The sequence below is a fragment of the Blastococcus aggregatus genome (genome assembly GCF_900221005.1).
Classification (GTDB): Bacteria; Actinomycetota; Actinomycetes; order Mycobacteriales; family Geodermatophilaceae; genus Blastococcus; species Blastococcus aggregatus.
In genome coordinates this window covers 456565-571907 of sequence record NZ_OBQI01000003.1, presented here as the reverse complement: position 1 = coordinate 571907, position 115343 = coordinate 456565, and the positions used below count along the sequence as shown (strand labels likewise).

At 73.2% G+C, this 115343-nt stretch carries 98 protein-coding genes and 1 riboswitch (2 of these 99 only partly in view); of the genes, 61 read left to right on the top strand and 37 right to left on the bottom strand.

Features of this window, described 5'->3' with window-relative positions; all coding sequences use genetic code 11:
* Nucleotides 1-2080: the 3' portion of a fused isobutyryl-CoA mutase/GTPase IcmF gene (icmF, locus tag CRP29_RS12510; protein WP_097195347.1), read on the top strand. The gene continues 1157 nt to the left of window position 1, outside the view; the window shows 2080 of its 3237 coding nt (coding positions 1158-3237); its start codon lies beyond the left edge, outside the window; it ends in the stop codon at nt 2078-2080.
* Nucleotides 2077-2829, top strand: coding sequence for a helical backbone metal receptor (locus CRP29_RS12505; protein WP_097195346.1), 753 nt, complete (start codon nt 2077-2079; stop codon nt 2827-2829). The genes icmF and CRP29_RS12505 overlap by 4 nt, the downstream gene beginning before the upstream one ends.
* A gap of 9 nt (nt 2830-2838) precedes the next feature.
* On the opposite strand, the gene CRP29_RS12500 is transcribed toward CRP29_RS12505, so the two are convergent.
* Nucleotides 2839-3630 carry a crotonase/enoyl-CoA hydratase family protein gene (locus tag CRP29_RS12500; protein ID WP_097195345.1) on the bottom strand — a complete coding sequence of 264 codons (792 nt, stop codon included), beginning with the start codon at nt 3628-3630 and terminating at the stop codon, nt 2839-2841.
* Between the two features lie 61 nt (nt 3631-3691).
* Between CRP29_RS12500 and CRP29_RS12495 the strand changes: the two genes are divergently transcribed.
* Nucleotides 3692-4111: a DoxX family protein gene (locus CRP29_RS12495; protein WP_097195344.1), complete on the top strand. Its 420-nt coding sequence runs from the start codon at nt 3692-3694 to the stop codon at nt 4109-4111.
* A 10-nt stretch (nt 4112-4121) separates the two neighbouring features.
* Here CRP29_RS12495 and CRP29_RS12490 read toward each other — a convergent pair whose 3' ends face one another.
* Nucleotides 4122-5447 carry a PP2C family protein-serine/threonine phosphatase gene (locus CRP29_RS12490; protein WP_097195343.1) on the bottom strand — a complete coding sequence of 442 codons (1326 nt, stop codon included), beginning with the start codon at nt 5445-5447 and terminating at the stop codon, nt 4122-4124.
* A 194-nt stretch (nt 5448-5641) separates the two neighbouring features.
* On the opposite strand from CRP29_RS12490, the gene fabG (CRP29_RS12485) reads away from it, so the two are divergent.
* The 3 genes from fabG (CRP29_RS12485) to CRP29_RS12475 are packed head-to-tail and all read left to right on the top strand — an operon-like array spanning nt 5642 to nt 8313.
* A complete protein-coding gene (fabG, locus tag CRP29_RS12485) occupies nt 5642-6346 on the top strand; it encodes a beta-ketoacyl-ACP reductase (protein WP_097195342.1) in 705 nt (234 codons plus the stop codon).
* Nucleotides 6346-7122: an enoyl-ACP reductase FabI gene (gene fabI / locus CRP29_RS12480; RefSeq protein WP_097195341.1), complete on the top strand. Its 777-nt coding sequence runs from the start codon at nt 6346-6348 to the stop codon at nt 7120-7122. The genes fabG (CRP29_RS12485) and fabI overlap by 1 nt, the downstream gene beginning before the upstream one ends.
* Before the next feature lie 48 nt (nt 7123-7170).
* Nucleotides 7171-8313 (top strand): ferrochelatase, encoded by a 1143-nt coding sequence (locus CRP29_RS12475; RefSeq protein ID WP_097195340.1) that lies wholly within the window; start codon nt 7171-7173, stop codon nt 8311-8313.
* Nucleotides 8314-8335: 22 nt separating this feature from the next.
* On the opposite strand, the gene CRP29_RS12470 is transcribed toward CRP29_RS12475, so the two are convergent.
* The 3 genes from CRP29_RS12470 to CRP29_RS12460 are packed head-to-tail and all read right to left on the bottom strand — an operon-like array spanning nt 8336 to nt 11254.
* On the bottom strand, nt 8336-8968 hold the full coding sequence (locus CRP29_RS12470; protein WP_097195339.1) for a hemerythrin domain-containing protein: 633 nt from the start codon (nt 8966-8968) through the stop codon (nt 8336-8338).
* A gap of 49 nt (nt 8969-9017) precedes the next feature.
* Nucleotides 9018-10466, bottom strand: a complete 1449-nt coding sequence (argG, locus tag CRP29_RS12465) for an argininosuccinate synthase (protein ID WP_097195562.1) — start codon at nt 10464-10466, stop codon at nt 9018-9020.
* A gap of 50 nt (nt 10467-10516) precedes the next feature.
* Nucleotides 10517-11254 (bottom strand): hypothetical protein, encoded by a 738-nt coding sequence (locus tag CRP29_RS12460; protein ID WP_097195338.1) that lies wholly within the window; start codon nt 11252-11254, stop codon nt 10517-10519.
* A gap of 56 nt (nt 11255-11310) precedes the next feature.
* Here CRP29_RS12460 and CRP29_RS12455 point away from each other — a divergent pair, with 56 nt between their 5' ends.
* Both CRP29_RS12455 and CRP29_RS12450 read left to right on the top strand, forming a co-directional pair.
* A complete protein-coding gene (locus CRP29_RS12455) occupies nt 11311-11748 on the top strand; it encodes an NfeD family protein (protein ID WP_097195337.1) in 438 nt (145 codons plus the stop codon).
* Nucleotides 11749-11826: 78 nt separating this feature from the next.
* A complete protein-coding gene (locus tag CRP29_RS12450; RefSeq protein WP_097195336.1) occupies nt 11827-12996 on the top strand; it encodes an SPFH domain-containing protein in 1170 nt (389 codons plus the stop codon).
* A 121-nt stretch (nt 12997-13117) separates the two neighbouring features.
* On the opposite strand, the gene CRP29_RS23030 is transcribed toward CRP29_RS12450, so the two are convergent.
* On the bottom strand, nt 13118-14101 hold the full coding sequence (locus tag CRP29_RS23030; RefSeq protein WP_245852760.1) for an RNA polymerase sigma factor SigF: 984 nt from the start codon (nt 14099-14101) through the stop codon (nt 13118-13120).
* A complete protein-coding gene (locus tag CRP29_RS23025) occupies nt 14098-14595 on the bottom strand; it encodes an ATP-binding protein (protein ID WP_097195335.1) in 498 nt (165 codons plus the stop codon). Before CRP29_RS23025 ends, CRP29_RS23030 begins: the two co-directional genes overlap by 4 nt.
* A gap of 198 nt (nt 14596-14793) precedes the next feature.
* On the opposite strand from CRP29_RS23025, the gene CRP29_RS12435 reads away from it, so the two are divergent.
* Together CRP29_RS12435 and CRP29_RS12430 are read left to right on the top strand one after the other, a co-directional pair.
* Complete coding sequence (locus CRP29_RS12435; RefSeq protein ID WP_245852759.1) at nt 14794-16638, top strand: SpoIIE family protein phosphatase; 1845 nt, start codon at nt 14794-14796, stop codon at nt 16636-16638.
* Between the two features lie 79 nt (nt 16639-16717).
* On the top strand, nt 16718-17704 hold the full coding sequence (locus CRP29_RS12430; protein ID WP_097195334.1) for a DNA topoisomerase IB: 987 nt from the start codon (nt 16718-16720) through the stop codon (nt 17702-17704).
* A 73-nt stretch (nt 17705-17777) separates the two neighbouring features.
* Here CRP29_RS12430 and CRP29_RS12425 read toward each other — a convergent pair whose 3' ends face one another.
* Together CRP29_RS12425 and CRP29_RS12420 are read right to left on the bottom strand one after the other, a co-directional pair.
* Nucleotides 17778-18176, bottom strand: coding sequence for an STAS domain-containing protein (locus tag CRP29_RS12425; RefSeq protein WP_245852758.1), 399 nt, complete (start codon nt 18174-18176; stop codon nt 17778-17780).
* A 258-nt stretch (nt 18177-18434) separates the two neighbouring features.
* A complete protein-coding gene (locus CRP29_RS12420) occupies nt 18435-18866 on the bottom strand; it encodes a hypothetical protein (RefSeq protein WP_097195333.1) in 432 nt (143 codons plus the stop codon).
* 184 nt (nt 18867-19050) lie between these two features.
* Between CRP29_RS12420 and CRP29_RS12415 the strand changes: the two genes are divergently transcribed.
* The 7 genes from CRP29_RS12415 to CRP29_RS12385 all read left to right on the top strand — a co-directional run bounded on the left by CRP29_RS12415 (nt 19051) and on the right by CRP29_RS12385 (nt 26315).
* Nucleotides 19051-19644: a DUF1360 domain-containing protein gene (locus CRP29_RS12415; RefSeq protein ID WP_097195332.1), complete on the top strand. Its 594-nt coding sequence runs from the start codon at nt 19051-19053 to the stop codon at nt 19642-19644.
* A gap of 160 nt (nt 19645-19804) precedes the next feature.
* The gene (gene ku / locus CRP29_RS12410; RefSeq protein ID WP_097195331.1) at nt 19805-20806 is read left to right on the top strand and encodes a non-homologous end joining protein Ku; all 1002 of its coding nucleotides are present in this window, start codon (nt 19805-19807) and stop codon (nt 20804-20806) included.
* Nucleotide 20807: 1 nt separating this feature from the next.
* Nucleotides 20808-22295 (top strand): non-homologous end-joining DNA ligase, encoded by a 1488-nt coding sequence (gene ligD, locus CRP29_RS12405; RefSeq protein WP_097195330.1) that lies wholly within the window; start codon nt 20808-20810, stop codon nt 22293-22295.
* Entirely contained in the window at nt 22292-23218 is a 927-nt protein-coding gene (gene ligD, locus CRP29_RS12400) for a non-homologous end-joining DNA ligase (protein ID WP_097195329.1), read from the top strand. Before ligD (CRP29_RS12405) ends, ligD (CRP29_RS12400) begins: the two co-directional genes overlap by 4 nt.
* 48 nt (nt 23219-23266) lie before the next feature.
* Entirely contained in the window at nt 23267-24142 is an 876-nt protein-coding gene (gene purU / locus CRP29_RS12395; protein ID WP_097195328.1) for a formyltetrahydrofolate deformylase, read from the top strand.
* A 53-nt stretch (nt 24143-24195) separates the two neighbouring features.
* A complete protein-coding gene (locus tag CRP29_RS12390; RefSeq protein ID WP_097195327.1) occupies nt 24196-24651 on the top strand; it encodes a Fur family transcriptional regulator in 456 nt (151 codons plus the stop codon).
* Entirely contained in the window at nt 24648-26315 is a 1668-nt protein-coding gene (locus CRP29_RS12385) for a catalase (RefSeq protein ID WP_097195326.1), read from the top strand. Before CRP29_RS12390 ends, CRP29_RS12385 begins: the two co-directional genes overlap by 4 nt.
* 56 nt (nt 26316-26371) lie before the next feature.
* Here CRP29_RS12385 and pabB read toward each other — a convergent pair whose 3' ends face one another.
* The 3 genes from pabB to CRP29_RS12370 form a co-directional block, all read right to left on the bottom strand.
* Entirely contained in the window at nt 26372-28168 is a 1797-nt protein-coding gene (pabB, locus tag CRP29_RS12380) for an aminodeoxychorismate synthase component I (protein WP_245852756.1), read from the bottom strand.
* Nucleotides 28155-29117: a proteasome assembly chaperone family protein gene (locus CRP29_RS12375; protein ID WP_097195325.1), complete on the bottom strand. Its 963-nt coding sequence runs from the start codon at nt 29115-29117 to the stop codon at nt 28155-28157. Before CRP29_RS12375 ends, pabB begins: the two co-directional genes overlap by 14 nt.
* Before the next feature lie 86 nt (nt 29118-29203).
* A complete protein-coding gene (locus tag CRP29_RS12370; RefSeq protein ID WP_097195324.1) occupies nt 29204-30550 on the bottom strand; it encodes an AI-2E family transporter in 1347 nt (448 codons plus the stop codon).
* Between the two features lie 77 nt (nt 30551-30627).
* On the opposite strand from CRP29_RS12370, the gene CRP29_RS12365 reads away from it, so the two are divergent.
* The 4 genes from CRP29_RS12365 (at nt 30628) to CRP29_RS12350 (ending at nt 33004) form a co-directional block, all read left to right on the top strand.
* Nucleotides 30628-31095 (top strand): PPOX class F420-dependent oxidoreductase, encoded by a 468-nt coding sequence (locus tag CRP29_RS12365; protein WP_097195323.1) that lies wholly within the window; start codon nt 30628-30630, stop codon nt 31093-31095.
* A gap of 23 nt (nt 31096-31118) precedes the next feature.
* Nucleotides 31119-31670 (top strand): hypothetical protein, encoded by a 552-nt coding sequence (locus CRP29_RS12360; RefSeq protein ID WP_097195322.1) that lies wholly within the window; start codon nt 31119-31121, stop codon nt 31668-31670.
* Between the two features lie 49 nt (nt 31671-31719).
* Nucleotides 31720-32304 carry an RNA polymerase sigma factor gene (locus CRP29_RS12355; protein ID WP_097195321.1) on the top strand — a complete coding sequence of 195 codons (585 nt, stop codon included), beginning with the start codon at nt 31720-31722 and terminating at the stop codon, nt 32302-32304.
* Between the two features lie 154 nt (nt 32305-32458).
* Entirely contained in the window at nt 32459-33004 is a 546-nt protein-coding gene (locus tag CRP29_RS12350) for a hypothetical protein (RefSeq protein WP_097195320.1), read from the top strand.
* A 132-nt stretch (nt 33005-33136) separates the two neighbouring features.
* Here the strand turns inward: CRP29_RS12350 and CRP29_RS12345 are convergent, their stop codons facing one another.
* Complete coding sequence (locus tag CRP29_RS12345) at nt 33137-34450, bottom strand: acyl-CoA dehydrogenase family protein (RefSeq protein ID WP_097195319.1); 1314 nt, start codon at nt 34448-34450, stop codon at nt 33137-33139.
* Nucleotides 34451-34631: 181 nt separating this feature from the next.
* Here CRP29_RS12345 and CRP29_RS12340 point away from each other — a divergent pair, with 181 nt between their 5' ends.
* From CRP29_RS12340 to CRP29_RS12290, 11 genes are all read left to right on the top strand, one after another.
* Nucleotides 34632-35909 carry a PucR family transcriptional regulator gene (locus tag CRP29_RS12340; protein WP_141437120.1) on the top strand — a complete coding sequence of 426 codons (1278 nt, stop codon included), beginning with the start codon at nt 34632-34634 and terminating at the stop codon, nt 35907-35909.
* Nucleotides 35910-36166: 257 nt separating this feature from the next.
* Nucleotides 36167-37765: an ABC transporter substrate-binding protein gene (locus tag CRP29_RS12335; protein ID WP_097195317.1), complete on the top strand. Its 1599-nt coding sequence runs from the start codon at nt 36167-36169 to the stop codon at nt 37763-37765.
* A gap of 249 nt (nt 37766-38014) precedes the next feature.
* Entirely contained in the window at nt 38015-39691 is a 1677-nt protein-coding gene (locus tag CRP29_RS12330) for an ABC transporter substrate-binding protein (RefSeq protein ID WP_101541092.1), read from the top strand.
* Between the two features lie 287 nt (nt 39692-39978).
* Nucleotides 39979-41592, top strand: coding sequence for an ABC transporter substrate-binding protein (locus tag CRP29_RS12325; protein ID WP_176522940.1), 1614 nt, complete (start codon nt 39979-39981; stop codon nt 41590-41592).
* A 266-nt stretch (nt 41593-41858) separates the two neighbouring features.
* Nucleotides 41859-43475 (top strand): ABC transporter substrate-binding protein, encoded by a 1617-nt coding sequence (locus CRP29_RS12320; protein WP_101541091.1) that lies wholly within the window; start codon nt 41859-41861, stop codon nt 43473-43475.
* A gap of 216 nt (nt 43476-43691) precedes the next feature.
* Nucleotides 43692-45380, top strand: a complete 1689-nt coding sequence (locus CRP29_RS12315; RefSeq protein ID WP_141437118.1) for an ABC transporter substrate-binding protein — start codon at nt 43692-43694, stop codon at nt 45378-45380.
* Nucleotides 45381-45639: 259 nt separating this feature from the next.
* A complete protein-coding gene (locus CRP29_RS12310) occupies nt 45640-47262 on the top strand; it encodes an ABC transporter substrate-binding protein (RefSeq protein ID WP_176522939.1) in 1623 nt (540 codons plus the stop codon).
* Between the two features lie 6 nt (nt 47263-47268).
* Nucleotides 47269-48228 carry an ABC transporter permease gene (locus CRP29_RS12305; RefSeq protein ID WP_281256799.1) on the top strand — a complete coding sequence of 320 codons (960 nt, stop codon included), beginning with the start codon at nt 47269-47271 and terminating at the stop codon, nt 48226-48228.
* 42 nt (nt 48229-48270) lie between these two features.
* Complete coding sequence (locus CRP29_RS12300; protein ID WP_097195311.1) at nt 48271-49203, top strand: ABC transporter permease; 933 nt, start codon at nt 48271-48273, stop codon at nt 49201-49203.
* A complete protein-coding gene (locus tag CRP29_RS12295) occupies nt 49200-50300 on the top strand; it encodes an ABC transporter ATP-binding protein (RefSeq protein WP_097195310.1) in 1101 nt (366 codons plus the stop codon). Before CRP29_RS12300 ends, CRP29_RS12295 begins: the two co-directional genes overlap by 4 nt.
* Nucleotides 50300-51331 (top strand): ABC transporter ATP-binding protein, encoded by a 1032-nt coding sequence (locus CRP29_RS12290; protein WP_097195309.1) that lies wholly within the window; start codon nt 50300-50302, stop codon nt 51329-51331. Before CRP29_RS12295 ends, CRP29_RS12290 begins: the two co-directional genes overlap by 1 nt.
* Before the next feature lie 88 nt (nt 51332-51419).
* Here CRP29_RS12290 and CRP29_RS12285 read toward each other — a convergent pair whose 3' ends face one another.
* The 4 genes from CRP29_RS12285 to CRP29_RS12270 all read right to left on the bottom strand — a co-directional run bounded on the left by CRP29_RS12285 (nt 51420) and on the right by CRP29_RS12270 (nt 56880).
* Nucleotides 51420-52172: a dienelactone hydrolase family protein gene (locus tag CRP29_RS12285; protein WP_097195308.1), complete on the bottom strand. Its 753-nt coding sequence runs from the start codon at nt 52170-52172 to the stop codon at nt 51420-51422.
* 137 nt (nt 52173-52309) lie between these two features.
* Entirely contained in the window at nt 52310-53422 is a 1113-nt protein-coding gene (locus CRP29_RS12280) for an acyl-CoA dehydrogenase family protein (RefSeq protein WP_097195307.1), read from the bottom strand.
* A 72-nt stretch (nt 53423-53494) separates the two neighbouring features.
* A complete protein-coding gene (locus tag CRP29_RS12275; protein ID WP_217991570.1) occupies nt 53495-54757 on the bottom strand; it encodes an acyl-CoA dehydrogenase family protein in 1263 nt (420 codons plus the stop codon).
* Between the two features lie 11 nt (nt 54758-54768).
* Nucleotides 54769-56880, bottom strand: coding sequence for an AMP-binding protein (locus CRP29_RS12270; protein ID WP_141437117.1), 2112 nt, complete (start codon nt 56878-56880; stop codon nt 54769-54771).
* A gap of 151 nt (nt 56881-57031) precedes the next feature.
* Between CRP29_RS12270 and CRP29_RS12265 the strand changes: the two genes are divergently transcribed.
* Nucleotides 57032-57649, top strand: a complete 618-nt coding sequence (locus CRP29_RS12265; protein ID WP_097195305.1) for a TetR/AcrR family transcriptional regulator — start codon at nt 57032-57034, stop codon at nt 57647-57649.
* On the opposite strand, the gene CRP29_RS12260 is transcribed toward CRP29_RS12265, so the two are convergent.
* A complete protein-coding gene (locus tag CRP29_RS12260; protein ID WP_097195304.1) occupies nt 57615-59174 on the bottom strand; it encodes a DHA2 family efflux MFS transporter permease subunit in 1560 nt (519 codons plus the stop codon). The two genes, CRP29_RS12265 and CRP29_RS12260, sit on opposite strands and share 35 nt — an antisense overlap.
* A 104-nt stretch (nt 59175-59278) precedes the next feature.
* On the opposite strand from CRP29_RS12260, the gene CRP29_RS12255 reads away from it, so the two are divergent.
* The 3 genes from CRP29_RS12255 to CRP29_RS12245 all read left to right on the top strand — a co-directional run bounded on the left by CRP29_RS12255 (nt 59279) and on the right by CRP29_RS12245 (nt 61114).
* On the top strand, nt 59279-60199 hold the full coding sequence (locus tag CRP29_RS12255; protein ID WP_097195303.1) for an SDR family oxidoreductase: 921 nt from the start codon (nt 59279-59281) through the stop codon (nt 60197-60199).
* Between the two features lie 68 nt (nt 60200-60267).
* Entirely contained in the window at nt 60268-60663 is a 396-nt protein-coding gene (locus CRP29_RS12250; protein WP_097195302.1) for an ankyrin repeat domain-containing protein, read from the top strand.
* Nucleotides 60664-60715: 52 nt separating this feature from the next.
* Nucleotides 60716-61114: an ankyrin repeat domain-containing protein gene (locus CRP29_RS12245; protein WP_097195301.1), complete on the top strand. Its 399-nt coding sequence runs from the start codon at nt 60716-60718 to the stop codon at nt 61112-61114.
* A gap of 13 nt (nt 61115-61127) precedes the next feature.
* Here CRP29_RS12245 and CRP29_RS12240 read toward each other — a convergent pair whose 3' ends face one another.
* The gene (locus tag CRP29_RS12240; RefSeq protein ID WP_097195300.1) at nt 61128-62606 is read right to left on the bottom strand and encodes an HNH endonuclease signature motif containing protein; all 1479 of its coding nucleotides are present in this window, start codon (nt 62604-62606) and stop codon (nt 61128-61130) included.
* Nucleotides 62603-62965 (bottom strand): hypothetical protein, encoded by a 363-nt coding sequence (locus CRP29_RS12235; protein WP_097195299.1) that lies wholly within the window; start codon nt 62963-62965, stop codon nt 62603-62605. The genes CRP29_RS12240 and CRP29_RS12235 overlap by 4 nt, the downstream gene beginning before the upstream one ends.
* A gap of 52 nt (nt 62966-63017) precedes the next feature.
* Between CRP29_RS12235 and CRP29_RS12230 the strand changes: the two genes are divergently transcribed.
* The 5 genes from CRP29_RS12230 to CRP29_RS12210 all read left to right on the top strand — a co-directional run bounded on the left by CRP29_RS12230 (nt 63018) and on the right by CRP29_RS12210 (nt 68235).
* Nucleotides 63018-64439, top strand: a complete 1422-nt coding sequence (locus tag CRP29_RS12230) for an AI-2E family transporter (protein ID WP_245852754.1) — start codon at nt 63018-63020, stop codon at nt 64437-64439.
* An 84-nt stretch (nt 64440-64523) separates the two neighbouring features.
* Complete coding sequence (locus CRP29_RS12225; protein WP_097195298.1) at nt 64524-64943, top strand: DUF350 domain-containing protein; 420 nt, start codon at nt 64524-64526, stop codon at nt 64941-64943.
* Nucleotides 64944-65064: 121 nt separating this feature from the next.
* Entirely contained in the window at nt 65065-65829 is a 765-nt protein-coding gene (gene fabG, locus CRP29_RS12220) for a 3-oxoacyl-ACP reductase FabG (protein ID WP_097195297.1), read from the top strand.
* Nucleotides 65830-65986: 157 nt separating this feature from the next.
* Entirely contained in the window at nt 65987-66589 is a 603-nt protein-coding gene (locus tag CRP29_RS12215; RefSeq protein WP_097195296.1) for an acyl-CoA-like ligand-binding transcription factor, read from the top strand.
* Nucleotides 66590-66645: 56 nt separating this feature from the next.
* Nucleotides 66646-68235, top strand: coding sequence for an MDR family MFS transporter (locus CRP29_RS12210; protein ID WP_217991569.1), 1590 nt, complete (start codon nt 66646-66648; stop codon nt 68233-68235).
* Between the two features lie 102 nt (nt 68236-68337).
* Here CRP29_RS12210 and CRP29_RS12205 read toward each other — a convergent pair whose 3' ends face one another.
* Genes CRP29_RS12205 through CRP29_RS12195 form a run of 3 tightly spaced genes read right to left on the bottom strand, consistent with a single transcriptional unit; the run spans nt 68338 to nt 72873 of the window.
* The gene (locus CRP29_RS12205) at nt 68338-69501 is read right to left on the bottom strand and encodes a cation:proton antiporter (protein WP_097195295.1); all 1164 of its coding nucleotides are present in this window, start codon (nt 69499-69501) and stop codon (nt 68338-68340) included.
* Nucleotides 69502-69506: 5 nt separating this feature from the next.
* Complete coding sequence (locus tag CRP29_RS12200) at nt 69507-69992, bottom strand: cation:proton antiporter regulatory subunit (protein ID WP_097195294.1); 486 nt, start codon at nt 69990-69992, stop codon at nt 69507-69509.
* 22 nt (nt 69993-70014) lie between these two features.
* A complete protein-coding gene (locus CRP29_RS12195; RefSeq protein WP_097195293.1) occupies nt 70015-72873 on the bottom strand; it encodes an FAD-binding and (Fe-S)-binding domain-containing protein in 2859 nt (952 codons plus the stop codon).
* A gap of 250 nt (nt 72874-73123) precedes the next feature.
* Between CRP29_RS12195 and CRP29_RS12190 the strand changes: the two genes are divergently transcribed.
* The 3 genes from CRP29_RS12190 (at nt 73124) to CRP29_RS12180 (ending at nt 77644) form a co-directional block, all read left to right on the top strand.
* A complete protein-coding gene (locus CRP29_RS12190) occupies nt 73124-75544 on the top strand; it encodes a phosphoketolase family protein (RefSeq protein WP_245852753.1) in 2421 nt (806 codons plus the stop codon).
* Nucleotides 75541-76638, top strand: coding sequence for an acetate/propionate family kinase (locus tag CRP29_RS12185; protein WP_097195291.1), 1098 nt, complete (start codon nt 75541-75543; stop codon nt 76636-76638). Before CRP29_RS12190 ends, CRP29_RS12185 begins: the two co-directional genes overlap by 4 nt.
* A gap of 67 nt (nt 76639-76705) precedes the next feature.
* Nucleotides 76706-77644, top strand: a complete 939-nt coding sequence (locus CRP29_RS12180; RefSeq protein WP_097195290.1) for a universal stress protein — start codon at nt 76706-76708, stop codon at nt 77642-77644.
* A 51-nt stretch (nt 77645-77695) separates the two neighbouring features.
* On the opposite strand, the gene CRP29_RS12175 is transcribed toward CRP29_RS12180, so the two are convergent.
* Nucleotides 77696-78097 (bottom strand): cupin domain-containing protein, encoded by a 402-nt coding sequence (locus tag CRP29_RS12175; protein WP_097195289.1) that lies wholly within the window; start codon nt 78095-78097, stop codon nt 77696-77698.
* A 266-nt stretch (nt 78098-78363) separates the two neighbouring features.
* On the opposite strand from CRP29_RS12175, the gene CRP29_RS12170 reads away from it, so the two are divergent.
* Entirely contained in the window at nt 78364-79095 is a 732-nt protein-coding gene (locus tag CRP29_RS12170; protein WP_217991568.1) for a class I SAM-dependent methyltransferase, read from the top strand.
* A 30-nt stretch (nt 79096-79125) separates the two neighbouring features.
* Here CRP29_RS12170 and CRP29_RS22755 read toward each other — a convergent pair whose 3' ends face one another.
* Entirely contained in the window at nt 79126-80400 is a 1275-nt protein-coding gene (locus CRP29_RS22755; RefSeq protein ID WP_176522938.1) for a lipopolysaccharide biosynthesis protein, read from the bottom strand.
* Nucleotides 80401-80467: 67 nt separating this feature from the next.
* Entirely contained in the window at nt 80468-81754 is a 1287-nt protein-coding gene (locus tag CRP29_RS12160) for a glycosyltransferase family 4 protein (protein ID WP_217991567.1), read from the bottom strand.
* A gap of 74 nt (nt 81755-81828) precedes the next feature.
* Between CRP29_RS12160 and CRP29_RS12155 the strand changes: the two genes are divergently transcribed.
* The 7 genes from CRP29_RS12155 (at nt 81829) to CRP29_RS12125 (ending at nt 93764) form a co-directional block, all read left to right on the top strand.
* Nucleotides 81829-82557: a class I SAM-dependent methyltransferase gene (locus tag CRP29_RS12155; protein WP_217991566.1), complete on the top strand. Its 729-nt coding sequence runs from the start codon at nt 81829-81831 to the stop codon at nt 82555-82557.
* Between the two features lie 116 nt (nt 82558-82673).
* On the top strand, nt 82674-83657 hold the full coding sequence (gene pgfA / locus CRP29_RS12150; RefSeq protein WP_097195287.1) for a cell envelope lipid trafficking protein PgfA: 984 nt from the start codon (nt 82674-82676) through the stop codon (nt 83655-83657).
* Between the two features lie 15 nt (nt 83658-83672).
* Nucleotides 83673-87932 carry a DUF3367 domain-containing protein gene (locus CRP29_RS12145; protein WP_097195286.1) on the top strand — a complete coding sequence of 1420 codons (4260 nt, stop codon included), beginning with the start codon at nt 83673-83675 and terminating at the stop codon, nt 87930-87932.
* A 28-nt stretch (nt 87933-87960) separates the two neighbouring features.
* Nucleotides 87961-89184, top strand: a complete 1224-nt coding sequence (locus tag CRP29_RS12140) for a DUF4185 domain-containing protein (protein ID WP_101541089.1) — start codon at nt 87961-87963, stop codon at nt 89182-89184.
* A gap of 66 nt (nt 89185-89250) precedes the next feature.
* On the top strand, nt 89251-90570 hold the full coding sequence (locus tag CRP29_RS12135; protein WP_097195284.1) for an MFS transporter: 1320 nt from the start codon (nt 89251-89253) through the stop codon (nt 90568-90570).
* A 100-nt stretch (nt 90571-90670) separates the two neighbouring features.
* Complete coding sequence (locus CRP29_RS12130; RefSeq protein WP_097195283.1) at nt 90671-92164, top strand: GntP family permease; 1494 nt, start codon at nt 90671-90673, stop codon at nt 92162-92164.
* A 25-nt stretch (nt 92165-92189) separates the two neighbouring features.
* Nucleotides 92190-93764 carry an FMN-binding glutamate synthase family protein gene (locus tag CRP29_RS12125; protein WP_097195552.1) on the top strand — a complete coding sequence of 525 codons (1575 nt, stop codon included), beginning with the start codon at nt 92190-92192 and terminating at the stop codon, nt 93762-93764.
* A 34-nt stretch (nt 93765-93798) separates the two neighbouring features.
* Here CRP29_RS12125 and CRP29_RS12120 read toward each other — a convergent pair whose 3' ends face one another.
* Entirely contained in the window at nt 93799-94425 is a 627-nt protein-coding gene (locus CRP29_RS12120; protein WP_097195282.1) for an FMN reductase, read from the bottom strand.
* Nucleotides 94422-95582 (bottom strand): LLM class flavin-dependent oxidoreductase, encoded by a 1161-nt coding sequence (locus CRP29_RS12115; RefSeq protein ID WP_097195281.1) that lies wholly within the window; start codon nt 95580-95582, stop codon nt 94422-94424. Before CRP29_RS12115 ends, CRP29_RS12120 begins: the two co-directional genes overlap by 4 nt.
* Nucleotides 95583-95810: 228 nt before the next feature.
* On the opposite strand from CRP29_RS12115, the gene CRP29_RS12110 reads away from it, so the two are divergent.
* Together CRP29_RS12110 and CRP29_RS12105 are read left to right on the top strand one after the other, a co-directional pair.
* On the top strand, nt 95811-96776 hold the full coding sequence (locus tag CRP29_RS12110) for a DivIVA domain-containing protein (protein WP_097195280.1): 966 nt from the start codon (nt 95811-95813) through the stop codon (nt 96774-96776).
* A 109-nt stretch (nt 96777-96885) separates the two neighbouring features.
* Entirely contained in the window at nt 96886-97398 is a 513-nt protein-coding gene (locus CRP29_RS12105; RefSeq protein WP_097195279.1) for a universal stress protein, read from the top strand.
* 3 nt (nt 97399-97401) lie between these two features.
* Here CRP29_RS12105 and CRP29_RS12100 read toward each other — a convergent pair whose 3' ends face one another.
* Complete coding sequence (locus tag CRP29_RS12100; RefSeq protein ID WP_097195278.1) at nt 97402-98055, bottom strand: TetR/AcrR family transcriptional regulator; 654 nt, start codon at nt 98053-98055, stop codon at nt 97402-97404.
* 146 nt (nt 98056-98201) lie between these two features.
* Here CRP29_RS12100 and CRP29_RS12095 point away from each other — a divergent pair, with 146 nt between their 5' ends.
* From CRP29_RS12095 to CRP29_RS12080, 4 genes are all read left to right on the top strand, one after another.
* Nucleotides 98202-99683, top strand: coding sequence for a flavin-containing monooxygenase (locus CRP29_RS12095; protein WP_097195277.1), 1482 nt, complete (start codon nt 98202-98204; stop codon nt 99681-99683).
* Entirely contained in the window at nt 99683-100546 is an 864-nt protein-coding gene (locus tag CRP29_RS12090; protein ID WP_097195276.1) for an SDR family NAD(P)-dependent oxidoreductase, read from the top strand. The genes CRP29_RS12095 and CRP29_RS12090 overlap by 1 nt, the downstream gene beginning before the upstream one ends.
* Before the next feature lie 4 nt (nt 100547-100550).
* A complete protein-coding gene (locus CRP29_RS12085) occupies nt 100551-101201 on the top strand; it encodes a class I SAM-dependent methyltransferase (RefSeq protein ID WP_097195275.1) in 651 nt (216 codons plus the stop codon).
* Between the two features lie 123 nt (nt 101202-101324).
* Nucleotides 101325-101477, top strand: a riboswitch (cyclic di-AMP (ydaO/yuaA leader).
* A 78-nt stretch (nt 101478-101555) separates the two neighbouring features.
* Nucleotides 101556-102356 carry an aggregation-promoting factor C-terminal-like domain-containing protein gene (locus CRP29_RS12080; protein WP_245852752.1) on the top strand — a complete coding sequence of 267 codons (801 nt, stop codon included), beginning with the start codon at nt 101556-101558 and terminating at the stop codon, nt 102354-102356.
* A 100-nt stretch (nt 102357-102456) separates the two neighbouring features.
* Here the strand turns inward: CRP29_RS12080 and CRP29_RS12075 are convergent, their stop codons facing one another.
* Nucleotides 102457-103662 carry a glycoside hydrolase family 3 N-terminal domain-containing protein gene (locus CRP29_RS12075; RefSeq protein WP_176522937.1) on the bottom strand — a complete coding sequence of 402 codons (1206 nt, stop codon included), beginning with the start codon at nt 103660-103662 and terminating at the stop codon, nt 102457-102459.
* Between the two features lie 143 nt (nt 103663-103805).
* Here CRP29_RS12075 and CRP29_RS12070 point away from each other — a divergent pair, with 143 nt between their 5' ends.
* Entirely contained in the window at nt 103806-104216 is a 411-nt protein-coding gene (locus CRP29_RS12070; RefSeq protein ID WP_097195273.1) for a hypothetical protein, read from the top strand.
* 28 nt (nt 104217-104244) lie between these two features.
* Here CRP29_RS12070 and CRP29_RS12065 read toward each other — a convergent pair whose 3' ends face one another.
* The 5 genes from CRP29_RS12065 to CRP29_RS12045 all read right to left on the bottom strand — a co-directional run bounded on the left by CRP29_RS12065 (nt 104245) and on the right by CRP29_RS12045 (nt 110151).
* On the bottom strand, nt 104245-105198 hold the full coding sequence (locus CRP29_RS12065; RefSeq protein WP_097195272.1) for a sensor histidine kinase: 954 nt from the start codon (nt 105196-105198) through the stop codon (nt 104245-104247).
* Nucleotides 105195-106064 carry an MEDS domain-containing protein gene (locus tag CRP29_RS12060; protein WP_097195271.1) on the bottom strand — a complete coding sequence of 290 codons (870 nt, stop codon included), beginning with the start codon at nt 106062-106064 and terminating at the stop codon, nt 105195-105197. Before CRP29_RS12060 ends, CRP29_RS12065 begins: the two co-directional genes overlap by 4 nt.
* Before the next feature lie 63 nt (nt 106065-106127).
* Nucleotides 106128-107540: a Re/Si-specific NAD(P)(+) transhydrogenase subunit beta gene (pntB, locus tag CRP29_RS12055; protein ID WP_097195270.1), complete on the bottom strand. Its 1413-nt coding sequence runs from the start codon at nt 107538-107540 to the stop codon at nt 106128-106130.
* Complete coding sequence (locus CRP29_RS12050; RefSeq protein ID WP_097195550.1) at nt 107537-109096, bottom strand: Re/Si-specific NAD(P)(+) transhydrogenase subunit alpha; 1560 nt, start codon at nt 109094-109096, stop codon at nt 107537-107539. Before CRP29_RS12050 ends, pntB begins: the two co-directional genes overlap by 4 nt.
* A 158-nt stretch (nt 109097-109254) precedes the next feature.
* On the bottom strand, nt 109255-110151 hold the full coding sequence (locus CRP29_RS12045) for a leucine-rich repeat domain-containing protein (protein ID WP_097195269.1): 897 nt from the start codon (nt 110149-110151) through the stop codon (nt 109255-109257).
* A 159-nt stretch (nt 110152-110310) separates the two neighbouring features.
* On the opposite strand from CRP29_RS12045, the gene CRP29_RS12040 reads away from it, so the two are divergent.
* Together CRP29_RS12040 and CRP29_RS12035 are read left to right on the top strand one after the other, a co-directional pair.
* Entirely contained in the window at nt 110311-112380 is a 2070-nt protein-coding gene (locus CRP29_RS12040) for a putative bifunctional diguanylate cyclase/phosphodiesterase (RefSeq protein WP_097195268.1), read from the top strand.
* Nucleotides 112377-113222 (top strand): HDOD domain-containing protein, encoded by an 846-nt coding sequence (locus tag CRP29_RS12035; RefSeq protein WP_245852751.1) that lies wholly within the window; start codon nt 112377-112379, stop codon nt 113220-113222. The genes CRP29_RS12040 and CRP29_RS12035 overlap by 4 nt, the downstream gene beginning before the upstream one ends.
* A gap of 120 nt (nt 113223-113342) precedes the next feature.
* Here CRP29_RS12035 and CRP29_RS12030 read toward each other — a convergent pair whose 3' ends face one another.
* Entirely contained in the window at nt 113343-114491 is a 1149-nt protein-coding gene (locus tag CRP29_RS12030; protein WP_097195267.1) for an acyl-CoA dehydrogenase family protein, read from the bottom strand.
* Nucleotides 114492-114498: 7 nt separating this feature from the next.
* On the bottom strand, nt 114499-115343 hold the 3' portion of the coding sequence (locus CRP29_RS12025) for an acyl-CoA dehydrogenase family protein (protein ID WP_097195266.1). 331 nt of this gene lie beyond the right edge of the window; only the last 845 of its 1176 coding nucleotides appear in the window; its start codon lies beyond the right edge, outside the window; the stop codon is at nt 114499-114501.

Below are 115343 nucleotides of genomic sequence, written 5' to 3'. Positions count from 1 at the left end.
CGACGACGGCGTGACCGGGCTCTACCAGCACCTCCTCGGGTTGCTGGTCGATGCCGGCCTCGCCGCGGGCCCCGGAGTGCTGCCGCGGGTCGACGTGCGCGCCTCCACCGGGCTGACCAGCGTCGTCCCGGCCCAGCGCGTCCGGTACCTGGCCGAGATCAGCGAGGCGGTGCGCGGCTACTCCGCCGTCACCGGGGCGCAGGCCGACGTCGCCCGCCGACGCCAGCACCTCGCCACCGCCGCCGAGGTGCTCGACGGCGCCGCCGCCGACGCAGCCCGGGCCGCGGCCGAGGCGGCCGCCGCCGAGCTGCTGGCCGACGTGCGCGCGCTGCTCGACGGGTGGCCGGCGGTCGTCGAGGCGTACTCCGGCGAGGAGTACGTCTACTCGGTCCGCGGCACGGAGATCCGCACGCCGCTGACCCGCACGACCCTGTCGGGCAGCGCCGTCCGCCGGGTGTCCCTGCCCCGCACGCGGGACGACGGCGAGCTGCTGCGGTTCCTGCGCGCGGAGAACCTGCCCGGCGCCTTCCCCTTCACCGCGGGGGTGTTCCCCTTCAAGCGGCAGGGCGAGGCCCCGGCGCGCATGTTCGCCGGTGAGGGCGACCCGTTCCGCACCAACCGGCGCTTCCGGCTGCTCTCGGCCGGCAACGAGGCGACCCGGCTGTCGACGGCGTTCGACTCGGTGACGCTCTACGGCCGCGACCCCGATCCGCGCCCGGACATCTACGGCAAGGTCGGGACCTCGGGGGTGTCGATCGCGACGCTCGAGGACATGGCGGTGCTGTACTCCGGATTCGACCTCTGCTCGCCCACGACGTCGGTGTCCATGACGATCAACGGCCCGGCGCCGACGATCCTGGCGATGTTCCTGAACGCCGCGATCGACCAGCGGCTCGACGCGTTCCGCGCGGAGGAGGGCCGCGAGCCCGACGCGGCGGAGGCCGAGGAGCTGCGCGCCTTCGTGCTGGCGAACGTCCGCGGCACGGTGCAGGCCGACATCCTCAAGGAGGACCAGGGGCAGAACACCTGCATCTTCTCGACCGAGTTCGCGCTGCGGGCGATGGGCGACATCCAGCAGTGGTTCATCGACAACGGCGTCCGGAACTTCTACTCGGTCTCCATCTCCGGTTACCACATCGCCGAGGCCGGGGCGAACCCCATCAGCCAGCTGGCGTTCACGCTGGCCAACGGGTTCACCTACGTCGAGAGCTACCTGGCCCGCGGCATGGCCATCGACGACTTCGCGCCCAACCTGTCCTTCTTCTTCTCCAACGGCATGGACGCCGAGTACTCGGTCATCGGCCGGGTCGCCCGCCGGATCTGGGCGGTGGCCATGCGGGAGCGGTACGGCGCGGGGGAGCGGTCGCAGAAGCTGAAGTACCACGTGCAGACGTCGGGCCGGTCGCTGCACGCGCAGGAGATGGACTTCAACGACATCCGCACGACGCTGCAGGCGCTGTGCGCGATCTACGACAACGCCAACAGCCTGCACACCAACGCCTTCGACGAGGCGGTGACCACCCCCGGCGAGCAGTCGGTCCGCCGGGCCCTGGCGATCCAGATGATCATCGACCAGGAGTGGGGGCTGGCCGGCAACGAGAACCCGCTGCAGGGCTCCTTCGTGATCGAGGAGCTCACCGAGCTGGTGGAGGAGGCCGTGCTGGCCGAGTTCGACCGGATCGCCGAGCGCGGCGGAGTGCTCGGCGCCATGGAGACCGGCTACCAGCGCGGCCGGATCCAGGACGAGTCGATGCTCTACGAGCACCGCAAGCACGACGGCAGCCTGCCGATCGTCGGCGTCAACACCTTCCTGGCACCCGACCGGGGCGACGCCCCGCCCGCGCCGGTGGACCTCGCCCGCGCCACGGAGGCGGAGAAGCGCTCGCAGCTGGAGCGGCTGGCCGGCTTCACGGAGCGGCACGCCGCGGAGGCGCCGGCCGCGCTGGCCCGCCTGCAGCAGGTGGCGATGGACGGCGGCAACGTCTTCGCCGAGCTGATGGAGACCGTCCGCGTCTGCACGCTCGGGCAGATCACCGAGGCGTTCTTCGAGGTGGGCGGCCAGTACCGCCGCAACGTGTGAGGGACGACCTCGGGACCGCGCTGGACCTGCCCGGGCCGCCGCGGCGGGTGGTGTCGCTCGTGCCGTCGCTGACGGAGGCGCTGGCGGTCACCGTGCCCGACCGGGTCGTGGGCGCCACCGACTGGTGCACCCACCCGCCGGACCTCGACGTCGCACGGGTCCGCGGCACGAAGAACCCCGACCGGGCGGCGATCGCCGCGCTCGCGCCGGACCTGGTGATCGCCAACCGGGAGGAGAACCGGCAGCTGGACGTGCAGCGGCTCCGGGCTGCCGGCATCCCGGTCTGGGTCACCGTCATCGAGTCGCTCGACGAGGCGCTGGTCTCCATGCGCCGGCTGCTCACCGAGGTGCTGGACGTGAGCGAGCCGGCGTGGCTGCGCACCGCGGCGGCGGAGTGGGCGCGGCCGGTGCCGGAGCCGGCGCTGCGGGTCGCCGTCCCGATCTGGCGCGACCCGTGGATGGTCGTGGGAGGGCGGACGTTCGCCGGCGACGTGCTCGCCCGGCTGGGCCTGCACAACGCGTTCGCCGACGACGAGCAGCGCTATCCGCGGGTGGAGCCCGACGACCTGGGCGCCCGGGACCTCGACCTGGTGCTGCTGCCGGACGAGCCCTACGTCTTCACCGCCGAGGACGGGCCGGAGGCGTTCCCCGACGTGCGGTCCGTGCTGATCTCCGGCCGCGACCTCACCTGGTACGGCCCGTCGCTGGCGACGGCGCGCGGGCGCCTGCTCGCCGCGACCCGCGGCTGACCGGTCCGCTCAGGCGGTGCCGAGCCGGGCGCGGACGACGGCGGCCTGCTCCGGGGAGCCGATCAGCTTCCCGATCTCGGCCTGCTCGGCGGCCAGCCCGTCGGCGAGCGACACCCGGCCGGCGAGGTCGACCAGCCGCTTGACCGCGCGGGTGGCGTTGCGGCTGTGCCCCGCGATCTCGGTGGCCAGCGCGAGCGCGGCGGCCAGCGGGTCGGCCTCCTCCCGGGTGGCCAGCCCGAGCCGGGCCGCCTCGGTGCCCGACACCCGGCGGCCGGTGAGCGCGAGCTCCTTGGCGACGTCGCGGCCGACGAGCTCGGGGAGGATCTGCGTGCCGCACATGTCGGGGCAGATGCCCCACTGGATCTCCATCAGGGACAGCTGCGCGTCCGGGGCGACGAGGCGGATGTCGGCGCCGAGCGCGATCTGCAGACCACCGCCGAAGGCGTAGCCGTGCACCGCGGCGATCACCGGAGCGGGCACCAGCGACCAGACGTGCACGGCCTGCTGGGCCAGCACGCCGGCGGCGCCCAGCGGTTCGCGGGGGACGACCTCGCGCGGCCCGCTGCGCTCGGCCATCGCGGCGAACGAGCTGAAGTCCAGGCCGGCGCAGAACGCGCGGCCCGCGCCGGTGAGCACCACCGCGCCGACGTCGTCGCGGTCCATCAGCTCCCGCCCGGTGGCGACGAGCGCCTCGAACATCGCCGGGTCCAGGGCGTTCATCTTCTCGGGCCGGTCCAGTCGCACGGTGGCGACGCCGTCGGCCACCTCGAGCGTCACGCGGTGCAGATCATCGTTCGCCATCCGCGCTGTCTACGGGCGGAACGGCCGGGCTGTCAACGACGGCCCTGCCTAGGGTGTCGCCATGAGCTCGCTGCCGCGCACCGCCGCTCGTCTGCTGCTCGGCGCCACCATGGTCGGCGCGGGCGTGCTGCACCTGACCACCCAGCGGCAGGAGTTCCGGGCCCAGGTGCCCGGCTGGTTCCCGGTCGACGAGGACCTGACGGTGCTGGGGTCCGGCGTCGCCGAGATCGCCCTGGGCGCGTCCTTCGCCCTGCTGCCGACGAGGAAGCGGTTCGTCGGCGGGCTGCTCGCGGCGTTCTTCGTGGTGATCTTCCCGGGCAACGTGGGCCAGTACCTCGAGGGCACCGACGCCTTCGGCCTGGACACCGACGGCAAGCGGCTGGGCCGGCTGTTCTTCCAGCCGGTCCTGGTGCTGTGGGCCCTGTTCGGCGGCGGCTGGACCCGCCGCGACCTGCGCCGCCTGCGTGACCGGCGCGGCTGACGCCGGACGCTCAGTCGGCGACGGTGCCCGCCGGGAGGGCACCGACCCGGCCGCGCGAGAGCTCGTCGTCCCGCGGCGGGCCCGACCACTCGACCATGAGCAGCGAGGCGTCGTCGGAGGTCCGCCCGCCCCGTCCCCGCAGCAGCGCGTGGGAGAGCAACCGGACGGTCTCGGCCACGGGCAGGGCGTGCACCGCGTTGTCCTCGATGAACTCCCGGAGCCGCTGCTCGCCGAACTGGACGCCGTCGGGCATCCGTTCCTCCACCACGCCGTCGGTGAAGAAGAAGACCCGGTCGTGCGGGCGCAACGTGGTCGAGTGGACGTACGCCTCGCCGTTCCCGAACCCGACCGGGCGGCTGACCCGCCCGGTCAGCTCCTCGACCACCCGGCCGCCCCGGATCAGCAGGCCCGGCGGGTGCCCGGCGTTGACCCAGGTCAGCTCGCCGGTCGTCGTCTCCAGCCGCCCGATCAGCGCGGTGGCGAACCGCCCGGGGTAGGAGTCGGCCATGACCGAGTCCATCTCGGCGTACATGTCGGTCAGGTCGCTGTCGTTGAGCCGGCCGTGGCGGTACGCCGCGATGAGCAGGGTCGCCATGGTGGCGGCCTCGACGCCGTGGCCCATGGCGTCGAACACGGCCAGGTGCAGGGTGTGCTCGTCCAGGGCGTAGTCGAAGCTGTCCCCACCCACGTCGTAGGCCGGCTCGAGGGCGCCGGCCAGGGCCAGGTCCGGCGTCGTCATGACCATGGGCGGCAGCATCTGCCACTGGAGGTGGGCGGACAGGGTCATGGGCGAGGCCATCCGCGTGCGCGCGAACGTGTCGGTGTAGCCGGACTTGGTCACCACGAGGTCGGCGGTCAGCCCGGCGATGCGCTGGGCCAGCCGGCGGTCGTTGTCGTCGACCGCGGGCAGGGTGAGCGCGAGGACGCCGACGCGGTCGGAGCCGTCGAGCATCGGCATGAACAACCGGACGGCGCCGTCGGGCTGCCCGACCTCGCACGGCCGGTCGGTGCGGAAGGCGGTGCCGGCGGCGCTGTCGTCGATCGGCTCGGCCACGCCGGTCAGGCCGGTGCCCTGCAGCGGCCGCAGGACCGAGTGCTCGAAGTCCTGCAGGTAGATGGCGACGTCGCGCCCGCCCATGGCCTCGATCTCCTGGGCCACCAGCTGGCCGACCAGGCGCGGCGGCATGAGGTGCGCCCGGTCGAGGAGCGATCCGAGCACCCGCTCGCCCAGGCTCTCGGTACGGGCCCGGCCGTCGGGGTCGGCGAACCCGACCCCGGTGAGCGCGCCCTGGGGCCGGCCCGGCGCGTACGTCGAGCGTGTGTCGTCCTGCGTCATCCCTCGCCCACCACGTGTGGTCGCGATGTCGCGACGCGCACGACTGTCCCTGCCGGGAGGCGACGTTGGCAAGAACTCGAGATGTCGGATGTCCCACGCACCGCGCCTCCTGCCGTACCGGCGGGTAGGCGGTGGCCCCCCGGACCAGGGGATAGGTTCGACGCAGGACATCGGCGTCGGCAGGGGAGCAACTCGTGGGCAGATCGGTGCTGGTGACCGGCGGCAACCGCGGCATCGGGCTGGCGATCGCCCGGTCCTTCGCAGAGCAGGGCGACTCCGTGGCGGTGACCCACCGCGGCAGCGGCGCACCCGACGGGCTGCTCGGCGTGCAGTGCGACGTCACCAGCAGCGACGACGTCGACCGGGCGTTCTCCGAGGTCGAGGAGCACCAGGGCCCGGTCGAGGTGCTGGTCAGCAACGCCGGGATCACCCGCGACGGCCTCCTCATGCGCATGAAGGAGGAGGACTTCGCCGACGTCCTCGACGCGAACCTGACCGCGGCGTACCGCGTCGCCAAGCGGGCCAGCGCGAAGATGGTCCGCGCCCGCTCCGGGCGGATGATCTTCGTGTCGTCCGTCGTCGGGCTGCTGGGCTCGGCCGGGCAGACCAACTACGCCGCGTCGAAGGCCGGCCTGGTCGGCCTGGCCCGGTCGATCGCCCGCGAGCTCGGCAGCCGCAGCATCACGGCCAACGTGGTGGCGCCCGGGTTCGTGACCACCGACATGACGGCGGCGCTGCCGGAGGCGCGGCAGAAGGAGATCCTGGGGCAGGTGCCGCTCGGGCGGTACGCCTCGGCCGAGGAGGTCGCGGGCGTGGTGCGCTTCCTGGCCTCCGACGCAGCGGGATACATCACCGGGGCGGTCGTCCCGGTCGACGGCGGACTGGGGATGGGGCACTGATGAGCGGCGGCATTCTCGAGGGCAAGAAGGTGCTGGTCACCGGCGTGCTGACCGAGGCGTCGATCGCCTTCGCGACGGCCCGCATCGCGCAGGAACAGGGCGCCACCGTCGTCCTGTCGAACTTCGGCCGGGCGCTGTCGCTGTGCCAGCGGATCGCCAAGCGGCTGCCGCAGGAGGCGCCGGTCGTCGAGCTCGACGTCACCGACACCGAGCACCTGGCCGCGCTGGCCGGCCGGCTCCGGGAGCAGGGCTTCGACTCCCTCGACGGGGTCGTCCACTCGATCGGCTTCGCGCCGCAGGAGGCGATGGGCGAGGGCTTCCCGGAGGTGGCGTGGGAGCACGCCGCCACCGCCTTCCAGGTGTCGGCCTGGTCCTACGCCTCGCTCACCCAGGCCTGCCGGCCGCTGCTGGCGAACCCGTCGTCCGTCGTCGGGCTGACCTTCGACGCCTCCGTCGCCTGGCCGGTGTACGGCTGGATGGGCGCGGCGAAGGCGGCGCTGGAGTCGACCAGCCGCTACGTCGCCCGCGAACTCGGCCCCGAGGGCGTGCGGTCCAACATCGTGGCCGCCGGTCCGCTGCGCAGCATGGCGATGAAGTCCATCCCGGGCAGCGCCCAGTTCGAGGAGGCCTGGGAGGGCCGGGCGCCGCTGGGCTGGTCGGTCACCGACACCGCCCCCGCGGGCAAGGCCGTCGTCGCCCTGCTCTCCGACTGGTTCCCCGCCACCACCGGTGAGATCGTCCACGTCGACGGCGGCTTCCACGCCGTCGGTGTGTGAGCCGGCACGGCTGCATCCAGAACCGCCCCGCAACCGGAAAGAACCCACGTGCCCCGCGCCATCGTAGACATCACCCCTGCCGGTCAGCGTCCCGACGAGGACCCGTCCCTGGCCGTCCGCAACAACGGCGGCGTCGCGCCGTCGTCCGCGCCCGCTCCGGCGGGCCGCCGCGAGGCGCTCCTGCTGCTCTCCTTCGGCGGCCCCGAGGGCCCCGACGACGTCATGCCGTTCCTGGGGAACGTCACGCGCGGCCGCGGGATCCCGCGCGAGCGGCTGGAGGAGGTCGCCGAGCACTACCACCACTTCGGCGGCGTCAGCCCGATCAACGACCAGAACAAGGCGCTGATCGGCGCGCTCCAGGGTGCGCTGCGCGCGGCCGGCATCGGCCTGCCCGTCTACTGGGGCAACCGCAACTGGGCGCCCTACGTCGAGGACGTCTGGCAGCAGATGGCCGACGACGGCATCCAGCACGCCTACGTCCTGGCGACGTCGGCCTACGCCTCGTTCTCCGGGTGCCGGCAGTACCACGAGGACATCGCCCGGGCGCGCGCCGCGATGACCGGCGACGCGAGCGCACCCAGCGGGCCGACGGCGGAGAAGCTGCCGCACTACTTCGACGCCGAGGGCTTCGTGCGGGCCAACGCCGACGCGCTGGCCGCCGCGCTCGCCGAGCTGCCCGAGGAGCTCCGCGACGGCGCCCGGCTGGTCGCCACCGCGCACAGCATCCCCGACTCGATGGCCGCCGTCGCCGGCCCCGCGGGGCACGCCTACGAGGCCGAGCTCGAGGCCGCGGCCCGGCAGGTCGTCGACCTGGTCGCCCCCGGCCGTCCGTTCGACCTCGTCTGGCAGAGCCGCAGCGGCCCGCCGTCGGTGCCCTGGCTCGAGCCCGACGTCAACGACCACCTGAAGGCGCTGGCTCAGGCGGGGGAGCAGGCCGTCGTCCTCTTCCCCGTCGGGTTCGTCAGCGACCACCTCGAGGTGATCTGGGACCTGGACAACGAGGCCAAGGAGACCGCCGAGGAGCTCGGGCTGGCCTTCGCCCGCGCCGCGACGGCGGGCACGCACCCGGCGTTCGTCAGTGCCCTGGCGGATCTCCTCGCCGAGCGTCGTGCCGGAGGCGAGCCGCGCCTCGGGACGAACTGTCCCGCGTCCTGCTGTTTCGTGCCGCCGAGGCCGCGCCCGACCGCGTGACGTCCGGGCGGGCCGCGGGCCCTCACCGCCAGGTCGGGGCGACGTCCTTGTAGTAGCGCCGTCCGAAGACCCGGGACATCACGGTCACCACCGGCGAGGGGACCGTGCGCTTCAGGAAGGCGCGGTTCTCCTCGGTCATGCCGTCGGTGAGCCAGGCGAAGAAGCGGCCGGCGACGGGGAGCGGCTGGCTGCGCAGCTTCTTCTCGACGGCGTGCCACTCCGGCGTCTCCGTGTGCGGGGCCAGCTGCGGCTCGAGCTCGGTCTCCTCGTGCCGGAGGTGCCGCTCGACGACGTCCCGGGTGCGCAGCAGGCTGTCCCGCGCCGCGGCGGCGTCCGTGCCGGCGCCGGTCGCGGCCACCGTCGACATGGCGGTCGCCGTCTCCGCCAGGGCCCCGGCCATGGCGGAGTGCTCGCTCTCCATGGCGTCGAGCAGCCCCCGGTCGACGCCCACGGAGGCGAGCATCGGCCAGATGTGGGTGTCCTCGCCCTCGTGGTGGTGGGTGAGCTCGGTCTGCAGGTTCCGGTAGGCCCGGTCGAGCGCCTGCGCGCGCGGCCGGTCGCCGTCCTGCATCCGGATCAGGGCGTCCGCCAGGCGATCCAGGTCGCGCCGTACCGCGGAATGGATGACCCGGTTCATCGTCATCTGCTCGGTCATGCCGGGTCACGGTAGGCCCGCCCGCCCGGCGGCAGGAGGGGTTCGCGCGTCAGTCGGTGCCGGACTCCATCGCCGCGCGGTCGAGCAGCTCGTCGTGGTCGGAGACCTGTCCCCGCGAGGCGATCGTCTCGGCGCCACCCTGGACCGAGGCGTCGATGAGGCCGGTGGACGCCGCCTGCGCGGCGCCGATCGCCGCCTGCACCGACCCGCCGACCATGCCGAGGCGGGCGTACTGCTCGAGCCGCGCCCGCGAGTCGGCGATGTCGAGGTTGCGCATCGTCAGCTGGCCGATGCGGTCCACCGGGCCGAACGCGGAGTCCGACGTCCGCTCCATCGACAGCTTGTCCGGGTGGTAGCTGAACGAGCCCCCGGTGGTGTCGAGGATCGAGTAGTCCTCACCGCGCCGCAGCCGGATGGTCACCTCGCCGGAGACGGCCATGCCGACCCAGCGCTGCAGCGACTCCCTGAGCATCAGCGCCTGGGGGTCCAGCCACCGGCCCTCGTACATGAGCCGGCCCAGCCGGCGGCCCTCGGAGTGGTAGGTGGCGAGGGTGTCCTCGTTGTGGATCGCGTTGACCAGTCGCTCGTAGGCGATGTGCAGCAGCGCCATGCCGGGGGCCTCGTAGATGCCGCGGCTCTTCGCCTCGATGATCCGGTTCTCGATCTGGTCGGACATGCCCAGGCCGTGCCGGCCGCCGATGGCGTTGGCCGCCATCACCAGGTCGACGGCGGAGCCGAACTCGCGCCCGTCGATCGTCACCGGCCGGCCCTGCTCGAAGCCGATCGTGACGGTCTCCGGCGCGATCTCGACCGACTCGTCCCAGAACCGGACACCCATGATCGGCTGGACGGTCTCGATGCCGGTGTCGAGGTGCTCGAGGGTCTTCGCCTCGTGGGTGGCGCCCCAGATGTTGGCGTCGGTGGAGTAAGCCTTCTCGGCGCTGTCGCGGTACGGCAGGCCGTGGGCGACCAGCCACTCCGACATCTCCTTGCGGCCGCCGAGCTCGGTGACGAAGTCGGCGTCCAGCCACGGCTTGTAGATCCGCAGCCCCGGGTTGGCGAGCAGGCCGTAGCGGTAGAACCGCTCGATGTCGTTGCCCTTGTAGGTGGAGCCGTCGCCCCAGATCTGGACGTCGTCCTCCAGCATCGCCCGGACGAGCAGCGTGCCGGTGACCGCCCGGCCCAGCGGCGTGGTGTTGAAGTAGTTGCGCCCGCCGGAGCGGATGTGGAAGGCGCCGCAGGTCAGCGCGGCCAGGCCCTCCTCGACCAGTGCGGCGCGGCAGTCGACCAGGCGGGCGATCTCGGCGCCGTACGCGGCCGCGCGGTCGGGCACGGAGGCGATGTCGGGCTCGTCGTACTGGCCGATGTCCGCGGTGTACGTGCACGGGACCGCGCCCTTGTCGCGCATCCACGCGACCGCCACCGACGTGTCGAGACCACCGGAGAACGCGATGCCGACGCGTTCGCCGACCGGGAGAGACGTGAGCACCTTGGACACGAGCACAAGTATTCACGACGATGCATGACCATGCAGCACCGGGTCCGCGGTCAGCGCGGGACCGCGTTGTACGCGGCGGTCACCGCCTCGCGCACGGCTCCGGAGAGCGGGCGGAGGACGGCGTCGCGGCGAGCGGCCTGGGCCTGGTTGACCGCTCCGCCCGGCGCGTCGGCCAGCGCCAGGTCCAGGACGGCGGCGACACGGAGCGCCCGGCCCAGGATCGCCAGGGCGAGCGGTTCGTGGTCGGGGGGCAGGCCCGGCGCCGGCAACGGCTGGGCCAGCCCGGCGAGCAGTTCGGGGACCTCGGGGTGCCAGCGGGCGAGGTCCAGCTCGCCGAGGGTGCGCGCGGACCGGGTGATCGCCAGGGCCAGCTGACCCGACGCGGACCGCAGCGTGCCCTCGGCCGGCGGAGGCGGAGGGGCGGCGCCGTCGAGCGGGAAGGCCGTCCACTCCAGCACCTCGGCGCCCAGCGGCTCGGGCACGAGCACGACCCGATCGCCGACGGCGGCCTGCCCGGCCTCCAGCGCGACCGGCGCGAGGCCCGGGATCGAGGGGAGCCCCCGGACGTCACCCGGCGCCGGGAGGACGAGGCGCAGCCGTCGCTCGCCCAGGCCCCGCAGGGCGCTGAGCGCCTCGCCCAGGGGGACGGCGCCGGACGTGCCGGGCAGCCCGCTCACGCGGTGGGCGTGCTCGCCGGTGACGGCGTCGAGCGTCTCGTCGTAGGAGGTGCGTCCGGTGAGCCAGGCGGTGGCCCACGCCGCGACGCGGCCCGCGGGGAAGTCGTGCACCGGCCGAGGCTACGTCGACGTCGGCCATCGGCGCCCGGCTCTGCCAGACTCGCGGTATGGCTGCCTGGCTGCTCTGGCTCATCGCCTCCGGCCTGTTCGTCGGTGGCGAGCTGCTCACCCTCGACCTGGTGCTGCTGATGTTCGCCGGCGGCGCGCTCGGCGGCCTGGCGGTCGCGGTCTCCGGCGGCGCGGTCGCGCTCCAGCTGGTCGCCTTCATCGCCGTGTCGGTGGCGCTGCTCGCCGTCGTCCGGCCGATCGCCAAGCGGCACCTCGTCGAGCGCACCCCCCTGCAGCTGGACGGCGTCGAGGGCCTCGTCGGCCGCACCGCCGTCGTCAGCCGGGCGGTGGACGTCGCCGGTGGCCGCATCCGGCTGGGCGCCGACGAGTGGTCGGCCCGCAGCCAGTACGACGGCGAGGTCTTCGCGATCGGGACGACGGTCCGCATCCTGCAGATCGACGGGGCCACCGCCGTGGTGGGCGACGCCCTGGAGTGAACGGTCGGCCGGGCGCGTGACCGGCGGGACCCGACGTGAAAGGGTCGGATTCGACCGTCCCCGACGAAGGAGCCCCGTGTGGAGCCCGCCCTGATCGCCCTGATCGTCGTCGCGCTGCTCTTGATCTTCGTGCTCGCCAAGAGCGTCACCATCGTCCCGCAGGCCCAGGCCAAGGTGATCGAGCGGCTGGGCCGCTACAGCCGCACGCTGAGCCCCGGCCTGTCGATCCTGGTGCCGTTCGTCGACCGCGTGCGCGCGACGATCGACCTGCGCGAGCAGGTGATCTCGTTCCCGCCCCAGCCGGTCATCACCGCCGACAACCTGCAGGTCGGCATCGACACCGTCGTCTACTTCCAGGTGACCGACCCCAAGCTGGCCGTCTACGGGATCGCGAACTACATCACCGGCATGGAGCAGCTGACCACGACGACGCTGCGCAACGTCGTCGGTGGGCTCAACCTCGAGGGCGCGCTGACCGGTCGCGACGGCATCAACAGCCAGCTGCGCGAGGTGCTCGACGGGACCACGGGCCCGTGGGGCCTGCGGGTGGCCCGGGTGGAGATCAAGGCGATCGACCCGCCGCACTCCATCCAGGACTCCATGGAGAAGCAGATGCGCGCCGACCGCGACAAGCGCGCGGTCATCCTCACCGCCGAGGGGCACCGCCAGGCGGCGATCACCTCGGCCGAGGGCGACAAGGCCTCGGCGATCCTCTCCGCGGAGGGCCGCAAGCAGGCCGCGATCCTCGAGGCGGAGGCGGAGCGGCAGAGCCGCATCCTGCGCGCCGAGGGTGAGCGGGCCGCGCTGTTCCTGCAGGCGCAGGGTCAGGCGAAGTCGATCGAGACGGTCTTCCAGGCCATCCACGACGGCAAGCCCGACCAGGGGCTGCTGGCCTACCAGTACCTGCAGACGCTCCCGCAGATCGCGAAGGGCGACGCCAACAAGATGTGGATCGTCCCCAGCGAGTTCAGCAAGGCGCTCGAGGGGTTGGCCGGTCTGGGCGGCGCCGAGAAGGGCACCTCGTGGATGGACGTCGGCCCCTCGGTCGAGGGCCGCAGCGCTCCTGCCGACGGCGGCATCGACACCAGCAGCTGGTTCGAGTCGCAGCTGCCCAAGGCGGCCGACCAGCCCGAGGCGAAGATCGAGCTGACCAGCATCACCGACTCGACCCCGGTGATCCCCACCCCGCCGCCGCTGTCGGAGGTCACCCCGGACCTGCCGGGCGACGACGCGCCCCGCCCCCAGTGACGTAGGCAGAGGTACCTCTGCCGGGCCGCGCGGGGGCGAGTGCGACGAAGTGGTGGCGATCAGCAGTCGATGGCCACCACTTCGTCGCACTCGCCGTAGCGGTCCGGAGGACCGCACGGGATCAATCCTTGAGCAGGCCTTCGCGCAGCTTGGCCAGCGTCTGGGACAGCAGCCGCGAGACGTGCATCTGCGAGATGCCGATGTCCGCGGCGATCTGCGACTGGGTCATGTTCCCGAAGAACCGCAGGATGAGGATCCGGCGCTCGCGGGCCGGGATGGTGGCCAGCAGCGGCTGCAGCGACTCCCGGTACTCCACGCCCTCGAGCGCGGCGTCCTCCTCGCCCAGCGTCGCGGCGAGGGTGGGGGAGTCGTCGTCCCCGGAGAGCCGCTCGTCGAGCGAGCTGCTGCGGTAGGCGTTCGCGACGGCGAGGCCCTCGAGGACCTCCTCGCGCGGGATGCCCAGGTGCTGGGCCAGCTCGCTCGGCGTGGGTGCGCGGCCGTTCTTCTGGGCCAGCTCGCCCACCGCGGCGTTGAGCGACAGGTGCAGCTCCTGCAGCCGGCGCGGAACCCGCACCGACCAGCCCTGGTCGCGGAAGTGCCGCTTGATCTCACCGGTGATCGTCGGCACCGCGAAGGAGAGGAACTCCACGCCGCGGCTCGGGTCGAACCGGTCGATCGCTGCGATCAGCCCGAGGGTGCCGACCTGGAGGAGGTCGTCGAAGGGCTCGCCGCGGTTGCTGAACCGGCGGGCGAAGTGCCGCACCAGCGGAAGGTGCTCCTCGACGAGGATCTCGCGCAGCCGCTCGCGACGCGGGTCACCCTTCTCCAGGGTCGCCAGTTCGGTGAAGAGCGGGGCGGTGCGCTGGGCGCGGCGCCGGTTGTCCGACAGCGGGGGAGCGTCCTCCACGGGGGCAGCCTCGGCGGCGGGGGCAGCCTCGGCGGCGGAGGCCGCCTCGGCCGACGGCTCCTCGGCGACGAGCGGCTCCGGGGCAGGCGCTTCGGTGGCCGTCGCGGTCTGATCCGGCGCCTCCCGCGGCTCCGGCGGGACGCCGTCCCGTGGGTCCACCCTGATCCCGGTCGGATCGGTGGCGGGCGACCGGGTCACCGGGCCACCGAGAGGTTCTGCCCTGCGCCACCCGCCAGCTCGGCGGGGCGCTGACCCGGCAGGTACTTGTCCATGGCGATCACGGCGACCGGGGAGTCGGAGCCGTCGCCACCGGGCACCCGGTCCTGCGTGGCCGGCCGGCCCTCGACCGCGTCCACCAGCGTCGCGAGCACGGCCCAGCCGAACCCGTCGCGCGGGACGTCGACGCCCTCGGCGGTCGGCACCCAGGCCTCGATGTGCAGGCCCGTGCGGGTGGTCTCGAAGACGACGGTCAGCGGCGCGTCGCCCAGGCCGACGCTGGCGAGCGTCGCGCAGGCCTCGTCCACCGCGAGGCGGAGATCCTCGACGCTGTCCAGGTCGTAGTCCATCCGGATGGCCAGGTCACCGGCCATCGCACGGACCGCCGGGAGCTGCATCGGGGTGATCGGCACCCGGAGCTCCAGCCGTTCCGCGCGCCGTCCGTCCTGCGCGAGGGCGCCCCTCGAGTCGACCATCCGTGTGCAGCTCCTTCGTCCCGGCGCACTCGGTTGTCGAGGCGCGGCATCCATTCTGCTCATCCGGCCGCGGCAGGCGCCGAGCCGACGGCGTCTACTACCCCCGAGGCGGAGAACCGCAAACGTGCGCTGTCGCACGTCCGGCGCGTGCCCGGGCGAGGTTGCCGAGGTCGGAGGCCTGTTGTTCCCTGGCCTGGGATGAGCACCAGCCAGGGCAGTCTGCCACCCCTTCCGCACACCTCCGGGGCGGAGGGAGGCGACGTCCTGCTCGCGGCGCTGGAGGACGCGCCCACGCCGATCTACTGCCTGGCGGCCGGTGGCCGGACCGTGTGGGCCAACGCCGGCGCCCGTCGCCTGGGCGCCGGACGCGGGAACCTGCCGCACGTGGCCGGCCGCCCGCTGGCCGACGTGGTGGACGCCGTCATCGGCACCGGCCGGGCCGAGACGGTGAGCGGCTCGCTGGGCGCCGGCGGCCCGGCGGTCATCGTGGTGCTCCGTCCGATGCGGGTGGCCGGGGAGCCGGGCGCGGTGGTGGTCATCGAGCACGACCCGGACACCGCCCTCCTGCCCGGCGCGGACGCCGACGCGGTGGCGGCGGCCCAGTCCTCGCTCCTTCCGCCGTTCCTGCCGATGCTGCCCGACCTGGCGCTGGCCGGCAGCTACCACCGCGCGACGTCGGTCCGCGCCGCGGGTGGGGACTGGTACGACGCGGTGCCGCTGGGCGACGGCCGGGTGGCTCTCGTGGTCGGCGACGCGGTGGGGCACGGGGTCGCCGCGGCCGGGGCGATGAGCCGGCTGCGCGGGGCGATGCGGTCCACGGCCCTGCGCGATCCCGACCCGGCGGCCGTGCTGGCCGGGCTGGACTCCTTCGCCGCGCTGATGGACGACGTCGAAGGGGCCTCGGTCTTCTACGGCGTGCTGGACTCGGGTACGGGCGAGCTGGCCTTCACCACGGCGGGGCACCCGGCGCCACTGGTCGTGGGCGATGACGGCACCGCCTCGTTCCTCGCCGTCACGCCGCGTCCGCCCCTGGGCAGCATGCCGGGGGCCGGGACGCCGGTGCACCGCTTCGTCCTCGGGCACGGGGCCACGCTCGTGCTGTTCTCCAACGGCGCGCTCGCGGGGAGCAGCAGCGACTACGCCGTCGCCCTCGAGCGGCTGGTGTCGGCCTCGCGGGAGGTGCTGGGCAGGCCGGGCGCCGGGGACCCGGCCACGGCCTCGGGGCTCGCCGTCGAGATCGCGGAGCTCGTCCGCCCGCCGCAGGACTGGCCCGACGACGTCGCCGTCCTCGTGGCGCACCGCCGCGCCACGACCCAGGGGCCGCTCCGGCTGGACCTGCCCGCCGTCCCGGCCTCGTTGCCGGGCATCCGCCGGCGGCTCACCGCCTGGCTGACCGAGCTCGGGATGGGCGAGAACGACCGGGTGGGCGTGATGGCCGCGGTCGGCGAGGCCTGCGCCAATGCCGCCGAGCACGCCTACCGGGGGCGGGAGCCCGGACCCATGTCGGTGCGCGCGGCGGTGGACCCGGACGGGGTGCTCACCGTCACGGTCCACGACGACGGCACCTGGCGCGCTCCCGACCACGATCCGGGCGACCGCGGCCGCGGGCTGCTGATCATGCGCCAGCTCGTCGACGGTGTGTCGCTGGACGACCGGGCGGGCACCACGGTGACCCTGACGGTGCGGCTGCGGCGCAGCCCCGACGCGCCGTCCGCCCCGGGGAGCGGGGCCGACGGGCCGGTGCTCGTCGTCGATCGCGACGGCCCCCGGCCGGTCGTGCGCGTCAGCGGAGCCGTCGACGAAGCCGGTGCGGACTCGTTGCGGATCCGGCTGCTGGAAGCCAGCCACGGCGGCACCGCCCGGGTCGAGCTGGATCTCCGGGACGTCGCGCTGTTCAGCAGCGCCGCCGTGCGCGTGGTGCTGGCGGTGGCGCGGATCGCCCGTGACGAGGGCTGGCGCCTCGTGGTGCATGCGGTCGACGGCGGCGTGACCCGGCAGGTGCTGGAGGTCAGCGGCCTCGGCGGCCTGGTGGACCTCCGCTGACGGGTGACGGCGCGAGCTCCGGCGTTTGCGGAGCGTCGTGCGTGCCCATCCTCCGGCGGTGAGACTGCGGCGGAGTGACGTGAACGGGCCCGGCTACCGGCGGCGCCGGGCAGGCCGGGGCTTCGCCTACTACGACCTCGACGGCGCGCTGATCCGGGACGACCGGCTCGACCGCATCCGCGGTCTCGCCATCCCGCCGGCCTGGAAGGACGTCTGGATCTGCCCGTGGCCGAACGGTCACATCCAGGCCACCGGGGTGGACGCGGCTGGGCGCCGGCAGTACCGGTACCACGACCAGTGGCGGGCCCGGAGGGACGCCGAGAAGCACGAACGGGTGCTGGAGATCGCCCACCAGCTGCCCGACGTGCGGGACGAGGTGGTCGCCGCCCTGCGCACCCGCGGGCTCAACCGGGAGCGCGTGCTGGCCACGGCCATCCGGCTGCTCGACCTGGCCGCCTTCCGCATCGGCAGCGAGCAGTACGCCGAGGAGAACGGCACCTACGGCCTGGCCACCCTGCGCCGGGACCACGTCCGCGTGCGGGGCGAGCGGACCTTCTTCTCCTACACCGCCAAGGGCGGCATCGAGCGCGAGGTGGAGCTCACCGACCGGCCCACGGCCACCGTCGTCCGGCAGCTGCTGGATCGGCCCGAGGGCACGGGGGAGGAGCTGCTGGCCTACCAGGTCGAGGACGGCTCCTGGCGGGACGTGACCAGCGCCGAGATCAACGCCTACCTCAAGGAGATCAGCGGCGCGGAGATCACGGCCAAGGACTTCCGTACCTGGAACGCCACGGTGCTCATGGCGGCGACGCTGGCGGAGGCGCCCGCACCGACGTCGCGCACGGCCCGGAAGCGCATCGTCAGCGCCGCGTACCGGCAGGTCAGCGAGCAGCTGGGCAACACCCCCGCGGTGTGCAGGGCCAGCTACGTGGACCCGCGGGTGGTCGACCGGTACGAGCACGGGGAGACCGTCGCGGACGCCCTGCGGCCCGCCGAGAAGGCCGACGCAGACCGCGACGTGCAGCGGGTGCTGGAACAGGCGGTCTGCCGGCTGCTGTCGGCCTGAACGACGAAGGCCCTCCCGGTTCTCCCGGGAGGGCCTTCGTCGACGCCCCCCGTGCGGGGGCTCGGGGTCAGCGTCAGCGTGCGGTGCTGTCCGCGATCGTGAAGAGGTCGATCAGACCGGTCACCTCGAGCGGCCGCGTGACGGCGCGGGTCGTGGCGATCAGGCGGAGGGCGACCTCCCGGCTGCGGGCGGACTTCTGCGTCTCGACCAGCACGGCCAGGCCGGCCGAGCCCAGGAACTGGACGCCGGAGAGGTCGATGACGAGTTCGCGTGGGGACTGCTCGAGCTGGCCGTCCAGCGTCGAACGCAGCACCGGAGCGGTGAAGGTGTCCACCTCGCCGACGACCTTCACCGTCACCACGCCGTCCTCGTCGGTGGAGGTGGAGAGCGTGATCACGTCGTCGAAGGGTGCCTCGGTGCCCTCGGTCGACATCTCGGGCTGTCCCTCGGCGGGCAGGTCAGAAGTGGTCACGGATCGTGCTCCTCTCGGCGGCGGCGCGCTGGCACACCGCCCGGTCAATCTACCGCTGCGCGATCCGAGGTACGGATCCCCCCGGTCCAGCGCGTGGTCGACGCGGCCGGAGCCGGTCCTCGTGGGACCTGCCCCGGTGCGGCACCCTGCTGAACCGCGGACCCAAGGTAGACAACCGAGCGGGGACGCGCCAACCCACCCCGGGGGCGCGAGTCGTGCCGCGCGCTCCCCGGGGAGGTCGCGAGGGAGTGCCGGCGGTCAGCCGTCGGTCAGGTGGACGGCGGACTCCTCGGGGCCCTCGCCGCCGATGGCGGCGTCGCCCGTGGCCGCCATGTCGTCGGCGGTCCGGTCGGTCCCCGAATCGCTGGTGTCCAGGTCCTGCTCCAGCTGGACGTCCGCACGCTGCGGGTCCTCGGCCGGGCGGACGCCCGCGGCGTCGTCGGGCAGCTCCCGGTCCAGCCGGCCGGACAGGGACTCGCCCTCGGCCTGCTCGGAGGCGGTGGTGCCGAAGTCGGTCGTCGCGGTCGGGTGCTCCCCGGGCAGCGCCTCGAACTGCGGATCCTCGGCGCGCTGCATCGTGGGCGAGTCGTCCTGCGCGGTCTCGGGGATGCCGTCGTCCTCGGGGAAGATGTCCCGGGCCGTCTGGCCCTCGGCCTGCGTCGTGCCGTCGGTGGTTCCGGGGTCGGTCATGCGTCTCCTGTCGTCGGGCGGGCGCACCCGCGCTCGTCGTCCCCTGCGGGACGGGCAGCCGGTCGCTGGCGACCGGCGTCGTCGTGCGGCCCTACCCGTGACCTCCGTCGCCATGCCTCGTGTGCGCTGCCGCACGGCCGGCGAGCCGGAGGTTCACCCGCCCGACGGCGGGTAGCGCGGGGCCATGGCGATCGCAGACGAGGTCCAGCGGATCGGTGCCCCGGTCCGCCGGTGGGCCCGGACCCAGAAGCACGAGTACACCGACGGCGAGCCCCGGCCGCTCGGCGCGGACCTGGGCGCCATGGGGGTCTACGTGGGTCTGGTGTCCGCCGCGGCCGCGGCCGTGCGGGCCTCCGGCCGGGAGCTGCCGGAGCGGATCCCGCCCGGTGACGTCGCGCTGCTGACCGTGGCGACCTTCCGGCTGGCCCGGCGGATCGCCAAGGACCCGGTGACCGCCCCGCTGCGGGCGCCGTTCGTCCGCTTCGAGGGCCCCTCCGGTCACGCGGAGGTCGCCGAGGAGGTCCGCGAGCACGGCGGCGTCAAGCACGCCGTCGGAGAGCTGCTCACCTGCCCGTTCTGCCTGGCCCAGTGGGTGGGCACCGGGTTCGTGTTCGGGTACGTCAGCGCGCCCCGGGCCACCCGCCTGGCCGCGCTGACCATGACCATGATCGCCGGCTCGGACGTCCTCCAGTTCGCCTACGACGCCATCCAGAACGGCCTGTTCACCGGCGCGGTCGGGACCGACGAGCCCGACGGCGTGGACGACGCCGCGCGCTGATCCCCCCGCCGGGCGTGCCCGGCGTGTCGGGCGTGTCCTCCGACCGGGGGAGGCGGGGTGTCCGTCGACCTGCCGTGGGTGGGTCTGCGCACCTATCGTGTGATCTTGACCCGGTTCGGGTCGGTCCGGGCCCACTGCGGGCCACTCGGGAAGGGGCGGCATGCGATCCATCTGGCGCGGGGCCGTGTCCTTCGGGCTCGTCAGCATCGGCGTGAAGCTGTATTCGGCCACCGAGGACAAGGACATCCGGTTCCACCAGGTGCACGCCGCGGACGGCGGCCGGGTGAAGTACAAGCGGGTCTGCTCGATCGACGGCGAGGAGGTCGAGTACAGCGACATCGCCAAGGGCTACGAGCTGCCCGACGGCCAGGTCGTCGTCCTCACCGACGACGACTTCGACGAGCTGCCGCTGAGCACCCGGCGCGAGATCGAGGTGCTGCAGTTCGTCGACCAGGCCGAGATCGATCCGATCCAGTTCGAGAAGACCTATTACCTGGAGCCCGACGGTCCCGCGACGCGGCCCTACGTGCTGCTGCGCGACGCCCTCGAGAACGCCGGCCAGGTGGCGATCACCAAGATCGCGATCCGGCAGCGGGAGTCGCTGGCGGCGATGCGCGTCCGCGACGGGGTCCTCGTGCTGCACACGATGCGCTGGCCCGACGAGATCCGCCGTCCCGACTTCGCCTTCCTCGACGAGGAGGTCTCCGTCCGGCCGCAGGAGCTGTCGATGGCCGAGGCGCTCATCTCGTCGATGTCGGGCGCGTTCGACCCCACCGAGTTCACCGACGACTACCGCGAGGCGATGACCGCGCTCCTCGAGGCCAAGCAGAGCGGCGGCGAGGTGCAGCAGCCGCCGGAGGTCCCCGACGACGACGGCGCCGCGGTGGTCGACCTGATGAGCGCCCTGCGCCGCAGCGTCGAGCGGGCCAAGGGCGGCTCCGCCGCGAAGGACGACGCCGCCAAGGACGAGACGGCGGAGGACGACGAGAGCCCGGCGAAGAAGGCCCCCGCCAAGCGCGCGCCCGCGAAGAAGGCGGTCGCCGCGAAGGCGCCCGCGAAGAAGGCAGCCGCTGCGAAGAAGACGGCCACGAAGACGACGACGGCGAAGAAGACCGCGAGCGCCGACAAGCCCCCGGCCAAGCGCGCCCGTCGCAGCGCCTGACGTGCCCGCCCGCCCGAGCGGCCGGCCGGACGACCCGCTCGCCGAGTACCGCGCCAAGCGCGACCCGGCGCGGACGGCCGAACCCGTGCCGCCCTCAGGGCAGCCGCTGCCGGCGGGCGACGGCGACACCTTCGTCGTGCACGAGCACCACACCCCGCGAGGGCGGGCCGGCGAGCGGGTGCACTGGGACCTGCGGCTGGAGCGCGACGGCGTCCTGAAGAGCTGGGCGGTACCCAAGGGGCCGCCGACCGAGCAGGGGCCGAGGCGGCTCGCCGTCCCCACCGAGGACCACCCGCTGGAGTACGCCTCCTTCTCCGGCACGATCTCGGCCGGCGAGTACGGCGGCGGCGAGGTCAGCATCTGGGACGCCGGGCGCTACGCGACGGAGAAGTGGGACGACGACCACATCACCGTCACCTTCGACGGCCGGCGCCTGGTCGGCCGCTACGTCATCTACCGGCTGACCGACGGCACCTGGAACGTCCGCAAGCTCGACACATCCCCCCGGGACACGGAGCCGTCGGCGGAGCCCACCCCCGCGCCGCTGCCCATGCTCGCGACCGCGGGCAGCCTGCCGCCGCCCGAGGAGGACGACCGCTGGGGCTACGAGTTCAAGTGGGACGGCGTCCGTGCCATGGCAGCGGTGCACGGCGGAACGCTGGTGCTCACCTCGCGGAAGGGCACCGGGATCACCGTCCGCTATCCGGAGGTGGGCCGGCTGCCCGCCGCCTTGGCCGGCCACGACGCGGTGGTCGACGGCGAGATCGTGCTGATGGACGCCGACGGGCGCCCGGACTTCGGCGCGCTGCAGAACCGGATGCACCGCACCGGCCCCGAGGTGCCGCGGCTGGCCGCCGCCCGCCCGGTCAGCTTCCTGGTCTTCGACCTGCTGTCCTGGGACGGCGAGGACCTCTCGAACCGCCCGTACGCCGAGCGCCGTGCCCGGCTCGACGCCCTCGGCCTCGCCGGGCAGCGCTGGGTGGCGACGCCCTGGTTCTCCGGCGGCGGCGAGGGCGTGCTGGCCGCGAGCGAGGAGAACGGGCTCGAGGGCGTCGTCGCCAAGCGCCTGGATTCCGTGTACCGACCGGGGGTGCGCAGCCCCGACTGGCGCAAGCTGAAGAACGTCCGCACCCAGGCCGTCGTCGTCGGAGGGTGGCGGCCGGGGCAGGGCCGGCGGGCCGGCGGCATCGGCTCGCTGCTGATCGGGGTGCCCGACGACGAGGGCCGGCTGGTCTACGTCGGTCACGTGGGGACCGGCTTCCGCGACCAGGACCTCCGCGACCTGCAGGGCGGGTTCACGCCGCGGTCGACCTCGCCCTTCGACGGCACGTTGCCGCGCGAGGTCACGAAGGACGTGCACTGGGTCGAGCCCGACCTCGTCGGCGAGGTCGCGTTCGCGGTGTGGACGGCGGACAACCGGCTGCGGCACCCGTCCTGGAAGGGCGTGCGGGACGACCTGGAGCCCGACGACGTGGTGGTCGAGCCGTGAGCAAGCAGCGGGTGGAGATCGACGGCCGGACGCTGGCGGTGTCCAACCTGGAGAAGGTGCTCTTCCCCGAGGTGGGGTTCACCAAGGCGCAGGTCATCGACTACTACGTGCGCATCGCGCCGGTGCTGCTGCCGCACCTGGCCGGCCGGCCGGTCACCTTCACCCGCTGGCCCGACGGCGTCGAGGGCCAGACGTTCTTCGAGAAGAACAGCGCCCGGCACGCGCCGGAGTGGGTCCGCCGGGTGACGATCCCCAGCCCCGGCAGCACGCGCGGCCGGGAGACGCTCGACATGGTGCTGCTGGAGTCGACCGCCGACCTCGCCTGGGCGGCCAACCTCGCCGCCCTCGAGGTGCACGTGCCCCAGTGGCGGGTCGACGACGACGGGCAGCCGGCGCTGCCCGACCTGCTCGTGCTCGACCTCGATCCCGGGCCGGAGACCGGCATCGCCGAGTGCTGCGCGGTTGCCGAGCGGCTCGGCCAGCGGCTGGAGGCCGACGGGCTGGACCCGGTGGTCAAGACGTCGGGCTCCAAGGGCATGCAGGTGTACGCGCCCATCGAGGCCCCGGCCGACCGCGAGCACCCGAGCCGGTACGCGAAGCTGCTGGCCCAGGAGCTCTCCGCCGAGACGCCCGACGATGTCGTCTGGCGGATGGAGAAGGCGCTGCGCCCGGGCAAGGTGCTCATCGACTGGAGCCAGAACAACCCGGCCAAGACCACCGTGGCGCCCTACTCGCTGCGCGCCCGGCCCGGCGCGACGGTGTCCACGCCGGTCGGGTGGGACGAGGTCGACGCGGTGCGGGACGGCTCGCTGGACCCGGCGGAGCTGCGGTTCACCACCGACGACGTCCTGGCCCGGGTCGAGCAGTACGGCGACCTCTTCGACGTCGCCGGCGCCACCCGCGCGCCGCTGCCGGAGGCGTGACCCCCCTGGGTGAGGGCGGAAATGGCCGTTTCTGCCACGCTTGCCGGCATGTCCACCACGCCCGATCCCAGCACCGACGACCTCGGGCGGCTGGTCGTCCGCTGCCCTGACCGGCCCGGGATCGTGCACCTGCTCAGCGGGCTGCTCACCGAGCTCGGCGCCAACATCACCGACTCCCAGCAGCACTCGTCGGACCCCAGCGGCGGCACCTTCACGCTGCGGCTGGAGTTCGTTCTGGCCGGGCTGGCGTCCCGCCGGGCCGAGCTCGAGGCCCGGCTGGCCGCGGTGGCGGGGGAGTGGGAGCTGACCTGGCGGCTCACCGAGGCCGCGCACCGGCCGACCGTCGCGGTGTTCGTCAGCCGCGCCGACCACGTGCTGCAGGAGCTGATCTACCGGGTGCGCGCCGGCGACCTGCGGGCCGACATCGTCGCGGTGCTCTCCAACCACCCCGACCTGGCGCCGGTCGCCGCCGCCGCCGGCATCCCGTTCCACCACGTCCCGGTGACGCCGGCGACGAAGGCCGACGCCGAGGCGCGGGCGCTGGAGCTGATCGGCGACGTCGACCTGGTCGTCCTGGCCCGGTACATGCAGATCGTGTCGGCCGACTTCTGCAGCCGGTTCCCGGAGCGGCTGATCAACATCCACCACAGCTTCCTGCCGGCGTTCGTCGGCGCGAACCCCTACCAGGCGGCGCACGACCGCGGCGTCAAGCTGATCGGGGCGACGGCGCACTACGTGACCCCCGAGCTCGACGCCGGCCCGATCATCGAGCAGGAGGTCGCCCGCGTCGACCACCGCGCCACGGTCGAGGACATGCGCCGCGTCGGCCGCTACGTCGAGCGGCAGGTGCTGGCCCAGGCCGTGACCTGGCACGTGGAGGACCGCGTCATCGTCGAGGGCCCGCGCACCATCGTCTTCGCCTGAGGCTCTCACCCTTGATTTGACTCGTTCAAAACAAGGGGGTTGAGTGGGACCCGATGGAGACGACCTGGACGCACCGGCTGCGGGAGGCGGGGCTGCGCGTCACCCGGCCCCGGCTGTCGGTGCTCGACGTCCTCTCCGCACACCCCCACGCCGATGCCGACACGATCGTCACCGGCGCCCGGGCCCAGCACCCGACGCTGTCCCCCCAGACCGTGTACGGCGTGCTCGAGGCCCTGGTCTCCGTGGGGCTCGCCCGGCGGATCGAGCCCGCCGGCGCGCCCGCGCTCTTCGAGTTGCGGGTGGGCGACAACCACCACCACCTGGTCTGCCGTTCGTGCGGCGCGGTCGCCGACGTCGACTGCGCCGTCGGCGCCGCCCCGTGCCTGAGCCCCTCGGACACGGCCGGCTTCGTCGTCGACGAGGCCGAGGTCGTGTTCTGGGGGCTGTGTCGCCGCTGCCACGGACAGGCAGCAGAAGAGTCCGAAACAGTAGGAGGAGCATCCACATGACCGATGTCGCATCGCAGGGACCGGCTCCGAGCGAGGCCGACCGCGCCGTCCTGACCAACCGTCAGGGCCACCCGGTCTACGACAACCAGAACCAGCGGACGGTGGGCGCACGCGGCCCGGCCACCCTGGAGAACTACCAGTTCCTCGAGAAGATCAGCCACTTCGACCGGGAGCGCATCCCGGAGCGCGTCGTGCACGCCCGTGGCGCCACCGCGTTCGGCGTCTTCGTCGCCGACGGCACCGTCGGCGACGAGCCCATCAGCAGGTACACCCGCGCCAAGCTCTTCCAGGAGAAGGGCAAGGAGACCGAGGTCGCCCTGCGCTTCTCCACCGTGGCCGGTGGCCGGGACTCCTCCGAGGCGGCGCGCGACCCGCGCGGCTTCGCGGTGAAGTTCTACACCGAGGACGGCAACTGGGACCTCGTCGGCAACAACCTCGGTGTCTTCTTCATCCGGGACGCGATCAAGTTCCCCGACTTCATCCACTCGCAGAAGCCGGACCCGGTGAACTTCGACCGGCAGGTCGCCAACCGGGTCTTCGACTTCTGGTCGCAGTCGCCCGAGGCGATGCACATGATCACCCTCGTCCTCGGCCCGCGCGGCATCCCCGCCAGCTACCGGAACATGCAGGGCTTCGGCGTCAACACCTACAAGTGGGTCAACGCCCAGGGCGAGACCGTGCTGGTCAAGTACCACTGGCTGCCCCAGCAGGCCGTGAAGTCCTGGACCGCGGAGGATGCCGAGATCGCCCAGGGCAAGGACCTGGGCGTCCACACGAAGGACCTCTACGAGGCCATCGAGCGCGGCGAGTACCCGTCCTGGGACCTGCACGTGCAGATCATGAGCGACGACGAGCACCCCGAGCTCGACTTCGACCCGCTCGACGACACCAAGACGTGGCCGGAGAACGACTTCCCGCTGCGCAAGGTCGGCACGATGACGCTGAACCGCGCCCCGGAGAACTTCTTCGACGAGAGCGAGCAGATCGCCTTCGGCACCGGCGTGCTGGTCGACGGGCTGGACTTCTCCGACGACAAGATGCTCGTCGGCCGGACGTTCTCCTACTCCGACACCCAGCGCTACCGCGTCGGCCCGAACTACCTCCAGCTGCCGGTGAACTCGGCCAAGAACGCGAAGGTCCACACCAACCAGCGCGACGGGCAGATGTCCTACGGCGTCGACCTCGCCCCGGGCCAGAACCCGCACGTGAACTACGAGCCCTCGATCACCGGCGGGCTCCGCGAGGCCGAGTACCCGACGCACGACGAGCAGGGGCCGGTCATCACCGGCCGGGTCACCCGCAAGCGGATCCCGCGCACCGACGACTACACGCAGGCCGGCCAGCGCTACCTGCTGTCGGAGCAGTGGGAGAAGGACGAGCTGGTCGCCAACCTGATCGACGGCCTCTCCCAGTGCGACCGGCCGATCCAGGAGCGGATGATCTGGCACCTGTTCATGGCCGAGGACGAGCTCGGCCAGCGCGTCGGCGACGGCATCGGCATCTCCGCCGACGACGTCCGCGGCCTGGCGCCGCTGCAGACGCAGACCCTCACCGAGGCCGAGCTGCAGCGCGCGGCCAACCTCGGCAAGAACGGCCCGCGGGACGTGACCGGCCTGGTCATGACCCACTGCGTGCCGAACGAGCGGGACGTCCTCGCGACGTAGGCAGCACCGCACACCGCGGCAGGCCGCGACCGGGATCCGGTCGCGGCCTGTTGCCGTTACAGCAGTTCCGCACTCCTCCAGCCGCGCAGGGAGTTGACGACGGCGAGGCCCTCGGCCGCGGTCAGGTCCGCCGGGGTGAGCCGGCGCTCGTGCAGCACGCCCTCGTCGACCAGCCGGCCGCGCTCGACGCCGGGCAGGCATCCGGCCGAGACCGGCGGGGTCCACCAGCGCCCGTCGAGGCGGACGGCCAGATTCGCGATGGTCGTCTCGGTCACCTCGCCGCGGGAGGAGACGAGGACGACGTCGTCGGCGTCGGGCCACCGGGCCGCCCGCTCTCCGTACACGGTCCGCCGGGTCGTCTTGTGCCGCAGCCAGACGTCGTCGGCGTCCACGGGGACGTCGTCGACGGCCAGCCGCACGGGACCGGTGGCCGGCACCGGCGGCGGCCCGGTCTGGACCTCCAGCTCACCGCCGCGTCGCAGGACGAGGCGCACGCGCGCCGGGCCCGGTTCGGCGGCCACCTCGGCCAGGCGTCGGCGGGCGACGGCGAGGTCGAGCGGGAAGCCGGCCCAGGTGGCGGAGCCGGCCAGCCGGGCCAGGTGCCGCTCCAGGTTGCGCAGCCCGCCGCCGGGCGTCCGGGCCATCGTCTCCAGCAGCGCGAACTCCTCGTAGGGCTCGGTGAGGATCGCGGCCTTCGCCAGCAGTTCGTCGTGCTCGGCGGCGGCGTCCGAGGCCCAGGTGATGCCCCCGCCGGTGCCGTAGACGGCGATCCCGGTGGCCCGCTCCACGGTGACGGTCCGGATCGCCACCGAGAAGCGGGCGCGGAAGGCCTGCCCGGGCGGCGCGACCACGCCGATCGCGCCGCAGTAGACCCCGCGTGGCTCGGGCTCGAGCTCCCGGATCAGCTCCATCGCCCGCTGCTTCGGGGCGCCGGTCACCGAGCCCGAGGGGAACAGGGCGCGGAACACCTCGACCAGCCCGACGTCCGGCCGGGGCCGCGCGGTGACGTCGGAGGTGAGCTGCCAGACCGTCTCGTAGCGCTCGGCGCGGAACAGCGTGGGCACCTCGACGCTGCCCACCTCGGCGATCCGGCCCAGGTCGTTGCGCAGCAGGTCGACGATCATCAGGTTCTCGGCGCGCTCCTTGTCGCTGGCCAGCAGCGCCCGGCGCGCGACGTCGTCCTCGGCGGGCGTGGCGCCCCGGCGCGCGGTGCCCTTCATCGGGCGGGTGCGCAGCAGGTCGCCGGTCCAGTCGAGGAAGAGCTCGGGGCTGGCGCTGACGACGACGTGGCTGCCGACATCGAGGTAGGCCGCCCAGGAGCCGCGCTGCCGGTGGGCCAGATCGGCGTAGAGCTGCTCGAGGTCGCCGGTCACCGGAGCGTGCATCCGCACCGTCAGGTTCAGCTGGTAGGCGTCCCCGGCGGCGATCGAGGCCCGGACGGGGCCGACGGCGTCCCGGTGGCCCTCCGGCGTCCAGCCGCGCCGCCAGGGGCCCGCCGTGTAGTCGCGCGCCCGGCCCGGCGGAGGACCGATCGGCGGGGGAGTGGTCACCTCGCCGGTCAGCCCGAAGACCGCCAGGGGCAGCGTCTCGCCCGGGGGCCGGCGCGGGACCGCGAGGCCCGGGTCGAGGCCGACCGCGGCCTCGTACGCCAGGTAGCCGAAGGCCCACGCCCCGCCGGCGGTCGCCCGCTCGACCTCGGCGAGGAGAGGAGCCACCTCGGCCGGTTCGCGGGCGACCAGCACCCGGTCCGCGCGCGGGAAGGCGAGGGCGGAACCGGCGACGAGGTCGTCGAACCGGCCGGATACCCGGTCGGTCAGCCCGGAGTCGTCCAGGGCCGGGTCACTCGCCGCCACGGGGGTGCTTGCGGTCCTGGTCGGCCAGGAACCGCTCGAACTCCGCGCCGATCTCCTCCGCCGTCGGCACCGCGCCCTCGGTGCTCAGCAGGTCGCTGTTCTCGCGGGCGGTGGTGAAGGCGTCGTACTGCTGCTCGAGGGCCGCCACGACCGCGGTGTTCTCCGTCGACCGGGCGATCTGCTCGTCGACCTCCGTGCGGTGGGCCTCGGCGGCCTCGCGCAGCGACTCGGTCGGCACGTGCAGCCCGGTGAGCTGCTCCAGGTGCTCCACGAGCGTGAGCGAGGCGGCCGGGTACGTGGCCTGGGAGAGGTAGTGCGGCACGTGCGCAGCCACCCCGAGCGCGTCGACGCCGGCCTCGCCGAGCCGGATCTCCAGGAGCGCGGCGACGCTGCCCGGGATCCGCATCTCGCCCCAGTAGACGGGGTACTGCGCGATCAGCGCGCGGCGCGTGGCGTGCGCGGTGACGGTGACCGGCCGGGTGTGCGGCACGGGCATGGGGATGGCCTGCAGCGCGAGCACCGAGGTGACCCCGAGCCGCTCGACGAGCTGGATGACGGCGGCGACGAAGCGCTCCCACTGGTAGTCCGGCTCCGCGCCGTGCAGCAGCAGGAACGGCGTCCCCGCGTCGTCCTCGACGGCGTAGAGCTGGATCTGCGGTGCCAGGAAGGTCTCGTAGCGGTCGCCGCTGAAGGTGATCCGTGGCCGGTGGGCCCGGTAGTCCACCAGCGCGTCGGCGTCGAAGCGGGCGATCACCTCGTGCGGCAGCCCCGCGAGCAGGTGCGAGCCGGCCATCGCGCCCGCGGAGGCGGCGTCGAAGTCGCCGGCGACGTCGTGCACGAGCACCAGCCCCTGGCGGCGGGCCGGGTCACCGGCCACCGCCTCCTCGCGGGCGAGGAAGCGATCCGCCCCGGGGAGGAGCTCGACGAGGTCCTCGGGTCGCTGGGTCACGGGTGGTCCTCTCGACGGAAAACGACGGCTTGCTGGTGCAGCCCTGCGGCGCCCCGGCACATTCCCGGGACGCCTCCCCACGGGGGTCAGGCGGAGGTGGCGGACCCGGTCGGGATCTCGGCGTCCGGCGGCGCCGGCTCGTCCTGCAGCTGCGTGCCGTGCTGATCGCCCTCGAGCCTGGCACGCGTGCCGTCGCCGGTGACCTCGGGATGTCGCCCGTCCAGCTCGTCACGGACGTACCGGTAGACGACGGCGATGAGCGCGGTCACCGGGACGGCGAGGAAGGCGCCGATGATCCCGGAGAGGCTGCTGCCCGCGGTGACCGCCAGGATCACCACGCCGGCGTGCAGGTTGAACCCGCGCCCCTGGATGATCGGCTGCAGCACGTTGCCCTCGATCTGCTGCACCAGCAGCACGATGCCGAAGATGATCAGGGCGGTGGTGAGGCCCTCGTCGACGAGGGCGATGAGGACGGCGAACGCGCCGGCGACGAAGGCACCGATGATCGGGATGAAGGCGCCGAAGAAGGTCAGCACGGCCAGCGGCAGGATCAGCGGCACATCGAAGATCCACAGGCCGATGCCGATGAAGAACGCGTCGATGAAGCCGACCAGCGCCTGCTGGCGGATGAACTCCGACAGGGTCGACCAGGTCTTGTTCGACAGCGCGGCCACGTGCCGGCCCGCCCGCGGGCCCGTCTGCGCGGCCAGCCACGGGACCCAGCGGGTGCCGTCCTTGAGGAAGAAGAAGCAGAGGACGAGCGCCAGGACCAGGTTGATCAGCCCGTTGCCGACGGCGGAGACCCCGGTCACCGCGTAGCCCGCGATGTTCTGCGCGTTGCCCTGGATCGAGTTGATCGCGGAGTCGACGGCGTCCCCGAGCTGGTCCTCGCCCAGGTTGAACGGCGGGCCGGTCAGCCACTCCTGCACGTCCTGCAGACCGGCGGTCGCCTGGTCGGCCAGTTCCACGACCTGGTCGGCGACCGACGGGGCGATCGCGGCGATGAGCCCGCCGAACGCGCCGAGGAAGACGATGACCACGAGGCCGGCCGCCAGCGCCGGCGGCCAGCCGTGCCTGCGCAGGAATCGCACGGGCGGCCAGAGCACCGTGGCGATGAGCAGGCCGAGGACGACCGGCAGCAGGATCACCCAGAGCTTGCCCAGCACGTACCCGAGGAGGACGAGCGCGGCCGCGATGAGCAGGAACTGCGCGGCGGCGGTGGCCAGGACGCGTGACGCGGCCTGCAGGCGTGCGCCGCGGCCGTGGTCCGGGGCTGGCGCCTGGGTCTCCGGCGCACCGGTGACGGCGTCGGTGACCGGCGCGGCCGTGACCCCCGACGAGTGCGGATGGGGACGCGGCGGCTCGGTCGCGGTCCCGACCGGGGCGGAGTCGCCTCGAGGCGCGAACTTGAGAGTGGGCAGACGCAACCTCATGGCAGTGATCACAGCACACGCGGCCCGTCCCGACCGGCCGGACGGCGTTCGTCACACCCGCGTCGTAGCGTCGGGTCATGCCGAGGACCGCCACTGCCGACCGTGTCGACCGCGATGCCCTCCTGGAGTTCCTCCGACCCCGCCACAAGGCGGTGCTGCTGACCCGGCGCCGCGAGGCGGGGGTGCAGCTCTCGCCCGTGACCTGCGGGGTGGACGGCGAGGGGCGCATCGTCGTCTCCACCTATCCGCAGCGGGCGAAGGTCGCCAACGCCCGCCGGACGTCGACGGTGTCGCTGTGCGTGCTGTCCGACGACTTCGACGGGCCCTGGGTCCAGGTCGACGGCGAGGCCGAGGTGCTCGACCTGCCCGAGGCGCTGGAGCCGCTGGTCGACTACTACCGCGCCATCAGCGGGGAGCACCCGGACTGGGACGAGTACCGCGCGGCGATGGTCCGGCAGGGCAAGTCGCTGCTGCGGATCACGCCGACGGGCTGGGGGCCGATCGCCACGGGCGGCTTCCCGCCAGACGTCGTCGACAAGCTCTGAGGCTTGCTCGCTAGCATCCTCCGGTGCTCTTCTCGGCGTCGGTCGCCATTGCCGTCCTGCCCTTGTTGCTCTTCTTCCGGTCCTTCGCCCAGTACAGGAGCCGCTGCACGAGCCGCTGGGGATGTGTCGTCCAGGAATCGGCTGTCATCGCGGTCATGGTCGTCGCCATGGGGCTGGCGGCTCTCGCGGCCGTATGGGCCGAGGAGCTGTCGCGAGTCACGCTCGTGGGAGTCGTGAGCGCGGCCGGCATCGCCGCGACGGTCGGTGGCGCGGTCGTCGCGACGTCCGTACTTCGACTCGCAGATACGTCCTGGCCGCACGCCGAAGTCGGCATGGCGCACCAAGGAGAACTCGTCGGCGCAGCATGGCTGGGTCCGATGGAGCGCCTCGTCACCTACGCATGCTTGTGCTTCTCCTGGCCCGAGGGGGTAGCGGCTCTGCTGTTGCTGAAGAGCTGGGGGCGACAGGAGGATCTGAAGAAGCCCGTAGCCGGTCCTCGCTTCATGATCGGGACCTTGGCCAGCCTCTTGTGGGCCGCTGCGGCGGCGGGGGTCGTATGGGCTGCCCGGACGTGAGGACCCCGCATCGGGACGGTCGGATCCCGCAGCGATCTAGGTTCGTTGCGTGCCCTTCGTCCTGACTGTCGACCAGCGAGCGAGTCGACGTGGTCCCGACCGTGTCGATGAGGCCTTGCTGGGGCTGCAGGGCGCGGACGTACTGCTGCCGTTCGAACGGACCGCCGGCGACGAGTTCCAGGGCCTGCTCGACGACCCCGCCGTCGTCGTCGGCGTCGTCCTGGACCTGCTGCGCGAGGGCGCCTGGAGCGTCGGCGTCGGCGCCGGTCCGGTGCAGACCCCCCTGCCGGCCAGCACCCGGGCCGCCTCGGGGGCCGCCTTCCTCGCGGCGAGACGCGCGGTCGAGGCGGCCAAGCAGCGGTCGGCACGCGTCGCGGTGCGCGGGGCCGCCGTGACCGACGCCGAGGACGCGCAAGCGGTGCTGAGCGCCCTGGCCGCCCTCGTCGAGCGGCGCAGCCCGCAGGCGTGGGAGGCCATCGGCCTGGTCGAGGAGGGGCGGACGCAGGCGGAGGCCGCCGCCGCGCTGGGCATCTCGCGGCAGGCGGTCGGCCAGCGGCTGGCCGCGGGGCTCTGGGAGCTGGAGCGCGAGCTGCGCCCGGCCGCCGCCCGGCTGCTCGGGCGGGCAGCGGGATGAACCCCGGCGACACGGGGCCGCGGACCTGGCCCGCGTCGGGGGTCGCTGACCGACCTGGCGAGCTCCTGCCGCCCGCCTGACCGGCCGCCACGCCGAGCGGGGGAGCCCGGAGACGGCCACAATGGCCCGGAGTCCGTCGTCGTCAGGAGGCACCGTGCCCGAGTCGTCCACCGGGGCAGCCCCGCGCCACCCCGAGCTGCTCGGCGTCTACTGCAACGACCACCTGGCCGCCGCGACCGGCGGCATCGAGCTGGTCAGCCGGATGATCGGCCGCTGGCGCGGCACCCCGTACGAGCAGCCGCTCGAGCAACTGCTCGACGAGCTGCGCGAGGAGCGCGCCGGCCTGCGCACGACGATGGCCGCACTGGGCGTGCCGGTCCGCCAGTACAAGCAGCTGGCGACCTGGGTCGGCGAGAAGCTGTCGCGCGCCAAGCTCAACGGCCGGCTGCTCTCCCGCTCGCCGCTGAGCGACGTCATCGAGTTCGAGTTCATCGCCACCGCGGTCCTCGCCAAGCGCGCGGGCTTCGAGACCCTGCGGGAGGTCGCGGAAGTGGACACCCGGATCGACGCCGATCTCTTCGAGCGGCTGATCGACCAGGCCGACGAGCAGCACACGTGGCTCGCCGAGGCCCGCCGCGAGGTGGCCGCCGACGTGTTCGGCGGGCGGCCGCAGGCCGCCAGCGACGCCGCCGACACCTGAGCCGGCGAGGCCCGGGCGGTCCGGCCCCGGAACGCACGGAGGCCCGGAACGCACGGAGGCCCGGAACGCACGGAGGCCCGTGGTCCACCCCCGAGAGGGCGGGCCACGGGCCTCCGTGCTGGTGCGGTGTGCCTACTGCGACTGGGTGCCCGTCCGCAGCGAGCGGAACGGGACGTCCTTCGACGCGTCGGGCTCGCGGGGGAGACCCAGCACCCGCTCACCGATGATGTTGTGCTGGACCTCGTCGGACCCGCCGTAGATCGAGGGCGCGGGCGCACCGAGGAACTGCAGGGCGAGCGCGCCGTTGAGCGGACCATCCTCGCCGGCGAGCATCCCCGAGGGGCCGGCGATCTCCATGCCGACGTCGCGCGACATGCGGGTGATGCGCGAGACCATCAGCTTGCCCAGCGACGCCTCGGGGCCGGGGCGGCCGCCGGCCTCGACCGCGGCACGCGCACGGAGCGTGTTCCAGCGGTTGAGCGAGGTCAGCGCGTGCACCCGGGCGATGCCCTGCCGCACGGACGGGTCCTGGTCGCGGCCCATGGACTTGGCCATCTTGGCCAGCGCCTCGCCGTTGCGGACCATCATCATGGCCGGCACGCGACCGCCGGTGGCCGCGCGCTTCTGCGAGTCGACGAACTCCCCGACGGACTGCTCGAGGAGCTTCGCCGAGCGGCGACCGCCGGGAGCCGACAGCGGGAACCCGAGGGACCCGCCACCGCCGAGGCCGACGCGCTCGTTGGCCAGCGTCGTCCGGGCCACGTTCCAGCCGTTGTTCAGGCCACCGATGATGTTGTCGGCGCTGACGCGGGCGTCGGTGAGGAAGACCTCGGCGAAGTGCGCCTCGCCGGTGATCTGGCGCAGCGGGCGCACCTCGATGCCCGGCTGGTCCATCTCGATGGCGAAGTACGTGATGCCGGCGTGCTTGACGGCGTCGGGGTCGGTGCGGGCGATGAGCATGCCCACGTCCGAGCCCATGGCACCCGAGGTCCACACCTTCTGGCCGTTGACGACGTACTCGTCACCGTCCAGCTCGGCGCGCGTCTGCAGCGCGGCGAGGTCGGAACCCGCACCCGGCTCGCTGAACAGCTGGCACCAGGCGTCCTCGCCGACCAGGATCCGCCGGACGTAGGCGGACCGCTGCTCGTCGGTGCCGTGCGAGATGATCGTCGGCGCGGCGAGCATGCGGGACAGGCCCGGCGGCGGCCCGACGGCGTTGATCTTCTTGAACTCGTCGTAGGCGACGGCGGCCAGGTCGTTGGTCAGACCCTTGCCGAACCACTGCGCGGGCCACTGCGGCACCGCCCAGCCGGAGTCAGCCAGGACGCCCAGCCAGTCCTTGAGGGATGCGGAGGGATCCCAGTGCTCGTCGATGAAAGCCTTGACGGCGCTGCGGACCTGACTCGGGGTGTCCAGTTGCTCGGCCGTGGTGGTCTCGGTAGCCATACGCACTCCTTCGGGCGCTCGGGTCTCCCGAACCTAGTGCTCCCCTGGAAAAGTGCAAGGCTCTAACTAATTGTTCTGCTCGACGACCACACCAGCACCGGCGCAGCGAACGCCGTCCGGAACACTCGGGGGGACATCGCCGCGCTCGCCCGCCCGTCGGGCGCAGACCACCGGAGGCGCAGTGCCCGAGCCGTTCCAGCCCGACCAGGCGCGGACGTGCCCGCCCTGCCGTCCCGGTGACGGGGGCGCGGGGCGGACGTCGGTGCTCGGCGAGGTCGCCGCGGAACTGCTGGACGGCGGCCTCGACGCGCTCGCGGCGGAGGTGGTCCAGCAGCTCCGGACGGCGGAGAAGGCGTACCGGCGGCTCGACGCCGTCGTGCTGCTCGCCGAGGTGGGCGTGCTGCTCGACGCCACCCTGGGCCGACTCGCCGGCGAGACCCCGTCGGCGGATGCCTCCGCCACCGAGGTCGTGGCGCTGGGGCGGCGTCGCGCCGAGCAGAACGTGCCGCTGGCCGTCGCGCTGCGCGGTCTCCGCTCGGTGACGGCGGCCGTGTGGCGTGCGGTCGCAGAGCGCGCTGCCGCACGCCCGGCCGAGGAGATGGCCGCCTGCCTGCAGGAGTCGGTCGCTCTCTGGGCGGTGCTCGACGAGCAGGCCGGCGCGCTCGCCCGCGGTCACGATGCCGGGCTGACCGCACTGCTGGACGCGGACCGCGAGCGGCGGCGCGTCCTGCTCGACGCCCTGGTGGACGGGCGGCTGGGGGAGTGGTCCCGGCTCGGCGGAAGTCTCGTCCGGCTCGGGCTGCCCGAGGAGGGCCCCTACGTGGCGGTCTCGGCGGAGCCGGTGGCGGCCGGCGCGCCCGCGTTGCCCGGCGTCGAGGAGTTCCTGGCCGGCCACGGTGTGCGCTCCGCCTGGCGGACGACCGCCGACGGCACGGTGGGCATCGTCGCGATCGGGGAGTGGCGGACCGTCACCTCCATCCGCGAGCTGCTCGGCGCCCTGGCGACCGGCCGGGTCGGGCTGAGCCGCTCCTACGACGACGCGCTCCAGACCTCCGCGGCGGTGGCGCGGGCCATGGTGGCCCGCCGCTGCCTCCCGGCGGGGGCGGTCGGGGTGACGGCCATCGACGACGATCCGGTGGCCGCGCTGCTCGCGTCGTCGGTCGAGACCTCCACGGAGGTCTCCCGCCTGCTCCTCGGCGCGGTGATGGAGCTGCCCGACGTCGAGCAGCAGACCCTGCTCGCCACGCTGGCCACCTGGCTGGCGACCAACGGCAACTCGACCGAGACCGGCCGGCTGCTCTTCTGCCACCGGAACACGGTGCGCAACCGCCTGGCCCGCCTCGAGCAGCTGAGCGGCCAGTCGCTGGAGGATCCGCGCAGCGTGGCGCGGCTGTTCGTCGCGGTCGAGGCGCTCCGCCTGCTGGACCCGTCCGTGCTGGGCGACGCCGGCAGCTCCTGAGGCCCGTTGTGCGGTCCGCATAACGGAACCCCTCGTGACAGTGGCAGCACGACTAGTGACGCCCCTCACTGTGATGGAGGACACTTCGCCCAGCGCGAAGAGCGCTCACGCACTGGGGCCGGCCCGTTCCGGGCCGTCCGCCGTGCCGGCAGGTAACACGTCGAGGGGTGGACACATTGCGCGGACATTCGCACTGGGCGGGACGGTGGCGCCGGACAGGACGGGCCGTCGCTTCCGCAGGGATCGTCGGGCTGCTCATGGCGACAGCGGCCTGCGGTTCTGACGGTGGGGACAGCGGCAGCGGCGAGGAGGGCGCGGTCGTCGACGCCTCGGACGCCGGTGACCCGGTCGACGGTGGCGAGATCACCGTGGGCCTGGAGGCCGAGACCAACAGCTGGTTGCCCGGAACGGCCAACTTCGGCAACCCCGGTTACAACGTCGCCTACGCCATCTACGACCCGCTGATGAAGCGGACCTCCGAAGGCTCTCCCGAGCCCTACCTGGCCGAGTCGATGGAGCCGAACGAGGACCTCACGGTCTGGACGCTCACGCTGCGCCCGGACGTGCAGTTCCACGACGGCACGCCGCTGAACGGCGAGGCCCTGAAGACCATCTGGGACACCTACCTCAAGGCGCCCGGGTCCAGGCTCGCGGCCGACCTCGCCGACGTGACGTCCCTGGACGTCGTCGACGAGCTCACGGTCACCTACACGTTGAAGGCGCCGAACGCGGCCTTCCCCGACCTGCTCACCGACCCGGCCGGCTGGCCCTTCTCGCCCACGGCTGCAGCGCAGTTCGGCGAGGAGGCCGGCTCGAACCCCGTCGGCACCGGTCCCTTCAAGTTCGTCAGCTGGCAGCGGGACAGCCAGCTGATCGTCGAGAAGAACGAGAACTACTGGCAGCCGGGGCTGCCGCACCTCGACAAGATCACCTTCCGGCCGATCCCCGACGAGGACACCCGACTGGCGAGCCTGCAGAGCGGTGACATCGACGCCCTGCAGTCGCTGCGGCAGAGCACGGTGGCGCGGGCCCGCGAGGTCGACGGCGTGGACAACTACGAGTTCCTCGGCAACAACACCGGTGGTTCGAACATCAACACCGGCAAGGCGCCGTTCGACGACCTGCGGGTGCGCAAGGCCATGGCCCTCGCCCTGGACCAGGACGCGCTCATCGAGGTCCTGGGTGGCACCGGGCTCACCCCGCCGTCCACCCAGTTCTTCGGACCCAACGACCCGTACTACTCGGAGAAGGTCGCCGACGAGTGGCCGACGAACGACCCCGAGGAGGCCCAGAAGCTGTACGACGAGTACAAGAACGACCCGGCGCGCAGCGACGGCAAGGCGGTCGGCGAGGACATCTCCTTCACCTACACCTGCCCGCCGGACCCGAGCCTGAACGAGCTCTCCCAGCTGTACCAGTCGTTCTGGAACGCGCTGGGCATGCAGGTCGAGCTGGAGCAGGTGGAGCAGTCGGCCTACACCCAGCAGGTCATCGCCGGGGACTACGACGCCGGGTGCACCCGGCACGGCGCCGCCCGTGACCCGTACTACGTGTTCTTCCGGTCCTTCACCCCCGGCATCCCGAACGTCACCAAGTTCACCGACCCGGTGATCGACGAGAACCTGGCGATCATGCGCACCACGACGGACGTCGAGGAGCGCAAGGCCGCCGCCGAGGCGATCAGCATGGTGCTGGCCGAGCAGGTGCCCGTCACGTACACCGGCGGCACGCTGACGGTCATCGCGGTGCGGGACGTCGTGAAGAACGTCGACGGCTGGGTCTTCCCTGACGGCGCCGAGGGCAACGGCACGCCCGACGCCACGGCCATGTGGGGCCACGTCTGGACGACCGAGTAACCGCCTGACACACCACGGCGGTCCGGGCGGAACCTCGCCCGGGCCGCCCTGGCGTGCGCGGATTAGCACACCGACCCCGCTGTGCGGACCGCCGGGGGTAACCGTCCGTGACGGTGGCGAGCCGCCCAATGACTCTCCGCACACTCCCAGGGACACTTCGACCAGGCGCTTCGCGCGCCCGCGCCCCGACGCGCCTGCCTCCCGGCTCGCCGTCGCGGTGACACGCACACGTGGTCGAGGAGTAAAGACATGCAGCAACACCGGCGCCCGATGAGAGGGCCGTGGAAGCGGGCCCTCGTCTCCGCGGGCCTCGTGGGTCTCCTGCTGGGCAGCGCAGCCTGCGGCAGCGGGGACGAGGACAGCAACGGGGACGCCGAGGCCGGCGCGGTCTCCGACGTCGGCGAGGCCGGCGACCCGGTCACCGGCGGTTCGATCACCGTCGGGCTCGAGGCCGAGACCAACAGCTGGCTGCCGAGCGAGGGCACGTTCAACCAGCCCGGGACGAACGTCGCCTACGCGATCTACGACCCGCTGATGCAGCGCACCGCGGACGGCGCCGTCGAGCCCTACCTGGCCGAGTCGATGGAGCCCAACGCCGAGCTCACCGCGTGGACGCTGAAGCTCCGCCCCGAGGTGCAGTTCCACGACGGCACCGCGCTGGACGCGCAGGCGCTGAAGACGATCTTCGACGACTACCTCAAGGTCCCCGGTTCCCGGGTGGCCGCGAGCCTCGCCGAGGTGTCCTCGCTGGACGTCGTCGACGACCTCACCGTCACCTACCAGCTCACCGAGCCGAACGCGGCGTTCCCGGACGAGCTCGTCACCGCTGCCGGCTGGCCGTTCTCGCCGACCGCCGCTGCTGCGGCGGGTGCCGACGCCGGTGCGAACCCGGTCGGCACCGGCCCGTTCGTGTTCGAGAGCTGGCAGCGCGACAGCCGGCTGGTCGTCAAGAAGAACGCGAACTACTGGCAGGAGGGCAAGCCCTACCTCGACGAGATCGTGTTCCGGCCGATCCCCGACGAGGACACCCGCCTGGCGTCCCTGCAGAGCGGTGACATCGACGTCATGCAGTCGCTCCGGCAGAGCACCGTCGTGCGCGCCCGCGACCTCGACGGCGTGAGCAACTTCGAGTACCTCGGCAGCAACTCCGGCGGTACGACGATGAACACCAGCAAGGCGCCGTTCGACGACGTCCGCGTCCGTCAGGCCATGGCGTACGCCATGGACCAGGACGCGCTCATCGAGGTGCTCGGTGGTTCGGGCGTGACCCCGAAGCAGACGCAGTTCTTCAGCCCCGACAGCCCGTACTACTCGGAGGCGCTCGAGGAGTCCTACCCGACGTACGACATGGCGAAGGCGCAGGAGCTCTACGACTCCTACGTCGAGGACCCGGAGCGCTCGGACGGCAAGGCCGTGGGTTCGCCCATCTCCTTCACCTTCCAGTGCCCGCCGGACCCGAGCCTCAACGAGCTCTCGCAGCTCTACCAGGCGTTCTTCAACGCGCTGGGTGCCGAGGTCACGCTGCAGCAGACCGAGCAGGCCGCCTGGATCCAGGACATGCTCGCCCGTGACTACGAGATGGGCTGCACCCGTGTGGGCGCGGACCGCGACCCCTACATCGTGTTCTCGCAGGCCTTCACCGAGGGTCCGCTGAACATGACGGCGTTCCAGAGCCCGGAGATCGACGAGCAGCTCGACGTCCTCAAGACCACGGTCGACACGGAGGCCCGCAAGGCCGCCGTCGAGGCCATCGGTGAGGTCCTGAACGAGCAGGTCCCCAACACCTTCAGCGGAGGCACGCTGACCGTCATGGCCACCCGCGACGCGGTGAAGAACCTGGACGGCTGGACCTTCCCCGAGGGCACGCCGGGCAACGGCGCGGCCTCGTCGCAGATCATGTGGGGCCACGTCTGGGTCACCGACTGACCTGATCGGCAGCACCTCACGACGGCCCGGGCGAGCACGACGCCCGGGCCGTCGTGCGTTCCCCGGCCCGTCGTCGCCCAAGGTCTCGGTTGGGTAACTGTGACCGATTGTAGTGACGCGGATCACGTTGTGCGCAACACTCCGACGGGCGCGCTCCAGGAGCGTGCCCGGCGGGGACCGAAGCGGCTCCCGCCGGACCGTGCGACAGGGTCGAGAGGGTGCACATGCGAGGACATCGGCGTCTGAGGGGAGGGCCGTGGGGGCGCACGCTCGCTGCCGCGGGCCTCGTGGGTCTGCTGCTGGGGACGGCCGCCTGCGGGGGTGGCGACGACTCCGAGGGGAGCGACCCGTCCTCGGCGGGCGGGGGTGGGATCTCGGAGCAGGGTGAGCCGGTCGAGGGCGGCGAGATCACGGTCGGCCTGGAGGCCGAGACCAACAGTTGGCTACCGGGGGAGTACGGGGGCGCCAACGCCGGCACCACTGTCGCCTACGCCATCTACGACCCGCTGATGAAGCGGACGGAGGACGGTGAGATCAAGCCGTACCTCGCCGAGTCGATGGAGCCCAACGAGGACTTCACCGCCTGGACGCTCACGCTGCGGCCGGACGTGCAGTTCCACGACGGCACCCCGCTCAACGGTGAGGCGCTCAAGACGATCTTCGACAAGTACCTGATGGCACCGACGTCGAACGTGAAGAACTCGCTGGCGGACGTCACCTCTCTGGACGTCGTGGACGACCTCGCGGTGACGTACACCCTCAACAAGACCAACGCCGCGTTCCCGTCCGTGCTGACCGGCGCGGCGGGCTGGCCGTTCTCGCCCACCGCGGCGGAGGAGTTCGGCGAGGACGCCGGTGCCAACCCGGTGGGGACCGGTCCCTTCACGTTCGTCAGCTGGCAGCGGGACAGCAACCTGGTCGTGGAGAAGAACGACAACTACTGGCAGGAGGGGCTGCCCCACCTGGACAAGGTCACCTTCCGGCCGATCCCGGACGAGGACACCCGGCTGGCGAGCCTGCAGAGCGGTGACATCGACGCCATGCAGACCCTGCGGCAGGGCACGGTCAGCCGGGCCCGCGACATCGACGGGGTGGACAACTACGAGTACCTGGGCAACAACAGTGGTGGCTCGATCTTCAACACCACCAAGGCGCCGTTCGACGACCTGCGGGTGCGGCAGGCGATGGCGTACGGCATGGACCAGCCGGCGCTCATCGACGTGATCGGCGGCACCGGGCTGACCCCGGAGGCCACCCAGTACTTCAGCCCGGACAGCCCGTTCTACTCCGAGGAGGCCGCCGACGCCTTCCCGACCTACGACGTGGAGAAGGCACAGGAGCTCTACGACGAGTACATCAACGACCCGCAGCGCTCCGACGGCCAGCCGGTCGGGACCGACATCTCCTTCACCTACAACTGCCCGCCCGACCCGAGCCTCAACGAGCTCTCCCAGCTCTACCAGTCGTTCTGGAGCGCGCTGGGCATGGACGTCAAGCTCAACACGGTGGAGCAGGCGGCCCACATCCAGAACGGGCTGGCGAAGGACTACGAGGTGCAGTGCTGGCGGGTCGGCGACGAGGCGGATCCGTACATCACGCTGAAGAACGCGTTCACGCCCGGTCCGCTCAACTTCACCGGGTACACCAGCCCGACGATCGACGAGGGGCTGGAGACGCTGCGGACCACCGCTGACCTCGACGAGCGCAAGGCGGCGGTGGCGGACATCAGCATGGACATCAGCGAGAACGTGCCGAACGTCTTCACCGGTTACACGCTCACCGATGTCGCCGTGCAGGAGGCGGTCAAGAACGTCGACGGCTGGGAGTTCCCGGACGGCACGAAGGGTGACGGGGTGCCGGGCGCCACGACCATGTGGGGGTTCGTCTGGCTGGCCGACTGATCTGAGCGCCGCTCGGTGGCCCGGGGGAGACCCTCCCGGGCCACCGCGCGGCGCATCCGATCGTGATAGAGCGACAACAACTAGTGACGTGGCTCACCGACGTAGTGCACACTCCGACCGCGCTCACGGAGCGCGCGCGCTGACGGACGGCCATGCGGCCGTCCGTCGTCGCGTCGGCACGCACACGTTCGGGGAGAAAACACATGCGAGGACTTCGGCGCCCGTCGAGAGGCCCGTGGACACGGGCACTCGCCGCTGCAGGGCTGGTGGGTGTCCTGCTGGGCACCGCCGCCTGCGGCGGTGGAGACGGTGACGGGAACGGAGGCGTCGAGCCCGGCGCGCAGAGCGACGGCGGCGAGGCCGGCGATCCGGTCGAGGGCGGCTCGATCACCATCGGCCTGGAGGCCGAGACCAACAGCTGGCTGCCGAGCGAGGGAACGTTCAACCAGCCGGGGCTGACGATCGCGCACGCGATCTACGACCCGCTGATGCAGCGGGCGGAGGACGGCTCCGTGCAGCCCTACCTCGCCGAGTCCCTCGAGGCCAACGAGGACCTCACCGAGTACACGCTGACGCTGCGCGAGGGCATCAACTTCCACGACGGCACCCCGCTCAACGCCGAGGCGCTGAAGACGGTCTTCGACGACTACCTCAAGGCGCCGACGTCGCGGCTGGCCGCCTCGCTGGCCGAGGTGGAGTCGATGGACGTCGTCGACGAGTACACCGTCGTCTACAACCTGGCGGCGACCAACGCCTCATTCCCCGACGCGCTGATCACCGCCGCCGGCTGGCCGTTCTCGCCGACCGCCGCCGCCGCCGCCGGCCCGGATGCCGGCGCGAACCCGGTGGGCACCGGTCCCTTCGTGTTCGAGAGCTGGCAGCGCGACAGCCGGCTGGTCGTGAAGAAGAACCCCGACTACTGGCAGCCGGGCCTCCCGCACCTCGACGAGATCACCTTCCGGCCGATCCCGGACGAGGACACCCGCCTGGCCTCGCTGCAGAGCGGTGACATCGACGTCATGCAGTCGCTGCGGCAGAGCACCGTCGTCCGCGCCCGCGAACTCGACGGCATCAGCAACTACGAGAACCTGGGCAGCAACGCCGGTGCGACGACGCTGAACACCAGCATCGCGCCGTTCGACGACGTCCGAGTCCGCCGGGCGCTGGCGCACGCGCTGGACCAGGAGTCGCTGATCGCCACGCTGGGCGGCGCCGGCATCACCCCCGCGCAGACCCAGTTCTTCAGCGAGGACAGCCCGTACTGGTCGGAGAAGGTGGCCGACGCCTACCCGGAGTACGACGTCGAGAAGGCCCAGGAGCTGTACGAGGAGTACATCAACGACCCGGACCGCTCGGACGGCAAGCCGGTCGGCACGCCCTTGTCGTTCACGTTCCGCTGCCCGCCGGACCCGAGCCTCAACGAGCTGGCGCAGCTGATCCAGTCGTTCTGGAGCGGTATCGGTGCCGAGGTGGAGATCGAGCAGCTGGAGCAGGCGGCCTGGATCCAGCGGATGCTGGGCCGGGACTACGAGACGGGCTGCACCCGTGTGGGTGGTGACGGCGACCCCTACGTCCTCCTGGACGGCGCCTTCACCGAGGGTCCGCTCAACATGAGCGCCTACCAGGACCCGCGGATCGACGAGCAGCTGGAGAACCTCAAGGCCACCCGTGACATCGACGAGCGCAAGGCGGCGATCGAGGAGATCGGGCTGGTCCTGAACGAGGAGGCCATCCACACCTACGTCGGTGGCACGCTCACCGTCCTGGCCGGTCGCGACGCCGTGAAGAACATCGACGGCTGGACGTTCCCCGACAGCACCACCAAGGGCACCGGTGCGGCGAACGCCGACACCATGTGGGCCCACGTCTGGGTGACCGACTGATCCAACCGCACAGCAACGACGGCCCGGGCGAGATCTTCGCCCGGGCCGTCGTGCTGTGCGGACGCACCGTCGGTGATGCCGCGACGACATCTAGTGACGCAGCTCACAGCATGGTCCAGACTCCGAGCGCGCGCCACGGGGTGCGTGCGCAGCGGGGGCGCCGTCCGACGGCCGCCGTCGTCGTGCCGGCGGGCATCTCGGTCGGGGAGTGGGCACATGCGGGGAGATCGGCGTCCGACGGCGGGCTCGTGGAAGCGGGCGGCCGTCTCCGCAGGGCTGGTGGGTCTGCTGCTCGGCGGCGCCGCCTGCGGCAGCGGGGACGACGGCGGGGGTGGTGGTGGCGCCGAGGAGCCGCAGGAAGGCGCGATCGTCGACATCTCCGAGCAGGGCGAGCCGGTCGACGGAGGCGAGATCGTCGTCGGGCTGGAGGCCGAGACCAGCAGCTGGCTCCCCGGCAAGGGGACGTTCAACCAGCCGGGCGTCAACGTCGCCTACGCCCTCTACGACCCGCTCATGCACCGGACGGAGGACGGCGACGTCGAGCCGTACCTGGCCGAGTCGATGCAGCCGAACGCCGACCTCACCGAGTGGACGCTGACGCTGCGGCCGGACGTGCGGTTCCACGACGGCACGCCGCTGGACGCGCAGGCGCTGAAGACGATCTTCGACGAGTACCTGACGGCGCCGGGGACCAACACGGCCGCCTCGCTCGACGAGGTCACCTCGCTGGACGTCGTCGACGAGCTCACCGTGGTCTACCGCCTGGTGGAGGCCAACGCCGCGTTCCCCGTCCTGCTGATCTCCTCCCCGGGGTGGCCGTTCTCGCCGACGGCCGCAGCCGCGGCCGGCGAGGACGCCGGTGCCCGCCCGGTGGGCACCGGCCCGTTCCGGTTCGTCAGCTGGCAGCGCGACAGCCAGCTGGTCGTGGAGAAGAACGCGGACTACTGGCGGCCGGGGCTGCCGCACCTGGACCGGATCACCTTCCGGCCGATCCCCGACGAGGACACCCGCCTGGCGTCCCTGCGCAGCGGTGACGTCGACGTGATGCAGTCGCTGCGGCAGAGCACGGTGATCCGCGCGCGCGACCTCGACGGCATCGACAACTACGAGCACCTCGGCAGCAACTCCGGCGGCGGTACGGTCAACACGAGCAAGCCGCCGTTCGACGACGTCCGGGTCCGGCAGGCCCTGGCCCACGCGCTCGACCAGGAGGCGATCATCGAGGTCCTCGGCGGAGCAGGGGTCACACCTCCGACCACGCAGTTCTTCAGCGAGGACTCGCCGTACTGGTCGGAGGAGGTGGCCGAGGCCTATCCGACGTACGACGTCGAGAAGGCCCAGGAGCTGTACGACGACTACGTCGACGACCCGGACCGTTCCGACGGCCTGCCGGTGGGGACGCACCTGTCCTTCACCTACAGCTGCCCGCCGGATCCCAGCCTCAACGAGGTGGCCCAGCTGGTGCAGTCGCTCTACGGCGCCCTCGGCGCCCAGGTCGAGCTCGAGCAGGTGGAGCAGGCGACCTGGATCCAGAAGATGCTGGCCCGCGACTACGACACCGGATGCACCCGGGTGGGCGCCGACAGCGACCCGTTCATCGTGTTCGACGCCGCCTTCACCGAGGGGCCGCTGAACATGACGGCCTTCCAGAGCCCGGAGATCGACGCGCAGCTCGACATCCTGCGGACCACCACCGACCTCGCCACGCGCAAGGCGGCCGTCGAGGAGATCGGGCTGGTGGTCAACGAGAACGTGCCCAACACCTTCAGCGGCGGGACGCTCACCGTCATGGCAGGGCGCGAGGCGGTCAAGAACCTGGCCGGCTGGACCTTCCCGGACGGGACGACGGGCAACGGAGCGGCCGGCGCGCAGGTGATGTGGGGCCACGTCTGGCTGGCCGGGTGACCTGGGCCGGGCGCCCCGCCGGGAGCGCACAGGGACGTTGTGCGCATCGCATAGTTCGACACCCGACGAGAGTGGCGAGCCGCCTAGTGACGCAGCCCACTCCCGTAAGACAGACTCCGAGCACGCGCTGTGGGCGCTCGCACATCGACGCGCCGTTCGCCGGCCTGTCGCTGTGCCGGCACGCAAGATCTCAAGGAGTAATTACATGCGAGTACATCGGCGCCCGATGAGAGGTCCGTGGAAGCGGGCCCTCGCTTCCGTGGGCCTCGTTGGTCTCCTGCTCGGCAGCGCCGCCTGCGGTGGCGGCTCCGAGGACGGGAACGGGGACGCCGAGGCCGGCGCGGTGAGCGAAGCCGTCGAGGCCGGTGACCCGGTCGAGGGTGGCTCGATCACCGTCGGGCTCGAGGCCGAGACGAACAGCTGGATGCCCCACGAGGGCACGTTCAACCAGCCCGGCCTCAACGTCGCGTACGCGATCTACGACCCGCTGATGCAGCGCTCCGCCGACGGCGAGGTCCGCCCCTACCTCGCCGAGTCGCTCGAGCCGAACGAGGACCTCACGGAGTGGACGCTGACGCTGCGTCCCGACGTGACGTTCCACGACGGCACCCCGCTCAACGCCGAGGCGCTGAAGACGATCTTCGACACCTACCTGAAGGGCACCGGCTCCCGGCTCGCCGCCCAGCTGGCCCAGGTGACCTCGCTGGACGTCGTCGACGACCTCACCGTCGTCTACAAGCTGGCCGAGACCAACGCCGCCTTCCCCGACCTCCTCGTGGGCGCCTCCGGCTGGCCGTTCTCGCCGACCGCCGCGGCCGCCGCCGGCCCCGACGCCGGTGCGAACCCGGTCGGCACCGGCCCCTTCACGTTCGTCAGCTGGCAGCGCGACAGCCGCCTGGTGGTCGAGAAGAACGCGAACTACTGGCAGGAGGGCAAGCCCTACCTCGACGAGATCGTGTTCCGCCCGATCCCCGACGAGGACACCCGCCTGGCCTCGCTGCAGAGCGGTGACATCGACGTCATGCAGTCGCTCCGCCAGAGCACCGTCATCCGGGCCCGCGACCTCGAGGGCGTCAACAACTTCGAGCACCTGGGCAGCAACTCCGGTGGACTGACGCTCAACACCAGCCGCGCGCCGTTCGACGACATCCGCGTCCGCCAGGCCCTGGTGCACGCCGTGGACCAGGAGGCCCTGATCGAGGTCCTCGGCGGTTCCGGCGTCACGCCGCCGCAGACGCAGTTCTGGAGCCCGGACAGCGCCTGGTACTCCGAGAAGGTCGCCGAGTCCTACCCGGCCTACGACCTCGAGAAGGCGCAGGAGCTGTACGACGACTACGTCAACGACCCGGAGCGCAGCGACGGCAAGCCCGTCGGCACCCCGCTGTCGTTCATGTTCCAGTGCCCGCCGGACCCGAGCCTCAACGAGCTCTCCCAGCTCTACCAGGCGCTGTGGCAGGCGCTGGGCGCGCAGGTCGAGCTGCAGGCGACCGAGCAGGCCGCCTGGATCCAGGACATGCTGGCCCGCGACTACGACACCGGCTGCACCCGCGTCGGCGCCGACCGCGACCCGTACCTGGTCTTCGACGACGCCTTCACCGACGGCCCGCTGAACATGACCGCCTTCCAGAGCCCGGAGATCGACGAGCAGCTGGAGATCCTGCGCACGACGACCGAGGTCGACGCCCGCAAGGCGGCGGTCGAGGAGATCGGCCTGATCCTCAACGAGAACGTCCCCAACGCCTTCAGCGGCGGCACCCTGACGGTGCTCGCCACGAAGGAGGCCATCCGCAACCTGGACGGCTGGACGTTCCCGGACGACACCGAGGGCAACGGTGCCAACGCCTCCACCGCCATGTGGGGCCACGTCTGGCGAGTGGAGTAGACGCCCGTGTATGTCCTACGCAGGCTCCCGTCGCTCATCGCCACCCTGCTGGCGGTGTCGATCCTGACCTTCCTGATGACCAGCCTGCTGCCCGGTGACCCGGCGCTGCAGATCCTGGGTGCGGAGAACGCGACGCCCGAGGCGATCGCGGCCGTCCGCGCCGAGCTGAGCCTCGACGACCCCCTCCCGGTGCGCTACCTGCACTGGATCGGGGACGCGCTGACCGGCGACTTCGGTCGCTCCTACCGGACGAACGAGCCGGTCAGCCAGGCGATCGTCGAGCGACTGCCCGTCACCGCGGAGATCGGGCTCCTCGCCATCGTCATCGCCCTGGCGATCGCCATCCCGGTCGGGATGCTGTCGGCCTACCGGGCCGGCACCCGCACCGACAAGGTGATCAGCAGCACCAGCTTCGGCCTCCTCGCGGTGCCGAACTTCATGGTGGCGATCCTGCTCATCCTGATCTTCGCCGTGTGGCTGGGCGTCCTGCCCGCGACCGGCTGGGTGAACTTCACCGACAACCCGGTGCAGAACCTCCGGTCGGCGTTGCTCCCGGCGCTGTCGCTGGCGATCGCCGAGATGGCGGTCTACACCCGGCTCCTCCGCACGGACATGATCGCGACGTTGCAGCAGGACTTCGTGACCATGGCCCGGGTGAAGGGCGTCTCCAACCGGCGGATCCTCTTCCGGCACGCACTGCGCCCGTCGTCGTTCTCGCTGTTGACGGTGGCCGGCGTGCAGGTCGGAGCGATCATCGGTGGGTCGGTCGTCATCGAGACCCTGTTCGCAGTGCCCGGCGTCGGTCGTCTCCTGCTGGAGGCCGTGCTGGTGCGCGACCTCCTCATGGTGCAGGGCGTCGCGCTGGTCATCGCCGTCAGCTACGTCGTCGTGAACTTCACCGTCGACATCCTTTACTCGTACCTGGACCCGAGGATCTCGCATGGACGCTCTGCGGCACGAGTCTGATCCCCCGCCCACCGTGCACGGATCGAACGCACAGGGAGAAGCATGAGCACGCCCGCGCCCAATCTCGGTGCCCCCCATCCCGGGGTCACCTCCGAGCTGGCGCCTGCCGACGGGCTGATCGCGGAGACCTCGGCCGCCGCGGCACCCGGTAAGAAGCGCAAGCGCGGCTTCGGCGTCACCTTCTGGCTGGCCACGGTCTGGTTGGTGGTGGTGCTCATCTGCGCCGTCTTCGCCAACCTCCTGCCGGTCAAGGACCCGCTGGTCCCCGACGTGCTCAACAAGCTGGCCTACCCCGGCCCCGAGCACTGGCTGGGCACCGACGGCCTGGGCCGCGACACCCTGGCCCGCCTGGTCCACGGTGCGCGCGTCTCGGTGACCATCAGCGTCACGGCCGTCGCCATCGGCATGGTCGTCGGCGGCTTCATCGGCATCATCGCGGGCTTCTTCCGCGGCAAGCTCGAGACCGTCCTGATGACGATCATCAACATCATCCTGGCGTTCCCGGCGCTCGTCCTGCTGCTCGTGCTGCTGGCGTTCGTCGGCCGGAGCCTGGTCGTGATCTCGCTGATCGTCGGCTTCCTGTCGATCCCGATCTACACCCGTGTGGCGCGGGCGACGACGCTCGCCGTCGCCGAGCGGGAGTTCGTCCGGGCCTCCCGGACGATGGGTGCGAAGAACTCCCGGGTGCTCGCCCGGGAGATCCTGCCCAACGTGGTGCTCCCGGTGGCCGCGTTCGGCCTGGTCGCGATGGGTGTGGTGATCGTCCTGGAAGGGACGCTGGCCTTCCTCGGGCTCAGCGTCCAGCAGCCGGCACCCACCTGGGGCGGGATGATCTTCGACGGCAAGCGGTACCTCAGCGAGGCCCCGCACGTCGTGCTCATCCCCTCCATCGCCATGTTCCTCACGGTGCTGTCGCTGAACCTGGTCGGCGACTCGCTCCGCACCCGCTTCGATGTCCGAGGGAGCAACCTGTGACCGCCTCGCAGAAGGAAGGCCGGGCGAACGAGCCGCTGCTCGAGGTCGACGACCTGCGCACCTACTTCGACACCCCGCGCGGGATCGTCAAGGCGGTGGACGGCGTCTCGCTCCGGGTGGACCGGGGCAAGACGCTCGGCATCGTCGGTGAGTCCGGTTCGGGCAAGACCGTGCTCTCGCGGTCGATCATGAACCTGCTGCCCAAGGCGAACACCATCCGCGAGGGCTCCGTGCGCTTCGAGGGTCGTGAGCTCACGACCATGAAGAACAAGGAGATGCGCACCATCTGGGGCGCCGAGATGGCGATGGTCCTGCAGGACCCGATGACCTCGCTCAACCCGGTCACCAAGATCGGCGAGCAGATCACCGAGTCCCTCGGGATCCACCTGAACGAGAAGGGCAAGGTCGCCAAGGCGCACGCCGTCGAGCTGCTCAAGTCCGTCGGCATCCCGGCGGCGGAGCGTCGGCTGGGGGAGTACCCCCACCAGCTCTCCGGCGGCATGCGGCAGCGCGTCACCATCGCGATCGCGCTGGCCTGCAGCCCCAAGCTCCTGGTCGCCGACGAGCCGACGACGGCGCTGGACGTCACCGTCCAGCGCCAGATCCTGGACCTGCTGGAGTCCCAGCAGACCCAGCGCAACATGGGGCTGATCATCATCACCCACGACCTCGGCGTGGTCGCCGGGCGAGCGGACGAGATCGCCGTCATGTACGCGGGCCGGGTCGTCGAGCGGGCTCCCACCCGTGAGCTGTTCGCCCGCAACCGGCACCCGTACACCGAGGGGCTGCTGCGGTCGATCCCGCGGCTGCACCAGCCGAGCCACTCCAGGCTGCAGGCCATCCCGGGCCGGCCGCCGGACCTGGTGGACCCGCCGGCGGGGTGCCCCTTCGCCCCCCGGTGCAACTACGCGCAGGACAAGTGCCTGACGGAGACGCCGGTGCTCGCACCGCACGCCGCCGGGCACGAGGCCGCGTGCCACTTCCCGGTCGGGACGACCGCCGGCCAGGAAGCGCTCGCGCGCAACGTGGCCGCCGGGCGCACCGCTGCCGGCACCCCCCTGGACAGCACGGTTCTCGCAACGGCAGGAGCAGCCTGATGGCCGGCACCGGTACCGCCCACCTCCGGGACCGGGACGACATCGTCCTGCGTGTCGAGGGTCTGGTGGTCGAGTTCCCGCTGGAGAAGGGGCAGAAGGTCCACGCCGTCTCGGGCATCAGCTTCGACATCGCCAAGGGCGAGACGCTGGGCCTGGTCGGCGAGTCCGGCTGCGGCAAGTCGACGACCGGGCGGGCGATCATGCAGGCGCCCCGGCCGACCAGCGGCAAGATCATCTTCGACGAGAAGGACCTGAGCTCGCTCAGTGCCGACGAGCTCCGGCGCAGCCGCACCAAGCTGCAGATGATCTACCAGGACCCGATCTCGTCGCTGAACCCGCGGCGCCGGGTCAAGGACATCGTCGCCGAGGGCCTGTCGATCTGGGAGGGCAAGGACAGCAGCGACCCACGGGTCGACCAGATGCTGGCCGAGGTCGGGCTCGATCCGGAGCGGGCCGGCTCGCGCCGGCCGCACGAGATGTCCGGTGGTCAGTGCCAGCGGGTGTCGATCGCGCGCTCGCTGATCATGCGGCCGGAGGTGCTGATCTGCGACGAGCCGGTGTCCGCGCTGGACGTCTCGGTGCAGGCACAGATCCTCAACCTGCTCGAGGACCTGAAGGCCGAGTTCGACCTCACGATGGTCTTCATCGCCCACGACCTGGCCGTGGTGAAGAACATCAGCGACCGCGTCGCGGTGATGTACCTCGGCAAGATCTGCGAGGTCGCACCCTCGGACCAGCTCTACGCCGGTCCGGCGCACCCGTACACGGCTGCGCTGCTGGCCTCCATCCCGGAGCCGGACCCGGACGCCAAGCACAGCGACGCCGGACTGGTGGGGGAGCTCCCCTCGCCGGTCAACCCGCCGTCGGGCTGCCGCTTCCGGACCCGCTGCCCCCGGGCGGCGGACCTGTGCGCGGCCGAGGAGCCGCAGATGCGCGAGGTGGCGCAGGGCCAGTTCGTGGCCTGCCACTTCCCGCTGGTGGGGGACCAGGCCCCCGAGGGCGACCGGCAGCTGGCCTCGGCGCCTGCCTGATCGCACTCCGCAGCAGAGCACGACGCACCACCCGCGGCCGGGTGGACCAGGGAGCTGGTCCACCCGGCCGCGGCCGTTCGTACCCGGCTCAGTGGCGGGCGACCCGGTCGGTGAGCGCGAGGACGTGCTCCCAGGCGTCCCGGCAGGCGTCGCTCCAGTCGCCGTAGGAGCGGTCGAAGAAGGAGTGCGGCGCCCCCTCGTAGACGGGTGCGTCCACCTCCGCTCCGGCGCGGCGCATCGTCTCGGCCAGCGCGAGCTGATCCTTGACGGGAGTCGCGGAGTCGGCGCCGGCGATCAGCATCACCGTGGGCAGGTGGGCACGGTCCGCGGCGTCCCCGACCATCGAGGGGCGGCCGTAGAAGCCCGCGCATCCGGCCAGGCCGAGGTCCCCGCCGGACTGCCGCCAGGAGTGGCTCCCGCCGAAGCAGAAGCCCACCGTGACCACGGGCAGATCGGCACCGTGCCGCGCGCGCAGCTCGCTCATGGCGGCGACGATGTCGGCGTCGATGCCGGCGGCGGTCGTCTGCGGGATGTGCTCCTGCCAGCCGAAGTCCTCACCGCGCGTGCCGCCCTCGGGCAGGCCGGCGGTGCGGCCGAACCAGTCGATGGCGACGGCGGGGACGCCGGCCTCGGCGAAGCGCTCGGCCAGCGATACGTAGTAGGGGTGCAGACCGCGGATGTCGGGCAGCACGACGACCCCGGCGCCCGGTGTGCCGGTCGGCGCGGCGTAGGCGGCGGCGAACTGCGTGCCGTCGGCGGAGGTCAGCGTGAGGGAGGCCCGCTCGGCGACCTCGCCGCTGCGCGGTGGGGCGGGGGGACGGCTGTCGTGGTCATGGCACATGCCCTCGTTCTAGCCGGTCCGCCGCCCGGCCGCCCGACGACGGGCAGACGGGCTCGGAGCGGTGTCCGGGCCCGGACGTGCAACGACCCCCGCGCCGGCCCGGAGGGCCGACGCGGGGGTCGCGGGTGCGCGGGAGGTCAGGCGAGCAGCTTCTCCGCCACGGCGTCCCAGCGCTCCGTGGGGGTGCCGAACAGCAGGCTCGTGGACTTGGCCCGGCGGTAGTACAGGTGGGCGTCGTGCTCCCACGTGAACGCGATGCCGCCGTGCAGCTGGATGGAGTCGGAGGCCGCGATCCAGTAGGCCTCCGAGCAGTACGCCTTCGCCAGGTCCACCGAGATGGCGGCGTCGTCGCCGTCCTCGGCCAGCGCCCACAGGGCGTAGTACGCCGCGGAGCGGGCGGACTCGACCTCGAGCAGCATGTCGGCGCAGCGGTGCTTGACGGCCTGGAAGCTGCCGACCGGGCGGCCGAACTGGAAGCGGATGTTGACGTACTCGACCGTGCGCTCGAGGCAGCGCTGGGCGCCACCGACCTGCTCGGTGGCCAGCAGGACGACCGCGATCTGCATCAGGCGGGGGACCAGCGTCGCGGCGTCGCCCTCGGCGCCGATGAGCCGCGCCGGGGTGCCGGCGAAGCCGACCTCGGCGAGCTTGCGGGTCATGTCCAGGGTGTCCAGCGACCGGCGGGTGACGCCGGCGGCGTCGCCCTCGACCGCGAAGACGCTGGGGCCGCCCGGGGCCTGCGCGACGACCAGCAGCAGGGAGGCCGTGGTGCCGTCCAGGACGTAGGACTTCTGGCCCTCGAGGGTCCAGCCGTCGCCGGCCGCGGTGGCGGTCGTCGACAGGTTGTCCGCGGTCCACGTGCCGTCGGCCTCGGCCAGCGCGACGGTCGCGATGGTCGAGCCGTCCGCGATGCCCGGGAGGAGGTCGGCCTTGGCCTGCTGGTCGTCCGACAGCTGGAGCAGGTTGGCGCCGAGGACGGTCGCCAGGTAGGGGGCGGGCAGCAGCGCGCGGCCCATCTCCTCGGTGACCAGCGCGGTCTCGAGGATGCCGAAGCCGGAGCCACCGAACTCCTCGGGGATGGCCAGGCCCTGCAGGCCGAGCTGGTCGGCCATCTGCTTCCAGACGGCGGCGTCGTAGCCCTCCTCGGTCTCCATGAGGCGGCGGACCTCCTCGGAGGAGGCCTTGGTCTCGAGGAAGCGGCGCAGGGTCCGGCGCAGCTCTTCCTGCTCCTTGTCGAAAGCCATCAGCATGGGGTGAACCTCTCAGAAGTGGTGCGGGTTGGACAAGATCTGCGCACGGTGGGTGCGCGGTCGTGCGGGGCGTCAGTTGCCGAAGTCCCAACCGCCCTCGGTGGCGTACCGGTCGAGGACGTGCTTGGCGATCAGCACCTTGTGCACCTCGTCCGGTCCGTCGGCGAGACGCAGGGTGCGCGCGCCGAGGTACATGCTGGACAGCGGCAGGTCGCTGGAGACCCCGGCCGCTCCCCACACCTGGATGGCCCGGTCGACGACCCGGGAGTAGGCCGCGGGCACGAACACCTTGATCGACGAGATGTCGGTGCGGGCGCCCCGGTCGTTCCGGGCGACGCGCTCGGCGGCCTGGATGGTCATCAGGCGGGCGGCGCTGATGTCCATGTAGCTGTCGGCGATGAAGCCCTGGACGAACTGCTTGTCCTGGAGCGGCCCGCCGTGGACGGTGCGGGTGGTGGCCCGCTCGACCATGAGGTCGAAGGCGCGCCACATCTGCCCGATCGAGTTCATGCAGTGGAAGACGCGACCGGCGCCGAGCCGGTCCTGGGCGGCCTGGTGGCCCTGGCCGACGGCGCCCAGCAGGTTCTTCGCGGGCACGCGCACGTCCTCGTAGCGGACCTCGACGTGGTCCGACGTCGGCCGGCCCCAGATGCCGACACCGCGGACGATGTTCACGCCCGGGGTGTCGGTCGGCACGATGAGCTGGGCCATCTGGCCCCGGCCGGTCGCCGGGTCGTGGTCGGCGTCGACGACGCGGGTCATCACGATGAAGAAGTCCGCGGCGATGCCGTTCGAGGTGAACCACTTGTGCCCGTTGAGGACCAGGTCGTCGCCGTCCCGGACGGCGGTCGTGGTGAGCGAGCGCGGGTCCGAGCCGGGGTTCTCCGGCTCGGTCATCGAGAAGCCGGACTCCATCTCGCCCTCGACGAGCGGGCGGAGCCACTGCTCCTTCTGCTCGTCGGTGCCGTACTTGAGCAGGATCTTCTGGTTGCCCGAGTTGGGGGCGACGACGCCGAACAGGGCCGCGGCGCCGGTGGCGTAGGCGAGCACCTCGTTCATGTAGGCGTGGGCGAGGAAGTCCAGCCCCATGCCGCCGTACTCCGGCGGCAGGTGCGGCGCCCACAGGCCGGCCTTCCGGACCTTCTGCTTGATCTGCTCGCGGAGCTCCTTGGCCTCGACCACGGCCGGCTCGGACTCCACGGAGCCGCCGCGGGCGGAGCGCCACAGCGCGCGCTCGTTGGGGAGGATGTCGTCGTTGACGATCTCGGCCGTGCGCATCCGGATGTCGTTGATGCGCTCGTCGAGCGTGGGGATCGGGCGGACGGTCAGGGGCATGTCCGGTCCCCTCAGGCGTCCGTGCCGGCGGCGGCCTGCTGGCGGAAGTTCTCCCGCAGGACGCGCTTGGACAACTTGCCGGACGGCGTCCGCGGCAGTTCCTCGACGAAGTCGACCGTGCGCGGGCACTTGAAGTGGGCCAGCCGCTCGCGGGCCCAGGTCTGCAGCTCCTCGGCGAGCGCCGGGGTGGGCTCGTAGCCGGGCTGGAGCTCGACGACGGCCTTCACCGACTCGCCCCACTCCGGGTCGGGCACGCCGATGACGCCGACGTCGCCGACCGAGGGGTGGGTGATGAGCACCGCCTCGACCTCGGCCGGGTAGACGTTCACCCCGCCGGAGATGATCAGGTCGACGCTGCGGTCGGTGAGGAAGAGCCAGCCCTCCTCGTCGAGGTAGCCGACGTCGCCGAGGGTGTAGTAGTCCCCGAGGTAGGAGGACGAGGTCTTGTCCTCGTCGCCCAGGTACACGAACCGGCCGGTGTCCGGCGCCCGCAGGTAGATGGTGCCCGGCACGCCGGCGGGGAGGTCCTCGCGCGCGTCGTCGAGGATCCGGATGTGCCCCGGGGTCGGGTGCCCGACGGTGCCGGGGCGGGCCAGCCACTCCTCGGGACCGACGACGGAGCCGAAGCCCTCGGTCGCGGCGTAGTACTCCCACGCGATCGGGCCGAGCCAGTCCATGAGCGCCTGCTTGACCGGCACCGGGCAGGGTGCGGCGCCGTGCCAGATGTTGCGCAGGCTGCCGAGGTCGTACCGGTCCTTGACCTCCTGGGGCAGCGAGATCATCCGGTGGAACATCGTGGGCACCAGGTGGGTGTGGGTGATCCGGTGCCGCTCGACGAGCCGCAGGGTCTCCTCGGCGTCCCACTTGTCCATGAGCACGACGCCGGCGCCGCGGGACAGGGGCATGCTGAGCGAGAAGAGCAGCGGCGCCGAGTGGTACAGCGGGCCGGTGACCAGGTTCAGGTCCTGCCCGGGCACGTAGGCGGAGGCCTCCGCGACGAGCGTGGCCAGCTCCGAGGCGCCTGCCCCGCTGGGCGGCGCGGGCGGGCGGTGCACGCCCTTGGGGCGGCCGGTGGTGCCCGAGGTGTAGGCCATCGTGGTGCCGAGGACCGGGTCCTCGATGTCCTCGCCGGACTCGGCGGCCAGCGCCTGCTCGTAGTCCTCGAAGCGGTCGTGGGCGCCGTCGACGACGAGCAGCGCGCGGGCGTCCACGCCGTCCAGCGCCTCGCCCACGGTGTCGACGAAGCGGCCGTCGACCACGACGGCGCGTGCTCCGCAGTCGCGCAGGATGTAGTTGATCTCGTCCGCGGTGAGGTGCCAGTTGACCGGCGTGAGCCGGAGCCCGGTGCGCTGCGCGGCGTAGAGGGTCTCGACGAACTCGGGGCGGTTGGAGCTGACGAGCGCGATCGAGTCGCCGGCCTGCAGGCCGCGGGCGCGGAGGGCGCGGGACAGCTGGTTGGTGCGGGCGTTGAGCTCGGCGAAGGTCCGGTCGCCCTGGGCCGAGCGGATGGCGGGGGCGCCGGGCTGCACGGTGGCCCAGAAGGCGCTCAGCATCCCGGTGGCGGCTGCCTGGGCGGCCAGGGCTGCGGTGTCGGGCTGGCCGGCGGACGGCGCCCCGGCCTCCCGGGCTGCGGTGTCCTCGGACGTGGTGGGCGGCATGCTGTCTCCTGTCGTGGACTTCGTTGGCCAGTGACGGGCGCGCGTTGCGGTCTCGCGGTAGGAGTCGAGGGCGCGCCCCCAGGCGGCGAGACCCGCGCGCGCGGCGGGGACGTCGTCGGGGGACAGGTGGGCGGACAGGTCCTGCAACCGGGACGCGGCGGTGCGGTCGGCGGCGTCGAGCACGGCCTGGCCGCGCTCGGTGACGAGATGGGTGACGTGCCGGCGGTCGGCCGGATCCGTGCCGCGCTCGACCATGCCCCGGGCCACCAGGCCGTCGACGAGCGCGGTGACGCTGGGACGGCTGACGACCAGCCGGCGGGCGAGCGTGGAGGCGTTGACGGACCCCTCGGAGAGGAGGCTCAGCAGCCGGTACTGCGGCAGGCTCAGGTCGCAGTCGGCGAGGGCCACCTCCACGAACCGGGCGAGGCGGGCGACCGTCCGCGCTCCGGTGGGCGTGGCTTCCATCACAGCCGCTAACCATTCAGGGTTCGAAGTTCTTTTGCAAGAGGCTCGGCGTACTCCGCTGTGGACGTGGCGTGACCGAGAGGTGACGCAGACCACTCTTCGCCGCTAGGGTTCCGGCGTCGCGAGTCGTCGGGTCGAGGGGTGTGGGCCGGTGCGGACGAGCGGGCAGTCGCAGGGCAGTGCCTGGCAGTGGAGCCGGACCGCCGACACGCGCCGGACGCTCATCGCCGCCGCGGGCGAGGTCTTCGCCCAGAAGGGCTTCGCCGAGTGCAGCGTGGCCGACGTGGTCGAGCGCGCCGGGCTGAGCGTGGGCAGCCTCTACCACCACTACGGCGGTAAGTCCGAGCTGTTCCTGGCCGTGTGGGAGGACCACCAGGCGGCCTACGAGGAGCAGGCCGCCACCGCGGTCGCCCTGGCGCGGCGAGCCGGCACCACCTCGCCGGCGGAGCTGTTCCTCGTCGGGGCGCGGGCCTACCTGGAGACGACGTGGTCCCGGCGGGCGCTGGCGAGGCTCTTCCTCGACGGTGACGGCCCGCCCGGCTTCTTCCTGGTGCGCAGTCGCCGGCGCAACGACTGGGTCCGGCAGAACGCCGTGCTGCTCGCCGTCGGCACCGGGCCGGCGGACCGGCTGCTGGTCTCCATCCTCACCGCGGCGATGGGGGAGGCCGGCCGTCAGATCATCGGCTGCGAGACCGAGGAGCAGGCCGCCGTCGTCACCGAGAGCGCGCTGGCGATCATCGGCCGGCTGTCGGACCTGCCAGGGGAGTGACCGCGCCGCCGGTCCGCCTGCTCGCGCGCAGCGCGGCCAGCGACGTCAGCACGGTCGCCGCGTTCAGCGTGAGCATGGTGAACAGGGTCCACTGGTAACCGCGCAGGAGGTCGGCGAGCCCGTCGGCCGAGACGTCGGACAACGTGCCGGCGAAGGCGTACTGCCGCAGCTCGGGCGCGAGCGGGGCGGTGAGCACGGACAGGACGACGGCCGTGCCGACGACGAACCCGCTCTGCTGCAGCATCAGCCGCATCGCGTTGGCGATGCCCAGCCGCTCGTGCGGCATGGCCCCCATGAGCGCCGTGGTGTTGGACGGCATGAACAGCCCGGACCCGGCGCCGGCGAGCACCAGGCCGGCGGCGATGGCGACGTAGCCGGCCTCCGTGATCACCGACCAGGCCAGGACCGACAACCCGGCGCCGGTGCACAGGTTGCCGACCACGGCCAGCGCGCGCGGCGAGATCCAGCGCTGGAACAGGCCGGAGGACGACGAGAAGATCAGCGTCGCCACCGCCAGGGGCAGGACGCGCAGGCCGGCGGTGAGCGGGTCGACGCCCTGCACGGCCTGGAAGTAGAGGGAGAAGAGCAGCAGCACGCCCGCCTGTGACGTGGAGTTGAGGAACGAGGCGAGCAGGCCGAGGGCGAACGGCCGGTCCCGGAAGAGCGTCATGTCGACCAGGGGGTGGGTCACCCGGCGCTCGAAGAGCACGAACGTCGGCATGCCCAGGACGAAGACGACCAGCCCGCCGATGACCACCCAGCTCGTCCAGCCCAGGGTGGTCGCCTGCGACAGCGCGGCCAGGCCGCTGCCGAGGGCCACGAGGACGAGCAGGTTGCCCGGGATGTCGATGCCCTGGCGTTGGCCGGAGCGGGCGACGCGGGGGAGTGCCCAGGCGCCCCAGGCCAGGCAGAGCAGCCCGACCGGGACGTTGAACCAGAAGACCCAGCGCCAGCCCGCGTGCTCGGCGAGCACACCGCCGACGGTCGGGCCGAGCAGCTGGGCCACCGAGAACGAGGCCAGGTAGATGCCCATGCCCTGGCCCAGCCGGGCGCGCGGGAAGGCGGCCGTGACGAGGGCGGCGCTGTTGGTCAGCAGCATCGCCGCCCCCGCCGCCTGCAGGACGCGCAGCGCGACGACGGTCCAGGCGTTGGGTGCCAGGCCGCACAGGAAGCTGGCGAGGGTGAAGGTCGCCAGCCCCATGAGGTACATCGAGCGGCGGCCGAACATGTCGGCCAGCCGGCCGAAGAAGATCATCAGCACGGTGTTGGCGAGCATGAAGGCCAGCAGCATCCAGCTGGCCGCGGTCGCGCTCGCGTCGAAGTGCCGGACGACGGTGGGCAGCGCGACGTTGAGGGCACTGCCGGACATGCCGGAGAAGATGCTGGCGAGGCTGACGACCGAGAGCGTCAGCCAGGCCTCCCTCATGACCGCGCGTTCGTCGGGCGCCTCGACGGCGCCGGCCTCCTCGGGGGTGGTGGAGGGTGGTGCGGCGGCCTCGCCGGTCGTCCGCGCGTCGGTGGCCATGCGTCCCCTCGAGAGCTCGAACGGCAGCCTGCGGCGGCCGGCCGGTTGACGCCGGCAATCTCGGAACAGGATTCTAGGACCACCGAGAAGAAGGAGGCTGCCTGATGCAGTCGGACGAGCAACGTGTGGTCATCGTGACGGGGGCCGCTCGCGGCATCGGGCGTGGACATGCCCTGGAGTTCGCGCGGCACGGTTACGCCGTCGTCGTCAACGACCTGGGGGCCGAGGTCGACGGCACCGGTGGGTCGACCGGGCCGGCGGGAGAGGTGGTCGACGAGATCCGGGGCCTGGGCGGGCAGGCGATCGCGAACGGGGACGACGTCTCCGACTTCGCCGCCGCCGAGCGCCTGGTGCGGTCGACGATCGAGCACTTCGGGCGCCTCGACGTGCTGGTCAACAACGCCGGCATCCTGCGCGACCGGATGCTGGTGAACATGTCCGAGCAGGAGTGGGACTCGGTGATCCAGGTCCACCTCAAGGGCACCTTCGCCCCGCTGCGCCACGCGGCCGCGTACTGGCGCGAGGAGCACAAGGCAGGGCGCCCGGTGGACGCCCGGGTCATCAACACGACGTCGTCCTCGGGCATCTACGGCAACGCGGGTCAGTCCAACTACGGGGCGGCCAAGGCCGGGATCGCGGCGATGACCGTGATCACCGCGATGGAGCTGGGCCGGTACGGCGTCACGGTCAACGCGGTGGCGCCGGCGGCCCTGACCCGGATGACGGAGAACCTGCGTCCCGACCGGGAGAAGCCCGATCCCGCCGCGTTCGACCCGTCCGCCGCGGACAACATCGCCCCGCTGGTCGTGTGGCTGGCCGGGCCGGCGGCGCGCGAGGTGACCGGCCGGGTGTTCAACGTCCGTGGCGGGATGATCAGCGTGGCCGAGGGCTGGCAGGCCGGTCCCGGCGTCGACAAGGGGCAGCGCTGGACGGTCGAGGAACTGGACGACGTCCTGCCCGGTCTCGTGGCGAAGGCGGCGCCCAACGCCGACCAGCGCGGCGTGCGACCGGCCGTCGCTGAGTGACCGGTGGGGGCGCGGTGCCGGCAGTCCGGTGCCGCGCCCCCGTCGCCGCTCCCTCCTAGGCTGGGGGAGTGAGCGGACCCATCGACCCCGAGGTCATCGAGCTGGCCGGGCGGGTGTTCGACCTGGCGCGGTTCGGTCACACCGACGAGCTGGTGGCCTACGTGGACGCCGGCGTCCCGGTGAACCTGACCAACGACAAGGGCGACACCCTGCTGCTGCTGGCCGCCTACTACGGCCAGGCCGACACGGTGGCGGCCCTGCTGGCCCGCGGTGCGGACCACGCGAGGGTCAACGACAAGGGGCAGACGGCGCTGGGTGCGGCGGCGTTCAAGCAGTCGGGCGAGGCCGTCGGGCACCTGCTGGCTGCGGGCGCCGATCCGGACCTGGGTGGCCAGAGCGCCCGGGCGACGGCGCAGTTCTTCGGACTCACGGCGATGCTGGAGCTGCTCGACGCCGCTCGGTGAGCTGGAGCCCCGCACTACCGCAGCCGCGCCGATGCCTCCTAGGGTGCGTGGCATGAGCAGCGGAGGCAGCGCGTCCACCGGCACGGTTCCGGCCGGTCACCTGTTCGACCTGGCCCGCAAGGGGTCCACCGAGGAGCTGGCCGCCTTCGTCGACGCCGGTGTCCCGGTCGATCTGACGAACACCGCGGGGGACACGCTCCTGCTGCTGGCCGCCTACTACGCCCACGGGCACACGGTCGCGGCGCTGCTCGAGCGCGGCGCGGACCACGGCCGGCTCAACGACAAGGGGCAGACCGCGCTGGCCGCGGCGGTGTTCAAGCAGGCCGCCGACGCCGTGCAGCACCTGCTGGCCGCCGGCGCCGACCCCGATCTCGGCGAGATGACCGCGCGCATGACGGCCCAGTTCTTCGGCCTCTCCGCGATGACCGAGCTCCTGGACGCGCCCCGCTGATCCCGGGCACCCCTCAGAACGGTGGGGTGCTGTGGTCGACCGGGCCGGGTCTCGGGGGCGGGAGTGCGCGTTGTTCGCGGACGCCGGGTGGTCGGGTGCTGCGGGTGATGCCGGACGGTGTGGTGACGTGCAGGGTGCCGTCGGGGTCCATCTCGAAGCGCCAGCCGCGGGCGAAGGTCTTGAGCCGGTGGTGGCTGCGGCACAGGCAGCAGAGGTTGTCGCAGGCCGTGCGGCCGCCGCAGTCGTAGGCCACGACGTGGTCGGCGTCGGTGCGGCCGGCGGGTTGGCCGCAGCCGGGGTGACGGCAGGTGCGGTCGCGGAGTCGGAGGAAGCGTTCCTGGGCTGCGGTGTGGGCGTAGCCGGGAACCTCCGGCGGTGGACCGAGGACGGGGCAGTCGCAGTCGGCTGCCTTCCCGTGCTCGTCGCAGCCGCGGGAGGCGAGCCGGGTGAGTTCGGCGTGGGTGACGGTGGTCAGGAGGGCGCCGTCGTCGTCGGTGAGGGCCAGGGTGAGGCTGCCGCCGGGCGGTGCCTGCACGCCGAGAGCGTCGAGCTGCGCGAGGAGTTCGCGGAGGTGCGCCGTGGTGATCGGGCTGCCGCCGATGGTCGGCACGGACTCCGCGGTGGGTGCTGAGCCGGAGGGGTGGAGTGCCGACAGCGGTGCGGTGATGGTGAGGTGCCCGGTCAGGGCCGGGCCGCCGTCGCGCGTGCCGAGCACGCACGCGGCGTGCGCCTCGGCGCGCAGCACCCCGATCGGCCGGTCATCGCCCGCGGTCTTGGCCAGCTGCGCGGCCTGGTCGATCACCGACCACATCGCCGCCGTCACCGCCGCCGGCGCCTCGGTGGTCAGCGCGGACATGCCATCCGCGGTCGGGTACAGCCGGACCGCGGCGCGGCGTTCGGCTTCGATCCGGCGCTGCTCGGCGAACTCCTCATCGGCGGCGATCGCGGCGGCGATGAGTCGCTTCCGCAGCGTCCCCGACGACCAGCCCGCCGCGGACGGGAGGACCTTCGGCACCACGACGGCGACCACCTCATCGGAGGTCGTGCCGAGCACGTCGGCGAAGATCCGCGCCCGGTACCCGTCCAGCCGCCCCGCCGCCCGGGCCGCGTGCACCGCCGGCATCCGATCGACCAGCTGATACGCGTCGGACAGCAGCTCCGTGGCGTGCGGGCGCCCGCAGTTGAGCACCATCGCGACCTCGTCGGGCAGGAAGTCCGACGTCCCCGGCACCGGCGATCCCGCGCTGCGACGGCGGGCGCCGGGATGACCGGGCGGCGGATCGTCGGTGTCCGGCCGGTCGGCGGCCAGCGCCATCAGCAGCTCGGCCTCGTAGGCGTCGTCCATCGCCTTGCGGGCCTGCACCCGCTGCAGCTCGGTGACCTTCTCGGAGGCGGTCAGCAGCTCGATCGGGAACCGGTCGACCGACGGCGGCTGGTGCAGCCACCACTCGACCAGCCCTCCCTCCGGCGGGCTCAGGTCGGTCACCGTCATGGATCGAACGTACGTTCGGGGTACGACAGTTCTCGCGCTACGAGCAGTGCTTGACGAGCACCTGCTCGTCGTAGACCGCCGAGGACGACCACCCGCGTCTCGACGCCCGAGCCGGGAAGGAACCAGTCGGAGAGCTGCTGCCTGGTGCCGGCGCGGTCCGGCGGGCGGAACTCGCCGGCGCGCAGCTGGGCCGCGTACGTCGTCGTGAAGCAGCGGTGGTGGTAGTCCTCGACCGCGCCGGCGTCAGCGGGGATCGCCGCGCGGACCTCGAACGCAGCCACCTCGGGACCCTGGCACGCCGGCGACCGGGAGGCCAGGGCGGACGCGACGCCGGGGGTGGTGTGCGTCGCGCCGGGCATGGGTGGACCCTTCGGGGGTACGCGGGGCCCGACCAGGGGAAGGGGAGACGCGGTGGCGCGACCGGCGGTGCACGGCAGCGGGCAGGAGTCGTCCCGCGCTGCCGCACGTGGCAGCGAGCTCCGCGCGGACGACGGTGCCGACGACGTTGCCGCGGACGGGCTGCCTGGCCGGACCGTCCGCGCCGAGGACGACCCCGGAGCGACCGACCCGACGGTGCTCGAGGAGGCCGAGCCGCCCCGCGAGGAGGTCCCCGAGGAGCTGCCCTCGGCGTCCGGCGCCGTCGCGCTGACCGACACCTTCGAGGGCTCACCCACGGGTGTGCCGCGGTGGCTGCTGCTGCTCGCCGGGCTGGCGGCCGCGACGATCGCGATCGCCGGCCTGCGGGCGATCGCCTGGCTGGCCGGGCCGATCCTGCTCGCGCTCGTCGTCGTCGTCGGGCTCATGCCGGTCTCGAGCTGGTTGCGCCGCCACGGCGCCCCGCGCTGGGTGGCGACCGTGGTCCTGCTGGTCCTGGTCTGGTCGGTGCTGCTCGGCTTCGTCGCGCTCCTGGTGGTCAGCGTCGCGCAGCTGGCCGCGCTGCTGCCGGACTACGCCGGCCGCGCTGAGGAGCTCATCGACGGCGTGGTCACCGACCTCAACGACGCCGGGCTGGTCTCGGGCCAGCTCTCCGACCTGGTCGCGCAGATCGACTACGGCTCGGTGGTCGGCCTGGCGACCGGCATGCTCGGGCGGATCACGGCGGCCGCCAGCACGCTGGTGCTCCTGCTGTCGGCGCTGGTGTTCATGGCCATCGAGTCCAGCGGCTACGGCCGCCGGCTGGCCCTGGTCGCGAAGGAGCGGCCGCACCTGCCGGTCGCGTTCAACCTCTTCGCCTCGGGCACCCGCAGCTACCTGCTGGTCAGCACGGTGTTCGGGGCGATCGTGGCCGTGGGTGACGCGATCGCCCTCGCGATCCTCGCCGTGCCGGCCGCGCCGCTGTGGGGCCTGCTGGCGTTCATCACCAACTACGTGCCGAACATCGGCTTCGTGCTCGGCGTCGTCCCGCCGGCCCTGCTGGGCCTGCTCGCCGGCGGCTGGGGCGAGCTGATCGCGATCCTCGTGATCTACACGCTGCTCAACTTCGTCGTCCAGACCCTGATCCAGCCCCGGTTCGTCGGTGACTCGGTGGGCCTGTCCATGACGGTCACCTTCATCGCGCTGCTCTTCTGGGGCTGGGTGCTCGGCGCGCTGGGCGCGCTGCTCGCCATCCCGTTGACCCTGCTGGTCAAGGCACTCCTGGTGGACGTCGATCCGCGCGGCCACTGGCTGGACGCCCTGCTCCGGGAGGAGCCGCGGGCGCCCCGGACCTCCCGCGCCCGCCGCCGGATGAACGCCCGCCGCTCCGCGATGGCCTCGGTGCGGCGGCTGCACCACCCCCGGCGCGCGCCGGGGGAGGGGGCGGCGGAGGAGGAGACGGCGACGCCGGCGGGCTGAACCCGCGCCGCCCGCTGCGTGTGCCCCCGGGGCCGGTGCGGTAGACACGGCACGCCGTTCCCACCGACGTCCGGAGGTCCACTCGTGCTGGCCAGCATCGGCTACGCCGCCGCCTACACGGGCGTGGGCATCGCGCTCCTGATGCTCGGGTTCGTGGCGCTCGACCTGCTCACCCCGGGCCACCTGGGCCGGCACATCTACCAGGACGGGTCGATCAACGCGGGCATCGTGTTGTCGGCCGGGTTCCTCGGCCAGGGTGCGATCGCCTTCACCACCATCTGGACCAATGCCACCGACGGCTTCGGCCGGGCACTGTGGTGGACGGTGGTCTTCGGGGTCCTCGGGGTGCTGCTCCAGGCGCTGGCCTTCCTCGTGCTCAACCTGGTCACACCGGGCTCGCTGGGTTCATCGCTGGTCCAGGTGCAGTTCCACCCGGCCAGCCTGGTGAGCGCCGCGGCTCAGCTGGCGGTGGCAGCGATCATCGTCGCCTCGATCTGGCCGTGACGCCGCAGGCATAGCCCCGTGTGACGGCGGCCTCACCCGGTGCCCGTAAGGTGCCGGACAGCTTGCCGTGTCCCGCTCGATCGGGATCGGCCCAGCACGAGATCCGACGAGAGGGAGATTCATGAGCGAGGCAAACAGCACCCGGGTGGCCATCGTCACCGGCGGTGCGCGCGGCATCGGTGCCGCCACGGCGCAGCGTCTGGCCGCTGACGGCTTCGCCGTCGCCGTCCTGGACCTCGACGAGGCGTCGGCCCAGGGCACCGTGGACGCCATCAAGGCGGCCGGGGGTCAGGGTCTGGCCGTCGGTGCCGACGTCAGCGACGCCGAGCAGGTGCAGACCGCCGTCGACCGCATCGCGGCCGAGCTCGGCGCCCCGGTCGTGCTGGTGAACAACGCCGGCGTGCTCCGCGACAACATGCTGTTCAAGATGAGCGACTCCGACTGGGACATCGTCATGAACGTGCACCTCCGGGGTGCCTTCCTCATGTCCCGCGCCGCTCAGAAGCACATGATCGAGCAGAAGTGGGGCCGGATCGTCAACCTGTCCAGCACCTCGGCGCTCGGCAACCGTGGCCAGGCCAACTACTCCACCGCCAAGGCCGGCCTGCAGGGCTTCACCAAGACCCTCGCCATCGAGCTCGGCAAGTTCGGCGTCACCGCCAACGCCATCGCCCCCGGCTTCATCCAGACCGAGATGACCAAGGCGACCGCCGACCGCATGGGCATCCCCTTCGACGACTTCATCAAGGGCGCCGGCGCCTCGATCCCGGTGGCCCGCGTCGGCCAGCCCGAGGACATCGCGCACCTCGTGTCGTTCTTCTGCAGCGAGGGCGCCGGCTTCATCAGCGGCCAGGTCGTCTACGCCGCGGGTGGCCCGAAGGCCTGATCCACCCGCCCCTCACGGTAGGGGCGCGCACCTCCGGCAGGGCCGGGCAGCCATCGGCTGCCCGGCCCTGTCGCACGTCCGGACCCGCCTCGGCGTGTGAGTGACTGCACTCCGTGCAAGATTGCACAGTGTGCAACGAAGTGCTGGACTGGACGCCGTGACCACCCCCGGCCTCCGCGAGCGCAAGAAGCAGGACACCCGCGCCGCGCTGGCCGCCGCCACCCTGCGGCTGGCCGTCGAGCACGGCCTCGCGGCGGTCACCGTCGAGCAGATCGCCGCGGCCGCCGGGGTCTCCTACCGGACGTTCTTCAACCACTTCTCCGTCAAGGAGGAGGCTCTGCTGCGCCCGGCCGGCACCGAGCGCACCTTCGCCGTCCACCTCGCCGAGCAGGAGCCGCAGCTCCCGCCGCTGCCCGCCGCGCGCGCCGCCCTTCGCTCGGTCCTCGCCGATCTGGACGCCGACCGGGAGGCCTGGCTGCAGCGGTTGTCGGTCATCGCCGCCGAGCCGGACCTGCTGCCCCGGCTGGTCGAGCTGGGCACCGCCGACGAGCGGGCGATGGCCGAGGCGATCGCCGCGCGCACCGGCCTGGACGTCGACACCGACCTGTACCCGGGGCTGCTGGCCGCCGTCCTCAGCTGCGCCCTGCGCGTGACCCTGAACCGCTGGCACCGCCGCGGCGGCCGGGAGCCGCTCGACCGGCTCTTCGGCGAGGCCGTCGACGCCCTCGCCGCGGGCCTGCCCGGCCCGTCGGCCGCCTGACCCCCGCACCGCGCCACAGCGCACCACCCCGTACGCGCACGCACCCGAGGAGAACCGTGTCCACCACCGCCGATCCCGCCGCCCCGGCGTCAGCACCGCCCGGGGCGGAGACGGTGCTCGCACCGATGAGCCGCCGGGAGGTGCTCCAGGCGCTGTCCGGCCTGTTCATGGGCATGTTCGTGGCCATCCTGGCCGCGACGATCGTGTCCAACGCGCTGCCGGTGATCATCCCCGAGATCGGCGGCAGCCAGTCGGTCTACACCTGGGTGGTCACCGCCGAGCTGCTGGCGATGACCGCCACGGTCCCCCTGTGGGGCAAGCTCGCCGACCTGTTCAGCCAGAAGCTGCTGCTGCAGATCTCCTTCGGGCTGTTCATCGCCGGCTCGCTCATGGCCGGCTTCGCGCAGGACACCACGATGCTGATCCTGGCCCGCGCGCTGCAGGGCATGGGCGCCGGTGGCCTCACCGCCCTGGTGCAGATCGTGATGGCGGCGATGATCCCGCCGCGCGAACTGGGCCGCTACGCCGGCGTCTTCGGCGGCATCTTCGCCGTCGCCACGGTCGGCGGCCCGCTGATCGGCGGCGTCATCGTGGACACCTCGTGGCTGGGCTGGCGCTGGTGCTTCCTGCTCGGCGTCCCGTTCACCGCGCTCGCGATGGTGCTCGTCCAGCGCACGCTGAAGCTGCCCGCCGTGACGCGCCGGAAGGCCAGCATCGACTGGCTGGGCGCGCTGCTGCTCACCGGCGGCGTGAGCCTGCTGCTGGTGTGGATCACCTTCGCCGGTGACCGGTACGACTGGCTGTCCACCGAGACCCTGCTCATGGTCGGCGGCACCGTCCTCCTGCTCGCCGCGACCGTGCTGGTCGAGAGCCGGGTCGACGAGCCGATCATCCCGCTGGGGATCTTCCGCAGCCGCACGGTGAGCCTGTCGGTGACCGCCAGCGCGCTGGTCGGCATCGCGATGTTCGGCGGCACCGTGTTCCTCGCCCAGTACCTGCAGATCTCGCAGGGCTACTCGCCCACGAAGGCCGGCATGCTCACGCTGCCGCTGGTCGGCGGTCTGCTGATCTCCTCCACCGTCGCCGGTGGCCTGATCACGAAGACCGGCCGCTGGAAGGGCTGGCTGGTCGCCGGCGGCATCCTGATGACCATCGGCTTCGGCCTGTTCTCCACCATCGACGCGCAGACGTCGCCGTGGCTGCTCGGCGTCTTCATGGCGGTGCTGGGTGCCGGTGTCGGCATGCTGATGCAGAACCTGGTGCTCGCCGCGCAGAACGACGTCCCCGCCACCGAGCTGGGCGCGGCCACCTCGGTGGTCTCGTTCTTCCGCAGCCTGGGCGGGACGATCGGGGTCAGCGTGCTGGGTGCGCTGCTGGCCAGCCGGGTCGCCGGCGACCTGAGCCTGTTGGGCGGCGGCGAGGGCTCCGGCGACGGCGCCGTGCCGGACGTGAGCACGCTGCCGGCCGAGGCCCGCACGCTGGTGGAGAACGCCTACGGCGACGCCACCGCGGAGCTGTTCCTCATCGCCACGCCGCTGGCCGCCCTGGCGCTGGTCGTCGTCCTGTTCATCCGGGAGAAGGCGCTCAAGACCACCTCGGGCGCCGAGCGGCTGGCCCAGGAGCAGGCGCAGGTCCCGCTGCACTGAGCGCACGGGATCGACGGGCCACGGACGGCGCGCATCGCCACGGCGCTTCCCCGGGTGGTGCTCGCCGCTGCCCGCGCCCGCCGGGACGGTGCGGGCGCCCGGTCAGCGCGCCGGTACCGGCGCCAGACGGCTCGACAGCGGGTCCGCGATCCGGGTCAGCACCGTGCCGGCCACCGCGAGCACGAGCACGTAGGCGGTGGCGACCGGGCCGACGGCCGTGATCCCGGCGGTGACGGCCAGCCCCGCGATCACGATGGAGAACTCCCCGCGGGCCACCAGCGCGGTACCGGCGCGCAGCCGGCCCGGGACGCCGATGCCGTCCCGCTGGGCGGCGAACCAGCCGGTGGCGATCTTGGTGAGGGTGGTGACGCCGGCCAGCGCGAGGGCGGCGGGCAGCATCGGGAGGATGGTTCCGGGGTCGGTGGCCAGGCCGAAGGCGACGAAGAACGTGGCGGCGAACAGGTCGCGCAGCGGGGCGAGGATCGCCCGCGCCCGTGCGGCGAACGACGCCGGGAGCGCCAGGCCCACCAGGAACGCACCGACGGCGGCCGAGGCGCCCATCGCCTGGGCCAGGCCGGCGACGAGCAGGGTCAGCCCGATCAACCGGAGCATCACCTGCTCGTCGTCGTCGTGCGTGAGCAGCCGGCCGAGCCGGTGACCGTGCCGCTGTGCGGCCGCCAGCACCAGGACCACCGCGCCGACGGCCAGGCCGACGCCACCCAGGGCCGCCATCGGCCCCTGCCCGGCGAGGGCGACGACGAGCAGGGGGAGGAACAGCGCCATCGCCAGGTCCTCCAGCACCAGCACCGCGAGCACCGCCGGCGTCTCGCGGTTGGCCAGCCGGCCCAGGTCGCCCAGGAGCCGGGCGACGATGCCGGACGAGGAGATCCAGGTGACGCCGGCCAGCGCCAGCGACCCCTCCCACGGCAGCCCCAGGAGCAGTCCGGCCACGAAGCCGGGGGGTGCGTTGAGCGCCAGGTCGACCAGTCCGGAGGGGGCGTGCCGCCGGAACGACGCGAACAGCTCGCTGGAGGAGAACTCCAGCCCCAGCGTCAGCAGCAGCAGGACGACGCCGATCTCCGCGGCGGCCTCGATGAACGGCTCGGCGTTCTCCAGGGGGACGAGTCCACCGTTGCCGACGGCGAGGGCCGCGAGCAGGACGAACGGGACGGGGGACAGCCCGAGCCTGCGGGCGGCCAGCCCCAGCACGGACAGACCGAGGAAGAGGAGGCCGAGCTCGACGAGGAGCGCGGCGACATGGTCCACGCGGCCTACTCCTGGCCGGACAGCCGCCGGTCGAGCTGGCTCAGTCCCGAGTCCGAGCCGATGGCCACCAGCACGTCGCCGGCCTGCAGCAGCTGCTCCGGGCCCGGGGAGGGCACGACGTCCATGCCGCGGACGACGGCGACGATGGAGCACCCCGTGAGCGTCCGGGCCCGGGTGTCACCCAGGGGCCGGCCGACGAACGGCGAGTCCGGGGCGATCGTCAGCCGGCCCGACTCCAGGCCCGGCACCTCCCTGGACAGGTCGGCGAAGCGCTGCGTCAGCCGCGGTGCGCCCAGCACCTCGGCGACGGCGTCGGCCTCCTCCGGGCTCAGGCGGAAGATGCCCGTGGCCCGGTCGGGGTCCCGGGCGTCGTAGACGGAGATCTCCGCCCCACCCTCGCGCTGGACGACGATGCCGAGCGACTGCCCCGAGCTGCACCTCATCTCGTAGCGCACGCCGACGCCGGGCAGCAGTGTCTCCTCGAGGTCCACGCCACCATCGTGGCAGACGGGGTCAGCGTCCCCGGTTCAGCAGCTCGGCGAGGTGCAGCCCGCGCCGCCCGGCCAGCTGGTCGAGCTGGGTGCGGCAGGAGAAGCCGTCGGCGAGGACCACGGCGTCGTCGGGGAGCTCCGCGACGGCCGGGAGCAGCTGCTGCCCGGCGATCGTCATCGAGACGTCGTGGTGGCCCTTCTCCACGCCCCAGTTGCCGGCGAGCCCGCAGCAGCCGCCCAGCCGGGTGACCTCCGCGCCGGCCCGGCGCAGCAGCGCGGCGTCGGCCGACCAGCCCAGCACCGAGGCGTGGTGGCAGTGCGGCTGCGCGACGACCTGCAGCCCGGCCAGCGACGGCGGCTCCCATCCGGGCGTGGCCGCGAGCTGCTCGGCCAGCGTCCGCGTGCCCGCCGCGACGGCCTCGGCGTCGGCGCCGCCCACCACCTCGAGCGCCTCGGCGCGCAGCACGGCAGTGCACGAGGGCTCGACGCCCACGACCGGGATGCCCGCGGCCACGACGGGGGCGAGCTCGGCGACGGTGTGCCCGAGGATGCGCCGGGCGGCGTCCAGCTGGCCGGTGGTGATCCAGGTCAGCCCGCAGCAGGTGTCGGCGCCGGGCACCTGCACCCGGTAGCCGGCCGCCTCCAGGACCTCGGCGGCGGCCATCGCCACGTCCGGGTCGAAGTGGTCGGTGAACGAGTCGACCCACAGCGCCACCGGGGCGCCGTCTCCGGCCGGGGCCGGCCGCGCCGCCCACTGCTGCCGGAAGGTGCGGACGGCGAACGCCGGCACCTCGCGGCGCTGGTCCATGCCCGCGCCCCACTTGGCCAGCCGGGCGCCGAGCCGCGAGCCCAGGATGCCGTTGACCAGGCGGGGGGCGCGGGCGGCGAGATCGGCCCACCGCGGCAGCCAGCCCAGCGTGTAGTGCGAGAGGGGGCGCAGCCGCCGCCGGTAGGACTGGTGCAGCACCTCGGTCTTGTACGAGGCCATGTCGACGCCCGTGGGGCAGTCCGACGAGCAGCCCTTGCAGGACAGGCAGAGGTCGAGGGCGTCGTGCACCTCCGGCGAGCGCCAGCCGGCGACCGGGCCGCCGGGGGCCAGCATCTCCTGGAGCACCCGGGCCCGGCCGCGGGTGGTGTCCTTCTCCTCCCGCGTCGCCGGCCACGAGGGGCACATGACCCCGCCGGTGGACTGCAGGTCCGCGCGGCACTTCCCGACACCGGTGCAGCGGTGCACCGCGGCGGAGAAGTCGCCGCCGTCGTGCCGGTAGGCCAGCGCGAGCGTCGGGCGGTCCTCGCGCCGCAGGGCCGGCGCCGCCGCCATGCGGATGTCGTCGTCGAGCCGGGCGGGCCGGACCAGCACGCCCGGGTTCAGCACGTCGTCCGGGTCGAACACCGCCTTCACCCGCTCGAACAGGGCGATGACGGCGGGGGAGTACATGAGCGGCAGCAGCTCGCTGCGGGCCCGGCCGTCGCCGTGCTCCCCGGACAGCGAGCCGCCGTACCCCGCCACCAGCCGGGCGGCGTCCTCGACGAAGGCGCGGTAGCGCGACCGGCCCCGGTCGGGCTCGGCTCCGGCGCCGAACGGGAAGTCGATCCGGCCGTGCACGCAGCCGTCGCCGAAGTGGCCGTAGGGGACGCACTGCAGGCCGTGCTGGTCCAGCAGCGCCTCGAACTCGCGCAGGTAGGCGCCCAGGCGCTCCGGCGGGACGGCGGCGTCCTCCCAGCCGGCGTGCGCCGGGTGCCCGTCGGAGGTGCGCGCCGCGAGCCCGGCGCCGTCCTCGCGGATCCGCCAGATGGCGGCCGCCTCACCGGCGTCGGTGACGACGAGGGAGTCCAGCGCGCCGGCGTCGGCGAGCACCCGCCGGGCGGCGTCCTCGATCTCGGCGACGCTGTCGCCGGTCAGCTCCACCACGAGCCAGCCCTCGCCGCGCGGCAGGTCGGGCACGACGGCGGCCGGGACGTCGCGCAGCCGCTGCACCATGCGCGCGTCCAGCCCCTCGACCGCGGTGGGCCGGTGGGGGAGCAGGGCGGGGGTGGCGTCCGCGGCGTCGGCCATCGAGGGGTAGCCGAGCACGACCAACCCCCGGAACGGGGCGTCGGCGACCAGCCGCACGGTGGCACCGAGCACCAGCCCGAGCGTCCCCTCGCTGCCGACCAGCGCGCGGGCGACGTCGAAGCCGCGCTCGGGGAGCAGGTGCTCGAGGGAGTAACCCGACACCTGGCGGCCGAAGCGGCCCAGCTCGGTGCGGATCGTCGCGAGATCGGCGGCGACCAGGCCGTGCAGCTCGGTGAGCACGCCCCCGTCCGGCGCCGTGCCGGGGCCGAGGGAGAGGCGCGTGCCGCCGCCGGTGACGACGTCGAGGCCGACGACGTTGTCCGCGGTGCGCCCGTACCCCAGCGCCCGCGAGCCGCAGGCGTTGTTGCCGATCATCCCGCCGATCGTGCAGCGGTTGTGCGTGCTCGGGTCGGGGCCGAAGCGCAGGCCGGCGGGGCGGGCCGCGGCCTGCAGCGCGGACTGCACGAGGCCCGGCTCGACCGTGGCGGTCCGGGCCTCGGGGTCGATCTGAAGCACCCGGTTCAGGTGCCGGCTGGTGTCGAGCACGACGCCCGGCCCCACCGCGTTCCCGGCGATCGAGGTACCGGCTCCGCGGGCGGTCAGCGGCACGCCCAGCTCGCGGCAGACCGCCAGGGTCGCGAGCACCTCGTCGACGTCGCGCGGGCGGACGACGGCGCGGGGGAGCACCCGGTACAGCGAGGCGTCGGAGGAGTACAGCGCCCGGGCCAGCCCCGAGTCGTCGACGTCGCGGAGCCCGGCGCGGCGCAGGGCCTCGGCCAGGCCGGGGGCGTCGGTCCCGGCGCGCTCAGGGGCGGTCGCGGTCATCGGGCGGCTCCGTGGGTCGAGGGGTGGCCGCCTGCCGTGATCGGCACCACCGCGATGGGGCGGGTCGCCTGGCGCGGGACGGCGCGCGTCGTCGAACGCAGCGTGCCCCACGGGCGGCGGTCATGGGCGCTCCTTCGCACCGTCCGGTGCGGTCGGGTCGTCCGGTGGGGCCAGGTTAGCGGGGGGCGCCGCCGGCCACGGGCTTGCTCATCGGGCACCCGTCGGATGGGATCGCCCGATGGAGCGCTCCGTGGATGCTCATGTCGGCACCGCCCCCCTGGGCGATGCCGAACTCGCCTCGCTCGACGCCTGGTGGCGAGCCGCCAACTACCTGTCCGTCGGCCAGATCTACCTCATGGGCAACCCGCTGCTGCGCGAGCCGTTGCTGCCCGAGCACATCAAGCCGCGGCTGCTGGGCCACTGGGGGACGACCCCCGGCCTGAACTTCCTGTACGCCCACCTCAACCGCGCGATCCGGGCGCGGGACCTGGACATGATCTACGTGATGGGCCCGGGGCACGGCGGGCCGGGGCCGGTCGCGGCCGCCTGGCTGGAGGGCACCTACAGCCACTACTACCCCGACGTGTCCCAGGACGAGGCCGGCATGCGGCGGCTGTTCACCCAGTTCTCCTTCCCCGGTGGCATCCCCAGCCACGTCGCGCCGGAGACGCCCGGGTCCATCCACGAGGGCGGCGAGCTCGGCTACGCCCTCGCGCACGCCTACGGCGCGGCGTTCGACAACCCCGACCTCGTCGTGGCGGCCGTGATCGGCGACGGCGAGGCCGAGACCGGCCCCCTGGCGGCCAGCTGGCACGCGAACAAGTTCGCCGACCCGGTCACCGACGGCGCGGTCCTGCCGATCCTCCATCTCAACGGCTACAAGATCGCCAATCCGACGGTGCTGGCCCGGATCCCGCGCGAGGAGCTCATGGAGCTCCTGCGCGGCTACGGCCACACGCCCTACCTCGTCGAGGGCGACGACCCCGCCGACATGCACCAGCGGTTCGCCGCGACGCTCGACCGCTGCCTGGACGAGATCGCGGAGATCCGGCGCCGCGCTCGCGAGGAGGGCGAGACCGAACGGCCGCGCTGGCCGATGATCGTGCTGGCCTCGCCCAAGGGCTGGACCGGGCCGCACGAGGTCGACGGGCTGCAGGTGGAGGGCACCTGGCGGTCGCACCAGGTGCCGTTCAAGAACGCCCGCGAGGACGACGGCCACCGGGCGGTGCTCGAGGAGTGGCTGCGCAGCTACCGGCCCGAGGAACTGTTCGACGACGACGGCGCCCCCGTGCCCGCCGTCCGCGACCTGCATCCCGCCCACGACCGGCGGATGAGCGCCAATCCGCACGCCAACGGCGGGAAGCTGCTGCAGCCTCTGCGGATGCCCGACTTCCGCGACTCCGCGGTGCCGGTGGACGCGCCCGGTACCGGCGCGGTGGAGGCGACCCGGGTGCTCGGGGCGTTCCTGCGCGAGGTGATGCGCGAGAACATGACGACGTTCCGCGTCTTCGCTCCCGACGAGAACAACTCCAACCGGCTGGGTGCGGTCCTCGAGGTCACCGACCGGGCGTGGATGGCCGAGCGGCTACCGGGCGACGACTCGCTGGCACCGGACGGGCGGGTGATGGAGGTGCTGTCCGAGCACCTCTGCCAGGGCTGGCTGGAGGGCTACCTGCTCACCGGCCGGCACGGGTTCTTCTCCTGCTACGAGGCGTTCATCCACGTCGTCGACTCGATGTTCAACCAGCACGCGAAATGGCTCAAGACCACCAACGACATCCCGTGGCGGCGGCCCATCGCCTCGCTGAACTACCTGCTGACCTCGCACGTGTGGCGCCAGGACCACAACGGCTTCTCGCACCAGGATCCGGGCTTCATCGACCACGCCGTCAACAAGAAGGCCGACGTCATCCGGGTCTACCTGCCGCCGGACGCGAACACGTTGCTCTCGGTCGCCGACCACTGCCTGCGCACCGAGCAGTACGTGAACATCATCGTCGCGGGCAAGCAGCCGGCCCTGCAGTACCTGGACATCGACAGCGCCGTCGAGCACTGCACCAAGGGCATCGGGATCTGGTCGTGGGCCAGCACCGACGAAGGCACCGAGCCCGACGTCGTGCTCGGCTGCGCCGGTGACGTGCCGACCATGGAGACCCTCGCGGCGGTGGAGATCCTGCGCGGCTGGTTCCCCGACCTGCGCATCCGGGTGGTCAACGTCGTGGACCTCATGCGGCTGCAGGACGACCGCGAGCACCCGCACGGGCTCTCCGACCGGGAGTTCGACGCCTACTTCACCCGCGACAAACCGGTGATCTTCGCCTATCACGGCTACCCGTGGCTGATCCACCGGTTGACCTACCGGCGGGCCAACCACGACAACTTCCACGTGCGCGGGTACGTGGAGGAGGGCACGACGACGACGCCCTTCGACATCTGCGTCATGAACCGCATGGACCGCTACAACCTGGCCATCGACGTCATCGACCGGGTTCCGCGGCTGCACGCCGTCGGCTCGCACGCCCGCGACCGGCTCCGCGACATGATCACCGAACACCGTCAGTACGTGCGCACGCACGGCGAGGATCTGCCCGAGATCCGGAACTGGCAGTGGTCCCCGGCGTCCGGCCCCGCCACGCCGGGCGGCGACCCGCTGAAGGAGCCGGAGGCGTGAGGCTGCTGGTCGTCAACGCGGGCTCCAGCAGCCTGAAGCTGGGGGTGCTGGACCCCGACGGCGAGGTCGTCGCCGCCACCACCGTGCAGCGGTGGGACGGCGACCGGCACCTCGCGCCGCTGGAGGAGTTCCTCGCCGGAGCCGGGCCCGTCGACGCCGTGGGGCACCGCGTGGTGCACGGCGGACCCCGGCACACCGGCCCCGTGGTGATCGACGAGCTGGTCGTCTCCTACCTCTGGTCGATCAGCCATCTCGCGCCGCTGCACAACCCGCGGGCCCTGGCCGGCATCACGGCGGCGGGGGCCCTGCTGCCCGACGTGCCGGCGGTGGCCTGCTTCGACACCACGTTCCACGCGACGCTGCCCCCCGCCGCCGCTACCTACGCCGTCCCGCGGGAGTGGAACCAGCGCTGGGGCCTGCGCCGGTACGGGTTCCACGGGCTCTCGCACGCGTGGGCGGCCCGGCGGGGCGCCGAGCTCGTCGGCCGGCCGGTCGAGGAGCTGCGCATCGTGAGCTGCCACCTCGGTGCCGGCGCCTCGCTCGCCGCCGTCCGGGGCGGGATCTCGGTGGACACGACGATGGGGTTCACCCCTCTGGCCGGGCTGGTGATGAACACCCGGCCGGGCACGCTGGATCCCGGGTTGCTGCTCTGGCTGCTGGAGCACGGGCACGTGCCGCCGGCCGAGCTGGCCGACGTGCTGGAGCACCACTCCGGGCTCAAGGGGCTCTCGGGCACCTCGGGCGACCTGCGCGAGGTGCTGGCCGGGCGGGACGACGGCGACCCGGACTGCGCTCTGGCCGCCGATGTCTACCTCCACCGGCTGACCCGGGAGATCGCGGCGATGACCGCCTCGACCGGGGGGCTGGACCTGCTGGTGATGACCGGGGGCGTGGGGGAGCACGCGGCTCCGGTGCGCGCCGCCGTCGGTGCGGCGCTCGGCCATCTCGGCCTCGCGGTCGACCCCGCGCGCAACGACGCGGTGGACGGGGACGCCGACGTGACCGCCGAGGGCGCGGCCGCGCGCACCGTGGTGGTCACCTCCCGAGAGGATCTGGAGATCCAGCGGCAGGTGCGGCAGCTGCTGGACGGCTGACCGGGCCCTTGTGCCCGGGGCGTGATCCCGGCAGCCTCGCAGCCGGACCTCGACGACAGGAGCAGCGGTGACGGACGACGAGCAGGGACACGCGGGCCGCACGGTCGTCGGCGTGGACGGATCACCCGGGGCGCGCATCGCCCTGGGGTGGGCGCTGGCCGACGCCGCCCGGCGCGGCGCGCCGGTGGAGGTCGTCAGCAGCTTCCCGGTACAGCTGTACCTGGCCGACCCGCTCCTGCTCGACGAGAAGCAGTTGGAGGCGGTGCGCGCCGACACGCTGGGACGGGCCGGCGCGCTCGTCGACGAGGTGCGGGCCGAGGTCGGGCAGCCCGACGTCCCGGTGCAGGTCCTGGCGGTGGCCGGGCCGCCGGCACCCATGCTGCTCGCGGCGGCGGAGGACGCCGGCCTGCTCGTGGTCGGCAGCCGGGGCCGCGGCGCGGTGAAGAGCCTGGTGCTCGGCTCGGTCGCGCTCAGCTGCGTCACCCACGCCCGGGTGCCGGTCGTCGTGGTGCACGCGGGGGCCGCGGACGCGACCGCCGACAGCGCCTCCGGCCCGCCGCGCGTCGTCGTCGGGCTGGACGGGTCCGCCGCCTCGGGCGCCGCCCTGGAGCGGGCGGCCACCGAGGCGCAGCTGCTCGGGGCCGAGGTGGTGGCCGTCGCGGCGTACTCCGCGGCCAGCTATTGGAGCGACGCCTACGCGGTGGTGATGCCACCGCCCGAGCAGCTCGCCGGGGAGGTGCGGGCCGCGGCGGAACAGCAGGTGGCCGGTGCCCGCCTGCCGGACGGGGTGCCGGTGCGGGTGGAGAGCCTCGAGGGACCGGCGGGAAACGTCCTGGTGGAGGCCGCACGGGATGCCGCGCTGCTGGTGGTCGGCGGGCACGGGCAGGGCGCCGTGCGCGGTCTGCTCATGGGCTCGGTGGCGCTGCACTGCGTGCTGTCGGGGCCGTGCCCGGTCATGGTCGTGCCGGAGGGCGAGGACGCCGGACGGCACGCCTCCGCCGGCTGACCGGTCGCCCGGGCGGGCGGAGGGGCCGGCGAGGGCCCCTCCGCCAGGTGCTCAGTCGGACGTCGGGGGCTCGTCCTTGCCGGCCTCCTCGAGGGCGTCCGCCTCCTCCTTGGTCTTGTGCACCGCGCCGTCGGCGTGCTCGGCCGGGCCGTAGACGGTGTAGAGGATGAGCGGGTTCTCACCGGTGTTGAGGAAGTTGTGCTTCTTGCCGGCGGGGACGACGACCAGGTCGCCCTGGGCCACCACCTTCTCCGAGCCGGAGATGATCGCCTTCCCGGTGCCGCTGACGAAGGTGAGGATCTGGTCCACCTCGTGGACCTCCTCGCCGATCTCCCCGCCCTTGGGGATCGTCATGATGACCAGCTGGGTGTGCTCCCCGGTCCAGAGGACGCGACGGAAGTCCGGGCTCTTCTCGGCCTCGGTCGCGATCGTGTAGTGGATGACGGACGCCATGGATGGCGCTCCTCTCGTCTCGGCGCGGCTGCAGGAGGCGGCCCGTCCGGTGCGACCGGACGGGCGACTGCGCTGGTCCTGCCCCCGGACGCGCACGAGTAGTCCTCCGGTCACCCGGAAAGCTGATCGTCGTGCGCCGGGTCGGAGCTCCTGCCGGGCGCGCGAGCATGGCACCGTAGGGGTGCGAGACGGGAGCCGGGCTCCGTTACGGAGTGTCCGGCCATGTACCGTTCCCGCGATCGTGACACCCCTGTGATGGAGGTACGGTGCCGGATTCTTCCCTGACGCCCTCGCGCCAGACGTTCGACGAGGTCTGGGCCGTCGCGGACCGGATCCCCGGATGGATGACCAAGGGCCAGGCCGAGCTGCTCGACGAGCAGGCCCGGCGACTGCCCGATGGTTCGGCGGTCCTGGAGATCGGCTCCCACCAGGGGCGCTCGACGGTGATGCTCGGCCGCGTGATGCAGGCCAAGCGGGGCCGCGTCTTCGCGGTGGACCCCTTCATCGACGGCAAGCTCTTCGGTGGCCGCAAGACGCGGGACTCCTTCGAGGCGCACATCGCCGAGGCCGGGGTCGAGGACACCGTCGAGCTGGTGTGCGACTACTCGACGAAGATCCGCTCGTCGTGGGACCGGCCGTTCCAGATGCTGTACATCGACGGCAAGCACGACTACTGGACCTACTCCGACGACCTCAAGTGGCGCGTGCACCTGCCCGAGGGCGCCCCGGTCCTGGTGCACGACTGCTTCTCCTCGATCGGCGTCACGCTCGGCACGCTGCTGCACGTGCTGCCGGCCAAGGACCTCCGCTACGAGCGTCGGGCCGGTTCGATGGCGCTGTTCCGGGTGGGCAAGCCCTCGCGCGCCGACCGGCTGCGCATCCTCGCCGAGCTGCCGTGGTGGGTCCGCAACGTCCTGGTGAAGGTGCTGCTGCGCCTGCGGCTGCGCCCGGTGGCGAAGGTCGTGTTCAAGCACGACTCCCCGTACGACCCGTACTGACCATTCCGGCGCGGTGAGCCGGTCACCGGCTCACCGCGCGGCGGCGGCGCGGAGCTCGAGCCCCTCGCGGGCGTGGGTGCGCCACAGCCGCAGCATGCCGGTCCCGACCAGCAGCATGCTGGCCCCGACCGCGATGCCGGCGATCGTGAGCACCGTGAGCCCGTCGCGCGCGGCGAGCACCTCGACGGCCGCGGCCTCCAGGGAGACGGCGCACCAGACGGCCACCGCCGCGACGCGGTCGGACGCCGCGATGCCGGAGTAGAGCAGCAGCTGGGCCAGCGCGAACAGCGTCCCGAGCATCGCGAACACCCAGGTGGCGCCGCCCAGGGCGTCCCCGTACTCGGCGCCGCCCACCAGCGGAAGGGCGCGGGCGCCGAGGACCGCGGTGGCGGCGGTGAGCAGCGCGCCGACCAGCGCCACCAGGGCGGCGGCGACCGGCAGCAGCCGTCGGCGCCCCCGGGCGTGGGCCAGGCGGGGCAGCAGGACGACGCTGACGCCCTGGGGCAGCCAGAAGGCGACCTTGGCGAAGATCGAGGCGACCGCGTACTCGCCGGCCAGCTGCGCGGGCAGGTGGTGGCGGGCCAGCAGCAGGTCCAGGTTCACCATGAGCACGAGGCCCAGCAGCGCCCCGGAGGCCTTCGCCGCCGACAGCACGTGCCCGCGGATGCGGCGCGAGAAGCCCGGGCGGCCCGCGAACGTCCAGCCGACGACGGCGCTGGCGGCGCAGCCCAGCGCCATCCCGATCAGCGCGGCCTCGGGCGTGCCGCCGACGATCAGGCCGGTGATGCCACCGCCGGACTTGAGCACGCCGAACGTGGTGTTGACCAGCGCCAGCCGGCCGTAGCGGCGGTTGCCCTGCAGGAGGCCGTCGTAGCCGCCGACCAGGGTGTGCGGCACCAGCACGGCGATCAGCCACAGCACGGTCGAGGGCCCCGACAGGTGCAGCAGCGCCACCAGCGGGCCGACGGCGATCAGGCCCAGGACGCCGACGGCGGCTGCGCCCACCCAGATGGCGGTGTGCAGCCGGGCCTGGACGGCGGAGCGGTCGGCGGGGTTGGCACCGAGGGTGAGCGCGGCCGTGGTCTGCAGCGCGGTGGCCGGCACGACGCCGATGAACATGACCCCGAGCAGGGCGGCGAGCTCGCCGAAGGCCTCGGGGGCGAGCGCGCGGGCGGCCACGACGGTCATGACGTAGGCGAGCCCGTTGACGCCCAGCAGGGCGAGGGAGACCAGTGCGGCCGGCACGGCGGCCTCGCGGCGGCGCCGGGCCTGGCTCGGGACCGGCGGGGTCTCGACGGCGGTCATCCGCGCACCCCGCAGGGGGCGGCCCGGGCGACCGCCCACCGCCGGATGCCCGGCCGGCCGCCCCGCGTCACGCCAACCCTGAGGACGCGGGTTCCCGGGGGAGGGCCGGGTCGGCCCCGGTGCCGTCGGCCGCGGTGCTCTCGAGGGGGACGGCCAGGGTGTGCGTGGGGTCGTCGACCCCGTGCTGGATGCGCTCCAGCAGCTCGACGAGGTCGGCCGTGCCGGCGCGCACGCCGGCCCGGGGCGACCCGTGGACCGAGCGGGCCAGGACGCCGGCGAACTCGCGCACGCTGGCCGACCACTCGAAGGTGGCCGCATGGCGCTCGGCCGCCGCGCCCATGGCGCGGCGGGCGTCGTCGTCCTCGAGGAGGCGGGCGACGGCGTCGGTCATCTGGTCCAGGTCGTCGACGAGCACGCCGCTGACCCCGTCCACGACGGACTCCTGCAGACCACCGGAGGAGTGGTAGCCGACCGTGGGAACGCCGTGGCCGCCGGCCTCGATGACCACCATGCCCCAGCCCTCCTTCACCGACGGGCAGACGAAGACCCACGCGGCGGCGAGCTGCTCGTGCTTCCCCTTCTCGTCCAGGAAGCCGGTGAACTCCACGCGGTCGGCGACACCGAGCCGGTCGGCCTGGGCGCGCAGCGACTCCTCCCACCAGCCCTCGCCGACGATGGAGAGCGTGAGGTCGGGCCAGCGGTCGCTGAGCCGGGCGAGGATCTCCAGCGAGTGCTCGACCTGCTTGTGCGGCACCAGCCGGCCCAGCGTGATCAGCCGCGGCGACTCCGAGCGCGGCGTCGCGACCCGCACGATCGGCTCGGTGCCGACGGGGACCAGGGTGATGCGCTCGGCGTCGATGCCCAGGCCCGCCATCTCCCGGCCGGTCGCGTCCGAGATCGTGACGTAGGGGACCCGCCGGTAGACCTTGGGGGCCACGACCGACTCGAGCCACCAGCCGATGCGGCCGCCGACCGGGCCGAAGACGATCGGCCACTGCTCCTTGTGCACGTGGAAGACGACGTTGGTGACCGGAGCGCGGGTCACCAGGGTGCTGCAGAACGGGATGCCGTTCTGGATGTCGACGACCAGGCGGGGCTTGTGCTTGCGGACGAAGGCCATCGCCCGGGGGTAGATGCTCAGCCGGCCGGCGCGGCGGATGATGCGCACGCCGTTGACGGTCTCGTCCCGCGGGGCCCGCCCGTGCGCGGCGCAGAGCAGCGTGACGCGGAGTCCGGCAGACGCCAGACCCTCCGCGATCCGCTGCACGTACCGTTCTGACCCGCCGCCCTCCGGGTGGCTGACATCACGCCAGTTCACGAAGAGAACATCGATGTCCGAGGATCGGTGTGACACCCGCGGCACACTAATGCACCCACGCGGCCACTTCGACCCGCTGTGAGTCCTACGACACGATGGGAGTGCGAAAGATGAGCCGCTCGGCCACCCTTTCCCGGTCGGTGACGCTGTTCCGGGCGTTCCTGCACGAGCAGGACGACCCCGATGGCTTCTACAGCGTCCTCGCCGCCGACTCGGTGGCGCAACTCCGACGGTGGACCGATCTGTCGGGCGCCACGGTCCTCGACGTCGGGGGAGGGGCGGGCTATTTCGCCGACGCGTTCCGGGCCGCCGGGGCGACCTACGTGGGCCTCGAGCCCGACGCCGGTGAGATGACCGCCCGGGGCGAGGCCGAGCCCGGCACCCTCCGCGGCAGCGGTGAGGAGCTGCCGATCCGGTCCGGCGTGCTGGACGTCTGCTACTCGTCCAACGTGCTCGAGCACGTCCGCCGGCCCCTGACGATGGCCGACGAGATGGTGCGTGTGACCAAACCCGGGGGCATCATCTACCTCTCCTTCACCCCCTGGCTCTCGCCGTGGGGCGGGCACGAGACGGCGCCCTGGCACTACCTGGGCGGGCACCGGGCGCGTCGCCGGTACCAGCGGCGCAACGGGGTGGAGCCGAAGAACAAGTTCGGCGAGTCGCTGTTCGCCGCGTCGGCCGGGTCCGTGGCGCGGTGGGCGAACGCCTGCCCCGACGCCGACCTGCTCGCGGTGCTGCCGCGGTACCACCCGTGGTGGGCGACGTGGGTCGCACGCGTCCCGGGCCTGCGCGAGTTCGCGAGCTGGAACTTCGTCGTGGTGCTGCGCCGCAAGGCCTGACCGCGAGGCCGATCGACGGCGTTCCCCGGCCGGTGCGTCGCCCCGGCCGGGGCAGCCTGCTCCCGTACCCTGCGAGGTGCTGTGCCGCGCGACCCTTCTGCGGCGAGAGGAGCTGCATGCGGGCGCGGATCGTCGGGCTGACCCTGATCGGCCTCGGAGCGCTCGCCGTGGTCGCCGCGGTCCCGGCCCGCTCCTGGGTGCCGCTGGTGCCGGTCGGCCTCGAACTCGACGCGGCGTTCCGCACCGGCACGCTGGGCGAGCAGGTCGGCTTCGTCGACCCGGTCGACCTCGCGCCGCGCACCAGCGACGACGTGATGGCGTACGTGCGGATCCGCGGGGATGCCGACACGGGGGACGCCGGCGACGACGTCGCCGTCTGGGAGCTCGCGGCCACCACGAACGAGGTCGACGGCACGCTGATCGGCACCTCCACCACGGTGGCCTGCCTCGACCGCCGCACGGCCGAGGCCGTCGACTGCGTGAGCGCCTCGGTGGACGGGGAACGCGCGGAGGTCCGCGGACTGACCGTGCGCTTCCCGATCGACACCGGCCGGCGCGACTACGATCTCTGGGACGCCACGACCCGGCAGGCGTACCCCGCGCGGTTCGCGGGCACCGAGAGCATCCGCGGCCTGCAGGTGTACCGCTTCGAGCAGGAGGTCCCGGCACAGGTGGTCGCCTCGGTCTCCGTGCCCGGCTCGCTGCTCGGGTCCCCGGCCGCCGTCGACGCCCCGGCCGACGTCCCGGCCGACGTCGTCCACGGCGCCACGCGGGCCCTGCTCGTCGACCCGGTCACCGGTGTCGTCGTGTCCACGCAGGAGGTCCCGAACACCTGGCTGCGCGGACCCGACGGGCAGCCCGGCGCCTTCCTGCTGTCCGGCACGTTCACCTCCTCGGAGGAGTCCGTCGACGACGCCCTCGCGCTCGTCGACGACATCCGCGGGCAGCGCGAGGTGCTGCGCGCCGCCGTCCCGTGGGTGGCCGGCGGCACCGGGGGCCTGCTGCTCCTGGCCGGCGCACTGGTCGTCGTCCGCAGCCGGCCGGCCCGCACCGACTCCCCGGAGGACGAGCCCGCACCCGTGCCCGTCCCCACCGCCTGAGCCGGCGGTCGGCAGATGGCGACGATGGTCACCGGTCGGTCCTCCGCGACGTCCCCGGCGGACGACGACGACGCGCGTGCCCCGCGGGAGCCGCTGACGGCGCGCGCGATCGGCCTGCTGGCCCGCTTCCGGCTGGCGGTCGTGTGCACCGGCTTCCTGGTGCTGGCCCTGCTCCAGTCGCCGGGGAAGATCATCGGCGACACCAAGCTGGACCTGGCGGTGGACCCGCTCGCCTTCCTCGGCCGGGCGCTCACGCTCTGGGAGCCCGAGGGCGCGGCCGGCCAGCTGCAGAACCAGGCGTACGGCTACTTCTTCCCGATGGGGCCGTTCTTCGCGCTCGGCCAGCTCGCCGGGCTGCCCGTCTGGGTGACGCAGCGGCTGTGGTTCGCGCTGCTGATGAGCGTGGCGTTCCTCGGGGTCGTGGTCCTGGCCCGCCGGCTCCGGATCGGCTCCCCGGGCACCGTGCTCGTGGCCGGCATCGCCTACGCGCTGGCGCCGCGCATGCTCACCGCCATCGGCACCACCTCGGCCGAGCTCATCCCCATGGCGCTGGCGCCCTGGGTGCTGATCCCGCTGGTGGGCGCGGAGGAGCGCGGGTCGGCCCGCCGGGCCGCGGCGTTCTCGGCGCTGGCCGTCTTCTGCGTCGGCGGGGTGAACGCGGTCGCGACGGCCGCCGTCCTCCCGCTGGCCGCGCTGTACCTGATCACCCGTCCCGGCGGGCCGTTCCGGCGCCGGCTGATCCTGTGGTGGGGTCTGTGCGTCGGGCTGGCGGCCGCCTGGTGGGCGGGCCCGCTGGTGCTGCTGGGCCGGTTCAGCCCGCCGTTCCTCTTCTACATCGAGAACGCCCAGGCGACGACGGGCCCGACCGACGTCCTCAGCGTGCTCCGCGGGACGTCGCACTGGGTGGCGACGATGGCCTCCCCGGCGGGGCCGGCCTGGCCGGCCGGGTGGTCCCTGGTCCACGACGTCGTGCCGGTGGTCGGCACGGTCGTCCTGGCTGCCGCCGGCCTGGTGGGGCTGTGCCGCCGCGACCTGCCGGAGCGCACCTGGCTGGTCCTCGGGGTCCTGGCCGGCGTCGGCCTGGTCTCCCTCGGCCACCTCGCCTCGGTCGAGGGGATGTGGGCCGGCCCGCTGCACGACGCCCTCGACGGCCCGCTCGCGCCGCTGCGCAACGTGCACAAGTTCGACCCCGTCCTCCGGCTGCCGCTCGTGCTGGCGCTGGCCCACCTGGGTGGCGTGCTCCTCGACGGCGCCCGACGCCGCCGGGCGGCGCACGCGGTCTCGCCGTCCCGCCGCCGGTCGGTCACGTGGATGGCGGCGCGCGGCGTGCTCGCCGTCCTCGTGGTCGCCCTGGTGGCGAGCATCGCCCCGGCGCTGGCCGGGCGCCTCGCCCCGCCCCGGGGGTTCGACGAGGTGCCGGCGTACTGGCAGGAGACGGCCGACTTCCTGGCCGCCGAGAGCTCCGAGGGGCGCGCCCTGCTGCTCCCCGGGTCGAACTTCCCGGTCTACGAGTGGGGCACGCCCACCGACGAGCCGATGCAGCCGCTGGCCGACTCGGCGTGGGACGTGCGCAACGCCATCCCGCTGACGCCCGAGGGGCACATCCGCATGCTCGACGCGATCGAGGAGCGGCTGGAGCGCGGGCAGGGCTCGGCGGGCCTGGCGCGCTACCTCGCCCGCGCCGGGATCTCGCACCTCGTGCTGCGCAACGACATCGACACCGGCGTCACCGGTGCCACCCGCTCGGTGCTCGTGCGCGAGGCGCTGCGGGAGTCCCCGGGCATCACGCCGCTCACCACCTTCGGCCCGACCACGATGCTCGAGGCCCCGGACGACGGCATGGTCTACGACGCCGGGCTGGACGAGCCGGATCCGGCGATCGAGATCTACACGGTGGCCGACCCCGCGCCGCGGGCCTGGACCGCGCCGCTGTCCTCGGTGGTCACCGTGCAGGGCGGCCCGGAGGCGGTGCTGCCGCTGGAGGACCGCGGCGTGGTCACCGACCGCCCCACGATGATGGCCGGCAGCCCGGGCGCACCCCTGGACACGGTGATGGTGACCGACGCCCTGGTCCGCCGGGAGCGCACCTTCGGCCGCCTGGCCGACGCGGAGTCCGGAGCGCTGGCCGCCGACGACCCGCTGCGGCTCGACGCACCGGTGCGCGACTACGTCCTGCCGCACCTGGCCTCGGCGGAGAGCGTCGTCCGCTACATCGGCGGCACGCCCAGCGCGTCGAGTTCGGCCTCGGACCCCGACGGGTTCAACGGCACCCGCATGGACACCCAGCCCTGGTCGGCGGTCGACGGCGACCCGATGACCGCCTGGCGCCCCGCGCCGTGGACCGAGGATCCGCAGCCGGCCTGGTGGCGGCTGACCGCCGACCTGATGTTCGACGCCGGACGGTTCGTCCTCTCGGTGGGTGGCGAGCCCGGCGTGCCCCGCCCGTCGGAGCTGCGGTTCACCACGGACGCCGGCTCGGCCGTCCTGCCGGTCCTCGACACCGGTGAGGAGCAGGAGATCGTCCTGCCCCCGGAGCTCGCCGGGCTCACCTCCCAGCTGACCATCACCTCGACCTCGCCGGGGAACGACCCGGACGCGCCTGCCTTCGCGCTGGCCGACGTGCGGGTGCCCGGCCTCACCGTGCACCGCTCGACGGTCACCCCCGTGGTGGCCGGCCCGGCCAGCGTCTACGCCTTCGACGCCGACCGGGGCCGTCCCGGCTGCGTGACCGGCGCCGACGGCGCGCCGCTGTGCGCCGCGCCGCTGGTCACCGGCTCGGAAGAGGCCGTCTGGCTGGACCGCACCTTCGACGTCACCGACTGGACCGACTACGACCTCTTCGGCACCGCGGTCGCCCGGCCCGGGAAGGCGCTCGACGCACTCCTCACCGAGCTGCGTGGCACGGTGGCGGTGGAGGGCAGCAGCGAGCCGGTCACCGACCCCCGGGCCAGCGCGGCCGCGGCCGTCGACGGCGACCCCGCCACCTCCTGGCTGGCCGCAGGTGACGACCTCCGCCCGACCCTGGTGCTCACCTGGCCCGAGCCCCGCACGATCGACTCGCTGCGGGTCCTCCCCGCGTCGGCGCAGGCCGGCGCGGCGCCCGCGGCGGTCACCATCGACACCGGGGGGCTGCCGCGGACCCTGCGGCTGACCGAGGACGGCAGTGTCCGGTTCGTCCCGGTCGTCACCGACCGGCTCGAGGTGACCTTCGAGCTGCCCGACGACCTGGAGTCCCTGGACCCGGCGACCCGCTGGGACCAGCAGCTCGGCGTCGGCATCGCCGAGCTCGAGGTCGGTGAGCCCAACCCGGTCACCCCGCCGGACACCCAGGTCGGGCTGCCGTGCGGCGCCGGCCCCGAGGTGCGGGTCGACGGCGCGCTGTTCCTGACCACGGTGCGCACGACGGTGGGCGCGCTGCAGACGCTGCAGCCGCTGGCCCTGGAGTTCTGCGAGCCCGCGACCTCCCCGACCCTGCGCATCCCGGGCGGTGAGCACCGCGTCCTGGCCCGCAGCAGCGAGGCGCTGGCGATCGAGTCGGTCACGCTCGGGCGCGACGGCACCGGGGCCGGCACGGCGCCGGGGGTGCGCGGTGCGGTGGAGACCAGCCGCTGGGAGGCCGAGCACCGCACGGTGCAACTCGAGGCGCGCGACGAGACCACGCTGCTGGTCATCCCGGAGAACACCAACCCCGGCTGGCAGGCCCGCCTCGACGGCGAGCTGCTCGGCGTCGTCACCGTCGACGGCTGGCAGCAGGGGTACCTGGTGCCGCCCGGCGCCGCGGGCTCGGTCGAGCTCGAGTTCACCCCGGGCCCGGAGTACCGCACGGCGCTCGCCGTCGGTGCCGGGGCCGCGCTGCTGCTCCTGCTGGTGGCCGTGCTGCCCGCCCGGGCGCCCCGTGAGCGCTCCCGGCGCTTCGCGCAGCTGGGAGCACGGGTGTCGGCCGTGCTGGCCGCGGTCGTCGTCGTCACGGCGGCGGTGTTCGGCTCCGCGCTCGTCGGCGGCCTGGTCGGGCTCGGGTCGCTGGCCGCGCTGTGGGTGCTGCGCCAGCTGGTCGGACGGCACGCGCCGGCCCTGCTCGGCGCGGTGGCCGGCGGATCGCTGCTCGCCGCCGGGGCGCTGCTGGTGGCCGACGGCGAGACCGCCGGGACCGCGGGCCAGGCACTGGCCGTCGTGGCGCTGGCCGCCGTCGTCGCCGGGGTGCTGCCGGTGCCCCCGGTGCCGCCGGTGACGTGGTTGCGCCGCCGTCGCGGCGGTCCGGCGCCGGTGCAGCCGTGAGGTGGCGGTGATGGGGGAGCATGGCGGTGTGCTCCGTCGATCTGCCCTCCTGCTGCCCGTGCTGTCCCTGGTCCTGACCGGGTGCATCCGGCTGGAGGCGCCCGCCCCGGAGATCACCGAGGTCGACCGGCAGGAGGCCGCGCTGGCCTCGACCGCACCCGAGGATGACGCCGCCACGGCCCGGCTGGAGCCGGCCTGCCCGGCGCCCGACCCGGCGGAGACCGTCTCGGCGGCGACCCTCAACCGCGCGATGACCCGGATCGACTACCCGCAGTGGCAGTCCGCCGACCTCGGGGCGACCGCGGCGCTCCGCGACGGCCGCATCGTCTGGGCCTGGGGTGACACCGGCCGGGAGAAGGACTTCGACCCGCAGCTCGTCGACAACTCACTGATGATCTCGTCGGGCAACTGCTTCTCCCAGGTGCTCACCGACGCGGGTGGGGAGTTCTTCCCCCGCGGCCCGGACGGGCTGACCCTCTGGCCCATGGCCGTGGTGCGGCTGGAGCCCACGCCGGCCGACGGCGAGGGCGTCACCGACAAGGTCCTCGTCTACCAGTCGCGCATCCAGCGCGGCGACCGGCAGTGGGACTTCCTCTTCCGCGGCACCTCGGTCGCGGTCCTGCTCGTGGGGGCCGACGGCGTCCCGCGGCTGGACCGGACCGTGCAGCTGACCACGGACAGCGCGGACTACGACCAGATCAACTGGGGGGCGGCCGCGGCGCCCGACGGCGAGTGGATGTACCTGTACGGCACCCGCTACACCGCCGAGGCCTTCATCACCGGCCGCGAGCTCTACGTCTCGCGGGTGCCGCTGAGCGACCCCACGAACGCCGAGGTCCAGGAGTACTGGGACGGCACCGGGTGGCGGGACGACGCCACCCTGGCCGCACCGATCCTCGGGGCGGTGGACGGCACCTCCCAGACGCTGTCGGTGGACAACATCGACGGGCGCTGGGTGATCATCTCGAAGCAGGGGGGCGACCTGGCCGACTGGATCACCATGTGGACCGCGGAGTCGCCCACCGGGCCCTGGTCGGACCCCGTCCCCGTGCTGTCCTCGCCGGGCGGCCACGACGCACCGGCGGGACAGCGGAACCTGACGTACACCCCGCTGTCGCACCCCGACATCCGCACGACGTCCGGGGACCTGCTGGTCTCGGTCTCGCGGAACACCGATGACATCGACCTGCTCTTCGACGAGCCGGAGCGGGGCCGCGTGCTGTTCGCCGAGGTGCCGCTCCCGCGGCCCTGACGCCCCGGTGAGCGACGTCACCCTCGTCGCCGGAAGATCGACGCCGTGTCCGGTGTCGGGACAGGGGTGAGCTCCCCGACCCCCGCGCGCGCCTACGCGGTGTGGGGCGTGGCGCTGCTGTCCTACGTCGTGGCGGTCTTCCACCGTGCGTCGCTGGGCGTGGCCGCCGTGGACGCGCAGGAACGGTTCTCCGCCGGGGCGTCGGCGGTCTCGCTGTTCCTCGTCCTCCAGCTCGCCGTGTACGCGGGGCTGCAGATCCCGGTCGGGGTGGCGCTGGACCGGTTGGGCTCGCGACGGCTGATCCTCGCCGGGGCCGTGACGATGGCCGCCGGCCAGCTGGTGCTCGCCCTGGCCGAGAACGTGCCGACGGCGGTGGCGGCGCGGGTGCTCGTCGGTGCCGGCGACGCGATGACCTTCATCAGCGTGCTGCGGGTGGTGTCCTTCTGGTTCCCCGGGCGGGTGGTCCCGCTGATCACCCAGCTCACCGGCATCCTGGGCCAGCTCGGGTCGGTGGTGGCGGCCTACCCGCTGGTCGCCCTGCTGCACGGCACCTCCTGGGAGGCGACGTTCCTGGGCGCCGCCGCCACCGGCCTGCTCGTCGCCGTCCTGGTGCTGGTCGCGCTGAAGGACGCCCCGGGCGGCAGCGTGCGCGGCCGGGCCGTGGGCCTCGCGGAGCTGCGCGCCACCCTGCTGGACACCTGGCGGGAGCCCGGTACCCGCATCGGCCTGTACACCCACCTGGTCACCCAGTTCTCCGGCACGGTCTTCGCCCTGCTCTGGGGCTATCCCTTCCTCGTCGTCGGCCAGGGGCTCTCACCCGGGACGGCGGCCGGGCTGCTGACCCTGCTGGTCCTCGTCGGCATGGCCGTCGGCCCGCTGCTGGGGCGGCTGTGCGGTCGCTGGCCGCTGCGCCGGTCGGTGCTGGTCTTCTCGATCCTCGGCGCGACGGCGCTGGCCTGGACCGTCGTGCTCGTCTGGCCCGGCCGGGCGCCGCTGCCGCTGCTGATCGCGCTCGTCGTCGTCCTCGGCACCAACGGCCCGGGCTCGATGATCGGGTTCGACTACGCCCGCACGGAGAACCCGGCCGAGCGGATGGGCAGTGCCAGCGGGGTGGTGAACGTGGGCGGCTTCGTCGCCTCGCTGCTGACCATCCTGGCGATCGGTGCCGTGCTGGACGTGCTCACCCCCGGCAACTCCACCGACTACGAGCTCAGCGCCTTCCGGGCGGCCTTCGCCGTCCAGTACGTGTTCTGGGCGATCGGCCTGGTGGGCGTCCTCCGGCACCGGCGCGAGCTGCGGGCGCGGCTGGCGCGCGACGGCGTGGTGCTCGCGCCGCTGGCCACGGCGGTGCGGGCCCGGCTCCGGGGCGGCTCCGCCTACTCCTGAGCCCCGGTGCTGCCGGCGCCGCCGTTCGGGTCGCCGGACGGGCGCGGGCCGAGCATGATCGGCACCGCGACGCCGTTGGGGACCGCAGCCGGGAGGGGCCATGGACGAGGTCGAGCCTGCGCTCGGTGCCGGACCGCTGCTGCTCATCGCGGCGGTCGCCGTGCTCGTGCTGCTCCTCCTCATCATCCGGCTGAAGCTGCACGCGTTCGTGGCCCTCGTCCTCGTGAGCCTCCTGACCGCCCTGGCCGCGCGCGTGCCGCTCGAGGACGTCGTCACCACGCTGACCAGCGGTTTCGGCAGCACGCTGGCCAGCGTGGCCCTGCTGGTCGGCCTGGGCGCGATGCTGGGCCGGTTGCTGGAGTTCAGCGGCGGCGCGCAGGTCCTCGCCGACGTGCTGATCCGCCGCTTCGGCGAGCAGCGGGCGCCCCTCGCGCTCGGCGTGGCCGCGCTGCTGTTCGGCTTCCCCATCTTCTTCGACGCGGGCCTGGTCGTCTTCCTGCCGATCGTGTTCACCGTCGCGCTGCGGCTCGGGGGCTCGCTGCTCACCTACGGGTTGCCGGTGGCCGGGGCGTTCGCCGTCATGCACGCGTTCGTGCCACCGCACCCCGGGCCGGTTGCCGCGGCCGAGCTCATCGGCGCCGACATCGGCCTGGTGCTGGTGTTCGGGCTGCTGATCGGGCTGCCGACGTGGTTCCTGGGCGGCTACCTCTTCGGGCTGTGGGCAGGCCGCCGCTACGACGTCCCCGTCCCGGACATCCTCTCCGGCGGTGCCCCGGACGACGGCGGGGCGCCCCCGTCCGGCGGCTTCCCGGACACGACGCCGGTGGCCGGCACCTCCCCGTCGGTCTCGGGCAGCTCCGGTGGGACGGCGGCGGTCGCGGAGACTGCGCGGACGAGCCCCGGACCGCCCGCGTTCGGGACCGTGCTGGGTCTGCTCCTGCTGCCGCTGGTGCTGATCTTCCTGAACACCGGCATGAGCACCCTCGCGACCGCTGGCACCGTCGACGAGGACTCGGTCGTCGTGCAGGTGGCCCAGCTGATCGGGGCCACCCCCGTCGCGCTGCTCGTCACCGTCCTCGTGGCGATGCTCGTGCTCGGCCGTCACCGGGGCAGCTCGGGGGCGGAGATCGAGTCGGTCGTCAACAGCGCCCTCGGGCCGGTCTGCGCGATCATCCTGATCACGGGGGCCGGCGGCATGTTCGGCGGCGTGCTGCGGGCCAGCGGGATCGGTGAGGCGCTCGCGGACGTGCTCGGCGACATCGGCCTGCCGGTGATCGTGGCCGCCTTCGTGATCTCGGTGCTGCTGCGGGTGGCGCAGGGGTCGGCGACCGTGGCGCTGACCACGGCGGCCGGGCTGATGGCGCCGGTCGTCGACGCCAGCGACGGGCTCTCGAGCGTCGACCTCGCGCTCGTGGTCATCGCCATCGCCGCCGGGGCGACCGTGCTCTCGCACGTCAACGACTCCGGGTTCTGGCTCGTCAGCCGCTTCTTCAAGATGGACGAGAAGACGACGCTCAAGACCTGGACGGTCATGGAGACGCTGCTGGGCGCGATCGGCTTCGTGCTGGCGTTGGTGCTCAGCCTGTTCCTCTGACCGGGCGACGACGAGGGGAATGGACATGGCGGGCATCGGGCGGGCGGCGGGGGCGGGCTTGGCAGCACTGGCGGCCGTCGCCGCCCGCGACCTGCTGCAGCGCGAGCACACGCTGCTGCGCAACTTCCCGGTGGTCGGGCACGCCCGGTACCTGCTGGAGTCCCTCGGCCCCGAGCTGCGGCAGTACCTGGTGGCCGGCAACAACGAGGAGCGTCCCTTCACCCGCGACCAGCGGCGCTGGGTGTACGCCTCGGCCAAGGGCGAGAACAACTACTTCGGCTTCGGCACCGACAACGACCTCGAGTACACCGCCGGCTACCCGGTGATCAAGCACCGCACGTTCGGCCGGGCGGTCCCGGCGTCGAACGTGCACGCCGGGCACGAGGTGGCCCTGCCCGCCGCCAAGGTGCTCGGCGCGGCGCGCGGGCGCCGGCACGCGTTCCGCCCCGCGTCGGTCGTCAACATCTCGGCGATGAGCTTCGGCTCGCTCTCCGGTGCCGCGGTCGAGGCGCTGAACCGGGGTGCCGCGCTCGCCGGCTGCCTGCACAACACGGGGGAGGGCGGGCTGTCCGCGCACCACCGGCACGGCGGGGAGCTGATCTACCAGCTCGGGACGGCGTACTTCGGCTGCCGCGACGAGCACGGCCGCTTCGACCTGCAGCGACTGAAAGCACTGGTCGCGGAGGCCCCGGTGCGGGCGCTGGAGATCAAGCTGAGCCAGGGGGCCAAGCCGGGCCTGGGCGGCGTGCTGCCGGCGGCGAAGGTCTCCGCCGAGATCGCCGCCACGCGCGGCGTCCGCGAGGGCGAGGACTGCATCAGCCCTTCCCGGCACGCCGAGTTCTCCGACGTCGACAGCCTGCTGGACTGGGTGGAGCTGCTGGCCGCGGAGACCGGGCTGCCGGTCGGCATCAAGTCCGCGGTCGGCGACATGGCCTTCTGGGAGGAGCTGACCGACCGGATGGGAGCGACCGGCCGCGGGGTCGACTTCGTGACCGTCGACGGGGGAGAGGGCGGCACCGGTGCGGCACCGCTGATCTTCACCGACTCGGTCTCGCTGCCGTTCCAGCTCGGCTTCGCCCGGGTGTACGCCACCTTCGCCCGCAAGGGCCTGCACGAGGACGTCGTGTTCATCGGGGGCGGCAAGCTCGGGCTGCCCGACAACGCGATCGTCGCCTTCGCGCTGGGCTGCGACCTGGTCAACGTCGCCCGGGAGGCGATGCTCGCCATCGGCTGCATCCAGGCGCAGAAGTGCCACACCGACACCTGCCCGACCGGCATCGCGACGCAGAACGCCTGGCTGGCGCACGGACTGGACCCGGCGCGCAAGTCGGTGCGGGCGGCCGCCTACGTGCAGACCCTGCGCCGCGACCTGCTCAAGGTCGCCGAGGCCTGCGGGGTCGAGCACCCGGGCCTGATCGACGCGGGCTCGGTGGAGATCCTCGACGGCCGCACGGCGTCCACCCCGCTGCACGAGGTCTACGGCTACGACCCGTCGTGGGGGCTGCCGTCAGGGGCCGACCGCGCGGCGATCGCCGCGATCATGGCGGGGGAGTCACCGCAGGGCGGCAGCGCCCCGCCGTCCCCCGACGCCGTGGGCTGACCCTCACCCTCGGGTGGAGGGTCAGCCCGACGGTTCAGGTGCCGCGGAGCAGGTCCTCGAAGGAGCTGGTCGGGGCGGCGAAGGGGTCCACCGGCGCCGCCGGCGGGCGCCCGGCGACCAGGTCGGCGAGCTCGCCGGCGGCGCGGTCCACCCGGTCGGCCAGCCCGCCGTCCCCTCCGGCCCAGTCCTCCGACGCGGCGAACACCGCGGTGGGGACGACGGTGGCCCGCAGGTAGGCGAACAGCGGCCGCAGGGCGTGCTCCAGGGCGAGCGAGTGCCGGGCGGTGCCGGCGGTGGCGCCCATGAGCACCGGGGTGCCGACGAGCGCGTCCTTGTCCAGGACGTCGAAGAAGGTCTTGAACAGCCCGCTGTAGGACGCCGAGAAGATCGGCGTCACGGCGAGCACCGCATCGGCGCCGGTCACGGTGTCGACGGCGGACCGCAGCGGCCCGTTGGCGAACCCGGTCAGCAGGTTGTCCGCCAGGTCGCGGGCGTGCTCGCGCAGTTCGACGACCTCGACGGTCGCGCTGATGCCCCGGTTCCGCAGCGCGGCGACGGTGGCGGAGGTCAGCCGGTCGGCGAGCAGCCGGGTGGAGCTGGGGGTGCTCAGTCCGGCGCTGACGACGGCGATCGTCCGGGTGCTCCCGTCCTGGGGGCTCATCGGGCCTCGACCTCCTCGCGGACCTGCTCGGCGACCTGGCCGGTGACGTCGTCGGCCGCGGCGGAGACGGTGACGTCCTTCGGGCCGCCGGCGGCGGCGACGCGCGAGGCGTGGGTGGGCGCGTCCGGCACGTGCGCCGGCTTGAGGGCGGCGAACTCGCGGCGCAGCACCGGGACGACCTCCTCCCCGAGCAGGTCGAGCTGCTCGAGCACCGTCTTCAGCGGCAGGCCGGCGTGGTCGATGAGGAACAGCTGGCGCTGGTAGTCACCGACGTAGTCGCGGAAGCCCAGGGTGCGCTCGATGACCTGCTGCGGGCTGCCCACGGTGAGCGGCGTCTGGCTGCTGAAGTCCTCCAGCGAGGGGCCGTGGCCGTAGACCGGTGCGTTGTCGAAGTACGGGCGGAACTCCCGGACGGCGTCCTGGCTGTTCTTCCGCATGAAGAACTGCCCGCCGAGGCCGACGATCGCCTGGTCGGCGCTGCCGTGGCCGTAGTGCTCGTAGCGCTTCCGGTAGAACTCGACCATCTTCTGCGTGTGCTCCGGCGGCCAGAAGATGTGGTTGTGGAAGAAGCCGTCGCCGTAGTACGCGGCCTGCTCGGCGATCTGCGGGGAGCGGATCGAGCCGTGCCAGACGAACGGCGCGACGCCGTCCAGCGGGCGGGGCGTCGAGGTGAAGCCCTGCAGCGGCGTCCGGAACTTCCCCTGCCAGTCGACGACGTCCTCGGCCCAGAGCCGGCGCAGCAGTGCGTAGTTCTCGACGGCGAGCTCGATGCCGTTGCGGATGTCCTGCCCGAACCACGGGTAGACCGGGCCGGTGTTGCCCCGGCCGAGCGTCAGGTCGACGCGGCCGCCGGCCAGGTGCTGCAGCATCGCGTAGTCCTCGGCGATCTTCACCGGGTCGTTGGTCGTGATCAGCGTGGTGGCCGTCGAGAGCTGCAGGGACGAGGTCTGCGCCGCGATGTAGGCCAGCGTCGTGGTGGGGGAGGAGGAGAAGAACGGCGGGTTGTGGTGCTCGCCGAGGGCGAAGACGTCCAGGCCGACCTCCTCGGCCTTCGTCGCGATGGCCAGGACGGCCCGGATCCGCTCGGCCTCGGTCGGGGTGCGACCGGTGGTCGGGTCCTGCGTGATGTCGCTGACCGTGAAGATGCCGAACTGCATGACCGCTCCTAGCTAGTTGAGAGTGCAACTACTGTCTCATGGAACCGGGTGCCCCTCGACGGCATTCCCACCGGGCCGGTGCACCGGGTGACCCCGGTGCGTAGCCGACTCGCCACGAGCCGCCGAACTACGCCGGTGGTAGTTCACGGTCCGGTCACGGCGCACAGCTCCGGGTGTCCGGTTCTGGCACTGTCCGGATCGATACCGGCAAGGCTTGGGGGCGGCGCGATGGTGGTGTGGACGGAGAACGGGGCCGGCGAGCCGACCCGGCGCGAGGCGGGGGAGAACCGGGTGCCGGTGTTCACCGGGTCGCTGGACTCCATGCTGGGCTCCGCGCCGGTCTTCCGCAGCAAGCTGCGCGGGTACGACCCGATGGAGGTCGACACCTACGTGTCCTGGGCGGAGTCCGAGCTGCGCTCCGTCCGCCGCCAGGTCGACGACCTGCTCGCCCGCTTCGGCGCGTGCTCGGCCGAGCTGGAGATCTCCCGCCGGCTGCTGGCCGACGGATCGCGCCACCGGGTCGTCTTCCCGGTGTCCGACCGGGTCGAGGAGATGCTGCAGCTGGCCGTGGAGGAGGCCGCCGCGATCACCGAGACGGCGGTCCGCGACGCCGAGCACGTCGTGGCCGAGGCGCGCAGCGAGGCCGACGCGCGGCTGCGGAAGGCGCACGAGATCAAGGAGATGGCCGTGCTCGCGGCCGACGAGCTCCGCGACCACGCCGGCAAGCAGCGGGCCGAGGCGCAGGACGTGCTCGACCGCGCCCGGGCAGAGGCGGCGGAGCTGCTGCGTACCGCCGGCGTGGAGCGGGACCGGCTGGCGGCCGCCGCGGCGCGCGAGCGCGACCGGCTGGGCGCGGCGGCCGCGGCGGAGCGGCGGCGGCTGGGCGAACAGGCGGTGCGCGAACGCGAGCAGGCCACGGCCGCGGCCACGGCGCGCCTCACCGCGCTCCAGGAGCAGGTGGCCGAGCTCCGGCGGCGGCACGACGAGGCCCGCCGGTCGCTGCGCGGGCTGAGCTCGCGGATCGGCGAGGCGCTGGAGGTCGTCGCGTCGACGGGGCCCGTGGGCGGAGGCGCCGCGACCGAGGCGAACATCGCCGTCGAGGGGAGGGAGTACGACCCCGCGCACGTCGGATCTGCGCCCGGACAGCGCGCCACGGGGGAGGGCCTCGTGCTGGCCGGACCGACCTCGTCCTGACCCGCCGGGGGGTGCTCCGGGCACTCCGGGGGCTCCCCGATCGTGGAGGGGTGAGAGTCTTCCGGTAGCGCGGCGATCAGCCGCCCGGAACCAGCGCAGGAGGTCGACGGTGGACGAGGTCGCCAGGACGGTGCAGATCGACGGCGGGATCGTCGTCGGGCACGACGGGTCGAAGTGCGCGCAGGAGGCGTTGATCTGGGCCGGCCGGCTGGCGGCGCGGGCCGACATCGAGGTGCACGTCGTCCGCGCCTGGTCCATCACGTCGGCGCCGCAGCCGGCCAGCTGGACGCCGGGCTACGTCCCCCCGCTGCCGGAGTGGGAGCAGGCGGTCCACGACGAGCTGACGGCGCACGTCCGGCTCGCCGGCCTCGCGCCCGAGGTCCGCTGGACCTGTCACGTCGTCCACCGCTCGGCGGAGCAGGCGCTGATGCAGGCCGCCGAGGGGGCGAGCCTGGTCGTCATGGGCGCCCGGGGGCGCGGCGGCTTCGCCGGGCTGCTGCTCGGGTCGGTCAGCGACAAGCTCGTGCACCACGCGCCGTGCCCGGTCACCGTCGTCCGCACCGGGGCCACCGGCAAGCAGCTGGACGCGGTCACCGGCGAGAACGCGGCCGTCGAGGTCTAGCGGTCAGTCCGGTGGCGTGCCGTAGACGGCGGTCAGCCACACCCGCAGCAGCACGGGGACGACGTCGTCCGCGGCGATCGCGGGCCCGTCACCGCTGAGCGATGCGTAGATCACCCGCTCGTTCATGGAGGTCAGCGCGATCGCGAGGTCGCGCGCCGGCGGACCCGAGGGTGCCGCCCCCCGCGCGCGCTCGGCCTCGATGGCGGTGGCGCAGCGCTGCACCCAGCGCTCGAACACCTCCGCCCAGAGCGCCCGCACCTCCGCGCTGGTGGAGCGGGCCTCCGCCCACGCCACGGTGAGCGCCCGGTGGCGGCGGAAGGTCTCGTGGTAGGCCGCCAGCGCCCGCTGCCAGCCCTCCCGGGGGCCGGTGGAGGCGCCGCCGTCGAAGACCGCGCTCATCGTCGCGTCGGCCTCCGCGACCACGCGGTCCAGCAGCGTCAGCAGGACGGCATCCTTCGACGTGAAGTAGAAGTAGAAGGTCGGCCGCGAGATCCCGGCGCCGCGGGCCAGGTCGTCGACGGAGATGGCGCCGAGCGGCCTCTCCTCGAGCAGCCGCTCCGCCGTGGCCAGGATCTGCAGTTCCCGGTCGTCGCCCCGGGCGCGTGCCGGCCGGCGGCCGCGACCCGCGGCCACCGGGGAGCCTGCGCCGTCGGACATGCCGGCGAGGGTACCGGCGCGCAGCCGTAACTCGACACCCTGTTGACTCGTTCGACACGGCGTCGATAGCGTCGGCGTCGCAGCGTTCCGCGGCAGCGCCGTACCCCCGTAGCCGCCTGTGGCCGGCCCGTTCCTGGAGTGTGGACATGAGTCCCGAGCACGTGGACGTCCTCGTCATCGGCGCCGGGTTGTCCGGCATCGGCGCCGCCTGCCACCTGCAGGTCGAGTGCCCCGGCAAGAGCTACGCCGTCCTGGAGTCCCGCGGGGCCATCGGCGGCACGTGGGACCTCTTCCGCTATCCGGGCATCCGCTCGGACTCGGACATGTTCACCCTCGGGTACGCCTTCAAGCCGTGGACCGGCGCCAAGGCGATCGCCGATGGCTCCTCGATCCGCGAGTACATCGTGGAGACGGCGCGCGAGTACGGCGTGGAGGAGAAGATCCGCTTCCACCACGAGGTGCTGTCGGCCGACTGGTCGAGCGCCGACGCCCGGTGGACGGTGACCGCCCGCCGCACCGACACGGGGGAGACCGTCCAGCTCACCTGCTCGTGGCTGTCGGTCTGCTCGGGCTACTACCGCTACGACGAGGGCTTCCGGCCGGAGTTCCCCGGTGAGGAGCGGTTCGCGGGTGAGCTGATCCACCCGCAGCACTGGCCGCAGGACTTCGACGCCACCGGCAAGCGCATCGTCGTCGTCGGCAGCGGTGCCACCGCGGTCACGCTGGTGCCCAACCTCGCCGACGACGCCGCGCACGTGACCATGCTGCAGCGGACGCCGAGCTACATCTTGTCGCTGCCCGGGAAGGACCCGCTGGCGGAGTTGCTGCGCAGCCGGCTGCCGGCGAAGGTGGCGTATCCGATCGTGCGGTGGAAGAACGTGCTCACCACCACCGCGCTGTTCCAGGCCAGCCGACGCTGGCCGAACGGCGTCCGGAAGCTGATCCGCCGGCTCACCGCGAAGCAGCTGCCGGCCGGCTACGACGTCGACACGCACTTCAACCCGCCGTACGACCCCTGGGACCAGCGGCTGTGCCTGGTGCCCGACGGCGACCTGTTCCGCACCCTGCGGGAGGGGAAGGCCTCGATCGTCACCGACCGGATCGCCACGTTCACCGAGACCGGGATCGAGCTGGAGTCGGGCGAGCACCTCGACGCGGACGTCGTCATCACCGCGACCGGGCTGAACCTGCTGGCCATGGGCGGCATGACGCTGACCCTCGACGGCGAGGCCGTCGACGTCCCCGAGACCGTGTCCTACAAGGGGATGATGCTCTCCGGCGTCCCCAACTTCTCCATGGTCATCGGCTACACCAACGCCTCCTGGACGCTCAAGGCCGACCTGGTGAACCGCTACGTGTGCCGGCTGCTGCAGCACATGGACCAGCGCGGGCTCGCCGTCGCCACCCCGCTGGCCCCGCCCGAGGGCGCCGACCTGCCCTTCCTGGACCTGGCCGCGGGCTACGTCCAGCGCAGCCTGGCCCAGCTGCCCAAGCAGGGGCGGCGCACGCCGTGGCGGCTGCACCAGAACTACATCCGGGACGTCCAGCTCATGCGGCGCGGTCCGCTCGAGGACGAGGGCATCACGTTCAGCGCGGCGCCGGTCCGCACCGAGCGGGCGGTGGCCTGATGGACGCCTACCGGTTCGCGGGCGGCACGGCCGTCGTCACCGGCGCGGCCAGCGGCATCGGCGAGGCGCTCGCCGTCCAGCTGGCCGACCGCGGCAGCTCCCTCGTGCTGGTCGACCGCGACGCCGAACGGCTCGCCGGTGTCGCCGACCGCATCCGCGCCGCCCACCCGCAGCTGTCCGTGACCACCCACCTCGCCGACCTCGCGGACGAGGCGGCCACCGACGCGCTGGGCGCGGCCCTGGTGGCCGCCCACCCGGAGACCACCCTGCTGGTCAACAACGCCGGCGTCGCGCTCGGCGGGCGGTTCGACCAGGTCACCCTCGAGGAGTTCGACTGGGTGATGGCGATCAACTTCCGGGCGGTGGTCCGGCTGACCGCGGCCCTGCTGCCGGTGCTCAAGGCCCACCCGGGCTCGCACCTGGTCAACGTCTCCAGCATCTTCGGCATCTTCGCCCCGCCGGGGCAGGCCGCCTACGCCGCCAGCAAGTTCGCCGTCCGGGGCTTCAGCGAGTCCCTGCGGCACGAACTCGCCGACGACGGGGTGGGCGTGACCGTCGTCCACCCCGGCGGCATCCGCACCCGCATCGCCGAGAGCGCGCGGCTGGGCTCCGGGGTGGACCCCGCGGAGGTCGCCGCCGGACGCGAGCAGATGGCCAAGCTGCTGCGCATGCCGCCGGAGAAGGCCGCCGCGCAGATCGTGGCCGCCATCGAGAACCGCCGTCCGCGGCTGCTCATCGGGCTGAGCGCGCGGGTGCCCGACGCGCTGGTCCGGCTGCGGCCGGGGACCTACTGGCGGCAGATCGGCCGGGTGCTCGCCGCCCGGCGGACGTCCTCCCCACCCGCCCGGGCTGCGCGAGACTGACCGGGTGACCGTCCCGGCCGCCTTCATCCGCGCCCACACCCGCCCCACCCGGCCCTCGCTCGTGCCGGAGGTGCAGCTGCTGGTCGCCGACGACGTCGTCGCGCTCTGGGAGGCGATGGCGGTCGAGCAGGGCCGCACCGCGCAGGAGCCACCGTTCTGGGCGGCCGCCTGGCCCGGGGGACAGGCGCTCGCGCGGTACGTCCTCGACCATCCGGAGCTGGTCGCCGGCCGGACGGTGCTCGACCTGGGGGCCGGGAGCGGGCTGGTGTCGGTCGCGGCGGTGCTGGCCGGTGCCGCGCGGGTCGTGGCCAGCGAGGTCGACCCCTTCGGCCTGGCCGCCATCCCGGAGAACGCCGCGCTGAACGGTGTCTCGGGGATCGAGCCGGTCGGCGACCTGCTGGGGGAGGCGCCGCCCCCGGTGGACGTCGTCCTGGCCGGTGACGTCTGCTACGACCGGGCCATGACCGAGCGCGTGCTGCCGTTCCTGGACGCGGCCCGGGCGGCCGGTGCCGAGGTGCTCGTCGGCGACCCCGGCCGGCCGTACCTCCCGCACGACCGGCTGATCGCGGCCGCCGTCCACGAGATCGCCGACGCCGACGCCTCGTCCACCGGGCCGGCGCGGATCCGGCGGACGACGGTGTGGCGGCTGCCCTGACCTGAGGACCTTCCGGACTTGACATCTGTCACGTCAGGAATTCCGCCCAGCGTTTGTCACGGAGCGATAACGCCGGTTACGTTGGTTCGGTCCGGTCGGCGGTTCCCTCACCCGAGGGTGTCGCGCCGGGCGCCGCCGAATCGCCCAGCAGGGCGAGCCGGGGACCCACCGCAGTACTGGGGTGAATCCCGGCCCCGGACCTCCAGTCCGGGGCGGGTAGGGCTGCTTCCCGCCCGAATCCGTCAGCTCACTCGGTAGGCGGCTCACGGAAGAACTGGACAGCTGCAGACCTCTGCCGCCCCCTCTGCGGGCGGCCGCTCTGCTGCGCCCTGACACCCGGAGCACAGCCACCCCATGAACCTCCGCACCACTGTGAACGCACGCCTGCGCCGCCGTCCCCCCGTCGGGACGCGCCGCTCCGCCCTGTTCCTCGGCGTCGCCGCCGCTGGAGCCCTGATGGTCAACGTCCTCGCCGCGGGCGAGCCGGCAGCGCACGCCGAGGCGCAGACCGAGTCCATGAGCGTCGCCCAGCAGCTCGGCATCCCCGCGGACGCCTCGTCGGCGCTGGACGCCGACGCCGTCGCCCCCCTGCAGCAGCTCGCCGCGAGCCGCAGCGCCCGGGACGCCGACCTGGCCACCGCCGCGCTCAACCAGTTCGCCGCCGAGCAGGCCGAGCACGACCGCCGCGCCGCCGAGGAGGCTGCCCGGCTCGCCGCCGAGGAGGCCGCCCGCGTCGAGGCGGCTCGCGTCGCCGAGGCCGCGCGCGCCGCGGAAGCGGCCCGTGCCGCCGAGGCCGCCCGCAGGGCCGCGCCCGCGCCGGCCGCCCCCCGCTCGAGCGCGGCGGCCGCGGCGCCCGCGGCCCCGTCGGGCTCCTTCCAGAGCTATGCGCTGCAGAAGCTGGGCGGCGACAGCAGCCAGTTCTCCTGCCTGGAGAAGCTGTGGGGCAAGGAGAGCGGCTGGAACCCCAACGCGCAGAACCCGAGCAGCACCGCGTACGGCATCGCGCAGTTCCTGGACAGCACGTGGGCCGGGACGGGGATCGCCAAGACCTCGGACGGCTACCGGCAGATCGACGCCGGGCTGATCTACATCCAGAAGCGGTTCGGCTCGCCCTGCGGCGCCTGGTCGCACTCGCAGGCCAAGGGCTGGTACTGACCCGGCTCTGACCGCCCGCGCCGAGAGCACGTGATCTCGGCGCACCTGCACCCCGGAACCGCCGAGATCACGCGATCTCGGCGGTTCCGTGCATTCGGAGTCAGTCGAGCAGGCCGGCCTCGGCCTTGGCCAGCAGCGCCGTGCGGACGGCGGCGTCGACGGTCGCCGCGAAGGCGGGGTCCGACCCGCTCTGCGCCATCACCGCCTCCAGCATGGTCGGGAAGGTGTCCGGCGCGACCGTGAGCACCAGCGTGCCGCCGGCGGAGAGGAAGCGCACCGCCCGCGCGCCCACCGGGGTGCTCTTCACGGCCGCGGCGTTGCCGAGGTCGTCGGAGACGACGGGCCCGGGGAAGTCCAGCGTGCCGCGCAGCAGGTCCCGGATGACCAGGGGGGAGAAGGCCGCCGGGTTCGCCGGATCGATCCGGCTGTAGGTGGCCGACGACATCATGACCATCGGCCGCGCGGCCGTGCCCGCGAGCGTGCTCGCGAACGCGGTGACCTGGTCGTCCCCGGCCGCGGTGACCGTGTCCACGACGTCGGCGGTGTCGTCGGTGTTCCCGCGCACCCGGCCGAGGCCGGGGAAGTGCTTGAGCGTCGAGGTGACGCCCGCTGCGGCCAGGCCGTCGACGAACGTCGTCGCCGCCGGGGCGACCTCGGCACCGGTGCTCCCGTACTGCCGGTCGAAGACGCCGATCGGGCCGTTGGTGCCCTCCGTCCCGGCGGGGACGACGTCGACCACCGGCGCCAGGTTCAGGTTCACCCCCGCGCCGTGCAGCTGCGCCCCCAGGTCCGCGGTCAGCGCGCCGAGCTGGTCGGCGGGGAGGTCACCCTGCACGGTCGCGCTGGGCAGCCGGTCGAAGCCTTCGCCCTTGAGCGTCTGCACGCTGCCGCCCTCCTGGTCGACGGCGACCCAGAGGTCGGGCCCCGCGGCCTGCTCCTGCCAGCCCGCGGTCCGGTCCGCGAGCTCCGCGGCCGACTCCGGCGGCCGGCCCGCCAGGAACAGCCCGCCCACCCCCTGCTCGATCAGGTCGGCGCCGGCGTCCGGGTCGTCGGCGGGGACGCCGATCACGAACAGCTGGGCGATCTGCGACCGCCGGTCCAGGCCGGCCAGGGCAGCCGCCACCCGCGTCTCGGCGTCCGTGCCCGGCGCGGGCGCCGACGGTCCGGGCGTGCCCGGCGCGGGCACGGTCTGCGACGCCGTCGCGGCGGAGTCGGCCCGGTCGGGCCGCGGGTCGCTGCCGCAGGCCACCAGGCCGCAGGCGAGGGACGCCAGGACGGCGGTGAGGCGGACGGCGGTCGAACGCACGGGCTCTCCTCGGAACTCCCCCCGCAGGAGGTGGCTGGGCGCACCCGAACCGTCGCGGGCCGCTCCAGTCTGCCGTCCGGCGCAGTCCGCTCGCGGCACCGCCACGGTTCGCTGTCCGCGCCGGAACGGCCTAGCGTCCGGGCATGACCGAGGAACGGACAGGACCGGAGCGGGGCGTCCCACCGGGCAGCCTCGTGGGGCGGTCGATCGAGGAGTTCATCACCCAGCTCCGCGGGTTCACCGACCGTGCCCGCACCGTGGCGGGCGCGGTGCCCGCCCGGCTGTCCCTGCCGGCCCTGCCCAGCCCACCCGGCGCGATGTCGGCCGCCCAGCTGCGGGCGGTGGCGGAGATGGTCAAGGCGCAGCGCGCATCGATCGCGGGGATGCGCGCCCAGCTGGACGCCTTCGACCAGCAACTCGCCGTCTTCGAACGGGTCCTCGAGCCGCTGGTCGAGTGGAGCGGCACGTGGGCCCGGCTCGAGGAGGCGGTGGGCGACCTGGTGCGGCGGGACGGCGGGACCCCCGAGGAGCCCGGGCCCGACCCGGCCCCCTGATCGGTCGTGCGCAGCACGCCGGTGGCGATCAGCGCCAGGTCGTGATGCGCACCGCCGTGCCGTGCGGCGAGGACCGGAGCTGGACCAGGTCGCACAGCTGGTTGACCAGGTAGATCCCGTGCCCGCCGTCGGCCCGGTGCGCGGGCGGGCGCCGCCGGCCGACCAGCGGGTCCTCGATGTGCCCGCCGTCGCTGAACTCGACGACGGCGGCCTCGTCGGTGTCCCACAGGGCGAGCGTGCCGGAGCCGCCGCCGTGCCGGACCGAGTTGACGACGAGTTCGGAGGCGGCCAGCTCCAGCGCCTCGACCTGCCCGTCGGACAGCCCGCACGAGCGGCCGAAGGAGGCCACCGTGCGCCGGGTGGCCCGCACGTCGTCGACGCCGAAGCTGCCCCGCAGGACGCCCTCGGTGGGCTGCTGCAGCGGGGCGGCGAACGTCGCGGCCGCGGCGTCGCGGGAGTACGCGGTGCTCGGGCGGCGGTGCCCGGGGGTGGACAGCACCGGGTGCGACTGCAGCGCGCCGGTGCGGACGGCGCGGGGGAGATGGGTCTGGTCGTAGGGGCACAGCAGCCGCCACGCCGGGCCGTCGTCGAAGGCGGTGCCGAGCAGCAGCTCGTGCAGCCGGCACTCGACGAACTCGGCGTCGTGGCGTCCAGGCCAGGCCGGCTCGCCGACGCCCCGCAGCCCGGTGCCGGCGGCCGTGGCCGCCTCGAGGGCCTCGGACCACGCGCCGATGATCCGGGCGGGGTTGCGCCCGAGGGCGGCCATGTCCAGCCAGCGGACGGCGGCGGAGTCGGGGCCGAGAGCATCGCGCAGCAGCTCGAGGCGGCCCGGCGGCTCGGCGACCACGACGTCCTCGCCCCGGGACAGCCCCTCGCGGACGAACGGGACGAGCCCGGCCAGGAACGACTCGTCGTCCCGGTAGAACAGCGCCTCGTGCTCGAAGCCGGCCGACGCGCGCGCGGTCGTGGCCGGCGGCGTCATCCGCGCGGGGTGGAGCGGGGTGCCGAGAAGCTCACCGGGGCGAGCCCGTCGAAGCCGAGGATCCGCCACATCCGCTGCACCAGGGTGGAGGCGCCGCGGATCTCCACCGGCACGCCCCGGCTCAGCAGGTCCGACGCCCAGCCGGCGAGCGTCCGGCAGCCGGCGACGTCGAGGAACTCCAGGGTGCTCAGGTCGAGCACGGTGTGCGGCCGGGAGGGGCCGGTGGCCAGCTGGGCGGCGAGCCGGCCGGCGGTGAAGGTGTCGACGCTGCCGGAGAGGACCAGGCGGCCGTCGTCGAAGAAGAGGCGGTAGGGGGTCGGCGAGCCCGCGGCGCGCCCGAGCGGGTGCACCGAGAGCACGTCGCCGAGGAGCGCGGGAGGCAGGTCGCTGCGGTGGGCGCACATGGCCGACATGCCTCCGCCGGAGGCCATGAGCTCGTCGGCGGCGTGCTCCCAGCGCAGCAGCTGCTCGTGCTGCGCGGGGTCGGCGGCGAGCTCGCTGAGATCGGCGACGACGCGCAGGCCCTGGTACCCGTCGGCCAGCGCCCGCCGGGTGGCCGCGTCGTAGAAGGCGCGCTGCCGGTCGGCGACGAGGGGGCCCGCGGCGGCGTAGGCCTCCTCGACCGTCATCGTCTCCAGGGCGCCGCGGGTGACCAGCGCGCCGACGTCGCCCAGGTCGGGAGCGGCGCCGGCGAGCGTGGCGATGGCCCGCTCGCCGACGCACAGCAGCCGTTCGCCCCGGGCCAGCCCGCCGGCCAGGAAGGCCCGGACGGCGAGGTCGAACGCCGCGTCGTCGTCGTGCACCCAGCACAGGTGGTCGGCCGGGCCCGCCTCAGGCAGCTCGACGACCGATCCGTGCGCACGCATGCACCGACCGTAGGCCGACGCGGCGTCCCGGGACAGGGGCAGTGAGAAGAACCTCCTGCGGCCTCAGAGGGCCCGGAGGATGTCCTCCACGCGCTCCCGTGCGTCACCGAACAGCATCCGGCTGTTGTCGCGGAAGAACAGCGGGTTCTGGACGCCGGCGTAGCCGGTGTTCATCGACCGCTTGAACACCACCACCCGCTCGGCCTCCCACACCCGCAGCACCGGCATGCCGGCGATCGGGCTCGTGGGATCGTCCGCGGCGGCCGGGTTCACCGTGTCGTTGGCCCCGATGACGAGGACGACGGATGTGTCGGCCAGGTCGTCGTTGATCTCGTCCATCTCGAGGACGACGTCGTAGGGCACCTTGGCCTCGGCCAGCAGCACGTTCATGTGCCCGGGCAGCCGCCCGGCCACCGGGTGGATGCCGAAGCGCACCTCGACGCCGCGCTCGGTGAGCTTGCGGGTCAGCTCGGCGACCGCGCCCTGGGCCTGCGCCACCGCCATGCCGTAGCCGGGTGTGATGACGACGGACTTCGCGTCGCGCAGCAGCTCGGCGGTGTCCTCGGCGGAGATCTCCGTGTGCTCGCCGTAGTCGACGTCGGAGGCCGCGGCGCTGCCCTCGTTGCCGAAGCCGCCGGCGATCACCGAGATGAACGACCGGTTCATCGCCTTGCACATGATGTAGGAGAGGTAGGCACCCGAGGAGCCGACCAGCGCGCCGGTGATGATCAGCAGGTCGTTGCCGAGCAGGAAGCCCGACGCCGCCGCGGCCCAGCCCGAGTAGCTGTTGAGCATCGAGACGACGACCGGCATGTCGCCGCCGCCGATCGAGGCCACCAGGTGCCAGCCCAGCGCCAGCGCGAGCAGCGTGAGGACCGCGAGCACCGGCAGGTTCGGCTCCACCACGAAGACGACGGTCAGCGCGGCGAACGCGACGAGCGCGCCCAGGTTGAGCCAGTTCTTGCCCGGGAGGACCAGCGGGTTGCTCTTGATCCGGCCCGACAGCTTGAGGAAGGCGACGATCGAGCCGGTGAAGGTCACTGCGCCGATGAAGACGCCGATCGCCACCTCGCCGGAGTGGATGCCCAGCAGGTCGGAGGAGACCTCCGTCTGGTTCTCCAGGTCGGCCTCGACCGAGAGGTAGCCGTTCCAGCCGACCAGCACCGCGGCCAGGCCGACGAAGCTGTGCAGGATCGCGATGAGCTCGGGCATGCCGGTCATCTCGACCTTGGCCGCCCGCCACAGCCCGATGGCGGCACCGATGACGACGGCGACGACCATCAGGGCCGCGCCGGTGCCGGAGAGGCCGTGGTCGACGGCCAGGCCGATGGTGGCGACCAGCGCGATGACCATGCCGGCCATCCCGTAGGCGTTGCCCGCCTTCGCCGTCTCGTGCTTGGCGAGGCCGGCGAGGCTGAGGATGAACAGCAGCGCGGCGACGATGTAGGCCGCGGACGCGGCACCCGTGGCGGTCATCGTGCTGCACTCCCGGTGCTCGGGCCGCGGGTGAACATCCCGAGCATGCGGCGGGTGACGGCGAAGCCGCCGAAGACGTTGATGCTGGCGACGAGGATCGCCACGAAGGCGAGCGCGGTCACCAGGGCGTCGTCGTGCCCGATCTGGAGCAGGGCGCCGACGACGATGATCCCGGAGATGGCGTTGGTGACGCTCATCAGCGGCGTGTGCAGGGCGTGGTGCACCCCGCTGATCACGTAGAAGCCCACGACGACGGCGAGCGCGAACACCGTGAGGTGCTGGACCAGCTCACCGGGGGAGAACCCGGCGAGCACGAACAGCAGCGCGGCGCCCAGCCCGACCAGCGCGAGACGCCGTCCCGGCTTCGGTGGCTCCGGTGGGGGAGCGGCCGGCCTGGGCGCCACGGCCGCGGCAGGCGCAGGCGCGGCCGAGACCTGGACCGGCGGCGGGGGCCAGAGGGTCTCGCCCTCGCGGACCACGGTGATCGCGCGCTGCACGACGTCGTCCAGGTCGAGGACGAGCACGCCGTCCTTGCCCGGGGTGAGCAGCTTGAGCAGGTTGACCAGGTTGGTGCCGTACAGCTGCGAGGCCTGCGCCGGGAGCCGGCCCGGGAGGTCGGTGTAGCCGATGATCGAGACGCCGTTGGGGGTCACCACGATCTCGTCCGGCACGGAGCCCGCGACGTTGCCGCCCTGCGCGGCCGCCATGTCGACGATGACCGAGCCCGAGCGCATCGAGGCGACCATCTCCTCGGTGATCAGCCGCGGCGCGGGCCGGCCGGGGATGAGCGCGGTGGTGACGACGATGTCGACGTCCTTGGCCTGCTCGGCGTACATCTCGGCGGCGCGGCGGTTGAAGTCCTCGCCCATCTCGCGGGCGTAGCCGTCGGAGCTGACCTCCTGCTCGCCGGCCTTCACCGCGACGTACTCACCACCGAGGGAGCGCACCTGCTCGGCGACCTCCGGGCGGACGTCGGTGGCCCGCACGATCGCACCCAGGCTGCTGGCGGCACCGATCGCGGCCAGGCCGGCGACGCCGGCGCCGGCGACGAGCACCTTGGCCGGGGGCACCTTGCCGGCCGCGGTGACCTGGCCGGTGAAGAAGCGGCCGAACACGTGCGCGGCCTCGACGACGGCGCGGTAGCCGGCGATGTTGGCCATGGAGCTGAGCACGTCGAGGGACTGCGCGCGGGAGATGCGCGGCACGGCGTCCATCGAGAGCACGGTGATCCGGCGGGCGGCGAGCGCGGCGACCAGGTCGGGGTTGAACGCCGGGGCGATCATGCCGATCAGCGTCGCGCCGTCCCGCAGCCGGGCGATCTCCTCGACCGAGGGCGCGGTGACCCGCAGGACCACGTCGGCCTGCCAGGCCTCGTCGGCGGTGCCGATGCGGGCGCCGGCGGCGGCGAAGGCCTCGTCGGGGAAGCTGCTGGCCGCCCCGGCCCCGGCCTCGACGACGACGTCGTAGCCCAGACCGACCAACTGGGTGACCGTCGTCGGCGTGGCGGCCACCCGCGTCTCGCGGGGGCGGTTCTCGCGCGGCACTCCGATGTGCAACGTGGCTCCGATCATCGCCGGCCGGCGCGCAGCCGGTCGGCAGGTGGTTGGGGTCGAACGCGTGCTCGGTGATCCGGGAGGATCATGCCTGGGGAACGACCCGGGCTCCGCTCGGGGCCCGCCGATGTGACCACTGCCACGTCCGGAGGGGTGACGCGTCAGGCCAGCCCGTTCACCGAGACGCCGGCGGCCCGCAGCTGCTCGATGCCGGTCAGCCGGGTCCCGTCCGTCTCGTCCAGACCCAGGTTGACCAGCGAGGCCACGCGCAGCAGCGGGGTGAGGTCGGTGAGCGGGTTGGCGCCCAGCTGGAGCTCCTGGAGCAGCGGGGCCTCGGCCAGCCCGCCCACGGCGGTGATCTCGTTGTCGAACAGGTCCAGGATCAGCAGCGTCGGGATCGTGCCCAGGGGGGAGGGGTCGACGACCTGGTTGCGGCCCAGGCGCAGGGTGTCGAGGCTCGGCAGCCCGGCCAGGGGCGAGACGTCGGTGATCGCGTTGCCGCTCAGGTCCAGCCGGCTCAGACCGTCGGCGCGGGCCAGCACGGAGATGTCGGTGAGCTGCGCGGCCGCGAGGCCGAGCGCGCGCAGGGTCGGCATCTTCGCCAGCGGGGCGAGGTCCCGGACCGGGTTCTGCGACAGGCCGAGGTCGAACAGCTGGAGCCCGGCCAGCGGGGAGAGGTCGCCGATGGCGTTGTCGGTCAGGGTGAGCGTGCTGAGCCGCGGGAGCGACGCCAGCGGCCCGAGGTCGGTGATCTCGTTGCGGGGCAGATCGAGGTCGAGCAGCCCGGTCAGCCGCTCGAGACCGTCGAGGGAGCGGATCGGGGCGGAGGCGTCGAGCCCGTCGCAGTGCAGCTCCTCGATCGCGGCCAGGTCGCGGTCGGCGAAGAGCTCCGTCGTCGCGGGCAGGCCTGCGGCCCCGGCCACGCAGGCGGCGAGCGCCGCGTCGGGAAAGGCGTGCACCGGGTCGGCGTCGCCGGCGCAGGCCGAGGAACCCAGGGCGAGCGCGAGGACGGCGGCGACCGCGGTGCGGCGGGCCGGCCTGCGGGTGCGGGGGAACACGGGGATGACGGCACCTCCTCGGCCCGCAGGCTAGCCGCGCGATGCGTCCCCCCAACGGGGGAACCGGACGAAATCGGCTCAAAGACCGGGTGGGGGGACGCCGAAGTAGCTGGTGGCGCGCCCGAACGGGCGCCCTACCGCGACCACCAGAGGAGGACCGTGACCGCCGTCAGTGCGTCGGACGACCACGTTCCGCCGGAGATCGTCTCCTCCGTCTTCTACAGCGCCTCGGTCAGCGACTCGCTGGCCCTCCTCGTCGCCGAGACCTCGGGCCGCACGCAGCGGTTCGCCTGGGCGAACGAGGGCGCGGTGCAGCTCCTCGGCTACGGCCTCGAGGACCTCTGCGCGATGCCGGTCGAGCAGCTGTTCCCGACCCTCGGCGGCGGCGAGCTCAAGCTGCTGCTCCGCCGGGAGCGCTCGGCCCGGCGCACGCTGCACGTCCGCACCGCCAGCGGCGCGCTCGTCGAGGCAGGCGTGCTCACGACGCCGTCGCCGGGCGGGCGCCGGTGGACGGTGATGCTGCGCTCCACCGCGAACGAGCAGGAGCGCGCCCTGCGGGCCACCGCGGACGCCCACGAGCGCCGCTTCTCCGCCCTCACCGAGCGCTCCCCGGTGCCGACCCTGCTCTCCGAGCAAGGCATGCGCCTGGCGCACGTCAACGACGCGTTCTGCGGCCTCGTCGGCCGCGGTGCCGAGCAGATGCTGGGCACCGGCTGGATCGACACGGTGCACACCGACGACCTCGACGCCGTCATCGAGCAGGTCTCGGCCGCGCTGGACGGCGGGGAGGTGGAGGTCCAGGCACGCCTCGTCCGGGACGACGGCACGGTGCGGACGACGATCATCCGGTTCGCCCACCTGTTCACCCCGGGCGTCGGCGCCGGCTTCGTCGCCACGATCGAGGACATCACCGAGCGGCTGGCCTTCGAGGCGCGGCTGGCCCACCAGGCCCACCACGACCCGCTCACCGAGCTGCCCAACCGCACCCTGCTGGCGCAGTACGTGGCCGAGCGGTTCCGCCCGGGCGTCGGGGGCCTGGCCTGCCTGTTCCTCGACCTGGACAACTTCAAGGTCGTCAACGACTCCCTCGGCCACACCGCCGGCGACGAGCTGCTCATCGAGGTCGCGAACCGGCTCCGCGCGACGGTGCGGCCGGGCGACCTCGTCGCCCGGTTCGGGGGCGACGAGTTCGTGGTGGTGTGCGAGCAGGTCGACGAGGAGGCCGTGGTCGCCCTCGCCGAGCGGATCGCGGCTGCCCTCGCCCGTCCGCTGCGCCTCGGCGGGGTCGACGTGCGCCCGCACGCCAGCGTCGGCGTCACCGTGCAGACCGCGGACCACGTCGCGGCCGAGGAGCTCATCCGTGACTGCGACATCGCCATGTACCAGGCGAAGGCCGGCGGCAAGGGCCGGATCAGCGTCCTGGACCAGGCCGGCCGGGCCGAGGCGCGGGACAAGCTGCGGATGGTCACCGAGCTGCGCGACGCCATCGACAACCGCGAGCTCACGCTGCTCTACCAGCCGATCTTCAGCACCGCGGACCGCACACCGGTCGCCGTCGAGTCGCTGGCCCGCTGGCAGCACCCCGAGCGCGGACCGATCAGCCCGACGGTCTTCGTGCCGCTGGCCGAGGAGAGCGGCCTGATCGCCGGGCTGGGGCTGTTCGTGCTCGACGAGACCTGCCGGCAGCTCGCGGAGTGGGACCGGCTCATGGGTGCGGCCGCCCCGCGACGGGCGAACGTCAACGTCTCGGCCCTCCAGCTGGACGGGAACCTGCCCGCGCAGGTCGTGGCGGCGCTCCAGCGGCACGGCCTGCAGGCCTCGCGGATCTCCATCGAGATCACCGAGTCGGCGCTGATGAAGGACCCGCAGTCGGCGCAGCAGGTGCTCCAGCAGCTCCGCGACATCGGCGTCGACCTGGCCATCGACGACTTCGGCACCGGCTACTCGTCGCTGGCCTACCTGCGGCACCTGCCGGTCGACTGCCTGAAGGTGGACCGCTCCTTCGTGGCGGAGCTGTCCGACGGCCACTCCGAGATCGCCTCGGCGGTCATCGCGATGGCCCGCAACCTCAATCTGAGCACGGTCGCCGAGGGCGTGGAGACCACCGAGCAGGCCGACGAGCTCCAGCGGCTGGGTGCCACCTACCTGCAGGGCTTCAGCCTGGCCGAGCCCATGACCGGGGGGCACGCCGCCGCCTGGTTCGCCACCCACGGGGAGACCGCACCGTGACCGTCACGCCCTTCCCCCGAGCCGACCTCGCGTCCGTGCCGGCTCCCACCTTCGACGTCGAGAAGGTCCTGGCCAGCATCGACACGATGGCCTCGCAGAAGCCGGTCGCCGCGCAGCTGGTCTCGGTGGCCAACGCCGAGGACACCAGCGCCAAGGAGCTGGCCAGGATCCTCGCCTCCGACGTCGCGCTGGCCAGCCGGGTGATGAAGCTGGCCAACTCCGCCTACTTCGGCATGCGCGGCCGGGTCACCTCGCTGCAGTTCGCGGTGACCGTCGTCGGCTTCACCACGGTGCGCACCATGGCCACCGTCGCCCTCACCGACCTGGACGACGAGTCGCGGCTGCCCGAGGACTTCTGGGACTTCAGCACGCACCTGGCGCTGGCGGCGTCCACGCTGGCGCCGCGCTTCGCCGAGCGGCCGCAGGACGCGCTCTGCCTCGGGCTGCTCGCCCAGATGGGCGCCGCGCTGCTGTTCCACAACGACAGCGAGGGCTACGCCGAGATCGTGGCCGCCGAGCCGACCTTCCCGGGGCGCCGGGCGGCGGAGACCCGGCGCTACGGGCTCAACTGCCTCCGGCTGACCGCGGTGGCGCTCGAGCAGTGGGGGTTCCCGCAGCCGATGATCGCCCCGCTCAAGCACGTCGACGACTACCGGGCGGAGGAGGGCGCGCTGCTGCGCAGCGCCTTCGAGGTGGCGGCCCGGCTGACGACGGAGGACTACGACACGGTGCCGATCGTGCGGGTCAGCTGCGGCCGGCTGCGCGAGGACGACGTGGTGCCGGTGCTCGACGCCGTCCGCACCGACGCCGTCGAGCTGCGGCGCGCCATGCTCGCCGACTGACCCACCCCTCCCCGGACTTCCTGCACCGGAAGTCCCGGACTTCCTGCACCGGAAGTCCGCCGGACGCGGCAGAGCCCCGCCCCCCGAAGGGGAGCGGGGCTCTGTCGTCTCGCGGGTGCGTCAGGCGTACGGGGCGCCCAGCGGGTCCACGGTCGGGTAGCTGCCGACCTTCGCCGCCAGCCGGTCGGCGGCGAAGTCGCCGTCGCCCAGCAGGTGGTCGATGGCGGTGAGCCGGGCGGTGTAGTGACCGACCTTGTACTCGGCGGTCACACCGATGCCACCGTGCAGCTGGATGGCGTCCTTGCCGATGTGCCGGCCGGTGCGGCTGGTGAGCAGCCGGGCCCGGTCGGCGGCGGTGACGACGTCACCGTCGGAGAGCTGCACCACCGAGGCCCACAGCGCGATGCTGCGGGCCAGCTCCAGGGACACGTACATGTCCGCGGCGCGGAAGTTGAGCGCCTGGAACTTGTTCAGCGTGACCCCGAACTGCTTGCGGGTCTTCAGGTACTCGGTGGTGGTGCGCAGCGCGGTGTCCATGGCGCCCACGGACTCGTGCGCGTAGGCGATCCGGGCCACGGCCAGCGCGCGCTCGATGGCGTCGGTCTGGTCGCCGCCGGTGCCCAGCTGGGTCGCCGGGGTGCCCTCGAAGCGGACCTTGGCCGACCGGGTGCCGTCGATGTTGCGGTAGCCGGTCCGGTTCAGCCCGGAGGCGTCGCCGTTCACGACGAACAGCCCGGTGCCGCCGCCGGGGAGCGCGGCGGAGACGACGAGGACGTCGGCGCGGGCGCCGTGCGGCACCGGCTCCTTGACGCCGCTCAGCGTCCAGCTGCCGCCGGCCTCGGTGGCCGTGACCGCCGAGGCGGACGCCGTCCAGCGGGCGCCGATCTCGGCGTGCGCGAAGGCCGGCACCGAGGTGCCGCCGGCGAGGGCCCCGAGGAGCTCGCCCTTCTGCGCGTCGGTGCCGACGGCGTCGACGAGCCCGCCGGCGAGGACGACGGCCTCGATGAACGGCTCGGGTGCGAGCACCCGCCCGATCTCCTCGGCGACGATCGCGACCTCGACCGGGCCGGCGCCCATGCCGCCGTGCTCCTCGGCGAAGGGCAGACCCAGCAGGCCCATCTCGGCCAGCTGCGTCCAGACCTTCTCGTCGAAGCCCGGGTCGTTCTTGGTGACCTTGCGGCGCACCTCGCTGTCGCCGTAGGCGCGCGCCAGCAGCGCCGCCACGGCCTCGCGCAGGTCGTTCTGCTCGCTGTCGTAGGTGAAGTCCATGGCTATCTCACAACCCCAGGATCGTGCCGCTGATGATGACGCGCTGCACCTCGTTGGAGCCTCCGTAGATGGAGACCTTCCGGTAGTTGAGGTACTCGGGGGCCGAGACCCGCGCCCAGTCGGGCACGTCGGAGCCCTCCTCGGCGAACGAGGCCACCGACAGCGGGCCGGCGATGTCGACGATCAGCTCGGTGACCTCCTGCTGGAGCACCGAGCCCTTGAGCTTGAGCACCGAGGACGCCGGGTGCGGCTTCCCGTCGGCGGAGTTCGCGACCACGCGCAGCGCGGTCAGCTCCAGGGCGACGAGCTCGTTCTCGATCTCGGCGATGCGGGAGGAGTAGCGCGCGTCCTCCAGCAGCGGACGGCCGTTGTAGGTCGTCTCGCGGGCCAGCTCCTTGGCCAGGGCGAGCATGCCCTTGGTGCCGCCGACGCGGGCGATGCCCACGCGCTCGTTGCCGAGCAGGAACTTGGCCTGGTCCCAGCCCTTGTTGACCTCGCCGATGAGGTTCTCCGACGGGACGCGGACGTCCTCGAAGAAGACCTCGTTGACCTCGAAGCCGCCGTCGAGCAGCTCGATCGGGCGGAGGGTCACGCCGGGGGTGTCCATCGGGAAGACCAGCATCGAGATGCCGCGCTGCTTCTTCTCCGCCGTCGGGTCCGTGCGGGCGAGGCAGAAGATCCAGTCGGCGTACTGGCCCATGGTCGTCCAGGTCTTCTGACCGTTGACGACCCACTCGTCGCCGTCCTGGACGGCGGTGGTGCGCAGCCCGGCCAGGTCGGAACCGGCGTCGGGCTCGGAGAAGCCCTGGCACCACCAGATGTCGAGGTTGGCCGTCTTGGCCAGGAAGCGGT

Coding starts and splice junctions, on each gene's coding strand:
- CRP29_RS12500 (WP_097195345.1), bottom strand. CDS start 3,630: ATGGCGAACGATGATCTGCACCGCGTGACGCTCGAGGTGGCCGACGGC.
- CRP29_RS12495 (WP_097195344.1), top strand. CDS start 3,692: ATGAGCTCGCTGCCGCGCACCGCCGCTCGTCTGCTGCTCGGCGCCACC.
- CRP29_RS12490 (WP_097195343.1), bottom strand. CDS start 5,447: ATGACGCAGGACGACACACGCTCGACGTACGCGCCGGGCCGGCCCCAG.
- fabI (WP_097195341.1), top strand. CDS start 6,346: ATGAGCGGCGGCATTCTCGAGGGCAAGAAGGTGCTGGTCACCGGCGTG.
- CRP29_RS12470 (WP_097195339.1), bottom strand. CDS start 8,968: ATGACCGAGCAGATGACGATGAACCGGGTCATCCATTCCGCGGTACGG.
- CRP29_RS12455 (WP_097195337.1), top strand. CDS start 11,311: ATGGCTGCCTGGCTGCTCTGGCTCATCGCCTCCGGCCTGTTCGTCGGT.
- CRP29_RS23025 (WP_097195335.1), bottom strand. CDS start 14,595: ATGGTCGACTCGAGGGGCGCCCTCGCGCAGGACGGACGGCGCGCGGAA.
- CRP29_RS12435 (WP_245852759.1), top strand. CDS start 14,794: ATGAGCACCAGCCAGGGCAGTCTGCCACCCCTTCCGCACACCTCCGGG.
- CRP29_RS12420 (WP_097195333.1), bottom strand. CDS start 18,866: ATGACCGACCCCGGAACCACCGACGGCACGACGCAGGCCGAGGGCCAG.
- CRP29_RS12415 (WP_097195332.1), top strand. CDS start 19,051: ATGGCGATCGCAGACGAGGTCCAGCGGATCGGTGCCCCGGTCCGCCGG.
- ku (WP_097195331.1), top strand. CDS start 19,805: ATGCGATCCATCTGGCGCGGGGCCGTGTCCTTCGGGCTCGTCAGCATC.
- purU (WP_097195328.1), top strand. CDS start 23,267: ATGTCCACCACGCCCGATCCCAGCACCGACGACCTCGGGCGGCTGGTC.
- CRP29_RS12390 (WP_097195327.1), top strand. CDS start 24,196: ATGGAGACGACCTGGACGCACCGGCTGCGGGAGGCGGGGCTGCGCGTC.
- CRP29_RS12385 (WP_097195326.1), top strand. CDS start 24,648: ATGACCGATGTCGCATCGCAGGGACCGGCTCCGAGCGAGGCCGACCGC.
- CRP29_RS12370 (WP_097195324.1), bottom strand. CDS start 30,550: ATGAGGTTGCGTCTGCCCACTCTCAAGTTCGCGCCTCGAGGCGACTCC.
- CRP29_RS12365 (WP_097195323.1), top strand. CDS start 30,628: ATGCCGAGGACCGCCACTGCCGACCGTGTCGACCGCGATGCCCTCCTG.
- CRP29_RS12345 (WP_097195319.1), bottom strand. CDS start 34,450: ATGGCTACCGAGACCACCACGGCCGAGCAACTGGACACCCCGAGTCAG.
- CRP29_RS12335 (WP_097195317.1), top strand. CDS start 36,167: ATGGCGACAGCGGCCTGCGGTTCTGACGGTGGGGACAGCGGCAGCGGC.
- CRP29_RS12330 (WP_101541092.1), top strand. CDS start 38,015: ATGCAGCAACACCGGCGCCCGATGAGAGGGCCGTGGAAGCGGGCCCTC.
- CRP29_RS12315 (WP_141437118.1), top strand. CDS start 43,692: ATGCGGGGAGATCGGCGTCCGACGGCGGGCTCGTGGAAGCGGGCGGCC.
- CRP29_RS12300 (WP_097195311.1), top strand. CDS start 48,271: ATGAGCACGCCCGCGCCCAATCTCGGTGCCCCCCATCCCGGGGTCACC.
- CRP29_RS12290 (WP_097195309.1), top strand. CDS start 50,300: ATGGCCGGCACCGGTACCGCCCACCTCCGGGACCGGGACGACATCGTC.
- CRP29_RS12285 (WP_097195308.1), bottom strand. CDS start 52,172: ATGTGCCATGACCACGACAGCCGTCCCCCCGCCCCACCGCGCAGCGGC.
- CRP29_RS12280 (WP_097195307.1), bottom strand. CDS start 53,422: ATGCTGATGGCTTTCGACAAGGAGCAGGAAGAGCTGCGCCGGACCCTG.
- CRP29_RS12275 (WP_217991570.1), bottom strand. CDS start 54,757: ATGCCCCTGACCGTCCGCCCGATCCCCACGCTCGACGAGCGCATCAAC.
- CRP29_RS12270 (WP_141437117.1), bottom strand. CDS start 56,880: ATGGAAGCCACGCCCACCGGAGCGCGGACGGTCGCCCGCCTCGCCCGG.
- CRP29_RS12260 (WP_097195304.1), bottom strand. CDS start 59,174: ATGGCCACCGACGCGCGGACGACCGGCGAGGCCGCCGCACCACCCTCC.
- CRP29_RS12255 (WP_097195303.1), top strand. CDS start 59,279: ATGCAGTCGGACGAGCAACGTGTGGTCATCGTGACGGGGGCCGCTCGC.
- CRP29_RS12245 (WP_097195301.1), top strand. CDS start 60,716: ATGAGCAGCGGAGGCAGCGCGTCCACCGGCACGGTTCCGGCCGGTCAC.
- CRP29_RS12240 (WP_097195300.1), bottom strand. CDS start 62,606: ATGACGGTGACCGACCTGAGCCCGCCGGAGGGAGGGCTGGTCGAGTGG.
- CRP29_RS12235 (WP_097195299.1), bottom strand. CDS start 62,965: ATGCCCGGCGCGACGCACACCACCCCCGGCGTCGCGTCCGCCCTGGCC.
- fabG (WP_097195297.1), top strand. CDS start 65,065: ATGAGCGAGGCAAACAGCACCCGGGTGGCCATCGTCACCGGCGGTGCG.
- CRP29_RS12195 (WP_097195293.1), bottom strand. CDS start 72,873: ATGACCGCGACCGCCCCTGAGCGCGCCGGGACCGACGCCCCCGGCCTG.
- CRP29_RS12175 (WP_097195289.1), bottom strand. CDS start 78,097: ATGGCGTCCGTCATCCACTACACGATCGCGACCGAGGCCGAGAAGAGC.
- CRP29_RS22755 (WP_176522938.1), bottom strand. CDS start 80,400: ATGACCGCCGTCGAGACCCCGCCGGTCCCGAGCCAGGCCCGGCGCCGC.
- CRP29_RS12155 (WP_217991566.1), top strand. CDS start 81,829: ATGAGCCGCTCGGCCACCCTTTCCCGGTCGGTGACGCTGTTCCGGGCG.
- pgfA (WP_097195287.1), top strand. CDS start 82,674: ATGCGGGCGCGGATCGTCGGGCTGACCCTGATCGGCCTCGGAGCGCTC.
- CRP29_RS12145 (WP_097195286.1), top strand. CDS start 83,673: ATGGCGACGATGGTCACCGGTCGGTCCTCCGCGACGTCCCCGGCGGAC.
- CRP29_RS12130 (WP_097195283.1), top strand. CDS start 90,671: ATGGACGAGGTCGAGCCTGCGCTCGGTGCCGGACCGCTGCTGCTCATC.
- CRP29_RS12125 (WP_097195552.1), top strand. CDS start 92,190: ATGGCGGGCATCGGGCGGGCGGCGGGGGCGGGCTTGGCAGCACTGGCG.
- CRP29_RS12120 (WP_097195282.1), bottom strand. CDS start 94,425: ATGAGCCCCCAGGACGGGAGCACCCGGACGATCGCCGTCGTCAGCGCC.
- CRP29_RS12115 (WP_097195281.1), bottom strand. CDS start 95,582: ATGCAGTTCGGCATCTTCACGGTCAGCGACATCACGCAGGACCCGACC.
- CRP29_RS12110 (WP_097195280.1), top strand. CDS start 95,811: ATGGTGGTGTGGACGGAGAACGGGGCCGGCGAGCCGACCCGGCGCGAG.
- CRP29_RS12100 (WP_097195278.1), bottom strand. CDS start 98,055: ATGTCCGACGGCGCAGGCTCCCCGGTGGCCGCGGGTCGCGGCCGCCGG.
- CRP29_RS12095 (WP_097195277.1), top strand. CDS start 98,202: ATGAGTCCCGAGCACGTGGACGTCCTCGTCATCGGCGCCGGGTTGTCC.
- CRP29_RS12090 (WP_097195276.1), top strand. CDS start 99,683: ATGGACGCCTACCGGTTCGCGGGCGGCACGGCCGTCGTCACCGGCGCG.
- CRP29_RS12080 (WP_245852752.1), top strand. CDS start 101,556: ATGAACCTCCGCACCACTGTGAACGCACGCCTGCGCCGCCGTCCCCCC.
- CRP29_RS12070 (WP_097195273.1), top strand. CDS start 103,806: ATGACCGAGGAACGGACAGGACCGGAGCGGGGCGTCCCACCGGGCAGC.
- CRP29_RS12065 (WP_097195272.1), bottom strand. CDS start 105,198: ATGACGCCGCCGGCCACGACCGCGCGCGCGTCGGCCGGCTTCGAGCAC.
- CRP29_RS12060 (WP_097195271.1), bottom strand. CDS start 106,064: ATGCGTGCGCACGGATCGGTCGTCGAGCTGCCTGAGGCGGGCCCGGCC.
- pntB (WP_097195270.1), bottom strand. CDS start 107,540: ATGACCGCCACGGGTGCCGCGTCCGCGGCCTACATCGTCGCCGCGCTG.
- CRP29_RS12030 (WP_097195267.1), bottom strand. CDS start 114,491: ATGGACTTCACCTACGACAGCGAGCAGAACGACCTGCGCGAGGCCGTG.